Origin of the sequence: Streptomyces bambusae, assembly GCF_020532645.1 — a bacterium.
GTDB lineage: Bacteria > Actinomycetota > Actinomycetes > Streptomycetales > Streptomycetaceae > Streptomyces > Streptomyces bambusae.
On the sequence record NZ_JAJAUZ010000011.1, the window covers coordinates 56,577 to 160,319 of the forward strand.

The 103,743-nt window shown below is 72.6% G+C and carries 94 protein-coding genes, 1 tRNA gene and 1 riboswitch (1 of these 96 cut by a window edge); of the genes, 18 read left to right on the forward strand and 77 right to left on the reverse strand.

Going from position 1 to position 103,743, the window contains the following annotated elements; genetic code table 11:
- The 9 genes from LG634_RS10530 to ribD form a co-directional block, all read right to left on the reverse strand.
- Positions 1–287 carry the 5' portion of a hemolysin family protein gene (locus LG634_RS10530; RefSeq protein ID WP_226733433.1) on the reverse strand. Its footprint begins 1,063 nt before the window's first position, so the window shows 287 of its 1,350 coding nt (coding positions 1–287); its start codon is at positions 285–287; its stop codon lies beyond the left edge, outside the window.
- Positions 288–466: 179 nt separating this feature from the next.
- On the reverse strand, positions 467–925 hold the full coding sequence (locus tag LG634_RS10535; protein ID WP_226733434.1) for a PH domain-containing protein: 459 nt from the start codon (positions 923–925) through the stop codon (positions 467–469).
- Positions 925–1,773: an ATP phosphoribosyltransferase gene (gene hisG, locus LG634_RS10540; protein ID WP_226733435.1), complete on the reverse strand. Its 849-nt coding sequence runs from the start codon at positions 1,771–1,773 to the stop codon at positions 925–927. Before hisG ends, LG634_RS10535 begins: the two co-directional genes overlap by 1 nt.
- A gap of 69 nt (positions 1,774–1,842) precedes the next feature.
- Positions 1,843–2,124, reverse strand: coding sequence for a phosphoribosyl-ATP diphosphatase (locus LG634_RS10545; protein WP_226733436.1), 282 nt, complete (start codon positions 2,122–2,124; stop codon positions 1,843–1,845).
- An 83-nt stretch (positions 2,125–2,207) separates the two neighbouring features.
- Positions 2,208–2,693: a 6,7-dimethyl-8-ribityllumazine synthase gene (gene ribH / locus LG634_RS10550; RefSeq protein ID WP_226733437.1), complete on the reverse strand. Its 486-nt coding sequence runs from the start codon at positions 2,691–2,693 to the stop codon at positions 2,208–2,210.
- Between the two features lie 115 nt (positions 2,694–2,808).
- Complete coding sequence (locus tag LG634_RS10555) at positions 2,809–4,107, reverse strand: bifunctional 3,4-dihydroxy-2-butanone-4-phosphate synthase/GTP cyclohydrolase II (RefSeq protein WP_226733438.1); 1,299 nt, start codon at positions 4,105–4,107, stop codon at positions 2,809–2,811.
- On the reverse strand, positions 4,104–4,760 hold the full coding sequence (locus tag LG634_RS10560) for a nicotinamide mononucleotide transporter family protein (RefSeq protein WP_226733439.1): 657 nt from the start codon (positions 4,758–4,760) through the stop codon (positions 4,104–4,106). The genes LG634_RS10555 and LG634_RS10560 overlap by 4 nt, the downstream gene beginning before the upstream one ends.
- Complete coding sequence (locus LG634_RS10565) at positions 4,757–5,380, reverse strand: riboflavin synthase (protein WP_226733440.1); 624 nt, start codon at positions 5,378–5,380, stop codon at positions 4,757–4,759. Before LG634_RS10565 ends, LG634_RS10560 begins: the two co-directional genes overlap by 4 nt.
- On the reverse strand, positions 5,381–6,499 hold the full coding sequence (gene ribD, locus LG634_RS10570) for a bifunctional diaminohydroxyphosphoribosylaminopyrimidine deaminase/5-amino-6-(5-phosphoribosylamino)uracil reductase RibD (protein WP_226733441.1): 1,119 nt from the start codon (positions 6,497–6,499) through the stop codon (positions 5,381–5,383).
- Between the two features lie 136 nt (positions 6,500–6,635).
- Positions 6,636–6,766, reverse strand: a riboswitch (FMN riboswitch).
- 269 nt (positions 6,767–7,035) lie between these two features.
- On the opposite strand from ribD, the gene LG634_RS10575 reads away from it, so the two are divergent.
- The 3 genes from LG634_RS10575 to LG634_RS10585 all read left to right on the forward strand — a co-directional run bounded on the left by LG634_RS10575 (position 7,036) and on the right by LG634_RS10585 (position 11,247).
- A complete protein-coding gene (locus tag LG634_RS10575) occupies positions 7,036–9,459 on the forward strand; it encodes a chitinase C-terminal domain-containing protein (RefSeq protein WP_226733442.1) in 2,424 nt (807 codons plus the stop codon).
- 93 nt (positions 9,460–9,552) lie between these two features.
- On the forward strand, positions 9,553–10,467 hold the full coding sequence (locus tag LG634_RS10580) for an RNA polymerase sigma-70 factor (protein WP_226733443.1): 915 nt from the start codon (positions 9,553–9,555) through the stop codon (positions 10,465–10,467).
- A gap of 33 nt (positions 10,468–10,500) precedes the next feature.
- A complete protein-coding gene (locus tag LG634_RS10585) occupies positions 10,501–11,247 on the forward strand; it encodes an SDR family oxidoreductase (RefSeq protein ID WP_226733444.1) in 747 nt (248 codons plus the stop codon).
- A gap of 223 nt (positions 11,248–11,470) precedes the next feature.
- Here the strand turns inward: LG634_RS10585 and LG634_RS10590 are convergent, their stop codons facing one another.
- Positions 11,471–12,583 carry an ROK family transcriptional regulator gene (locus LG634_RS10590; protein ID WP_226733445.1) on the reverse strand — a complete coding sequence of 371 codons (1,113 nt, stop codon included), beginning with the start codon at positions 12,581–12,583 and terminating at the stop codon, positions 11,471–11,473.
- A 92-nt stretch (positions 12,584–12,675) separates the two neighbouring features.
- Between LG634_RS10590 and LG634_RS10595 the strand changes: the two genes are divergently transcribed.
- From LG634_RS10595 to LG634_RS10605, 3 genes are all read left to right on the forward strand, one after another.
- Positions 12,676–13,893 carry an MFS transporter gene (locus LG634_RS10595; RefSeq protein WP_226733446.1) on the forward strand — a complete coding sequence of 406 codons (1,218 nt, stop codon included), beginning with the start codon at positions 12,676–12,678 and terminating at the stop codon, positions 13,891–13,893.
- Between the two features lie 60 nt (positions 13,894–13,953).
- The gene (locus LG634_RS10600; RefSeq protein WP_226733447.1) at positions 13,954–15,393 is read left to right on the forward strand and encodes a uracil-xanthine permease family protein; all 1,440 of its coding nucleotides are present in this window, start codon (positions 13,954–13,956) and stop codon (positions 15,391–15,393) included.
- Positions 15,394–15,503: 110 nt separating this feature from the next.
- A complete protein-coding gene (locus LG634_RS10605) occupies positions 15,504–16,187 on the forward strand; it encodes a DUF5995 family protein (protein WP_226733448.1) in 684 nt (227 codons plus the stop codon).
- 82 nt (positions 16,188–16,269) lie between these two features.
- Here the strand turns inward: LG634_RS10605 and LG634_RS10610 are convergent, their stop codons facing one another.
- The 4 genes from LG634_RS10610 to LG634_RS10625 form a co-directional block, all read right to left on the reverse strand.
- Positions 16,270–17,964, reverse strand: a complete 1,695-nt coding sequence (locus LG634_RS10610; RefSeq protein ID WP_226733449.1) for a flavin monoamine oxidase family protein — start codon at positions 17,962–17,964, stop codon at positions 16,270–16,272.
- A gap of 59 nt (positions 17,965–18,023) precedes the next feature.
- On the reverse strand, positions 18,024–18,821 hold the full coding sequence (locus LG634_RS10615) for a carbon-nitrogen hydrolase family protein (protein ID WP_226733450.1): 798 nt from the start codon (positions 18,819–18,821) through the stop codon (positions 18,024–18,026).
- A 190-nt stretch (positions 18,822–19,011) separates the two neighbouring features.
- On the reverse strand, positions 19,012–19,467 hold the full coding sequence (locus tag LG634_RS10620; RefSeq protein WP_226733451.1) for an Lrp/AsnC family transcriptional regulator: 456 nt from the start codon (positions 19,465–19,467) through the stop codon (positions 19,012–19,014).
- A gap of 10 nt (positions 19,468–19,477) precedes the next feature.
- On the reverse strand, positions 19,478–20,971 hold the full coding sequence (locus tag LG634_RS10625) for an amino acid permease (protein WP_226733452.1): 1,494 nt from the start codon (positions 20,969–20,971) through the stop codon (positions 19,478–19,480).
- A gap of 399 nt (positions 20,972–21,370) precedes the next feature.
- On the opposite strand from LG634_RS10625, the gene LG634_RS10630 reads away from it, so the two are divergent.
- The gene (locus LG634_RS10630) at positions 21,371–22,411 is read left to right on the forward strand and encodes a GDSL-type esterase/lipase family protein (RefSeq protein WP_226733453.1); all 1,041 of its coding nucleotides are present in this window, start codon (positions 21,371–21,373) and stop codon (positions 22,409–22,411) included.
- A 116-nt stretch (positions 22,412–22,527) separates the two neighbouring features.
- Here LG634_RS10630 and LG634_RS10635 read toward each other — a convergent pair whose 3' ends face one another.
- From LG634_RS10635 to fmt, 8 genes are all read right to left on the reverse strand, one after another.
- Positions 22,528–23,976 (reverse strand): GuaB1 family IMP dehydrogenase-related protein, encoded by a 1,449-nt coding sequence (locus LG634_RS10635; RefSeq protein WP_264202976.1) that lies wholly within the window; start codon positions 23,974–23,976, stop codon positions 22,528–22,530.
- 60 nt (positions 23,977–24,036) lie between these two features.
- Positions 24,037–25,359: an IS701 family transposase gene (locus tag LG634_RS10640; RefSeq protein ID WP_226733455.1), complete on the reverse strand. Its 1,323-nt coding sequence runs from the start codon at positions 25,357–25,359 to the stop codon at positions 24,037–24,039.
- A gap of 74 nt (positions 25,360–25,433) precedes the next feature.
- Entirely contained in the window at positions 25,434–25,838 is a 405-nt protein-coding gene (locus LG634_RS10645; protein ID WP_226733456.1) for a barstar family protein, read from the reverse strand.
- The gene (locus LG634_RS10650; RefSeq protein ID WP_226733457.1) at positions 25,835–26,287 is read right to left on the reverse strand and encodes a guanyl-specific ribonuclease; all 453 of its coding nucleotides are present in this window, start codon (positions 26,285–26,287) and stop codon (positions 25,835–25,837) included. The genes LG634_RS10645 and LG634_RS10650 overlap by 4 nt, the downstream gene beginning before the upstream one ends.
- Positions 26,288–26,348: 61 nt before the next feature.
- Positions 26,349–27,344, reverse strand: coding sequence for a sugar-binding transcriptional regulator (locus LG634_RS10655; protein WP_264202978.1), 996 nt, complete (start codon positions 27,342–27,344; stop codon positions 26,349–26,351).
- Positions 27,345–27,505: 161 nt separating this feature from the next.
- Positions 27,506–28,192 (reverse strand): ribulose-phosphate 3-epimerase, encoded by a 687-nt coding sequence (rpe, locus tag LG634_RS10660; RefSeq protein ID WP_226733459.1) that lies wholly within the window; start codon positions 28,190–28,192, stop codon positions 27,506–27,508.
- Positions 28,193–28,271: 79 nt separating this feature from the next.
- On the reverse strand, positions 28,272–29,735 hold the full coding sequence (locus tag LG634_RS10665) for an RsmB/NOP family class I SAM-dependent RNA methyltransferase (RefSeq protein WP_226733460.1): 1,464 nt from the start codon (positions 29,733–29,735) through the stop codon (positions 28,272–28,274).
- A 77-nt stretch (positions 29,736–29,812) separates the two neighbouring features.
- Complete coding sequence (fmt, locus tag LG634_RS10670; protein WP_226733461.1) at positions 29,813–30,742, reverse strand: methionyl-tRNA formyltransferase; 930 nt, start codon at positions 30,740–30,742, stop codon at positions 29,813–29,815.
- A gap of 402 nt (positions 30,743–31,144) precedes the next feature.
- Here fmt and LG634_RS10675 point away from each other — a divergent pair, with 402 nt between their 5' ends.
- Positions 31,145–31,681, forward strand: coding sequence for a hypothetical protein (locus LG634_RS10675; protein WP_226733462.1), 537 nt, complete (start codon positions 31,145–31,147; stop codon positions 31,679–31,681).
- 119 nt (positions 31,682–31,800) lie between these two features.
- On the opposite strand, the gene LG634_RS10680 is transcribed toward LG634_RS10675, so the two are convergent.
- From LG634_RS10680 to pyrR, 14 genes are all read right to left on the reverse strand, one after another.
- Positions 31,801–33,933: a primosomal protein N' gene (locus LG634_RS10680; protein ID WP_226733463.1), complete on the reverse strand. Its 2,133-nt coding sequence runs from the start codon at positions 33,931–33,933 to the stop codon at positions 31,801–31,803.
- Between the two features lie 94 nt (positions 33,934–34,027).
- Entirely contained in the window at positions 34,028–35,236 is a 1,209-nt protein-coding gene (gene metK / locus LG634_RS10685) for a methionine adenosyltransferase (RefSeq protein ID WP_226733464.1), read from the reverse strand.
- 253 nt (positions 35,237–35,489) lie between these two features.
- The gene (gene coaBC, locus LG634_RS10690) at positions 35,490–36,695 is read right to left on the reverse strand and encodes a bifunctional phosphopantothenoylcysteine decarboxylase/phosphopantothenate--cysteine ligase CoaBC (protein WP_226733465.1); all 1,206 of its coding nucleotides are present in this window, start codon (positions 36,693–36,695) and stop codon (positions 35,490–35,492) included.
- A 101-nt stretch (positions 36,696–36,796) separates the two neighbouring features.
- A complete protein-coding gene (gene rpoZ / locus LG634_RS10695) occupies positions 36,797–37,069 on the reverse strand; it encodes a DNA-directed RNA polymerase subunit omega (protein ID WP_004948662.1) in 273 nt (90 codons plus the stop codon).
- A gap of 28 nt (positions 37,070–37,097) precedes the next feature.
- Complete coding sequence (gene gmk / locus LG634_RS10700; RefSeq protein WP_226733466.1) at positions 37,098–37,661, reverse strand: guanylate kinase; 564 nt, start codon at positions 37,659–37,661, stop codon at positions 37,098–37,100.
- 61 nt (positions 37,662–37,722) lie between these two features.
- A complete protein-coding gene (locus tag LG634_RS10705) occupies positions 37,723–38,046 on the reverse strand; it encodes an integration host factor, actinobacterial type (protein WP_226733467.1) in 324 nt (107 codons plus the stop codon).
- 385 nt (positions 38,047–38,431) lie between these two features.
- Positions 38,432–39,274 carry an orotidine-5'-phosphate decarboxylase gene (pyrF, locus tag LG634_RS10710; RefSeq protein WP_226733468.1) on the reverse strand — a complete coding sequence of 281 codons (843 nt, stop codon included), beginning with the start codon at positions 39,272–39,274 and terminating at the stop codon, positions 38,432–38,434.
- Positions 39,271–40,380 (reverse strand): quinone-dependent dihydroorotate dehydrogenase, encoded by a 1,110-nt coding sequence (locus LG634_RS10715; RefSeq protein ID WP_226733469.1) that lies wholly within the window; start codon positions 40,378–40,380, stop codon positions 39,271–39,273. The genes pyrF and LG634_RS10715 overlap by 4 nt, the downstream gene beginning before the upstream one ends.
- Before the next feature lie 78 nt (positions 40,381–40,458).
- Complete coding sequence (gene carB / locus LG634_RS10720; RefSeq protein ID WP_226733470.1) at positions 40,459–43,767, reverse strand: carbamoyl-phosphate synthase large subunit; 3,309 nt, start codon at positions 43,765–43,767, stop codon at positions 40,459–40,461.
- Entirely contained in the window at positions 43,760–44,905 is a 1,146-nt protein-coding gene (gene carA / locus LG634_RS10725) for a glutamine-hydrolyzing carbamoyl-phosphate synthase small subunit (RefSeq protein WP_226733471.1), read from the reverse strand. Before carA ends, carB begins: the two co-directional genes overlap by 8 nt.
- Positions 44,902–45,483 carry a PH-like domain-containing protein gene (locus LG634_RS10730; RefSeq protein ID WP_226733472.1) on the reverse strand — a complete coding sequence of 194 codons (582 nt, stop codon included), beginning with the start codon at positions 45,481–45,483 and terminating at the stop codon, positions 44,902–44,904. The genes carA and LG634_RS10730 overlap by 4 nt, the downstream gene beginning before the upstream one ends.
- Positions 45,480–46,766 carry a dihydroorotase gene (locus LG634_RS10735; RefSeq protein WP_226733473.1) on the reverse strand — a complete coding sequence of 429 codons (1,287 nt, stop codon included), beginning with the start codon at positions 46,764–46,766 and terminating at the stop codon, positions 45,480–45,482. The genes LG634_RS10730 and LG634_RS10735 overlap by 4 nt, the downstream gene beginning before the upstream one ends.
- A 2-nt stretch (positions 46,767–46,768) precedes the next feature.
- Positions 46,769–47,755 carry an aspartate carbamoyltransferase catalytic subunit gene (locus LG634_RS10740; RefSeq protein ID WP_226733474.1) on the reverse strand — a complete coding sequence of 329 codons (987 nt, stop codon included), beginning with the start codon at positions 47,753–47,755 and terminating at the stop codon, positions 46,769–46,771.
- 102 nt (positions 47,756–47,857) lie between these two features.
- Positions 47,858–48,430 carry a bifunctional pyr operon transcriptional regulator/uracil phosphoribosyltransferase PyrR gene (gene pyrR / locus LG634_RS10745; RefSeq protein ID WP_226733475.1) on the reverse strand — a complete coding sequence of 191 codons (573 nt, stop codon included), beginning with the start codon at positions 48,428–48,430 and terminating at the stop codon, positions 47,858–47,860.
- Positions 48,431–48,680: 250 nt separating this feature from the next.
- Between pyrR and bldD the strand changes: the two genes are divergently transcribed.
- Positions 48,681–49,181 (forward strand): transcriptional regulator BldD, encoded by a 501-nt coding sequence (bldD, locus tag LG634_RS10750; RefSeq protein ID WP_226733476.1) that lies wholly within the window; start codon positions 48,681–48,683, stop codon positions 49,179–49,181.
- Positions 49,182–49,418: 237 nt separating this feature from the next.
- Here the strand turns inward: bldD and nusB are convergent, their stop codons facing one another.
- The 14 genes from nusB to LG634_RS10820 form a co-directional block, all read right to left on the reverse strand.
- On the reverse strand, positions 49,419–49,850 hold the full coding sequence (nusB, locus tag LG634_RS10755; RefSeq protein ID WP_226733477.1) for a transcription antitermination factor NusB: 432 nt from the start codon (positions 49,848–49,850) through the stop codon (positions 49,419–49,421).
- A 2-nt stretch (positions 49,851–49,852) separates the two neighbouring features.
- A complete protein-coding gene (gene efp / locus LG634_RS10760) occupies positions 49,853–50,419 on the reverse strand; it encodes an elongation factor P (RefSeq protein ID WP_226733478.1) in 567 nt (188 codons plus the stop codon).
- A 52-nt stretch (positions 50,420–50,471) separates the two neighbouring features.
- Positions 50,472–51,578, reverse strand: coding sequence for an aminopeptidase P family protein (locus LG634_RS10765; RefSeq protein WP_226733479.1), 1,107 nt, complete (start codon positions 51,576–51,578; stop codon positions 50,472–50,474).
- Between the two features lie 174 nt (positions 51,579–51,752).
- Complete coding sequence (locus tag LG634_RS10770) at positions 51,753–52,514, reverse strand: AAA family ATPase (protein WP_226733480.1); 762 nt, start codon at positions 52,512–52,514, stop codon at positions 51,753–51,755.
- A gap of 163 nt (positions 52,515–52,677) precedes the next feature.
- The gene (gene aroQ, locus LG634_RS10775; protein ID WP_226733481.1) at positions 52,678–53,118 is read right to left on the reverse strand and encodes a type II 3-dehydroquinate dehydratase; all 441 of its coding nucleotides are present in this window, start codon (positions 53,116–53,118) and stop codon (positions 52,678–52,680) included.
- Complete coding sequence (gene aroB, locus LG634_RS10780) at positions 53,115–54,206, reverse strand: 3-dehydroquinate synthase (RefSeq protein ID WP_226733482.1); 1,092 nt, start codon at positions 54,204–54,206, stop codon at positions 53,115–53,117. The genes aroQ and aroB overlap by 4 nt, the downstream gene beginning before the upstream one ends.
- Positions 54,203–54,721 (reverse strand): shikimate kinase, encoded by a 519-nt coding sequence (locus LG634_RS10785; protein ID WP_226733483.1) that lies wholly within the window; start codon positions 54,719–54,721, stop codon positions 54,203–54,205. Before LG634_RS10785 ends, aroB begins: the two co-directional genes overlap by 4 nt.
- Positions 54,718–55,902: a chorismate synthase gene (aroC, locus tag LG634_RS10790; RefSeq protein ID WP_226733484.1), complete on the reverse strand. Its 1,185-nt coding sequence runs from the start codon at positions 55,900–55,902 to the stop codon at positions 54,718–54,720. Before aroC ends, LG634_RS10785 begins: the two co-directional genes overlap by 4 nt.
- A gap of 149 nt (positions 55,903–56,051) precedes the next feature.
- Positions 56,052–56,876 carry a shikimate dehydrogenase gene (locus LG634_RS10795; protein WP_226733485.1) on the reverse strand — a complete coding sequence of 275 codons (825 nt, stop codon included), beginning with the start codon at positions 56,874–56,876 and terminating at the stop codon, positions 56,052–56,054.
- A gap of 7 nt (positions 56,877–56,883) precedes the next feature.
- Positions 56,884–58,635 (reverse strand): endolytic transglycosylase MltG, encoded by a 1,752-nt coding sequence (gene mltG, locus LG634_RS10800; RefSeq protein WP_308072412.1) that lies wholly within the window; start codon positions 58,633–58,635, stop codon positions 56,884–56,886.
- Positions 58,636–58,874: 239 nt separating this feature from the next.
- Positions 58,875–59,345, reverse strand: coding sequence for a Holliday junction resolvase RuvX (ruvX, locus tag LG634_RS10805; RefSeq protein WP_226733487.1), 471 nt, complete (start codon positions 59,343–59,345; stop codon positions 58,875–58,877).
- Positions 59,345–62,014, reverse strand: coding sequence for an alanine--tRNA ligase (gene alaS, locus LG634_RS10810; RefSeq protein ID WP_226733488.1), 2,670 nt, complete (start codon positions 62,012–62,014; stop codon positions 59,345–59,347). Before alaS ends, ruvX begins: the two co-directional genes overlap by 1 nt.
- The gene (locus LG634_RS10815; RefSeq protein WP_226733489.1) at positions 62,014–62,364 is read right to left on the reverse strand and encodes a DUF6167 family protein; all 351 of its coding nucleotides are present in this window, start codon (positions 62,362–62,364) and stop codon (positions 62,014–62,016) included. The genes alaS and LG634_RS10815 overlap by 1 nt, the downstream gene beginning before the upstream one ends.
- Before the next feature lie 7 nt (positions 62,365–62,371).
- Entirely contained in the window at positions 62,372–62,818 is a 447-nt protein-coding gene (locus LG634_RS10820; protein WP_226733490.1) for a DUF948 domain-containing protein, read from the reverse strand.
- Positions 62,819–62,953: 135 nt separating this feature from the next.
- On the opposite strand from LG634_RS10820, the gene LG634_RS10825 reads away from it, so the two are divergent.
- A complete protein-coding gene (locus LG634_RS10825; RefSeq protein ID WP_226733491.1) occupies positions 62,954–65,122 on the forward strand; it encodes an ATP-binding protein in 2,169 nt (722 codons plus the stop codon).
- Positions 65,123–65,148: 26 nt separating this feature from the next.
- On the opposite strand, the gene rpsD is transcribed toward LG634_RS10825, so the two are convergent.
- Positions 65,149–65,760: a 30S ribosomal protein S4 gene (gene rpsD, locus LG634_RS10830; protein ID WP_226733492.1), complete on the reverse strand. Its 612-nt coding sequence runs from the start codon at positions 65,758–65,760 to the stop codon at positions 65,149–65,151.
- Positions 65,761–65,815: 55 nt separating this feature from the next.
- On the opposite strand from rpsD, the gene LG634_RS10835 reads away from it, so the two are divergent.
- Positions 65,816–66,736 carry a DUF2470 domain-containing protein gene (locus LG634_RS10835; protein WP_226733493.1) on the forward strand — a complete coding sequence of 307 codons (921 nt, stop codon included), beginning with the start codon at positions 65,816–65,818 and terminating at the stop codon, positions 66,734–66,736.
- On the opposite strand, the gene LG634_RS10840 is transcribed toward LG634_RS10835, so the two are convergent.
- The 5 genes from LG634_RS10840 to LG634_RS10860 form a co-directional block, all read right to left on the reverse strand.
- Positions 66,730–67,434: an HNH endonuclease family protein gene (locus LG634_RS10840; RefSeq protein ID WP_226733494.1), complete on the reverse strand. Its 705-nt coding sequence runs from the start codon at positions 67,432–67,434 to the stop codon at positions 66,730–66,732. The two genes, LG634_RS10835 and LG634_RS10840, sit on opposite strands and share 7 nt — an antisense overlap.
- A 236-nt stretch (positions 67,435–67,670) precedes the next feature.
- The gene (locus LG634_RS10845; protein WP_226733495.1) at positions 67,671–69,026 is read right to left on the reverse strand and encodes a replication-associated recombination protein A; all 1,356 of its coding nucleotides are present in this window, start codon (positions 69,024–69,026) and stop codon (positions 67,671–67,673) included.
- Positions 69,027–69,079: 53 nt separating this feature from the next.
- Positions 69,080–69,685, reverse strand: coding sequence for a vitamin K epoxide reductase family protein (locus LG634_RS10850; RefSeq protein ID WP_226733496.1), 606 nt, complete (start codon positions 69,683–69,685; stop codon positions 69,080–69,082).
- Positions 69,686–69,791: 106 nt separating this feature from the next.
- Entirely contained in the window at positions 69,792–71,054 is a 1,263-nt protein-coding gene (gene hisS / locus LG634_RS10855; RefSeq protein ID WP_226733497.1) for a histidine--tRNA ligase, read from the reverse strand.
- A 10-nt stretch (positions 71,055–71,064) separates the two neighbouring features.
- Complete coding sequence (locus LG634_RS10860) at positions 71,065–71,775, reverse strand: MBL fold metallo-hydrolase (protein ID WP_226733498.1); 711 nt, start codon at positions 71,773–71,775, stop codon at positions 71,065–71,067.
- A 177-nt stretch (positions 71,776–71,952) separates the two neighbouring features.
- Between LG634_RS10860 and LG634_RS10865 the strand changes: the two genes are divergently transcribed.
- Positions 71,953–72,738: a peptidylprolyl isomerase gene (locus LG634_RS10865; protein ID WP_226733499.1), complete on the forward strand. Its 786-nt coding sequence runs from the start codon at positions 71,953–71,955 to the stop codon at positions 72,736–72,738.
- 172 nt (positions 72,739–72,910) lie between these two features.
- Positions 72,911–74,140, forward strand: a complete 1,230-nt coding sequence (locus LG634_RS10870) for a DUF349 domain-containing protein (RefSeq protein ID WP_226733500.1) — start codon at positions 72,911–72,913, stop codon at positions 74,138–74,140.
- A gap of 87 nt (positions 74,141–74,227) precedes the next feature.
- Here the strand turns inward: LG634_RS10870 and LG634_RS10875 are convergent, their stop codons facing one another.
- From LG634_RS10875 to pgsA, 15 genes are all read right to left on the reverse strand, one after another.
- The gene (locus tag LG634_RS10875; RefSeq protein ID WP_226733501.1) at positions 74,228–76,672 is read right to left on the reverse strand and encodes a RelA/SpoT family protein; all 2,445 of its coding nucleotides are present in this window, start codon (positions 76,670–76,672) and stop codon (positions 74,228–74,230) included.
- Positions 76,673–76,890: 218 nt separating this feature from the next.
- Positions 76,891–77,439, reverse strand: a complete 549-nt coding sequence (locus LG634_RS10880) for an adenine phosphoribosyltransferase (RefSeq protein WP_226733502.1) — start codon at positions 77,437–77,439, stop codon at positions 76,891–76,893.
- A complete protein-coding gene (gene secF, locus LG634_RS10885; protein WP_226733503.1) occupies positions 77,436–78,491 on the reverse strand; it encodes a protein translocase subunit SecF in 1,056 nt (351 codons plus the stop codon). Before secF ends, LG634_RS10880 begins: the two co-directional genes overlap by 4 nt.
- Before the next feature lies 1 nt (position 78,492).
- Positions 78,493–80,289, reverse strand: coding sequence for a protein translocase subunit SecD (gene secD, locus LG634_RS10890; RefSeq protein ID WP_226733504.1), 1,797 nt, complete (start codon positions 80,287–80,289; stop codon positions 78,493–78,495).
- A 156-nt stretch (positions 80,290–80,445) separates the two neighbouring features.
- On the reverse strand, positions 80,446–80,898 hold the full coding sequence (gene yajC / locus LG634_RS10895) for a preprotein translocase subunit YajC (protein WP_226733505.1): 453 nt from the start codon (positions 80,896–80,898) through the stop codon (positions 80,446–80,448).
- Positions 80,899–81,064: 166 nt separating this feature from the next.
- Positions 81,065–82,135: a Holliday junction branch migration DNA helicase RuvB gene (gene ruvB / locus LG634_RS10900; RefSeq protein ID WP_226733506.1), complete on the reverse strand. Its 1,071-nt coding sequence runs from the start codon at positions 82,133–82,135 to the stop codon at positions 81,065–81,067.
- A gap of 145 nt (positions 82,136–82,280) precedes the next feature.
- Positions 82,281–82,904: a Holliday junction branch migration protein RuvA gene (ruvA, locus tag LG634_RS10905; RefSeq protein ID WP_226733507.1), complete on the reverse strand. Its 624-nt coding sequence runs from the start codon at positions 82,902–82,904 to the stop codon at positions 82,281–82,283.
- Entirely contained in the window at positions 82,901–83,431 is a 531-nt protein-coding gene (ruvC, locus tag LG634_RS10910) for a crossover junction endodeoxyribonuclease RuvC (protein ID WP_226733508.1), read from the reverse strand. The genes ruvA and ruvC overlap by 4 nt, the downstream gene beginning before the upstream one ends.
- A gap of 120 nt (positions 83,432–83,551) precedes the next feature.
- On the reverse strand, positions 83,552–84,304 hold the full coding sequence (locus LG634_RS10915) for a YebC/PmpR family DNA-binding transcriptional regulator (RefSeq protein WP_226733509.1): 753 nt from the start codon (positions 84,302–84,304) through the stop codon (positions 83,552–83,554).
- A gap of 57 nt (positions 84,305–84,361) precedes the next feature.
- Positions 84,362–84,955, reverse strand: coding sequence for a pyridoxal 5'-phosphate synthase glutaminase subunit PdxT (gene pdxT, locus LG634_RS10920; RefSeq protein ID WP_226733510.1), 594 nt, complete (start codon positions 84,953–84,955; stop codon positions 84,362–84,364).
- 11 nt (positions 84,956–84,966) lie between these two features.
- Entirely contained in the window at positions 84,967–85,878 is a 912-nt protein-coding gene (gene pdxS / locus LG634_RS10925; RefSeq protein ID WP_226733511.1) for a pyridoxal 5'-phosphate synthase lyase subunit PdxS, read from the reverse strand.
- Positions 85,879–86,068: 190 nt separating this feature from the next.
- Positions 86,069–86,614, reverse strand: coding sequence for a hypothetical protein (locus tag LG634_RS10930; RefSeq protein WP_226733512.1), 546 nt, complete (start codon positions 86,612–86,614; stop codon positions 86,069–86,071).
- Between the two features lie 306 nt (positions 86,615–86,920).
- Positions 86,921–88,111 carry a glycosyltransferase family 4 protein gene (locus tag LG634_RS10935; protein WP_226733513.1) on the reverse strand — a complete coding sequence of 397 codons (1,191 nt, stop codon included), beginning with the start codon at positions 88,109–88,111 and terminating at the stop codon, positions 86,921–86,923.
- The gene (locus LG634_RS10940; RefSeq protein WP_226733514.1) at positions 88,108–89,043 is read right to left on the reverse strand and encodes a phosphatidylinositol mannoside acyltransferase; all 936 of its coding nucleotides are present in this window, start codon (positions 89,041–89,043) and stop codon (positions 88,108–88,110) included. The genes LG634_RS10935 and LG634_RS10940 overlap by 4 nt, the downstream gene beginning before the upstream one ends.
- The gene (gene pgsA, locus LG634_RS10945; protein WP_226733515.1) at positions 89,040–89,732 is read right to left on the reverse strand and encodes a phosphatidylinositol phosphate synthase; all 693 of its coding nucleotides are present in this window, start codon (positions 89,730–89,732) and stop codon (positions 89,040–89,042) included. Before pgsA ends, LG634_RS10940 begins: the two co-directional genes overlap by 4 nt.
- Before the next feature lie 236 nt (positions 89,733–89,968).
- Between pgsA and LG634_RS10950 the strand changes: the two genes are divergently transcribed.
- The gene (locus LG634_RS10950) at positions 89,969–92,176 is read left to right on the forward strand and encodes an elongation factor G-like protein EF-G2 (protein ID WP_226733516.1); all 2,208 of its coding nucleotides are present in this window, start codon (positions 89,969–89,971) and stop codon (positions 92,174–92,176) included.
- Between the two features lie 219 nt (positions 92,177–92,395).
- Positions 92,396–94,048, forward strand: a complete 1,653-nt coding sequence (locus LG634_RS10955) for an AbeC-like domain-containing protein (RefSeq protein WP_504967645.1) — start codon at positions 92,396–92,398, stop codon at positions 94,046–94,048.
- Between the two features lie 85 nt (positions 94,049–94,133).
- On the opposite strand, the gene LG634_RS10960 is transcribed toward LG634_RS10955, so the two are convergent.
- Positions 94,134–94,694, reverse strand: coding sequence for an HIT family protein (locus LG634_RS10960; RefSeq protein WP_226733518.1), 561 nt, complete (start codon positions 94,692–94,694; stop codon positions 94,134–94,136).
- Between the two features lie 67 nt (positions 94,695–94,761).
- Between LG634_RS10960 and LG634_RS10965 the strand changes: the two genes are divergently transcribed.
- Positions 94,762–95,424: a potassium channel family protein gene (locus tag LG634_RS10965; protein ID WP_226733519.1), complete on the forward strand. Its 663-nt coding sequence runs from the start codon at positions 94,762–94,764 to the stop codon at positions 95,422–95,424.
- Positions 95,425–95,472: 48 nt separating this feature from the next.
- Here LG634_RS10965 and thrS read toward each other — a convergent pair whose 3' ends face one another.
- The 3 genes from thrS to LG634_RS10980 form a co-directional block, all read right to left on the reverse strand.
- Positions 95,473–97,449 (reverse strand): threonine--tRNA ligase, encoded by a 1,977-nt coding sequence (gene thrS, locus LG634_RS10970; RefSeq protein WP_226733520.1) that lies wholly within the window; start codon positions 97,447–97,449, stop codon positions 95,473–95,475.
- A 136-nt stretch (positions 97,450–97,585) separates the two neighbouring features.
- Positions 97,586–98,773, reverse strand: coding sequence for a hypothetical protein (locus LG634_RS10975; protein ID WP_226733521.1), 1,188 nt, complete (start codon positions 98,771–98,773; stop codon positions 97,586–97,588).
- Between the two features lie 23 nt (positions 98,774–98,796).
- The gene (locus LG634_RS10980) at positions 98,797–99,357 is read right to left on the reverse strand and encodes a DUF4365 domain-containing protein (protein WP_226733522.1); all 561 of its coding nucleotides are present in this window, start codon (positions 99,355–99,357) and stop codon (positions 98,797–98,799) included.
- 217 nt (positions 99,358–99,574) lie between these two features.
- On the opposite strand from LG634_RS10980, the gene LG634_RS10985 reads away from it, so the two are divergent.
- Positions 99,575–100,300 carry a 3'-5' exonuclease gene (locus LG634_RS10985; RefSeq protein ID WP_226733523.1) on the forward strand — a complete coding sequence of 242 codons (726 nt, stop codon included), beginning with the start codon at positions 99,575–99,577 and terminating at the stop codon, positions 100,298–100,300.
- Between the two features lie 65 nt (positions 100,301–100,365).
- On the opposite strand, the gene LG634_RS10990 is transcribed toward LG634_RS10985, so the two are convergent.
- Positions 100,366–100,437: transfer RNA gene (locus LG634_RS10990), tRNA-Val, on the reverse strand.
- Between the two features lie 38 nt (positions 100,438–100,475).
- Positions 100,476–100,961, reverse strand: coding sequence for an SRPBCC family protein (locus LG634_RS10995; RefSeq protein ID WP_226733524.1), 486 nt, complete (start codon positions 100,959–100,961; stop codon positions 100,476–100,478).
- A gap of 114 nt (positions 100,962–101,075) precedes the next feature.
- On the opposite strand from LG634_RS10995, the gene LG634_RS11000 reads away from it, so the two are divergent.
- Positions 101,076–103,409 (forward strand): SCO7613 C-terminal domain-containing membrane protein, encoded by a 2,334-nt coding sequence (locus LG634_RS11000; protein ID WP_226733525.1) that lies wholly within the window; start codon positions 101,076–101,078, stop codon positions 103,407–103,409.
- Positions 103,410–103,743: the final 334 nt, after the last annotated feature.

A 103,743-nucleotide genomic window follows, 5' to 3' on the forward strand; every position in this document is an offset into this window, starting at 1 on the left:
AGGCCGGCCGCGGTGAGCGGGCCGGCGAACAGCCCGGCCAGGGCGGGCTCGGCGAGCATGCCGACCACCAGGGAGGTGATGGTGATGCCGAGCTGGGTGCCGGAGAGCTGGAAGGACAGCTCGCGCAGGGCCTTCACGACTGTGCGGGCCCGGCGGTCGCCTTCGGCGGCGGCGCGCTCCGCATCCGGCTTCTCGACGGTGACGAGGCCGAACTCGGCGGCCACGAAGAACCCGTTGGCCAGGATCAGGGCGAAGGCCGCCACGAGCAAAAGTAGCGGGATGGTCATGCCGCCGCCTCCGGGGAGGGGGCGGCGCAGGTACTACCGGACGATCCGTCCATTGCTGGAGGGAGTCACTCCTCGAGTTGCAGGGACCCACGGGCCGCGTGCGGACGCGGCCGGTGGCGGGGCGCACGGCTGCGCCCCGCCACCAGGGTAGTCATTGAGATCGTCCCCGCAATGGGGACTCAGGCGCCGGGTGTGCCGGTGCCCCGGGTTTCGGCGAGGGCGCGCAGGGCGCGCGCGTCGCCGATGGCCTGCTGCCTGGCGACGCCGGGCTGGATGCCGAGGGCGGGCAGGCTGGTGCCGTCGTTCAGGTCGAGGAACACCCAGGGGTCGCCCGGGCGGAGGTTGACCCGCAGGATCTGCGCCCACTCCAGGCGGCGCTTGGTGGTGAGGTTGACGACGGTGACGCCGGTCTCGTCCGCGACCACCTTGGGCCGGCTGAGCAGCACCAGGACGGAGCTGAGCAGGGCAGCGGTGAAGACGAAGCTGACCCGCTCGCCGGTGCTGAGGCGTTCCAGCATGAGGGCGACGACGGTGATCGTCGCGAACATGGCGGCGCCGACGGTGAGCAGGACCACCCGGGTGCGGGTGGGCCGGAAGGTGACGGGCAGGGCGGGCGCGGCCGCCTGGTCGGCGGCCATCAGAGGCGGCAGGCGTGGATCGAGGTGGTCAGGATCGCGCGCGCGCCGAGTTCGTACAGGTCGTCCATGATGCGCTGGGCCTCCTTGGCGGGGACCATGGCGCGGACGGCGACCCAGCCCTCGTTGTGCAGGGGGGAGACCGTCGGGGACTCCAGGCCGGGGGTGAGGGCGACGGCGCGCTCCAGGTGCTCGGCGCGGATGTCGTAGTCCATCATCACGTAGCTGCGGGCCACCAGGACGCCCTGGAGGCGGCGCAGGAACTGCTGGACCTGGGGGTGGTCGGCGTCGGCGCCGTTGCGGCGGATGACCACGGCCTCGGACTTGAGGATCGGCTCTCCGATGACCTCCAGTCCGGCGTTGCGCAGGCTGGTGCCGGTCTCGACGACGTCCGCGATGATCTCGGCGACGCCGAGCTGGATCGCGGTCTCGACCGCGCCGTCGAGGTGCACGACGGAGGCGTCGATGCCCTGGTCGGCGAGGTGCTTGGCGACGATTCCCTCGTACGAGGTGGCGATCGTCATGCCGTTGAAGTCCTCGGGGCCCTTGGCGGTGCCCGGACGGGTGGCGTAGCGGAAGGTGGAGCGGCCGAAGTTCAGCGGCAGGATCTCCTCCGCGTTCGCCCCCGAGTCCAGGAGCAGGTCGCGGCCGGTGATGCCGATGTCGAGCTTGCCCGAGGCCACGTAGATCGCGATGTCCTTGGGGCGGAGGTAGAAGAACTCGACCTCGTTCTCCGGGTCGACCGTGACGAGCTCCTTGGACTCCTTGCGCTGCCGGTAGCCGGCCTCATGGAGCATCGCCGACGCAGGTCCGGAGAGTGAACCCTTGTTGGGGACGGCGATGCGCAGCATGAGGTCGGTTTCCTTTGTTCGTGTGAAGGGAGTGCTGTGCGGAGCGTGAGCGGCGGCGGGGCCTGCGGCTCAGAGGTGGGCGTAGACGTCGTCCAGGGAGATCCCACGCGCGACCATCATCACCTGGACGTGGTACAGCAGCTGCGAGATCTCCTCGGCGGCGGCGTCCTTGCTCTCGTACTCGGCGGCCATCCAGACTTCGGCGGCCTCCTCGACGACCTTCTTGCCGATGGCATGGACGCCCTTGCCGACCAGCTCGGCGGTGCGGGAGGAGGTGGGGTCGCCGTTGGCGGCCTTGAGCTGGAGCTCGGTGAACAGCTCCTCGAAACTCTTGGGGGTTTTGTTCGCCATGATGCCCATAGCCTAAGGCTTCCCCCCGGCGCCGCGGCGCCGGGGTTCACTCCTTGGACTCCTCCGCGGACTCCCTCCCGCGGCTACCGCCAGGGCTCGCTGACGGTGCGGAGCGTCATGGCGGTGGCGACGGCGGCGGTGACCGCTTCGTGGCCCTTGTCCTCGTTCGAGCCCTCAAGGCCGGCGCGGTCCAGCGCCTGCTCGTCGTTGTCGCAGGTCAGCACGCCGAAGCCGACGGGGACGCCGGTGTCGATGGAGACCTGGACGAGGCCCTGGGTGACGCCCTGGCAGACGTAGTCGAAGTGCGGGGTGCCGCCGCGGATGACCACGCCGAGGGCGACGATGGCGTCGTAGCCGCGCTCGGCGAGGACCTTGGCGACGACCGGCAGCTCGAAGCTGCCGGGAACGCGCAGCAGGGTGGGCTCGTCGATGCCGAGCTCGTGGAGGGCGCGCAGGGCTCCGTCCACGAGCCCGTCCATGACCTTCTCGTGCCACTGCGCCGCAATGACGGCGACCCGGAGGTCTCCGCAGTTCCGTACGCTCAGTTCGGGTGCGCCCTTGCCGCTCACAGCTCTCCTCGTTCCTACTGCCTGTTCGGTGCGTGTCCGGCCGTTCGTGCCGGGGTGGTGCCGGGGCCCGTCGGACGGGCCCCGGGGGGTGGTGCTGGTCGCCGGGGGTCCGGCGTCACTGGCTGCCGCAGGCCGAGACGGCCGCTGCGGCGTCCAGCCAGGGCAGGTCGTGGCCCATCCGGTCGCGCTTGGTGCGCAGGTACCGGAGATTGTGCTCGCCCGCCTCGACGGGCATGGGCTCGCGGTCGGCGACCTCGACGCCGTGCCGGACGAGGGCGTCCGACTTGGCCGGGTTGTTGGTCATCAGGCGGACGCTGTGGACGCCGAGGTCGACCAGGATCTGGGCGCCGGCGCCGTAGTCGCGGGCGTCGGCGGGCAGGCCGAGTTCGAGGTTGGCGTCGAGGGTGTCGCGGCCGCGCTCCTGGAGCTCGTACGCGCGCAGTTTGGACAGCAGTCCGATGCCGCGGCCCTCGTGGCCGCGCAGGTAGACGACGACGCCGCGGCCCTCGATCTTGATGCGCTCCATGGCGGCGTGCAGCTGGGGGCCGCAGTCGCAGCGCAGCGAGTGGAAGATGTCGCCGGTGAGGCACTCGGAGTGCATGCGCACCAGGACGTCCTCGCCGGTGCCGATCTCGCCGTGGACGAGGGCGACGTGCTCGACGCCGTCGGTGGTGGAGCGGTAGCCGTACGCGGTGAACTCGCCGAAGGAGGTCGGCAGGCTGACCTCGGCCTCGCGGCGGACGGTGGGCTCGGCGCCGCGGCGGTAGGCGATCAGGTCCTCGATGGAGATGATCGTCAGGCCGTGCTTGCGAGCGAAGGGGATCAGCTCGGGCAGCCGCAGCATGACACCGTCTTCGCCGGCGATCTCGACGATCGCGCCGGCCGGGCGCAGGCCCGCCAGGCGGGCGAGGTCGACGGCGGCCTCGGTGTGGCCGGGGCGGACCAGGACGCCGCCGGGCTTGGCGCGCAGCGGGAAGACGTGGCCGGGGCGGACGAAGTCCGAGGCGTCGGTGGTGCCGCTCGCGAGCAGCCGCAGAGTGGTGGCGCGGTCCCAGGCGGAGATGCCGGTGGTGACGCCGTGCGCGGCGGTGGCGTCCACGGAGACGGTGAAGGCCGTCTGCATGGACTCGGTGTTGTGCGCGACCATCTGCGGGAGTTCGAGGCGCTCCAGTTCGTCGCCCTCCATGGGGGCGCAGATCAGGCCGCGGCACTCGCTCATCATGAAGGCGACGATCTCGGGGGTCGCCATTTCGGCCGCGATGACGAGGTCGCCCTCGTTCTCGCGGTCGGCGTCGTCGACGACGACGACGGGGCGGCCGGCCGCGATGTCGCGGATGGCCTGCTCGACGGGGTCGAGGCGGAAGCTCTCGAAGTCGTCCGGGACGGGCGTCAGGGTGGGCTTGGGGGAGGTCATGCCGCCGCTCCTTCCAGGGCCGTGGCGGGGTGGGTGGTGCGTGAGCGCTGGTACCAGTCGTAGGCGCCCCAGAGGACGAGGGCTCCGTAGATCACGTAGACGAGGCCGGAGAAGGCGTAGCCGTTGGCGAAGGCCAGCGGGACGCCGACGGCGTCCACCAGCAGCCAGGCGAACCAGAACTCGACCATGCCCTTGGCCTGGGCGTACATGGCGACGACGGTGCCGACGAACACGTAGGCGTCGGGCCAGGGGTCCCAGGAGAGCTGCGGGTAGGCGGTGAAGAGCCCGCCGACGGCGAGGGTGCCGAGGGCGGCGGCGCCGAGGAGGGCGCCGCGCTCGCGCCAGGTGGCGAAGCGGACGGCGAGGGTGCCGTCCTGGGCCTGCTGCCGGCCGCGGGTCCACTGGAGCCAGCCCCAGGCGGCGACGAGGACGACGACGACCTGCTTGCCGGCGCTGCCGGAGAGGTGGCCGGCGGCGAAGGCGGTGAAGAGGATCGCGCCGGAGAGGAGCTGGATGGGCCAGGTCCAGATGGACCGGCGCCAGCCGAGGGCGAGGGCGATGAGACCGGCCGTGTTGCCGATCATGTCGGCCCATTTGATCTGCTGCCCGACGACGGTGAAGGCCTCGGAGTTCAGCCAGGTCACGGCGCTCATTCCGTGGCCTCCGGGGCGTGCAGCGGGTCGACGCCGGCGCCGAGCAGCCGCTCGACGTACTTGGCGAGGACGTCCACCTCCAGGTTGACCGGGTCGCCGGGCTGCTTGATGCCGAGCGTGGTCAGGGCGAGGGTGGTGGGGATGAGGCTGATGGTGAAGTGGTCGGCGGCGGCCTCGACGACGGTGAGGCTGACGCCGTCGACCGTGATCGAGCCCTTCTCGACGACGTAGCGGGACAGCTCGGCGGGCAGCGAGACCTTCACGAGCTCCCAGTGCTCGGAGGGGGTGCGGGAGACGATGCTGCCGGTGCCGTCCACGTGTCCCTGGACCAGGTGGCCGCCGAGGCGTCCGCCGAGGGCCATCGGGCGCTCCAGGTTGACCCGGGAGCCGACGGTGAGGGCGCCGAGGCTGGAGCGCTTGAGGGTCTCGGCCATGACGTCGGCGGTGAACTCGCCGTCGGCCGTCTCCACCACGGTGAGGCAGACGCCGTTGACGGCGATCGAGTCGCCGTGCTTGGCGTCGTCGGTGACGACGGGGCCGCGGAGGCGGAAGCGGGAGGCGTCGTCGAGCTGCTCGACGGCGGTGACCTCGCCCAGTTCTTCGACGATTCCGGTGAACACTCAGTGCTCCTTGGGGGCGGTGGTGGGGACGGCTGTGATGCGGAGATCGGGGCCGATGCGCACGGTCTCGGTGATGTCGAGGCGCAGGGCGTCGGCGATGGTGGTGATCCCGGCGTCGGCGAGGGCGGCGCGGCCCGCGCCGAGCAGGACCGGGGCGAGGTAGCCGACGACCTTGTCGACTGCTCCCGCGGCGACGAAGGCGCCGGCCAGGGTGGGGCCGCCTTCGAGGAGGACGGAGCGGACGCCCCGCGCGTGCAGCACGTGCAGCAGGGCGGTCACGGAGAGGCCGGGACCGTCGTACGGCAGCCGGGCGACGTCGAGGCCTTCGGTGCCGGCGAGGTGCCGGACGTCGGCGTCCTCGGCGACGGCGAGCAGGGTGGGTGCGGCGGAGTCGAGGACGCGGGCGTCGCGGCGGATCCCGGCGTGCGTGTCGACGACGACCCGCAGCGGCTGGACGGCGCCCTCGACGCCGCGGACCGCGAGGTGCGGGTCGTCGGCGCGCAGGGTGCCGGAGCCGACGACGACGGCGTCGGCCTCGGCGCGCAGCCGGTGGACGTCGGCGCGGGACTCGGCCGAGCTGATCCAGCGGCTGGTGGTGTCGGCGGCGGCGATCCGGCCGTCGAGGGTGGCGGCGTACTTCCACAGGACGTACGGGCGGCCCAGGCGGACGGCGGTCAGCCAGGCGGCGTTGCCCTCGGCGGCTTCGGCTTCCAGGAGTCCGCCGGAGGTCTCGACGCCGGCCGCACGCAGGGTGGCGGAACCGCCGCTGGCCTGCGGGTTCGGGTCGGAGACCGCGTAGTGGACGCGGCTGATGCCGGCGTCGATGAGGGCCTGCGCGCAGGGGCCGGTGCGGCCGGTGTGGTTGCAGGGTTCGAGGGTGACGTAGGCGGTGCCGCCGCGGGCGGCGTCGCCGGCCGCGCGCAGGGCGTGGACCTCGGCGTGCGGGCCGCCGGCCTGCCGGTGGAAGCCTTCACCCACGACGGTGCCGGCGGCGTCGGTGATGACGCAGCCCACGACGGGGTTGGGGCTCGTGGAGCCGAGGCCGCGGGCGGCGAGCGCGATGGCTCGTCGCATGGCGTCTGCGTCGGCGTGGTTGCCCACCGGGTCCTCCTGCCTCATCGGGCACGGACTCCGGGGCCTGTCGGGATACGACAGATGAAGCGGGAAAGCACACCGGGACGCCAAGGCCGAGGACCCGCCCCACCTGCGAAAACATGGTGGAACGACCTACAGCGGCGTACCTGTGACTGGCCCGCCGCGCACTGCCTCCCATCCGGACTTTAACCGTCGGTCCAGGAATTTCACCTGGTCAACCGGCCGCTGGCTGCGGACGGGTCGCGGACTATAACCGCCGGTTCGGAATTACACCGACCCCGGAGTGCGCTGCTACTGGTACTGAAGTCAGTGTGCCACGCCTGATCCGCCCCCATGCGGGTGACGGGCTGTGGCCTGGCTCACAACCGAGCGCACTTTGCCAGGTCGGGATCGGCCAATTCGGCTTTGGTCCAGACCTATTGACGGGCTGGTCTAGTCCTCTTAATGTCTGCTTCACATTCCCGGGAGACAGCCCGTCAGATGTGCGCACATCTGGGGCGATAGCGCCACCTTTCAGTCCGTTGTGTCCTGCCAACCTCCCCTCCCCAGGAGGCACGATCGTGCTGTCCCCCACGCGCACGAGAGCCACGTTGACGGCAGCCGGAGCCGCAGTTGCCGGCCTGCTGTTCAGCTCGCTCTCGACCGGCGTCTCGCACGCCGCCGACAACGAGACCTGTCGTCCCGACGGGCTCTACAAGACCGCGGGCGTCGACGTCCCGTACTGCTCCGTCTACGACTCCGACGGCCGCGAGAAGATGGGCGCCGACCACAAGCGCCGCGTCATCGGCTACTTCACGGGCTGGCGCACCGGCAAGAACGGCGAGCCCGCCTACCTGGCCAACAACATCCCGTGGGACAAGATCACCCACATCAACTACGCCTTCGCCCACGTCGCGAGCGACAACAAGATCTCCGTGGGCGGGGACAGCGCGAACAATGCGGCCACCGGGATGACCTGGCCGGGCGTGGCCGGGGCCGAGATGGACCCGGCACTCCCCTACAAGGGCCACTTCAACCTGCTGACCAAGTACAAGAAGCTGCACCCTGACGTGAAGACGCTGATCTCGGTCGGCGGCTGGGCCGAGACGGGCGGCTACTTCGACGACGGCGGCAACCGCGTCAACTCCGGCGGCTTCTACTCGATGGCCACCAACGCGGACGGCTCGGTCAACACGGCCGGCATCAACACCTTCGCGGACTCCGCCGTCGCGTTCATCAAGAAGTACGGGTTCAACGGCGTCGACATCGACTACGAGTACCCGACCACCATGAAGGACGCGGGCAACCCGCTGGACTGGCAGCTCGCCAACGCCCGTCGCGCCGGCCTGGTCAAGGGCTACGCGGTCCTGATGAAGACCCTGCGGGAGAAGCTGGACGCGGCCGGCGCCGCCGACGGCAGGCACTACCTGCTGACCGTGGCCGCCCCGTCCTCCGGGTACCTGCTGCGCGGCATGGAGACGTTCCAGATGCAGCAGTACCTGGACTACGTCAACATCATGTCGTACGACCTGCACGGCGCCTGGAACGAGTACGTCGGCCCGAACGCCTCCCTCTTCGACGACGGCAAGGACGGCGAGCTCGCCGCCGCCGGCGTCTACGGCAGCCAGCAGTACGGCGGCATCGGCTACCTGAACACCGACTGGGCCTACCACTACTTCCGCGGCTCCATGCCGGCCGGCCGCATCAACATCGGCCTGCCGTACTACACCCGCGGCTTCAAGAACGTGCAGGGCGGCACCGACGGCCTGTGGGGCAAGGCCGCGGCCACCAGCTGCCCGGCCGGCGCGGGTCTGACCAAGTGCGGCGACGGCGCGGTCGGCATCGACAACCTGTGGCACGACAAGGACACCAACGGCGTCGAGTCCCCGGCGGGCTCCAACCCGATGTGGCACGCCAAGAACCTGGAGAAGGGCGTCGTCGGCGACTACGTCACCAAGTACGGCTTCCCTGCCAACACCTCGCTGACCGGCACCTACGCCCGCAAGTACGACTCCACCCTGGTGGCGCCGTGGCTGTGGAACGCGCAGAAGAAGGTCTTCCTCTCCACCGAGGACGAGCAGTCCGTCGCCGCCAAGTCCGACTACGTGGTGGACCGCGGCATCGGCGGCACGATGGTCTGGGAACTGGCCGGCGACTACGGCTACAACACCGCCAAGGGCCAGTACGAAATGGGTGACACGCTCACCACCCTGATGTACGAGAAGTTCAAGAACGCGACCCCGTACGGCGCGAAGAAGGCGGGCGGCACCCTGCCGACCCAGGCCGTGGACGTGAAGGTCGAGTTCACCGACTTCAAGCTCGGCGACTCGAACTACCCGATCACCCCGAAGATCAAGATCACCAACAACACCAAGGCCAGCCTGCCCGGCGGTACGGAGTTCCAGTTCGACTACTCGACGGCGGCTCCGAACAACGCCTCCGACCAGTCCGGCTTCGGCACCAAGGTGATCAGCAGCGGCCACACCGGCAACAACGTCGGCGGCCTGAAGGGCGACTTCCACCGGGTCTCGCTGAAGCTCCCGGCCTGGCAGTCGCTGGCCCCCGGCGCCTCCGTCGACCTGGCCTTCAACTACTACCTCCCGGTGTCCACGCCCTCCAACTGGACGGTGAACGTCTCGGGTACGACGTACGCCCTCGCCGGCGACCTGGCGCGCGGTACCACGCTGGTGGACCTCGGCTCGGGTGGCACGACGGGCGGGACCACGGGCGGGACGACCGGCGGAACCACGGGCGGGACCACGGGCGGGACGACCGGCGGAACCACGGGCGGCACGACGGGCGGAACCACCGGCGGCACGACCGGCGGCAGCACCGGCGGCGGGGGCACCTGCACCAACCCGCCGTACGTCGCGGGCAGCGTCAGCACCGGCGGCACGGTTGTGTCCCACAAGGGCCGCAACTGGAAGGCCAAGTGGTGGACGCAGAACGAGGAGCCCGGCACCACCGGCCAGTGGGGTGTCTGGGAGGATCTCGGCCCCTGCTGACCCGGTAGCGGGCGGCAGCAGCCGATGACGTGAGGACCCGGTGGCCCGGCGGCCACCGGGTTTTCGCATGCCGCCGTCTGGCACCCTCGACCCGTGACCACACCCGACGCCACCACGCTCGCGTTCCAGTCGCACCGGCCCCGGCTGTTCGGCATCGCCTACCGGATGCTCGGCTCCGCCGAGGAGGCCGAGGACACCGTGCAGGACGCGTACCTGAGGTGGCGGGCGGCCGACCGCTCCGACGTCGGGCACCCGGGAGCCTTCCTCGCCAGGACCGTCACCCGGCTGTGCCTGAACCGGCTGGACTCGGCCCGGGCCCGGCGCGAGGTGTACACCGGCCCCTGGCTTCCGGAGCCGGTGCTCACCGGCTCCGGTGTGCTCGGCCCGCTGGAGTCGGCCGAGCAGCGCGACCAGGTGTCGATGGCGCTGCTGGTGCTGCTGGAGCAGCTGACGCCGGCCGAGCGCGCGGTGTACGTGCTGCGCGAGGCGTTCGGCTACGGGCACCGCGAGATCGCCGGGCTGCTGGAGCTCTCCGAGGCGAACTGCCGGCAGCTGTACCGGCGGGCCGGCACCCGGCTGGCGGGCCGCCGCCCGCGGTTCACCGCGGACGACGGGCGGTGGCACGAGCTGGTCGACCGCTTCCTCACCGCGGCCCGCGAGGGCGACCTGGCCGGGCTGGAGCGGCTGCTCGCCACCGACGTGGTGTGCGTGTCCGACGGCGGGGACCAGGTGTCCGCGGCCCGGCGGCCGGTGGTCGGCCGGGACAAGGCGGCCCGCTACCTGCTGGGCACACTGGAGCGGTTCGCGGCCGGCCTGGCGCTCACCCCGGTGGAGGTCAACGGCGGTCCGGGGGTGCTCGTCGGCCCCCCGGAGGCACCGCTGTGCGCGCTGGCCCTGGACTTCCGCGACGGGCTGCTGGAGGCGGTGCGGACGGTGGTCAATCCGGAGAAGCTGGTGTTCCTGCGCGGTCAGCTGTCACATTCCGGCGGGCCGTCCGGTCTGAGCTGAGTACGCACTCCTCCGGCAAAGGCAGGCACAGCGATGAGCACCATCCTCGTCACGGGCGGCACCGGCACCCTCGGCTCCCTCCTCGTCCCCCGGCTGCGGGCCGCGGGCCACGAGGTCCGGGTGCTCAGCCGCTCCTCCCCCGAGTACCCGGTCGACCTGCGGGACGGCACGGGCCTGGACGCGGCCCTGACGGGCGCGGACACCGTCGTGCACTGCGCCTCCTCGCCGTCCGGCGGGGACGAGGAGGCCGCCCGGCACCTGATCGCGGCGGCGCGGCGGGCCGGCCTCGGCCACCTCGTGTACATCTCGATCGTCGGGGTGGACGCCGTCCCGCTGGGCTACTACCGGGCGAAGCACGCGGTGGAGCGGCTGATCGAGCGGTCGGGGGTGCCGTACACGATCCTGCGGGCCACTCAGTTCCACGAGCTGCTGGTGCAGCTGTTCCGCACCGTGTCCCGGCTGCCGGTGCTCCTGGTCCCCGCGGTGCCGGACCAGCCGATCGCCGCCGAGGAGGTCGCCGACCGGCTGGCCGTGCTCGCCGCGGGTGCCCCGTCCGGCCGGGTCCCCGACCTGGGCGGCCCGGAGGTGGCCTCCCTCCCGGACCTGGCCCGCAGCTACCTCCGCACCCGCGGCACCCGTCGCCCGGTCCTCCCCGTCCGCCTCCCCGGCAAGACCTTCACCGCCTTCCGCCAAGGCGCCCACCTCACCCCCACCCGCCCCACAGGCACCACCACCTTCACCACCCACCTCACCGAACCCACAACCAAGAGCGCCCTGTAACGGGTGGTCCGGCGGGGCGAAACCGCTCCGGCCCCGCCCCGCCCGGGAAGGCCAAGATCCGGCAGGACCAACTCCAGCCCCGCCGGCGGTTGAGGCGCGGGTCCGGGCAGCGCCCGGCAGGACGCCCCCGCCCGCCCTGCACGACCCGGCGGGGCAAGATCCAGCCCCGCCGGCGGTTGAGGCGCGGGTCCGGGCAGCGCCCGGCAGGAGGCGGAGCCGCCTGCTACACCACGCCGAACACCGCGTCCTGCGCCGCATCCCGCGCAACCAGCCGCGCCCCCGCCAGCACCGCCGCCCCGCCCAGCGACGACCCCCGCACCACGGTCGGCACCGGCGTCAGCCCCCCCAGCCGAGCCGCAACCCGCCCGGCCAGATCCGCACCACCCGCGAGCCCCAGCTCCCCGCCCAGCACCACGCACCCCGGATCCAGCACGGCAGCCACCGCCGCCGCCCCCACTGCCAGCCGCCCGGCGAACGCATCGAGGAAGCCCTCCCCGGCCGCCCCCGCCACCGCCTCCTCCGCGGTCCCGGCGAAGCCGTGCTCCCGGGCCAGCGCCCCCACCGCCGCCCGCCCCACCAGCGCGTGGAACCCCCCGTCGCACCCGGTCGCCGACGGCAGCCCGCCGGTACCCGGCACCGGCAGGAAGCCGATCTCCCCGGCCCCGCCGGAGGCCCCCCGCCGCAGCCGCCCGTCGAGCACGACGGCGGCGCCCACCCCCGCCCCCAGCCACAGCAGCACGAAGGAGTCGATGTCGCGCGCGGCCCCCAGCCGCTGCTCGGCGACGGCCGCCAGATTGGTCTCGTTCTCCACCCGCACCACGGCCGGCAGCCGGCTCTGCAGCAGCGCGTACAGCTCCCGGTGCCAGGCCGGCAGCCCCGCGGTGTCGCGCAGCTCGCCGGTGGCCGGCGAGACCAGCCCGGGCGCGCCCATCACCACGGTGTGCAGCGCCCGCTCCCCCGCCAGCCGCTCCAGCGCGGCCACCGCCTCCGTCGCGGTGCCGGTGGGCAGCTCGCCTTCGGCCAGCGGGTTGCCCAGCAGGTCGGTGACGACCGCACTGGCCCGGTCCGTACGCACGTCCAGCGCGGCCAGGTGGGCCCGCCCGGCGACGATCCCGTACAGCCGGGCGTTGGGGCCGCGCCGCTGCGCGCCGGACTCCCCCACGACCTCGATCAGCCCGGCCTCGGACAGCCGGTCCACGAGGTCGGCGACGGACGGCCGGGACAGCCCGGTCAGCGTCTTGAGCTGGGTCGCGGTCAGCGGCCCCTCCTCCTGGAGGAGTCGCAGCGCCAGCCGGTCGTTGATCGCCCGGGCCGTACTCGGGGAGGCAGGTGACATCGCGCGCACGCTCCAGAACCTATCGGTGCCCCCGGCGGCCCGTCCGGTCGGGGCCTTAATTATCAGGCAGGCTCCCTGATAGTTTATGGCGCATGACAGGGGAACCCGACCTCACCCCGCGGCGGCTGCGCCGCGCCCGCCTCGCGATCGCCGCCGTCTTCTGCGTGCACGGCACCGTCACCGGCAGCTTCGCCACCCGGATCCCGTGGATCCAGGAGCACGCCTCCCTCGACGCCGGTGCCCTCGGACTGGCCCTCGCCTGCCCCGCCGTCGGCGCGGCGCTCGCGATGCCGCTGGCCGGCAGGATCAACCACCGCTTCGGCGCCCGCACCGCCCTGACCGGCCTGCTCGCCCTGTGGACCCTCTCCCTCGCGCTCCCGAGCCTGGCCACCGGCCTGCCGGCGCTCTGCCTCGCCCTGTTCGGCTACGGCATCGCGGCCGGCATGTCCGACGTGGCCATGAACGCGCTCGGCGTCGAGACCGAGAACCGCCTGGGCCGCTCGATCATGTCCTCGCTGCACGGCATGTGGAGCGTCGGCGCCCTCCTCGGCTCGGCCGGCGGCACCCTCGCCGCGCACGCCGGCACCGACGCCCGGCTGCACCACCTGCTGGCCGCCCTGCTGCTCACGGCCATCGGCCTGGTCGCCTGCCGGGGGGTGCTGGACCTGCGCAGCGCGCCGGACGAGGAGCCGCCGCCGCACTTCGCGCTGCCGCCGCGGTCCGCCGTACTGATCGGGGCGGTCGGGTTCTGCGCGGTGTTCGCGGAGGGCGCCAGCCTCGACTGGTCCGGGGTGTACCTGAAGGACGTGCTGCACACCGACGCCGGTCTGGCCGCCGCCTCCACCACGGCCTTCGCCCTGACCATGGCGGTGGCCCGGCTCGCCGGCGACCGGGTGGTGGACCGGTTCGGCGCGGTCCGCACGGTCCGCACCGGCGGGCTGCTCGCCACCGCCGGCGGCCTGCTGGTCGTGACGGCCGGCCACCCGGCCGCGGCCCTCGCCGGCTTCGGCCTGATCGGGCTCGGCATCGCCGTCGTGGTCCCGCTCGCCTTCGCCGCCGCCGGGCGCAGCGGCCCGGCACCGGCGCAGGCTATCGCGGGCGTGGCCACGGTGACGTACACCTCCGGCCTGATCGCGCCCTCGGCGATCGGCGCGGTCGCCGACGCCAGCTCGCTGTTGGTGTCGTTCGGCCTGGTCACGGCGCTGGCCTTCGCCCTGGTCCCCGGCGCCGCCGTACTCGGTCCCAAGCGGCGCTCCGGCCCCCGGGCCACCGGGTCCGACCAGCAGGAACACACCGGAATCCGGCCGTAGGATACGGTCGGCCGCCCCGCGGCCCGTGATCTTCAGACGACCGGCGAAACGGAGTGGAACATGCGCCTCGGCGTGGGCTGGACCCTGCACGGAGACGGGCGGACCCCGGCCCCGGGGGCGGTGGTCCGCCCGGACGAGCGGCTGTCCTGGCCGCGGACCGCCGGTCTCGGCGCCCAGCACGTCGTGGCCATGTTCGGCGCCAGCTTCGTGGCCCCGGTCCTGATGGGCCTGGACCCCAATCTGGCGATCATGATGTCCGGCGTCGCGACGGTCATCTTCCTGCTGGCCACCCGCGGCCGGATCCCCTCGTACCTCGGCTGCTCGCTGTCGTTCGTCGGCGTGGCCGCGGCGATCCGGGCCTCCGGCGGGGACAGTGCGACCGTGACCGGCGCGGTGTTCGTGGTCGGGGGCGCGCTGCTGCTGGCCGGTCTGGCCGTCCAGCGGTTCGGCGCGCGGATCATCCACGCCGCGATGCCGCCGGTGGTCACCGGCGCCGTCGTGATGCTGATCGGCTTCAACCTGGCCCCGGTGACCGCGTCCGTGTACTGGCCGCAGGACCAGTGGACGGCGCTGCTGGTGATGCTGTTCACCGGCCTCGCGGTGGTCTGCCTGCGCGGCTTCTGGTCCCGGATCGCGATCTTCCTCGGCCTGCTCTTCGGGTACGGCATCTCCTGGCTGTTCGACCGGCTCTTCGGGAAGATCCACTCCACGGCGGGCGGGCCCGAGGCCGTGGACCACTGGCGGCTGGACCTGTCGGGCGTCGGCAAGGCGGACTGGATCGGGCTGCCGTCCTTCCACGCGCCGGCCTTCGAGTGGTCGGCGATCCTGGTCGCCCTGCCCGTGGTGATCGCGCTGATCGCGGAGAACGCCGGGCACGTGAAGGCCGTCGGCGAGATGACCGGCGACCCGCTCGACGACAAGCTGGGCACCGCGATCGCCGCCGACGGCGCGGCCTCGATGCTGTCCACGGCGCTGGGCGGCCCGCCGAACACCACGTACTCCGAGAACATCGGCGTGATGGCCGCGACCCGGGTGTACTCGACGGCCGCCTACTGGGCCGCCGCCGGCTTCGCCCTGCTCTTCGGCCTCTGCCCCAAGTTCGGGGCGGTCGTGGCCGCCATCCCCGGCGGCGTGCTCGGCGGCATCACCGTCATCCTGTACGGCATGATCGGCCTGCTCGGCGCCCAGATCTGGATCAACGGCCGGGTGGACCTGCGCAACCCGCTGAACCTGGTGCCGGCCGCGGCGGGCGTCATCATCGGCGTCGGCGGGGTCAAGCTCCAGATCACCGACAACTTCGAACTCGGCGGCATCGCCCTGGGCACCCTGGTGGTCATCACCGGCTACCACGCCCTGCGCGCCTTCGCCCCCGCCCACATGAAGCAGGCGGAGCCCCTGCTCGACTCGGGGACGTCGGCGTACGACGAGCAGCAGGACGCTCCGTACGAGGACCGGCCCGGCGGGAAGCCGGACGCGAAGCCCGGGCCCGCCGGCCGGTAGGACCGGCACCCGGCCCGGCCCGGTGCGGTGACCGCCGCCGTTTCGCCCAAACCGGCGAAACACCCGGCGACGGCTCCCCTGCGCGGGCCGGGCCTGGGACGCTCTCCCGCATGGCTCAGATGACGGTCGGGGTGTCGCTGGATCCGGTGGTGGCGCGGATGCGCGCGCTGGAGGAACGCCTGCACCCGCGCGACGGCGTGGCGGTGTTCAACCGCGTGTACCTGGCGGTCACGGAGGAGCTACGGCGGCGCATCGACGACGGCGGCTTCCCCGTGCCGCACACGGCCGAGTCGCTGGCGGCGCGGTTCGCCGGCCTGTACCTGGCGGCCGTGGACGCGGCGGCCGCCGACCGGCCGGTACCGGCCTGCTGGCGGCCGCTGTTCCAGTACCGCCGGCACCCCGGCGTACGCCCCCTCCAGCACGCCCTCGCCGGGATCAACGCGCACATCGGCCACGACCTGCCGCTGGCGGTGGTGGCCGCCTGCCGCACCCTCGGGGTGCCGCCGGCCGCCCTGGAGGCCGACTTCGACCGGGTGGGCGACACCCTCGTGGCCCTGGAGGAGCGGATCCGCGAGGACCTGATGCCGGGCCCGGACCTGCTGGAGGTCGCCGATCCGCTCACCCACCTGCTGGGCTCTTGGAGCCTGGACCGGGCCCGGGACGCGGCCTGGTCCTCGGCCCGGCTGCTGTGGACGCTGCGCGGCCACCCGGCACTGGCCGACGAGGTCACCGGCTCGCTCTCGGCCGGGGTCGGTCTGGTCGGCCGCTGCCTGCTCACCCCGTCGGGACGCTGACGGCGCCCCGGACATGGGGACGGGCCGCCCCCGGCGCTGCGTGCGCGGGGGCGGCCCGTTGTCACGGGGGCGCGACCGGAGGTCAGTCCTCCGGCAGCTCGACCGGGGCGATCTCGTCGTAGCGGTCGCCCGGGCCCGGGTTGGTGCCGTCGGTGGCACCGCCGAAGTGGTGCATGACGCCCCAGACCGCGTTCAGCGCGGTCTGCACGGCACCCTCGGCCCAGCCGGCCGTCCAGGAGATGTCGTCACCGGCGAGGAAGATGCCGCGCTTGTCCTCGGGGAGGCGGTCCTGCATGAAGTGCGTGTACAGGCGGCGCTGGTAGCGGTAGTGGCCCGGCAGGTTGGCCTTGAACGCGCCCATGAAGTAGGGCTCGTCCTCCCAGGAGACGGTGACCGGGTTGCCGATGATGTGGCGGCGGATGTCGACCTTGGGGTAGATCTCGCCCAGGGACTTCAGCATGACCTCCATCCGCTCGTTCGCGGACAGCGGCAGCCACTTCAGGCTGTCGTCGCACCAGGTGTACGACAGGCAGATCACGGCAGGCTGGTCCGGGCCGTTGTCCAGCAGGTACGTACCGCGGGTCATCCGGTCGGTCAGCGTCATCGACATGACGTCGCGGCCCGTCTCCTCGTCCTTGTCCAGCCAGAACGGCCGGTCCACGGGGACGAAGAGCTTGGAGGACTCCATGTAGTGGGTGCGCTCGATCGCCGTCCAGTGGTCGATCGGGAAGAGCGAGTCGTCGCACTCGATCTTCGAGAGCAGCATCCACGACTGCGCGGTGAAGATCGCCGCGCGGTAGGTGCGGATGTCGCCGGCGGCGTCGGTGACGGTGATGCGGTTGCCGGCGGTGCGGTGCAGGCGGGTGACCGCCGGGCGCGGGGTGCCGCCGTGCAGGGAGGACAGCGAGGTGCCCTGCGCCCAGTGCACGATCTTCTCCGGCTCGCGCTCCCAGAGGCGCAGCGGCAGCTGCTGGGAGCCGCCGACGATGCCGCGGTGGTGGTCGTCGGCCTCGGTGTAGACGACGCGGAGGATCTCCAGGATGGAGTTCGGGAAGTCGGTGTCCCAGCCGCCGGTGCCGAAGCCGACCTGGCCGAAGATCTCGCGCTTGCGGAAGGACTTGAAGGCCTCGGACTTGCAGAGGAAGCCGTAGAAGGTCTCGTCGTCGAGCTTCTCGACGAGCTTGGCCCAGATCTCGCGGATGCGCGGGACGTCCCGCTCGCGCATCGCGGTGTTCATGTCCGAGAAGTCGGCGCCCTCTTCGAGGCAGGCGTTCCAGGCCTCGGCGACGTCGCGGTAGATCTGCGGGAGGTCGGCGATGGTCTCGGCGTAGTGCGTCTCGCCCTTGAGGTCGACGACCGTGGAGGGCGTGGCCTCGGCCAGCGGGTTCGGGAAGGGCTCGGTGGTCAGGCCCACCAGGTCGATGTAGTGCTGGAGCGCGGTCGACGAGGGCGGGAAGCGCATGGCGCCCATCTCCGCCGTCAGGCCCTCGGTGCCCTGGCCCTCGAAGCCGACGGTCCGCAGCCGGCCGCCGATCTGGTCCGCCTCGTAGACGACGGGCTTGAGGCCCATCTTCATCAGCTCGTACGCCGAGATGATGCCGGACAGGCCGCCGCCGATGACCGCGACCTCCGCGCCGTGCTCGGTCGCCGGTATCTGGCCCAGGCCCGCGGGGTGCGCCAGGAAGTCGTCGTAGGCGTACGGGAAGTCCGGACCGAACATGGTGATCGGCGGCTGGCCGTCGGTGTGCGGGACGGCGGTGGGGACCGTGGACGTCATGGGGTACGGCTCCTTGCGGGCAGGGGGGTGCAGGGGGAGGGCGGGGAGGGCGGCGCGGGTCAGACGAGGGAGGCGTAGAGCCCGGGGCGGCGGTCGCGCAGGTACGGGTTGTTCTCCCGCGAGGCGGCCAGCAGCTCGGGGTCGACCTCGCCGAAGACGATCTCCTCGCCGCGGCCGGCGCGGGTGCGGGTGACGCCGTCGGGGCTCGCCAGGCAGCTCAGGCCGACGAACTCGAACTCGCCCTCGGGGCCCGTCCGGTTGACGTACGCGACGTACATCTGGCTCTCGAAGGCCCGGACCGGCACCAGTTGTTCGGCGACGAACTGGAACGGGTGCATCTGCGCCGTGGGCACGACCAGGAAGTCGGTGCCCGCGAGGGCGTGGGCGCGGACGTTCTCCGGGAACTCGACGTCGTAGCAGATCAGGATCCCGACCGTGAGCCCGCCGAGCTCGGCCTGGACCACCGGGACGTCGCCCGGCACGAAGCTGTCCTGCTCGAAGCAGCCGAACAGATGGGTCTTGCGGTAGTTCGCGAGCGAGGCGCCGTCGGGGCCGATGAGCTGCGCCGAGTTGTAGACGGCCTCGCCGTCGCGCTCGGGGTAGCCGTAGAGGACGGCGATCCCGTGGCGGCGGGCGATCTCCCCGATGGCCCGCGCGGACATGCCGTCGCTCGCCTCGGCCAGCCGCGGCACGTCCTCGCCGATCGCGTACCCGGTGAGGAACATCTCCGGGCTGATCAGGAGGCCGGCTCCGGCGCCCGCCGCACGCTCGGCCGCCTGTTCGAGGACCTTCAGGTTCTCGGCGACGTCACCGAGCCGTCCGGAGCTCTGAAGCAGTGCGGTGCGCAGCTGGGGCATGAGCGACCTCTGAGACGTGAGGGGGTTTGTGGGGACCTTTAGACCGTACGGTGCGTCCTTCGGCCCGGACAAGGCGCGACCATTGCACGCTGCTGAACGATTCGTTGCGCGTTATGCGCGCGAAACGGCGATTCGTTGTGCGTGGGTCCCGTCCACGGGACAGTCCCGGCCCCCGCTCGTACGCAGCGGATCAGCCCGGGGCGCCCGAGGTGAAGCGCCTGAGCAGCGGAGACAGCACGAGGACGGACTTGGTGCGCTCCACGAACGGCTCGCCGGCGATTCGTTCCAGGACCCGTTCGAAGTGGCGCATGTCCGAGGCGAAGACCTGGACGAGGGCGTCCGCGTCGCCGGTGACGGTCGACGCGGACACCACCTCGGGGTACCGCTCCAGCCCCCGCCGGATGTCGTCCGGCGAGGTGTTGTGGCGGCAGTAGATCTCGATGAAGCCCTCGGTCTCCCAGCCCATGGCGGCCGGGTCGACGCGGACGGTGAAGCCGGTGATGGCCCCTTCCGCCCGGAGCCTGTCCACGCGCCGCTTCACCGCGGGCGCGGACAGGCCGACCTCGGAGCCGATGTCCGCGTAGGAGCGGCGGGCGTCCTCGGCGAGGGCGTGGACGATGCGTTCGTCGAGATCGTTCAGGCGCACGGGGCTTGGATCACTTATCTGTCAGTTCCTCGGCCGCGGCCAGCGCGGTCAGACCCAGGCTGGAGCGGCGCATTCCGTAGAGGAAGTAGATCACGAGTCCGACGGCCATCCAGCCACCGAAGTACGCCCAGGTGAGCCAGGGCAGCTCGTACATCAGGTAGGCGCAGAAGACGAAGCCGAGGATCGGGGTGACCGGGAACAGGGCGACCTTGAACGTCCGGTTCATGTCCGGGCGGGTGAAGCGCAGGATCACGACGGCCGCATTGACCAGGGCGAACGCGAAGAGCGTGCCGATGCTGGTGGCGTTGGCCAGCTCGCCCAGCGGGATGAAGGCGGCGAGCACGGCGCAGAACAGGCAGACGATGATCGTGTTGATCCGGGGGGTGCCGGTCTTCTCGTCGACCTTGGCGAACGCCTTGGGAACCAGGCCGTCGCGGGACATCGCGAACAGGATGCGGGTCTGGCCGTAGAGGACGGCGAAGACGACGCTGGCGATGGCCACGACCGCGCCGGCGGCCAGCACGACGCTCCAGAAGGAGTGACCGGTGACGTCCTCCATGATCTGGGCCAGGGCGGCCTCGCTGCCCTCGAAGTCCTGCCACGGCATGGCGCCGACGGCGACGAGCGCGACCAGGCAGTAGAGCACGGTGACGATCAGCAGCGAGAGCATGATCGCGCGGGGCAGGTCCTTCTTCGGGTTCTTGGCTTCCTCACCCGCGGTGGAGGCGGCGTCGAAGCCGATGTACGAGAAGAAGAGCATCGAGGCGGCGGTGCTGATGGCGGTGACGCCGAGCGGGGCGAGCGGGGTGTAGTTGCCGGCCTTGATGCCCATGAAGCCGATGACGCAGAAGAGCACCAGCGTGACGATCTTGACGCCGACCATGATCGAGTTGATCCGGGCGCTCTCCTTGGCACCGCGGAGCAGGAAGACCATGCAGAGCAGGACCACGACGAGGGCCGGCATGTTGATGTAGCCGCCCTCGCCCAGCGGGGCGGAGAACGTCTCGGGGATGGTGATCCCGACGGTGCCGTCGAGCAGCTCGTTGAGGTACTGGCCCCAGCCGACCGCCACGGCGGCGACGGAGACGCCGTACTCCAGGACCAGGCACCAGCCGCAGATCCAGGCGACCAGCTCGCCCATGGTGGCGTAGGCGTACGAGTACGAGGAGCCGGAGACCGGTATGGAGCCCGCGAGCTCGGCGTAGGACAGCGCGGAGAACAGCGCGGTCAGGCCGGCCACGATGAACGCGATCCAGACGGCGGGGCCCGCGATCGGGGTCGCCTCGCCCAGCACCACGAAGATGCCGGTGCCCAGGGTGGCGCCAATGCTGATCATGGTCAGCTGCCACATGGTCAGCGAGCGCCTGAGCGATCCGCCCTCGCCGTGGCCGCCCTCGGCGACCAGCTGCTCCACCGGCTTGCGGCGCAGCAGCGGGTTGCGGGGGCCGGCTGCCGCGGGGGACGAAGCGGGCGAAACGGGTGGCGCCTGGCCGTGGTCCAGCACAGGGGTACTCCTTGTCACTGCGGGGAGAGGGGTTGGCATCGACCGCAGCGATCCGGAGCGGGGCCACCCTGAACGAGAGCAGGGTCGGGCCGGGGGACCGCGGGCAGGGCGGTCGCACCACTCCACGTACAGCGAGTGAGCCTACGAGCTGGGGGTTCCCGCCCGTAATGCACCATCCTTGCACGTTCGTGCACGATCATTGCGCGCATTGGACCGGAATGGCCCTTTGTTGCGCATGACCGTTCGATCGCTGCGTGGTCTGGACCACCAGCCGCTCTTGACAACCTGTCAGAAATTGGGCTCCGTTGCCTCTGCTCAGCCATGTCTCCCGGCGTCCCGGGCAGGCTCGCTGGGCAGGGATGGGTGTGTGTTTCCGCATCGGACGATCGGAGGGGCCCGGTGAGCAGACCGGTGGGCGGTCAGGAGACCCGGGGGGCCGGGGAATGGCACGGGGAGTGGCTGGACCCGCTCGCCTTCCTGCGCGGGGTGGCCTGGCTGGAGGGCGGCCGGGTGGTACGGGCGGACCCCGCGGACTCGATGCGGCTGCCCTGGGACACCGGGGAGCGGGCCACCCTGCCGATCGGGGTGCGGCTGGAGTTCCGGGCCGGGCCGGGCACCACGGCCGTGGAGATCCGCTACCGGGCCACCGTCCCGGGCCCCACGGACTCCCTGCGTGACCTTGCGCACGTCTTCTCGCTCTGGAACCGGCACGGGCTGCTGCGCGAACTGTTCACGGACCCCGCGGAGGAGTCCGTGGTCCGGATCACCCTGCCGGCGGGCCTCGGCCCGTACACCGTGTACCCGCCCGAGGCCCAGTCCCCGCTGGTCCTCGGCGTCCGGGGGATCGGCGGCCCGGTGCTGCCGGCCGAGCCGGCGCCGCGCTGGGTGGTGCACGGTGACTCGATCACCGAGGGCTGGTGGTCCACCCGCCCCGCGCACGGCTGGCCCGCCGTCGCCGGCCGCGCCCTCGGGGTCGACACGGTGAACCTCGGGTACGCGGGCGCCGCCCGCGGCGAACTGCCGACCGCGGAGCAGCTCGCCACCCTGCCCGCCGACCTGATCACCCTGGCGTTCGGCACGAACTGCTGGTCCCGGATCCCGTACTCGGTGCCCCTGCTGTACGAGACCACCCGGGCCTTCCTCGACCTGATCCGCCAGGGTCACCCCGAGACCCCGCTGCTGCTGGTCTCCCCCGTGCTGCGGCCCGAGGCCGAGCACACCCCCAACCGGCTCGGCGCCACCCTCGGCGAGCTGCGCGCTGCGATGGAGCGTGCGGTCCGGGACCGGATACTCGGCGGCGACCGCCGCCTCGCCCTGCTGCCGGGCCTGCCCCTGCTGCGCCCGGAGCACCTCGCCGACGGGCTGCACCCCAACGACGAGGGGCACGCCGTGCTGGGCGCCGCGGTGGCCGCCTCCCTGCACGAGGAGGGCTTCGCGTAGGCGGCGGCCGTACGAGTACACCGGCCGGACGGGCGCATCGGCCGTACGGGCGCGGAAAGGTCCGTGGCCCCCGTCCGGAACGGATCGGGGGCCACGGACCTCTGTGCAGGCGGTGACTAGCTCCAGCTGGCGTGCAGCGGCTTGCCCTCGGCGTAGCCGGCCGCGGACTGGATGCCGACGACGGCCTTCTCCTCGAACTCCGCCAGGGAGCCGGCACCGGCGTAGGTGCAGGAGGAGCGGACGCCGGCGATGATCGAGTCGATCAGGTCCTCGACGCCGGGGCGCTGCGGGTCCAGGAACATCCGCGAGGTGGAGATGCCCTCCTCGAAGAGCGCCTTGCGGGCCCGGTCGTACGCGGACTCGTCCGAGGTGCGGTTGCGCACGGCGCGGGCGGAGGCCATGCCGAAGGACTCCTTGTACAGGCGGCCGTCGGCGGCCTGCTGGAGGTCGCCCGGGGACTCGTACGTGCCGGCGAACCAGGAGCCGATCATCACGTTCGAGGCGCCGGCGGCCAGGGCCATCGCCACGTCGCGCGGGTGACGGACGCCGCCGTCGGCCCAGACGTGCTTGCCGTACTTCTTCGCCTCGGCGGCGCACTCCAGCACCGCGGAGAACTGCGGGCGGCCCACGCCGGTCATCATGCGGGTGGTGCACATGGCGCCGGGGCCCACACCGACCTTGATGATGTCGGCGCCGGCCTCGACGAGGTCCTTGACGCCCTCGGCGGCGACGATGTTGCCGGCCACGATCGGGACCTGCGGGTCCAGCGCGCGGACCAGCTTGATCGCCTCGATCATCTTCTCCTGGTGGCCGTGCGCGGTGTCGATCACGAGCACGTCGGCGCCCGCGTCGAGCAGCTGCTTGGCCTTGCCCGCCACGTCGCCGTTGATGCCGACGGCGGCCGCGATGCGCAGCTTGCCCTCGGCGTCGACCGCCGGGCTGTACAGGGTCGCGCGCAGCGCGCCCTTGCGGGTCAGGATGCCGACCAGCCGGCCGTCGGCGTCGACGGCGGGAGCCAGCTTGCGGTGACCGGCGTCGAGCTGGTTGAAGGCCTCGCGCGGGTCCATGTCGGCGTCGATGAGCAGCAGCTCCCGCGACATGACCTCGGAGAGCTGGGTGAAGCGGTCCACTCCGGACAGGTCGTGCTCGGTGACCACGCCGACCGGGCGGTGGTCCGCGTCCACGACGACACCGGCGCCGTGCGCCCGCTTGGGCAGCAGCGAGAGCGCGTCGGCGACGGTCTGGGTGGGCGCCAGGGTGATCGGGGTGTCGAGCACCAGGTGGCGGGTCTTCACCCAGGAGATGACGTCGGTGACGACCTCGATGGGGATGTCCTGCGGGATGACCACGAGGCCGCCGCGGCGGGCGACCGTCTCGGCCATGCGGCGGCCGGCGATCGCGGTCATGTTGGCGACCACCAGCGGGATGGTCGTGCCGGTGCCGTCGGGCGCGGAGAGGTCGACGCCCTGGCGGGAACCGACCGCGGAACGGCTCGGCACCATGAAAACGTCGTCGTACGTCAGGTCGTACGGCGGCTTGAGGTCATTGAGGAAACGCACGTGCAGACATCCCAGTCGATCGGAGGTACCTCGGACAGGGCGGCAGCCGAGGAAAACGCACGTACTTCATTCTCCCATGTCCGGACCATTGCGACTCCCGGGACAATCGTCCAGGACATACCGGGCCGGTTGGTCTCTTCCTACGGGTCTTTCTGCCCGGACGGCCGCCACGGCGGCCGGAATCCGGTGGTGCGGCGGAGCCGGAGGCAGGTCCGGGGCGGCCCGGCGGCCGCCGCCGAGCACCGCGGCCGCGTGGGCGACGCTGGCGAGGGTGGCGTGGTGGTGCCAGCCGCGGAAGGAGCGGCCCTCGAAGTCGCGGATGCCGACCCGCTCGCACACCTCGGCGCAGTCGAGGTCCACCCGGTCGGCGAGCTTGGCGAGCAGGAACAGCTGGGCGGGCGTCCGGTCGGCCACGTTGGTGATCCAGAACTCACCGGGCTGCGGCTCGTCCCCGGCCCAGGCCCCGAGCAGCAGCAGCGGAGCGGGCACCGGGACCGCCGGGCCGGACCCGCGGTCCGCGGCGGGGGCGGCGGTCACGGCGGTTGCGGCCAGCCGGGTGACCGCTCCCCCGGCCCCGCCGGGCCGGGTCCACTCGACGGTCCGCCGGCGGCCCCGCAGCGCGGCGGCGACCTCGCGGGCCGGTGCGGCGGGCGGGCCGCCCCGGGCGCGGCCCGAGCCGCAGCCGGCGACCGGCAGGTCGCCGTCCACCTTGAGGACGAAGGGAATGCCCCGGAGGGCGAACGCCGCGGCGCACGGCAGGAATTCGGTGCGGCCGACCTCCATCACCACGGGTCTGCGCCGCAGTTCCCAGCCGGACGCCATCCGCAGCACGGCCAGTACGGCGTCCTGCGCGGGGCTGAGGGCGCGTGCGGTGTCGGGGATGCCGGCCCGGCGGCGCAGCCGTTCGCTGGTCCACGGCACGGGGAGGGTCAGGCTCCACTCGACCGGGAAGCCGGCCTCGCCGCTGGCCAGCCAGATCCCGTTCGCCTGCTGGCAGTTGGCGGTGCGGCCGAGCTGCGGGACGAACTGCCGGCCGACCCCGACGGAGCGGTCCCCCGCCTTCTCGATGACCAGCGGCCGGACCACCCAGGCCAGCGGCGCCGGCACGGTCCCTTCGAGGTACCGGGCGAGCGAGCGGCGGACCGGTGTCCAGTCCCAGGGCGACTTGCTGATGAACTGCTGGAGGCTCTGCTCGACGGAGCCCGCGTCGGCCCCGGCGATGTTGCGGATGGTCTTCTTCCCCGTGGTGGAGAGGAGGCCGTTCAGGTAGACGCGGGCCCAGTTGCGCTGGTCCCGCCGGGGTAAGGACTCGTAGAACAGCGGTACGAGGGCGTCGAGCGATCCGGCGGCCGCCTCCGACGGCTCCTCCGGCAGGACTCTGCAAGCCACGTGTGCCTCCCCTTCCCCGCTGTTCCCGTCGGTGCAACGGCAGAGAGCGGGCGCGCCGCGCCCTCCCCGTGACGCTACCCGGATGCGAGGAGGACCACGAGCCCCGGGCCGCCGTCTTCGTCCGCCGCCGCAGACCCGGCGCCGGCGCCGGCCCCTTCCGCCCAGTAGTCGGAGGCCCCCTCCAGCACCTCGCGGAACACCTCCCAGTCGTGCGGCCGGGTCTTCGCGTACTCCTGCCAGGCGGTGACGGCGAGCAGCACCCGAACCCCCTCCTCCGGATGCCAGACGGGGTCGGTGAGCACGTCGGCGAGCGCGTCCCAGTTCCGCCCGAACCACTCCGGCAGCTCCAGGGTCCGCGCGCACCGCTCCATGAGCGCCGCCTTGGTCCGTACGCCGTCCAGGTCGAGCACGACCACGGCCCGCCCGGACTGCCGGGCGGCCGCCACGGCGGGGGCGAGCGGCTGGGGGTCCAGAGTCATCGGAGCACCGCCTTGAACGTCTTGTAGTGGTCGTCCGTGTAGTAGAACTCCACCTGGCCACCGGTCACGATGCGGCGCGCCCCGCGGGTCGGCGAGCCGGGGGTCTTCACCGTGTACTCGTGGTAGTAGCCGCGCTTCTGACGGGGCAGCACCCGCTCGAAGTTCCCGAAGACGGTGCCGTCCTGGCGGTACGGGTAGGGGCCGCCGCGGTCGATGAGGCGCAGGGTGTCACGGGCCTGCGACGGCAGGTCCGCCTCCCGGACCGTCTTCATCCCCCGCGCCCAGCCCGGGACGGCCGTGGCCGTCCCGGAGCGGCCGGGGGTGGCCTTGGCGCCGGGTGATGCCGGTTTCCCGGCCGTGCACCCGGCCGCGGCGGCCACCAGCGCGGCACAGAGGAACACGGCCCCGAGGGCGCGCAGCACCGGCGGCAGGACGTTCCGGAAGATCATGCTCCGATGCTGGCAGACGCACCGGCCGACCGCGAACCGCCGACGCGCCGACGGCGCGCGGTCACGCGGTCAGCGTGTCCGGGTCCGCCCGGTCCAGGGCCGGGCGCAGGCCGGGCGCCGACTCGGTCAGCAGGTAGTCCGCGGCGGCGGTGTCCGTCACCAGGCTGGTGACCAGCCCGGAGCGCAGCACGGCGCCGATCGCCGCGGCCTTGCGCAGCCCGCCGGCGATGGCGACGACCTCGGGGATCCGGCGCAGCCGGTCCGCCTCGACGGTGATGCAGCGCTCGCCGAGGTCCCGGCCGACCCGGCGGCCGTCCTTGTCGAAGAGGTGCGCGGACATCTCGGCGGCCACGCCCAGCGAGGCGTAGTGGGCGCGCTCCTCGTCGGTCAGCATGTCGTGCACGGTCGAGATGCCCGGCTCCCAGGAGCCGATGGAGACGGCGGCGACCGTCACCTTGTCGAAGTACTCGAAGGCGCGCGCGATACCGGTCTGGTTGCGCAGCGCGGCCGCGGTCGCCGGGTCGGGCAGCAGCATCGGTGCGTAGATGGGGTGCGCATCGCCGCCGGACACCTGGGCGGCCCGGCGTACGGCCTCCACGGAGCCGCGCTCGGCGGTGCCCGCGTCGTACACGCCGGTCAGCTGGACCACGGTGCACGGGGGCAGCCGGTGCAGGGCCGCCGCCATGTGGATGGTGGAACGGCCCCAGGCCAGGCCCAGCACGTCGCCCTCGTTGACCAGCTCGCCGAGCAGGTCGGCGGCGACGGCGCCCAGGTTCTCCGGGTCCGGGGCGTCCTCGGCGGCGTCCGCCGGGGACTCCACGACGACCGCGTGCCGCAGCCCGTACCGGGCGCGCAGCGCGTCGGAGCGCTCCGCGTCCAGCTCGGCGGGCACCCGGATCTCGATCCGGACGAGATCGCGCTCCAGGGCGGTCTCCAGGACCCGGGCCACCTTGAAGCGGCTCACGCCGAACTCCTCGGCGATCTGGATCTTGGACTTGCCCTCCAGGTAGAAGCGGCGGGCCATGGCCGCCGCCTGCACCAGCTCCGCGGGTCCCATCCGCAGGGCTGACCGACCCGCCGACACACCAGACACCGCGATCTCCTTAGCTTTGTTCACACTCTCGACTCGCCGTTCATCCTGTCAGATCCGGCGGCCGTTGATCAGCCCGGACAGCTCCCGTTCACCGAGCCGTCCGCCGGGGCTTCTCCCGCGGCCGCTCAGTGGTCGCAGGCCCAGGGGGCCGCGGCGATCGCAGCGCCCGCCTGCTCGCGCAGGGTGCGCACCGCCGCGGCCGGGTCCACGGCCCCGTAGACCGCGCTGCCGGCCACGAAGACGTCGGCGCCGGCCTCCGCGCACCGCTCGATGGTGGTGGCCGAGACCCCGCCGTCGACCTGGAGCCACAGCTCCAGCCCGTGCTTGCTGATCAGCTCGCGGGTGCGGCGGATCTTGGGGAGCATCACGTCCAGGAACGGCTGGCCGCCGAAGCCCGGCTCCACCGTCATGATCAGCAGCATGTCCAGCTCGGGGAGGATGTCCTCGAACTGCTCGATCGGCGTCGCCGGCTTGAGGGCCATCGAGGCGCGGGCGCCCTTGGCCCGGATCTCCCGGGCCAGCCGCACCGGCGCGGCGGCCGCCTCCGCGTGGAAGGTGACCGATCCGGCGCCGGCCTCCACGTACTGCGGGGCCCAGCGGTCCGGGTCCTCGATCATCAGATGCAGGTCCAGCGGGGTGTCCGTGGCCCGGCTCAGCGACTCGACGACGGGCACGCCGAGGGTCAGGTTCGGGACGAAGTGGTTGTCCATGACGTCGACGTGCAGCCAGTCGGCGCCCTCCACGGCCTTCGCCTCCTCGGCGAGTCGGGAGAAGTCCGCGGACAGGATGCTGGGATTGATCTGAACGGCCATGCCCCCAAGCGTGCCATGCCCGTTGCGGCTTCCGGCCCCGGCCCCTCGCTTCCGGGGGGCCGGACCGGTACCGGATTCGCTACGCCGTCCGCCGCAGCAGCGCCAGGTACATCGCGTCGGTGCCGTGCAGGTGCGGCCACAGCTGGACGTCCGGCCCGTCGCCGAGGCCCGGTACGCCCTCCATCAGCGGGCGGGCGTCGATCCACTCGGCCGCGACCGGGCGGGCGCCGCCGCGTCCCTTGAGGACGTCCTCGACGACCACCCGGGTCTCGGCCAGGTGCGGGGAGCAGGTGGCGTAGCCGACCACGCCGCCGACGCGGACCGCGGACAGCGCCTCGCGCAGCAGGCCGCGCTGGAGCGGCGCGAAGCCGTCCATGTCCTCGGGGCGGCGCCGCCAGCGGGCCTCAGGACGGCGGCGCAGCGCGCCCAGCCCCGAACAGGGCACGTCCATGAGGACGCGGTCGAAGGAGCCGGGCCGCCACGGCGGGCGGGTGCCGTCGGCGGCGATCACCTGGTACGGGCCGGGGTTCCCGGCGAGGGCGCGCTCGACCAGGCGGGCCCGGTGCGGCTGCTTCTCGGAGGCGAGCAGGGCGGCCCCGCGCCCGGCGGCGAGCGCGGCGAGCAGGGCTGCCTTGCCGCCGGGGCCGGCGCAGCCGTCGAGCCAGCGCTCGTCGCGGCCTTCCAGCGGGGCGTTGGCCAGGGCCATGGCGACCAGCTGGCTGCCTTCGTCCTGGACGCCGGCGCGGCCCTCGCGGACGGCATCGATGGCGCCGGGCTCGCCGCCCTCGGCGAGCCGCACCGCGTACGGGGACCAGCGGCCGGGCAGCGCCGAGTCCTCGCCGACGGCGGTCAGCAGCTCCTCGCGGGTGGCCCGGCCGGGACGGGCGACCAGGGTGACCTCGGGCCGCTCGTTGTCGGCTTCGAGGAGGTCCTCGATGCCGGCGCGGCCGCCGCCGAGGGCGTCCCAGAGGGCGGAGACCACCCAGCGCGGGTGCGAGTGGACGACGGCGAGGTGGTCCTCGGCGTCCTTCTCGTACGGCGGGGCGACCTGCTCCAGCCAGCCGTCGAGGTCGTGGGCGGCGATCCGGCGCAGCACGGCGTTGACGAACTTGGCCCGGCCGTCGCCGAGCACCACGCGGGCCAGCTCCACGCTCGCGGAGACCGCGGCGTGGGTGGGGATGCGGGTGCCGAGCAGCTGGTGGGCGCCGAGCGAGAGGACGTCGAGGACCGGCGGGTCGACCTCGCGCAGCGGCCGGTCGATGCAGGCGGCGATGACCGCGTCGTACGTGCCCTGGCGGCGCAGGGTGCCGTAGACCAGCTCGGTGGCGAGGGCCGCGTCCCGGGCCTCGAACCGGCCGCCCTTGGCCGCCGCGTCCTCCCGCGCCTTGCGCAGCAGCGGGGGCAGCACGAGGTTCGCGTACGCGTCCCGCTCGTCCACCGCCCGCAGGGCCTCGAAGGCGAGGATCCGCACGGGGTCCTTCTGGGGGCGGCGGTACGGCTTGCCCTGCTTGGCGGCGGGACGGCGACGAGGCTGTTCGGTCACGTGGAAGGTGCTCCGCAGAAAAGTGGTGAGAAGAGAAGAAGAGAGGGCCGGTCCGGCCCTTCTCAGCGTACGTCGGCTCAGCCGAGGCGCTCGCCCGGGGCGATGCGGACGCCGCGGGCCCAGTCGGCGCCCTTCATGGGCTTCTTGCCCTGCGGCTGCACCCACAGCAGCTCGACGGCGTGCGAGCCGGTGCCGACGTGGACGCTGTTCTTGGCGGGGGCCAGGTCGCCGGGCGCCAGGTCGGTGCGCTCGGGGGCCAGGCCGAGCTGGATCAGCTTGAGGCGCTCGCCGCGGAACACGGTCCAGGCGCCGGGGGCCGGGGTGCAGCCGCGGACCACGCGGTCGGCGCGCAGTGCCGGGGCGGTCCAGTCCACGCAGGCGTCGTCGACGGTGATCTTGGGGGCCATGGTGACGCCGTCGGCGGGCTGCGGCTCGGCGCGCAGGGTGCCGTCCTCGATGCCGTCCATGGTGGCGGCGAGCAGCCCGGCGCCCGCGAACGCGAGCCGGGTGAGGAGGTCGCCGCTGGTGTCGGTGGGCCGGACCTGCTCGGTGAGCACGCCGAACACCGGTCCGGTGTCGAGGCCTTCCTCGATCCGGAAGGTGGAGGCGCCGGTCATCTCGTCGCCCGCCATCACGGCGTGCTGGACGGGCGCGGCCCCGCGCCAGGCGGGCAGCAGGGAGAAGTGCAGGTTGACCCAGCCGTGCGCGGGGATGTCGAGCGCGGCCTTGGGCAGCAGCGCGCCGTACGCGACGACCGGGCAGCAGTCTGGGGCGATCTCGGCGAGCCGGGCGAGGAACTCCGGGTCGCGCGGCCGGGCGGGCTTGAGGACCTCGATGCCGGCTTCGGCGGCGCGCTCGGCGACGGGGCTGGCGACCAGCCGGCGGCCGCGGCCCGCGGGGGCGTCGGGGCGGGTGACCACGGCGGCGACCTCGTGCCTGCCGGAGGCGATCAGGGCGTCCAGGGCGGGGACAGCCACCTCGGGGGTGCCTGCGAAGACGAGCTTCACGGGTGGGTTACCTCACTATCTCGGGCGGCCGCGGTAAGCAGCCTCCCAGTCTAGGGGGTGTTGCGAAGGTCCTGTGCGGTGCCCGCGGTGTCCGGTGCGTGCTCTCGGCGTGCCGGGCGAAGGCCCTCGTACTGGGCGTACTCGGGGCTTCGGCCGGTGCGGCGAGAGTGCGTGCCGGGCGCCGTGGGCGCCGTGCAGGACTTTCGCAACACCCCCTGGGGGCCATGCGGTCTCCGCTCACCCGGGGGGCGTACGGGGTTGCGTGCGCTCCTCGCATATGCCGGTACGCCCCCGGGGCGTGACCACTCGCCGGATCGAGCGTTGGTCAAGAGAGATTGACCGAATCGGGCCGCATTTGCGCCGCGGCCCGTCCGTTTCGACGCCGGTTCGAGAGGCTTGTAAATGGCCGACCACGCCACCCACGACGCCCAAGCGCGGGCCAGCCTGCATCTACTGGTGCGGGACATCGAGCGGGTCCGCCGGCAGGTGGATGCGCTGAGGACGCTCACCGCCCAGCTCGGCAACGTGTACCGCCCACGCCGCTCCGGCCCGTCCACGGGCTTCGTCGTCTACGGCCGGGCGCCCGCGCCCACCGTCCGTCTCGCCCAGGAACTGCGCGACAGCGTCGAGACGCTGGTGACCGCCGCCGTGGACTTCGACCGGTCGCTCGGCTTCTCCTGGGACGCGGTGGGTTCCGCCCTCGGCGTGACCAAGCAGGCCGTGCACCGGCGGTACGGGGCCCGGCGGGCCGGGGCCGCGGGCGCCGCGACGGCAGAGGTGGAGCCGCCGGCGGAGGGCACGACGACCCGGACCATCGGGATGCCGTCGGTGCCGGCGGCGCGTGCGATGCCGCCGCAGCCGACCTCGGGCAGCCAGACGCTGCGCGAGGAGGCCGCGGCCGCCCGCACCGGCGCGTTCCCGGGCCCCCGCACGGGCTGACCCCGTCCCCGCCGGGACGGGCCCCCGACACTGCCCTGCAGGGCCTTCCCCTCCCTGCAGGGCAGTTCCGCGTCCGGCCACCGGTGCGCGCCGCGCCGGGCGGCTGCCGAGGCCGGGTGTCAGCCGATGTCGAGCGGGTCGATCCGCACCCGCAGCGGTTCGGCCGGACCGCGGGCCAGCCGGGCCGCCTGGGCCGTCTTGAGGGCCGCGGCCAGGGCCGCGCCGCTGCCGGGCGGGACCCGGATCAGCGCGCGCTCTCCCGCGTCCGGTGCGCCCCGCCGGGCGGGCAGCGGCACCGGGCCCAGCACCTCGGCGTCCTCGGGCAGCCGGACGGAGGCCAGGAAGGCGGCGAGCGGTTCGGCCGCGCCGGCCACCGAGGCCATCCGGGACACCGGCGGGAAGCCCAGTTCGGCCCGCTCGGCCAGCTCGCGCAGGGCGTGCCCGACCGGGTCCCAGCGCACCAGCGCCTGCACCGGCCGCAGGGTGGCTTCGGCCACGATCACCACGGTGCCGCCCGCGTCCTGCCCCCGGACCAGCGAGGCCGCGCCGATCCAGCGGCGCAGCGCCTCCTCGGCGGCCCGCAGGTCGGGCCGGCCCAGCATGGCCCAGCCGTCGAGCAGCAGCGCGGCCGCGTACCCGGCGCCCTCGGCGACCGGTTCGGCGCCCGGGGTGCTGACCACCAGGGCCGGCCGGTCCGGCACGGTGTCGAGGACGTGGTCGCGGCCCGAGGTCCGCACCGGCACCGCGGGGAACGCCCGGCCCAGTTCCTCGGCGGTTCGCCGGGCGCCCACCACCTGGGCGCGCAGCCTCACCGACCCGCAGGTCTCGCAGTGCCAGGAGGCTTCCGGCCGCCCGCACCAGCCGCAGTGCAGCTCCCGTTCGTCGGGGGCCTCCAGCGGGCCGGCGCAGTGCCGGCAGCGGGCGGGGGTGCGGCAGCGCTCGCAGGCCAGCCGGGGCACGTACCCCCGCCGCGGCACCTGGACCAGCACCGGCCCGGTCTTCAGGCCCTCGCGCACGGCTTCCCAGGCGAGGCTGGGCAGCCGGGCGGCACGGGCGGCCTCGTCCCGGCCGAGGTCGTCGTCGCCGACGGTCCGGATCCGCGGGGCGGCGGCCCGTACCTGCGTGCGGTCGGCGGCGAGCGGCCGTGCCCAGCCGGACTCGACCAGCTGGGCCGCCTCCACGGTGCAGGAGGTGGAGCCGAGGAGGAAGGCGCACCCGTCGTGGGCGGCCCGCAGTTCGAGCACCTCGCGCACGTGCGGGAACGGTGCGTTGTCGTCGCCGTGGCTGGAGTCCCCGTCGTCCCAGATCGCCACCAGTCCCAGGTCGCGTACGGGGGCGAACATGGCGGCGCGGGTGCCGATGACGGCCCGGACCGAGCCGCGGTGCACGGACAGCCACTGCCGGTACCGGGCCTCGGGCCCGGAGCCGGCGGTGAGGACGGCGTGCCGGCCGGCGCCGAGCACCTCGGTGAGTGCGGCGTCCAGGCGGGCGGTGGTCCGCCCGTCGGGCAGCACGGCCAGCGCGCCCCGCCCGGAGGCCAGGGTGGCGGCCACGGCCCGGGCCAGTTCCCCGGCCCAGTCCGGCCCGGGCAGTGCGGTCCACACCGCCCGCGGGTTGGCGCCGGCCGCCAGGGCGTGCAGGAACGCGGGCCCGGAGCCGTACCGCTGCCAGCTGCCGGGGGCGGGTGCGGGCGGCGGCGGCAGCGGCGCCGGGGACGGCTTGGCCTCGGCGCGGGCGTTGCGGGGCGGCACGGCGAGCTGGAGCACGTCGGCGAGGCTGCCCGCGTACCGGTCGGCGACGGCGCGGGTGAGGGCCAGCATCCGGGGGGTGAGCACCGGCTCGGGGGACACGACGTGCGCGAGCGCGGCGAGCGGCCCGGTGTAGTCGGTCTCGGCGCGGCGCTCGACGATGAAGCCGTCGATCAGGCCGCCGCCCTCGCGGCGGCCCTCGCGGACGTGGTGGGCGCCGGCCCCGAACCGGACCCGGACCCGGACGCCGGGCTGCGCGGCCTCGTCGAGGTCGGCGGGCACGGCGTAGTCCCACAGCTGGTCGAGGTGGAGCACGCCCTTGTTGACGAGGATGCGGGCGACCGGCAGCTCCTTGGCGAGCGCGGCGCCGCGCCAGGTCCGCGGCTTGGCCTTGGGGACGGCCTTCGCCTTGCGGACGGTCTCCCGGATGAGCGCGAGCTGTTCGGGCGGGCCCCCCGGGCCGTGCTCCCCGGGGCGCTGTGCGGACTCGTTCGCGCTGCTCACCCCGCATTCTTACCAAACGGCACCGACAACGCCGTACGGCCCCGGACCAGTGGTCCGGGGCCGTACGGGGTGGTTGCCGGGAAGCCGGTGCGGCTTACAGGCCGGCGGCGGCGCGCAGGGCGTCGACGCGGTCGGTGCGCTCCCAGGTGAAGTCCGGCAGCTCGCGGCCGAAGTGGCCGTAGGCGGCGGTCTGGGCGTAGATCGGACGCAGCAGGTCCAGGTCGCGGATGATCGCGGCCGGGCGGAGGTCGAAGACCTCGGCGATGGCCTGCTCGATCTTCGCGGTGTCGATCTTGGCGGTGCCGAAGGTCTCGACGAAGAGGCCGACCGGCTCGGCCTTGCCGATGGCGTACGCGACCTGCACCTCGCAGCGGCCGGCGAGACCGGCGGCGACGACGTTCTTGGCCACCCAGCGCATGGCGTACGCGGCGGAGCGGTCGACCTTCGACGGGTCCTTGCCGGAGAAGGCGCCGCCGCCGTGGCGAGCCATGCCGCCGTAGGTGTCGATGATGATCTTGCGGCCGGTGAGGCCGGCGTCGCCCATCGGGCCGCCGATCTCGAAGCGGCCGGTCGGGTTCACCAGCAGGCGGTAGCCCTCGGTCTCCAGCTTGATGCCGTCCTCGACGAGCTGCTTGAGCACGTGCTCGACGACGAACTCGCGGATGTCGGGGGCGAGCAGCGAGTCCAGGTCGATGTCGGACGCGTGCTGCGAGGAGACGACGACCGTGTCGAGGCGGACCGGCTTGTCGCCGTCGTACTCGATGGTGACCTGGGTCTTGCCGTCGGGGCGCAGGTACGGGATGGTCCCGTTCTTGCGGACCTCGGCGAGCCGGCGCGAGAGGCGGTGGGCCACCTCGATCGGCAGCGGCATGAAGTTCGGGGTCTCGTCGGTCGCGTAGCCGAACATGAGGCCCTGGTCGCCGGCGCCCTGCTTGTCGAGTTCGTCGTCGTCGCCCTCGACCCGCTTCTCGTACGCGGTGTCGACACCCTGGGCGATGTCCGGGGACTGCGCGCCGATGGACTCGGAAACGCCGCAGGAGGCGCCGTCGAAGCCCTTCTTCGAGGAGTCGTAGCCGATCTCCAGGATCTTCTCGCGGACCAGGGAGGCGATCGGCGCGTAGGCCTTCGTCGTCACCTCGCCCGCGATGTGCACGAGACCCGTGGTGATGAGGGTCTCCACGGCGACGCGGGAGGTCGGGTCCTCGCGCAGGAGCGCGTCGAGGATCGTGTCGCTGATCTGGTCAGCGATCTTGTCGGGGTGGCCCTCGGTCACGGACTCCGAGGTGAACAGGCGGCGGGACACATCGCTCCCTGGGGTTGCAGCGGCTGCTGGCTGATCATTTGACGGCACCGTACCGGAGGCTGCTCCCGGCTTGGTCCCACGTTCAGTTTATCGGTCACTGCCGTGCTGCAGACCACGTGTCTCGCCCAGTGGGAGGCCTGTGACCTGCGGCACTTCATTCTTGCCTACGCCCGATGCGGCGAACAAGGTCCGCCGGGCAGGGCGCGCCGCGCGGCCGGAGCCACGCGGCGACTTGGCCAACTGCCTGTTCGAATCAGGCAAGTCGGGGTGCTACGAGGTCCCAGAGGAGGTCGGCGAGGTCTTCCTTGGGGCCGTGCGGCACAGACACCTCGGCACCATCGGAACCAAGGATCACCGCTTCGTTCTCCTCGGATCCGAAGGTCTTGGTTTCGCCCACCTCGTTGACGACCAGGAGGTCGCAGCCCTTGCGGCGGAGCTTGGCCCGGCCGTTGGCGAGGACGTCGTCGGTCTCGGCGGCGAAGCCGACGACGAGCAGGCCGGGCCGGGCCCGGTCGGCCGACACCTCGGCCAGGATGTCCGGATTCCGCACCAGCGCGACCGGTGCGGGCTCCTGCCCGTCCTTCTTCTTGATCTTCCCGGAGGCGTACTCGGCGGGCCGGAAGTCCGCGACGGCGGCGGCCATCACCACGGCGTCGGCGTCCGCGGCGGCTTTGAGCACGGCCTCCCGCATCTGCACGGCGGTGCCCACGCGGACCACGTCGGCGCCGGCCGGGTCGGGCAGCGCGGTGTTGGCCGAGACCAGGGTCACCCGGGCGCCGCGGGCCACGGCCGTACGGGCCAGCGCGTAGCCCTGCTTGCCGGAGGAGCGGTTGCCGAGGAAGCGGACCGGGTCCAGGGGTTCGCGGGTGCCGCCGGCGCTGATCACCACGTGCCGGCCGGCCAGGTCGCGGCCGGACTGCGGGCCGCGGGCCAGCACCCGGCGGCAGACCTCGAAGATCTCCTCCGGGTCGGGCAGCCGGCCCTTGCCGGTGTCCACGCCGGTGAGCCTGCCGACGGCGGGCTCGATGACGACCGCGCCGCGGCGGCGCAGGGTGGCCACGTTCTCCTGGGTGGCCGGGTGCTCCCACATCTCCGTGTGCATGGCCGGGGCGAAGACCACCGGACAGCGGGCGGTGAGGAGGGTGTTGGTCAGCAGGTCGTCGGCGAGCCCGTGGGCGGCCTTCGCCAGCATGTCGGCGGTGGCGGGGGCGACCACGACCAGGTCGGCCGCCTGCCCGATCCGCACGTGCGGCACCTCGTGCACGGTCTCCCACACCTCGGTGGCGGCCGGGTGGCCGGACAGCGCCGACCAGGTCGCCTCGCCGACGAAGTGGAGGGCGGAGGCGGTGGGCACCACCCGGACGTCGTGTCCCGACTCAGTCAGCCGCCGCAGCAGCTCACAGGCCTTGTACGCGGCGATCCCGCCGCTGACGCCCAGCACGACCTTCGGCTTGTCCACTGCTTCTCCCGGACTCGACTCATGCCTGTGACACACCACAGGCCCGGCAGTGTCGCTGCCGGGCCTGTGGTGAAAAAGGAATCTCTGCTCGCCTGCCGGCCTTACTGGGCCGGGGCCTCGATGGCCTCGGAGGTCAGCAGACCCGCGTTGATCTCGCGCAGCGCGATCGACAGCGGCTTCTCGTGGACGTGGGTGTCCACGAGCGGGCCGACGTACTCCAGCAGCCCCTCACCGAGCTGCGAGTAGTACGCGTTGATCTGACGCGCCCGCTTGGCCGCGTAGATCACGAGGCTGTACTTCGAGTCCGTGGCCTCAAGCAGCTCGTCGATCGGCGGGTTGATGATGCCCTCGGGCGCGGTGATGGAAGAGGACACGCTCTACCTTCCGAAGATGGGTAAAAGATCAGACAACTTCCATCAAGGCTAGCAGCTCACGCGCCACGTCCTCGACGGAGGTGTTGACCAGGGTGGTGTCGAACTCGGATTCGGCGGCGAGTTCGATCTTGGCGGCCGCCAGCCGGCGCTCGATGACCTCGGGCGCCTCGGTGCCGCGGCCGGTGAGGCGGCGGACCAGCTCGTCCCAGCTCGGCGGGGCGAGGAAGACCAGCTGCGCCTCCGGCATGGACTCCCGGACCAGGCGGGCGCCCTGGAGATCGATCTCCAGGAGCACCGGCTCGCCGTTGTCCAGGCGTTCCAGGACGGCGCTCCGGGGGGTGCCGTAGCGGTTGCCAGCGAACTCGGCCCACTCCAGCAGCTCGCCGTTGGCGATCAGCTTGTCGAACTCGTCGTCGTTGACGAAGAAGTAGTGGACTCCGTGTCGCTCACCGGGCCGCGGCTTGCGGGTGGTGGCCGACACCGAGAGCCACACCTCGGGGTGAACCTTGCGCATATGCGCGACGACCGTGCTCTTGCCCACCCCGGAGGGGCCGGAGAGCACGGTCAGCCGCGGACGAACCTCTGCTGCCATGAAGCGATTATCCCGGTTCTCGGGACTGCCCGAGAACACCGGACCGGCTTCGGGCGGCGCGTCAGGCGCCGCCACCGCCGAACTCGCGCTCCAGAGAGGCGATCTGGTTGGAACCGAGACCCCGGACACGGCGGGACTCGGAGATGCCGAGACGTTCCATGATCTGCTTGGCGCGGACCTTGCCCACGCCCGGCAGGGACTCCAGGAGCGCGGAGACCTTCATCTTGCCGATGACGTCGTTCTCCTGCCCCTGCTTGATGACCTCGTGCAGGGAGGCGCCGGAGTGCTTGAGTCGATTCTTCACCTCGGCCCGCTCCCGGCGAGCCGCGGCGGCCTTTTCGAGCGCGGCTGCGCGCTGTTCAGGGGTAAGGGGCGGAAGAGCCACGCCTACGTCACCTCGGATGTCGAACTGTCGGATGTGGACCGGTGGGGTCCTTCGCCGCACCTGTCGGCACGTTCGGGCACCACACCGGGCGAGCGAAGAACAGCGGATGCGTCGTTCGCTCTGGGTCGGAGACTAGCGGCCAAGGCCGCTCCAGTCAGCGAGAACGGACGAAAAGTCCTGGTCAGCCTCCACTGAACCGTACATCACAGACAAAACACCACGGTTTTTTGACGGGAATTCGTCATGCGGGACGCAGGGCGGCACCCGTGGTGTCCACCACGTGGGCAATCCGACGCGCCGAACGGGCATTGCGCAGGTCGCCGGGGTGCCGGCCGGGGCCGCTGAGGTGATCGACCTCACACCTGCGGCCCCGGCGCCGGCTCCGTCAGGCGCCGGCCTCCTGCGCCGCGCGGATCTCGTCGGCGAACCGGGCCGCGGCGGAGCGCAGCGCCTCCGGGTCGGGTCCGTGGCGCAGGACGCCCCGGGAGACGTTGGGGACCACGTTGCGGACCGCGGCGCCGAACACCGCGGGCAGGTCCGCGGCGGTGGCGCCCTGGGCGCCGATGCCGGGGGCGAGCAGCGGGCCGTTGATGTCCAGGTCGAAGGAGGACAGGTCGCCGAGGGTGGCGCCGACCACCGCGCCGAAGGAGCCCATGGGCTCGGCGCCGGCGTTCTCCGCGGCCAGGTGCGCCAGCATGGTCGCGCCGATCGTCCGGCCGTCCTCGCGGACCGCGCGCTGGACCTCGGCCCCCTCCGGGTTGGAGGTCAGGGCCAGCACGAACAGGCCGGCGCCGGATTCCCGGGCCAGGTCGACGGCCGGCTTCAGCGAGCCGTAGCCCAGGTACGGGGAGACCGTCAGCGCGTCGGAGAAGAGGGGCGAGTCCGGGCGCAGGAAGGCTTCCGCGTAGGCGGCCATGGTGGAGCCGATGTCGCCGCGCTTGGCGTCCATGAGGACCAGCGTGCCGGCGGCCCGGGCGTCGGCCACGGTCCGCTCCAGCACGGCGACGCCCTTCGAGCCGAACCGCTCGAAGAAGGCGGCCTGCGGCTTGAAGACGGCGACCTGGCCGGCGAGTGCCTCGACGACGGTGCGGGAGAACCGCTCCAGCCCGGCGATGTCGTCGTTCAGGCCCCAGGAGGACAGCAGGGCCGCGTGCGGGTCGATGCCGACGCACAGCGGGCCGCGCTCGTCCATGGCGGTGCGGAGGCGGGCTCCGAAGGAGGGGGTCACAGGCCGGCCTTTCGGGTTTCGGCGCCGACGGCCTCGGCGAGGGTGGCGTACGGGCTGGCGGCCAGGCGGGCGGCCAGGCCCTTGTGGATGGCGCGGGCGTAGCACGGGCCCTCGTAGATGAAGGCGCTGTAGCCCTGGACGAGGGTGGCGCCGGCCAGGATGCGCTGCCAGGCGTCCTCCGCGGTCTCGATGCCGCCGACACCGACCAGGGTGATCCGGTCGCCCACGCGCGCGTACAGGCGGCGCAGGACCTCCAGCGAGCGCTCCTTGACCGGGGCGCCGGACAGCCCGCCGGTCTCCTTGACGAGGGCGGGGTCGGACATCAGGCCGAGGCCGTCGCGGGCGATGGTGGTGTTGGTGGCGATGATGCCGTCCAGGCCCAGTTCGAGGGCGAGGTCGGCGACGGCGTCCACGTCCTCGTCGGCGAGGTCGGGGGCGATCTTCACCAGGAGCGGGACCCGGCGGTCGGTGACCGTGCGGTCGGCGGCCTCCCGGACGGCGGTCAGCAGCGGTCGCAGGGACTCGGTGGCCTGGAGGTTGCGCAGCCCGGGGGTGTTCGGGGAGGAGACGTTGACGACCAGGTAGTCGGCGTGGCGGGCGAGGCGCTCGGTGGAGGTGACGTAGTCGCCGACGGCCTCCTCCTCGGGGACCACCTTGGTCTTGCCGATGTTGACGCCGACGACGGTCTTGAAGACGGGCACCCGACGGGCGAGCCGCTCGGCGACCGCCGCCGAGCCCTCGTTGTTGAAGCCCATGCGGTTGATCAGCGCGCGGTCGGGCACCAGCCGGAACAGTCGCTTCTTGGGGTTGCCGGGCTGCGCCTGGGCGGTGACGGTGCCGATCTCGACGTGGTCGAAGCCGAGCATCGCCATGCCGTCGATCCCTGCGGCGTTCTTGTCGAAGCCGGCGGCGAGGCCGAACGGGCCGTGCATCCGCAGGCCCAGGGCCTCGGTGCGCAGTTCCTTGTGGCGGGGCGCGAGGGCGGCGGCCGCGAACGTGCGCACGACCGGGGTGCGGGCGGCAAGCCGGATCCACCGGAAGGCCATGTGGTGGGCCTCTTCGGGGTCCATCCGCTTGAAGACCAGGTTGAAGAAGAACTTGTACATCGTCCGAAATATCCCTTGTGCGGTCATGAAGAGGGGGACACCCGTTGTCACCGGTGTCCCCCTGCTTCGGACGGGCTCTTAGTCGCGGGCCGCGATCAGCTGCTTCGCGTGCTCCTGGAGCGAGCGGACGCCCACGTCGCCGTGGTTGAGCGCGTCGATGCCCTGGACGGCGGCGGCGAGCGCCTGGACCGTGGTGAGGCACGGGACGCTGCGCGCCACTGCTGCCGTACGGATCTCGTAGCCGTCGAGGCGGCCGCCGGTGCCGTACGGGGTGTTGACGATCAGGTCGACCTGGCCGTCGTGGATGAGCTGGACGATGGTCTTCTCGCCGTCCGGGCCCTCGCCCTCGGACTGCTTGCGCACGACCGTGGCGTTGATGCCGTTGCGCTTGAGGACCTCGGCGGTGCCGGAGGTGGCCATCAGCTCGAAGCCGTGGGCGACCAGCTCGCGGGCCGGGAAGATCATCGAGCGCTTGTCGCGGTTGGCGACGGAGATGAACGCGCGGCCCTTGGTGGGCAGCGGGCCGTAGGCGCCGGCCTGCGACTTGGCGTACGCCGTGCCGAAGACCGAGTCGATGCCCATGACCTCGCCGGTGGAGCGCATCTCCGGGCCGAGGACGGTGTCCACGCCGCGGCCCTGGATGTCGCGGAAGCGGCTCCACGGCATCACGGCCTCCTTGACGGAGATCGGCGCGTCGAGCGGCAGGGTGCCGCCGTCGCCGTTCTTCGGCAGCAGGCCCTCGGCGCGCAGCTCGGCGATGGTGGCGCCGAGCCCGATGCGGGCGGCGGCCTTCGCGAGCGGGACCGCGGTGGCCTTCGAGGTGAAGGGCACGGTCCGGGAGGCGCGCGGGTTGGCCTCCAGCACGTAGAGGATGTCGCCGGCCATGGCGAACTGGATGTTGATCAGGCCGCGCACGCCGACGCCCTTGGCGATGGCCTCGGTGGAGGCGCGCAGCCGCTTGATGTCGTGGCCGCCGAGGGTGATCGGGGGCAGGGCGCAGGCCGAGTCGCCGGAGTGGATGCCGGCTTCCTCGATGTGCTCCATGACGCCGCCGAGGTAGAGCTCGTGGCCGTCGTAGAGGGCGTCGACGTCGATCTCGATCGCGTCGTCGAGGAAGCGGTCGACCAGCACCGGGCGGGTCGGGGAGATCTCGGTGGACTCGGCGATGTACGACTCCAGCCGGGTCTCGTCGTAGACGATCTCCATGCCGCGGCCGCCGAGCACGTACGAGGGGCGCACGAGGACCGGGTAGCCGATCTCGTCGGCAATGGCCTTCGCACCCGCGAACGTGGTGGCGGTGCCGTGCTTGGGGGCCGGCAGGCCGGCCTCGGCGAGCACCCGGCCGAAGGCGCCGCGGTCCTCGGCGGCGTGGATGGCCTCGGGCGAGGTGCCGACGACCGGGACGCCGTTGTCCTTGAGGGCCTGGGCGAGGCCCAGCGGGGTCTGGCCGCCGAGCTGGACGACCACGCCGGCGATCGGGCCCGCGAGGGACTCGGCGTGCACGATCTCCAGCACGTCCTCGAGCGTGAGCGGCTCGAAGTACAGGCGGTCGGAGGTGTCGTAGTCCGTCGAGACGGTCTCCGGGTTGCAGTTGACCATCACGGTCTCGTAGCCGGCCTCGCTGAGCGCGAAGGAGGCGTGGACGCAGGAGTAGTCGAACTCGATGCCCTGGCCGATGCGGTTCGGGCCGGAGCCCAGGATGATCACGGCCGGCTTCTCGCGCGCGGCGACCTCGGTCTCCTCGTCGTACGAGGAGTAGAAGTACGGGGTCTTGGCGGCGAACTCGGCGGCGCAGGTGTCCACGGTCTTGTAGACCGGGCGGACGCCGAGGGCGTGCCGGACCTCGCGGACGACGTCCTCGCGCAGGCCGCGGATCTCCGCGATCTGGGCGTCGGAGAAGCCGTGCCGCTTGGCCTCGGCGAGCAGGCCGGGCTCCAGCTTCTCGGCGCCGGCCAGCTCGTCGGCGATCTCCTTGATCAGGAAGAGCTGGTCGACGAACCAGGGGTCGATCTTCGTGGCGTCGAACACCTCCTCCTGGGTGGCACCGGCGCGGATGGCCTGCATGACGGTGTTGATGCGGCCGTCAGTCGGGCGGACCGCGAGGCGCAGCAGTTCGTCCTTGTCGCCCGGCTCGCCGGTGAAGGCGAACTGCGAGCCCTTCTTCTCCAGCGAGCGCAGGGCCTTCTGGAGGGCCTCGGTGAAGTTGCGGCCGATGGCCATGGCCTCGCCCACCGACTTCATGGTGGTGGTGAGGGTGGAGTCGGCGAGCGGGAACTTCTCGAAGGCGAAGCGGGGGGCCTTGACGACGACGTAGTCGAGGGTCGGCTCGAAGGAGGCCGGCGTCTTCTCGGTGATGTCGTTGGGGACCTCGTCCAGCGTGTAGCCGATGGCCAGCTTGGCGGCGATCTTGGCGATCGGGAAGCCGGTGGCCTTGGAGGCGAGCGCGGAGGACCGCGAGACGCGCGGGTTCATCTCGATGACGATGACGCGGCCGTCGTCCGGGTTGATCGCGAACTGGATGTTGCAGCCGCCGGTGTCGACGCCGACCTCGCGGATGATCGCGATGCCGATGTCGCGCAGCCGCTGGTACTCGCGGTCGGTGAGGGTCATCGCCGGGGCGACGGTGATGGAGTCGCCGGTGTGGACGCCCATCGGGTCGAAGTTCTCGATGGAGCAGACGACCACGACGTTGTCGGCCTTGTCGCGCATCAGCTCCAGCTCGTACTCCTTCCAGCCGAGGATGGACTCCTCCAGGAGCACCTCGGTGGTCGGGGAGAGCGTCAGGCCCTGGCCGGCGATGCGGCGCAGCTCGTCCTCGTTGTGGGCGAAGCCGGAGCCGGCGCCGCCCATGGTGAAGGAGGGGCGGACGACGACGGGGTAGCCGCCGAGGGTGTCGACGCCCTTGAGAACGTCGTCCATGGAGTGGCAGATGACCGAGCGGGCGGACTCGCCGTGGCCGATCTTGCGGCGGACCTCCTCCACGACCTCCTTGAAGAGGTCGCGGTCCTCGCCCTTGTTGATCGCCTCGACGTTCGCGCCGATCAGCTCGACGCCGTACTTCTCCAGGACGCCCTGGTCGTGCATGGAGATGGCGGTGTTGAGCGCGGTCTGGCCGCCGAGGGTGGGCAGCAGCGCGTCGGGGCGCTCCTTGGCGATGATCTTCTCGACGAACTCGGGGGTGATCGGCTCGACGTACGTGGCGTCGGCGATCTCCGGGTCGGTCATGATCGTCGCGGGGTTGGAGTTCACCAGGATGACCCGCAGGCCCTCGGCCTTGAGGATGCGGCAGGCCTGGGTGCCGGAGTAGTCGAACTCGGCGGCCTGGCCGATGACGATCGGGCCGGAGCCGATGACCAGGACGGACTGGATATCGGTGCGCTTAGGCACGATCGGCCTCCATCAGGGAAACGAAGCGGTCGAAGAGGTACGCGGCGTCGTGCGGGCCCGCGGCGGCCTCCGGGTGGTACTGGACGCTGAAGGCGGGCTGGTCGAGCAGCTGGAGGCCTTCCACCACGTTGTCGTTGAGGCAGACGTGGGAGACCTCGGCGCGGCCGTAGGGGGTCTCGGAGACCTTGTCCAGCGGAGCGTCGACGGCGAAGCCGTGGTTGTGCGCGGTGACCTCGACCTTGCCGGTCGTGCGGTCCTGCACGGGCTGGTTGATGCCGCGGTGGCCGTACTTCAGCTTGTACGTGCCGAAGCCGAGCGCGCGGCCGAGGATCTGGTTGCCGAAGCAGATGCCGAAGAGCGGGGTCTTGCGCTCCAGGACGCCCTGCATGACGGCGACCGGGTGGTCGGCGGTGGACGGGTCGCCGGGGCCGTTCGAGAAGAACACGCCGTCCGGGGAGACCGCGTAGACGTCCTCGACGGTGGCGGTGGCCGGCAGGACGTGCACCTCGATGCCGCGCTCGGCCATCCGGTGCGGGGTCATGCCCTTGATGCCGAGGTCGACCGCGGCGACGGTGAACTTCTTCTCGCCGATCGCGGGGACGACGTACGGCTCCTTGGTGGCGACCTCTGCGGACAGGTCGGCGCCCTTCATCTGCGGGCTGGCCTGCACCTTGGCGAGCAGGGTCTCCTCGCGGACGCCGGTCCACACGTCGCCGGAGAAGATGCCGACGCGCATGGCGCCGCGCTCACGCAGGTGGCGGGTGAGCGCGCGGGTGTCGATGCCGGAGATGCCGACGACGCCCTGGGCGGCGAGCTCCTCGTCGAGCGAGCGCCGAGAGCGCCAGTTCGACGGGATGCGGGCGGGGTCGCGGACGACGTAGCCGCTCACCCAGATGCGGGAGGACTCGGGGTCCTCGTCGTTGACGCCGGTGTTGCCCACGTGCGGGGCGGTCATCACGACGACCTGGCGGTGGTACGACGGGTCGGTGAGGGTCTCCTGGTAGCCGGTCATGCCGGTGGAGAACACGGCCTCGCCGAAGGTCTCCCCCACGGCCCCGTAGGCGCGTCCGCGGAAGATGCGCCCGTCCTCCAGGACGAGTACGGCGGGAGCTTGCGCTCCCCTGGTGGAGGTCGTCATCGTTCGGCGCCTTCCGTCGTGGTGGTTTGGTTCATGAGAGTGAGGGCTTCGACCCAGGCGGCGTGCTCGGCCGCGCGGTCGGAGCGGAATCCGGAGTCGATCAGCTTGTCGCCGTGCGCCCAGGTGACGACGAGAAGACCGCCCTCGGTGAGCACCTTGCCCGCGATTCCCTTGTCGAGGCGGGCGCCACGCAGCTGCGCGGCCGGTACGAAGAAGTCGGTGGCCCCCGGTCGGACCACGTCGAGGCCCGCGTCGGTGAGCGTGAGCTCGACCCGGCTGCGGACGCCGAGGCCGTGCGCCACGATCCGGTCGAGCCACTGCCCGGCCGTCGTGGACCCGTGGTACCGGCCGGTGAGGGCCAGCCGGTGCTCGGGGAGTCCGTCGGGCGCGACGGGCAGCTCGGGCAGGTCGACCTGGAGGGCGCCCCGCCACTTCCAGCCCTGCCGCATCAGCCAGTAGACGAAGGCGATGAAGAGGACCAGGCCGATCACCCACGCGATCCGCGGGCCCCAGTCGGTCACCTCCGCCGAGCGCCGTTCGGCGGCCTGTGCGGCCAGATGGATTGCTGCTGGTGTCACGCGAGTTTCCCGTCCACGACCGTTGCCCGGCCCCGCAGGAAGGTGTGAGTGACGCGACCCGGCAGCTCACGGCCCTCGTAGGGCGTGTTGCGGCTGCGGGAGGCGAAATGTGCGGGGTCCACGACACCACGGTACGAGGTGTCGACCAGCGTGAGGTTCGCGGGTTCACCTGCCGAGACGGGGCGTCCGTGGTGGTCGAGGCTGCCGATGCGGGCCGGCGCGGAGGACATCCGGTCCGCGACGCCGGCCCAGTCGAGCAGGCCGGTCTCGACCATCGTCTGCTGGACCACGGACAGCGCGGTCTCCAGGCCGACCATGCCCATGGCGGCCGCGGCCCACTCGCAGTCCTTGTCCTCGTGCGGGTGCGGGGCGTGGTCGGTGGCGACGATGTCGATCGTGCCGTCGGCCAGGGCCTCGCGCAGCGCCATGACGTCGCGCTCGGTGCGCAGCGGCGGGTTGACCTTGTAGACGGGGTTGTAGCTGCGGACCATCTCGTCGGTGAGGAGGAGGTGGTGCGGGGTGACCTCGGCGGTCACGTCGATGCCGCGGGACTTGGCCCAGCGGACGATCTCGACGGAGCCGGCGGTCGAGAGGTGGCAGATGTGCACGCGGGAGCCGACGTGCTCGGCGAGGAGCACGTCGCGGGCGATGATCGACTCCTCGGCGACGGCGGGCCAGCCGCCGAGGCCCAGCTCGGCGGAGACGATGCCCTCGTTCATCTGGGCGCCCTCGGTGAGGCGGGGCTCCTGGGCGTGCTGGGCGACGACGCCGCCGAAGGCCTTCACGTACTCCAGGGCGCGGCGCATGATCACGGCGTCGTCGACGCACTTGCCGTCGTCGGAGAAGACCTTCACCTGGGCGGCGGACTCGTGCATGGCGCCGAGCTCGGCCAGCTGCTTGCCCTCCAGGCCGACGGTGACGGCGCCGATCGGCTGCACGTCGCAGTAGCCGTGCTCCCGGCCGAGGCGGTAGACCTGCTCGACCACGCCGGCGGTGTCGGCGACCGGGAAGGTGTTGGCCATGGCGAAGACGGCGGTGTAGCCGCCGGTGGCCGCGGCGCGGGTGCCGGTGAGGACGGTCTCGGAGTCCTCGCGGCCCGGCTCGCGCAGGTGGGTGTGGAGGTCCACCAGGCCGGGCAGCAGGACCTGGCCGGCCGCCTCGATCACCTGGGCGCCGTCGGCCGGCAGGCCGGTGCCGACGGCCGCGATGGTCTCGCCGTCGATCAGGACGTCCTGGGGCTCGCCGCCGAGGATCTTCGCACCGCGGATCAGGATCTTGCTCATGGTTACTTCGTCTCCTCGGTGCGGGGGGTCGTGCTGGTGGTGACGGCGGGCTCGGAGCCGCCCAGGAGCAGGTAGAGGACGGCCATCCGGATGGACACGCCGTTGGCGACCTGCTCGACGACCGTGCAGCGGTCGGAGTCGGCGACCTCGGCGGTGATCTCCATGCCGCGGACCATCGGGCCGGGGTGCATCACGATGGCGTGCTCGGGCATCTTGGCCATGCGCTCGCCGTCGAGGCCGTACCGGCGCGAGTACTCGCGCTCGGTCGGGAAGAAGGCGGCGTTCATGCGTTCCCGCTGCACACGCAGCATCATCACCGCGTCGGACTTCGGCAGCACCTCGTCGAGGCCGTACGAGATCTCGCAGGGCCAGGTCTCGACGCCGACCGGGACCAGGGTGGGCGGGGCCACCAGGGTGACCTCGGCGCCGAGGGTGTGCAGCAGGTCCACGTTGGAGCGGGCGACCCGGCTGTGCAGCACGTCGCCGACGATGGTGATGCGCTTGCCTTCGAGGTCCTGGCCGAGTGCGTCCTTGCCGACGAGCCGGCGGCGCATCGTGAAGGCGTCCAGCAGGGCCTGGGTGGGGTGCTGGTGGGTGCCGTCGCCCGCGTTGATGACCGGGGCGTCGATCCAGCCGGAGGTCGCCAGCCGGTACGGGGCCCCCGAGGCGCCGTGCCGGATGACCACGGCGTCGACGCCCATGGCCTCCAGGGTCTGCGCGGTGTCCTTCAGGGACTCGCCCTTGGAGACGCTGGAGCCCTTGGCGGCGAAGTTGATGACGTCGGCGGACAGCCTCTTCTCGGCGGCCTCGAACGAGATCCGGGTTCGGGTGGAGTCCTCGAAGAAGAGGTTGCAGATCGTGCGGCCGCGCAGGGTGGGCAGCTTCTTGATCGGCCGGTCGGCGATCCGGGCCATCTCCTCGGCGGTGTCGAGGATGAGGACGGCGTCGTCGCGCGTGAGGTCGGCGGCCGAGATGAGGTGGCGCTTCATCTGGGTGCTCCGGGGGTGAGGGAGGGCAGCTGGGTTGCGGGCAGGGCAGGCTGCGGCGCGGGCCCGGCCTCCGGTCGGAGGACGGTCCCGTGCGGGTACGGGCTACTGCGCTTCGGCGGGTGCGGTCCGCTGCCCGAGCAGCACGGCGTCGCGGCCGTCCTCCTCCTGGAGCTGGACCTTGACCGTCTCCCGCAGCGACGTGGGGAGGTTCTTGCCGACGTAGTCGGCGCGGATCGGGAGTTCGCGGTGGCCGCGGTCCACGAGGACGGCGAGCTGCACCGCGCGCGGGCGGCCGATGTCGCCGAGGGCGTCGAGGGCGGCGCGGATGGTCCGGCCGGAGAACAGGACGTCGTCGACGAGGACGACGAGACGGCCGTCGAGGTCGTCACCCGGGATCTCGGTGCGGCCGATGGCCCGCGCCGGCTTCATCCGCAGGTCGTCCCGGTACATGGTGATGTCCAGGGAGCCGACGGGGATGGTGGAGCCGGTGATCTCTTCGAGCTTGGCGGCGATCCGGCGGGCGAGGTGGACGCCGCGCGTCGGGATGCCGAGGAGCACCACGTCGTCGGCGCCCTTGGCGCGTTCGACGATCTCGTGGGCGATGCGGGTCAGCACCCGCGCGATGTCGGAGGCCTCGAGCACGGGCCGGGCCGCATCGGAAGTCTGCGTGTCCATGAAAAACGGACCCCCTTCTCCGCCTCACGGGACGGACCTTAAAGGACGTCTGATGTACGCCGAACACAGTAGCAGGAACGATCGGCTCCGCGCGCCACGGGGCCGCCGGCGCACCCCGGGGCGGGGGTCCGCTCGTACGGGGGCGATGAAGACCATTCGGCTTGACGCATCCACGTAACGCTGCGTAACCTCACAGTGAGTTACCAGCCGCGCGGCGGAGCCGCACGTCGACACAGCGTCCGGGAGCCTTATGTCCAGCGAATACGCCAAACAGCTCGGGGCCAAGCTCCGCGCCATCCGCACCCAGCAGGGCCTTTCCCTCCACGGTGTCGAGGAGAAGTCCCAGGGCCGCTGGAAGGCGGTCGTGGTCGGGTCGTACGAGCGCGGCGACCGCGCCGTCACGGTCCAGCGCCTGGCCGAGCTGGCGGACTTCTACGGGGTGCCGGTGCAGGAGCTGCTGCCGGGCACGACTCCCGGCGGGGCGGCCGAGCCGCCGCCGAAGCTGCGCCTGGACCTGGAGCGCCTGGCCCACGTCCCCGCGGAGAAGGCCGGCCCGCTGCAGCGCTACGCGGCGACCATCCAGAGCCAGCGCGGTGACTACAACGGCAAGGTGCTCTCGATCCGCCAGGACGACCTGCGCACCCTCGCGGTCATCTACGACCAGTCCCCCTCGGTCCTCACCGAGCAGCTGATCAGCTGGGGCGTGCTGGACGCGGACGCCCGCCGTGCGGTCGCCCACGAGGAGATCTGAGGCAGGGACCGCGCGACCCGGCACCACCGGGGAGAACCCTGCAGAAACGTGCCGCCGGGGGCGGTGGGACCGTACCGGTCCTGCCGTCCCCGGCGGTGTTTTCGTGCGTCTCGTGTGTCTGCGCCCCCGAGGGGGCGCGGCCGTCGGCAGCTGCCCGGCGTCGTGCGGAGACGCCGAAGGGGCCGCGGCGCGTCGTGCGCCGCGGCCCCTTCCGCATGCCGCCTTCACTCGTTCGGGCTATTCGCCCCGTCGGAGGCTCGGCTTGAGGTCCTTGAAGCGGGCCAGCAGCCCGTTCACGAACGCCGGGGAGTCGTCGGTGGAGAACTCCTTGGCCAGCTGGACCGCCTCGTCGATCGCCACGGCGTCCGGGGTCTCGTCGACCCAGATCAGCTCGTAGGCGCTCAGGCGCAGGATGTTCCGGTCCGCGACCGGCATCCGGTCGAGGTCCCAGTCCACCGCGTACGTGGCGATCAGCTCGTCGATGCGGGTCACCTTGTCGGCGTAGCCCTCGACGAGGTCCATGGTGAACGCGTTCACCGGCGGCTGCCGGTCGTCCGACCGGTGGTGGCGGACCCAGTCCGCGAGGACCTCCCGCACGGGGACCCCGCGCTGGTCGGCCTCGAAGAGGATCTGGAAGGCGCGCTTGCGCGCGTTGCTCCGGGCAGCCACGGTTAGCTGTTCACCCGGCCGAGGTAGTCGCTGGTGCGGGTGTCGACCTTGATCTTCTCACCGGTGGTGATGAAGAGGGGGACCTGGATCTCGTGGCCGGTCTCCAGGGTGGCGGGCTTGGTGCCACCGGTGGAGCGGTCGCCCTGGACGCCCGGGTCGGTGTGCTGGATGGTCAGCTCGACGGCGGCCGGGAGCTCGACGTAGAGCACCTCGCCCTCGTGCTGGGCGACGGAGGCGGTGAAGCCCTCGATCAGGAAGTTGGCGGCGTTGCCGACCGCGGCCTTCGAGACCATCAGCTGGTCGTAGGTCTCCATGTCCATGAAGACGAAGTACTCGCCGTCCATGTAGGAGAACTGCATGTCGCGGCGGTCGATGTTGGCCGTTTCGACCTTCACGCCCGCGTTGAAGGTCTTGTCGACGACCTTGCCGGACAGCACGTTCTTGAGCTTGGTGCGCACGAAGGCCGGGCCCTTGCCGGGCTTGACGTGCTGGAACTCGACGACGGACCAGAGCTGGCCCCCGTCGAGCTTGAGCACCATGCCGTTCTTGAGGTCGTTCGTGGAAGCCACGGTTGCCAAATCTCCTGGACTGAAAGACCGCGGGTGCGCGCTCAGCCGAAAGCTAGAGCGCGAGCAGCTCCTTGGTCGTAATGGTGAGTAGCTCGGGTCCGCCGTCCGCCTCGGGGCGTACGACGAGCGTGTCAACAATCCGGACGCCGCCCCGGCCCGGGAGGTGGACTCCCGGTTCGACGGTGACCGGCACGCAAGCGTCCAGTTTACCCATTGCGGCAGGTGCCAGCTGCGGGTCCTCGTGGATTTCGAGTCCGACCCCGTGTCCCACCGAGCCCGGGAGGGCTTCGCCGTGCCCTCCGGTGTCCACGACCTGGCGCGCAGCGCGGTCCACGTCGCGGTACGCGGCGCCCGGCAGGAGCGCCTCCCGGCCGGCCCGCTGGGCGGCGAACACCAGGTCGTACAGCTCGATCTGCCAGTCGGCGGGGCTGGTGCCGATGACGAAGGTGCGGCCGATCTCGCAGCGGTAGCCGCGGTAGTTGGCCCCCAGGCAGACGGAGAGGAAGTCGCCCTCCTCGACCCGCCGGTCGGTGGGGCGGTGGCCGCCGCGGCCGGAGTGCGGGCCGGTGCCGACGGAGGTGGGGAAGGCCGGGCCGTCTGCGCCGTGGTCGACCAGGCGGCGTTCCAGTTCCAGTGCCAGATGGCGTTCGGTACGGCCGACCAGGATGGACTCCAGCAGTTCACCGAGGGCCTGGTCGGCGATCTCCGCGGCGATCCGCAGGCACGCGATCTCCTCCTCGTCCTTCACCAGCCGCTGCTGCTCGACGGCGGGGCCGAGATCGGCCAGGCGGAGCCGGGGTGCCACCGAGCCCATGGCGCGGTGCCGGGCGACGGTGAGGTGGTGCTCCTCCACCGCCAGCGCGTCGGCGCGGGCGCCGGCCGCGGCATCGGCGGCCGCGACGGCCGGGTCGCCCTCGGTGGCGTGCAGGACGGTGCAGCGGAGCAGTTCGTCGAGCCGGCCCTCGTCGGGCTCGCCGGTCGGGGCGCCGGCGCAGAAGAGGACGTCCTCGGCGGGGCCGACGAGCAGGACCGCGCCGCGGGGGGCGGCGCCGGTCAGGTAACGGACGTTCGCGGGGCGCGAGATGAGGGCGGCCGCGTTGCCGGCGGCGTTGCAGCGGTCTCTGAGCCGGCCACGGCGGGCCGCGTACACCTCTGACATGTCACGAGCGTACGAGTGTGCCCGGTGCGGGGCCTGTTGAGCGCGTCCGGATGGGGCGGGCCCCCGGGACGGCCTCCGTTTGGCTTCCGGTCACGGTGCGGGGACCTTGCGGGGCTGCGCCCGGTACCCCGGTCCTCAAACGCCGGACGGGCTGGATTTCGGGCCCTCGGGGGGTCACCAGCGGGGTGGGGTCGATATCGCTCGGGCCAGGGTTTCGTCGAGGGCTCGGGCGGTGGCTTCCACGTCGTGGTGGGAGTTGTCGATGATCGGGAGGCCCGAGCCGTACCAGCCGGCCATGCGGCCGTGGATGCGGGCGACCTCCTCGTCGGACAGGCGGCGGTTGCCGCTGCGCTCGGCGTTGCGCTCCAGGACGATCTCCAGGCCGGGCAGCAGGACCACCGGGAGCAGCCCGGGGCCCACGTGCCGCTTCCAGCCGCCGAGGCCGACCACCGGCCGGTCGGGGAAGACCGCGTCGTCGAGGATGCAGGAGATCCCGTTGGCGAGGAAGTTGCGGGCGGCGAAGCCGCAGGTCCGGCGGGCCAGCCGGTACTGGGCCTCGGAGTGGTCGTTCCAGCCGGACTGCGGGTCGGCGAAGCCGGAGACGACCCATTCGCGGACGTCGTCGAGGCTGATGTGGGCGGTGGGCACCGGGCGGGTGCTCGCCCAGTGCCGGGCGACGGTGGTCTTCCCCGCGCCCGCCGGGCCGATCAGCAGGACCGCGAGGGTGGCGCCGCGGGTGCCGGGCACGGCCGGGGGGAGCGTCACGTGGCCGGTCGGGTCCGGCACCGGCTGCGGCATCGGCGGCAGCATGGCCGGCGGCGGCACCGGCGGGGCCGTCCAGCCGCCCGCGGACGGACCGGCCGGCGGTACCGGAACGCCGGGGTGCGGTCCAGGATGATGTCCCGGCTGACCCCACCCGCCCACTGCATGCTGCATTCGGTGCCACTCCGTCTCGCGCGCCCGCTGGTTCTTCACAACCGATGCAGGAACGTTATCGCCCCCGGCCGTCTCGCAGTGAACGGGCGGGGGCGGTCCGAAGTGCCCGGGGTCCGGCGATGGCCGGAAGGACCCGGCCCGGGCGGGTGCCCGGGCCGGTCCGTCAGGCGTCGAGTTCCTCGGCGAGCGCCCGCAGGGCGAGCCGGTAGGAGCCGATGCCGAAGCCCGCCACGGTGCCGCTGGCCACGGCCGCGATCACCGAGTTGTGGCGGAATTCCTCCCGCGCGTACGGGTTGGAGATGTGCACCTCGATGAGCGGGGCGGTGCGCTGGGCGGCCGCGTCCCGCACGGCGTACGAGTAGTGCGTGAACGCCCCGGGGTTGATGACCACGGGGGTCCGCCCGTCGGCCGCCTCGTGGAGCCAGCGGACCAGTTCGCCCTCGTCGTTGGTCTCGCGGACCTCGACCTCGAAGCCGAGGTCCTTGCCGAGGGCGGTGCAGGCCTCGACGAGACCGGCGTACGAGGTGGCCCCGTACACGTCGGGCTCGCGGGAGCCGAGCCGGCCCAGGTTGGGGCCGTTCAGCACGAGCACCCGGCGGGTCACGCGGACACCTCGCCGTAGGCGGCGAACAGCACCGCCGGGTCCGGGCCCTCCAGCACGGTCGGCTTGCCGAGCCCGTCCAGCACGATGAAGCGCAGCAGGTCGCCGCGGGACTTCTTGTCGACCTTCATGGTCTCCAGCAGCTTGGGCCACTGGTCGCCGCGGTAGGTCAGCGGCAGGCCCACGGAGGCCAGGACCGCCTTGTGCCGGTCGGCGGTCGCGTCGTCGAGCCGGCCGGCCAGCCGGCCCAGCTCGGCGGCGAAGACCATGCCGACGGACACGGCCGCGCCGTGCCGCCACTTGTAGCGCTCGTTCTTCTCGATGGCGTGCGCGAGGGTGTGGCCGTAGTTGAGGATCTCGCGGAGGCCGGACTCCTTGAGGTCGCTGGAGACCACGTCGGCCTTCACCCGGATGGAGCGCACGATCAGCTCGGCGGTGTGCGGGCCGGCCGGGGTGCGGGCCGCCTCCGGGTCCTCCTCGATCAGGTCGAGGATCACCGGGTCGGCGATGAAGCCGGCCTTGATGATCTCCGCGAGGCCGCTGACGTAGTCGTGGACCGGCAGCGACTCCAGCGCGGCGAGGTCGCAGAGCACACCGGCCGGCGGGTGGAAGGCGCCGACGAGGTTCTTGCCCTCGGCGGTGTTGATGCCGGTCTTGCCGCCCACGGCCGCGTCCACCATGGCGAGCACGGTGGTCGGCACGGCGATCCAGCGCACGCCGCGCAGCCAGGTGGCTGCGACGAAACCCGCGAGGTCCGTGGTGGCGCCGCCGCCCACGCCGACGATGACGTCGGTGCGGGTGAAGCCGGACTGGCCGAGGGCCTTCCAGCAGTAGGCGGCGACCTCGGCGGTCTTGGCTTCTTCGGCGTTGGGCACCTGGATGGCGACCGCCTCGTAGCCCTGGTCGGCCAGGTCGGCGCGGAGCGCCTCGCCGGTCTCGGCCAGCGCCTCGGGGTGGATCACGGCCACCCGCTGGGGCCGGGTGCCGATGAGGCCACCGAGTTCGCCGAGCAGCTGCCGGCCGACCAGCACCTCGTACGGATCGTGGCCGGCGCTGCCGCCGATGTGGATCCGGGTCACCTGGTCCGTCATACGTCCTTCAACTCCAGTGCGTCGAGGACCGCCTGGGCGACCTCTTCGGGGGTGCGGTCGTCGGTGGCCACGACGACCCGCGCGACTTCGGTGTACAGGTGGCGGCGGGCCTCCATCAGCTCGCGCCACTGCCGGCGCGGGTTGACGGCGAGCAGCGGCCGGGCGGCGCCCAGGCCGACCCGCCGTACGGCCTCTTCGACGTCCATCGACAGGTAGGCGACGGGCAGGCCGGACAGCAGGGTCCGGGTGCCCTCGTCGAGGATCGCGCCGCCGCCGAGGGCCAGCACGCCGGTGTGTTCGGCGACGGCCCGGCGGACCGCCTCCCGCTCCAGCTCGCGGAAGTGCGGTTCGCCGTCGTCGACGAAGATGTCGGAGATCTCGCGGCCCGTGGCCGCGACGATGTCCGCGTCGGTGTCACGGTAGGGGGCGCCCAGCCGCTGCGCGAGCAGGGCGCCCACCGTGGACTTGCCGGACCCCATGGGTCCGACGAGCACCACACGTGGCCCGCCGGTCACCGGATCTGCAGGTTGTCGAGGTAGGACCGGACGTTGCGGCGGGTCTCGGCGACCGAGTCGCCGCCGAACTTCTCGACGACGGCGTCGGCGAGGACCAGCGCCACCATCGCCTCGGCGACGATGCCGGCCGCGGGCACGGCGCACACGTCGGAGCGCTGGTGGTGGGCGGCGGCCGCCTCGCCGGTGGCGACGTCGACGGTGGCCAGGGCGCGCGGGACGGTCGCGATCGGCTTCATGGCGGCGCGGACGCGCAGCAGCTCGCCGGTGGTCAGGCCGCCCTCGGTGCCGCCGGAGCGGCCGGTGGTGCGCTTGATGCCCTCGGGGGTGGACACGATCTCGTCGTGCGCCTTCGAGCCGGGCACGCGGGCCAGTTCGAAGCCGTCGCCGACCTCGACGCCCTTGATCGCCTGGATGCCCATGAGGGCGGCGGCGAGGCGGGCGTCCAGCCGGCGGTCCCAGTGCACGTGCGAGCCGAGGCCGACGGGCACGCCGTAGGCGAGGACCTCGACGACGCCGCCGAGGGTGTCGCCGTCCTTGTGGGCCTGGTCGATCTCCGCGACCATCGCCTTCGACGCGTCGGCGTCGAGGCAGCGCACCGGGTCGGCGTCGAGCTTCTCGACGTCGGCGGGGGTCGGGTAGACGCCGTACGGGGCCTTGGCCGCGGCCAGTTCGACGACGTGCGAGACGATCTCGATGCCCGCGGCCTCCTTGAGGAAGGACCGGGCGACGGCGCCGAGGGCGACCCGGGCGGCGGTCTCGCGGGCGCTGGCGCGCTCCAGGATCGGCCGGGCCTCGTCGAAGCCGTACTTCTGCATGCCCGCGAGGTCGGCGTGGCCGGGGCGGGGGCGGGTCAGGGGGGCGTTGCGGCCCGTCTCCTTGAGTTCGGCCGGGTCGACCGGGTCGGCCGACATGACCTTCTCCCACTTGGGCCACTCGGTGTTGCCGACCATGACGGCCACCGGGGAGCCGAGGGAGAGCCCGTGGCGGACGCCGCCGAGGAAGGTCACCTCGTCCTGCTCGAACTTCATGCGGGCACCGCGGCCATAGCCCAGCCGCCGCCGGGCCAGGTGGTCGGCCACCAGCTCAGTGGTGACCGGGACGCCGGCGGGAAGACCCTCCAGCGTCGCGACCAGTGCGGGCCCGTGGGACTCCCCTGCGGTCAGCCAACGCAACCTGCTCAACGATGCTCCTCATGCTCGCGCCGGAACTACTGTGGCGCGACCGGGTGCGCGGCCTGGCCCGCCTGGTCCGATCCTCCCACGTCCGGGCGGGTGAACCGATCTCCGGTCCAGCTATCGGACGCCGCCGTCCTGCGGGCCGGTCGTACGGGCTAGCGGGAGGCGAGGGCGGCCTCGCCCGCGGCGCGCATCGCGGCCAGCGGGGCGGGGGTCCGGCCGGTCATCTGCTCGACCTGGAGCACGGCCTGGTGGACCAGGAGGTCGAGGCCGCCGACGAGGGCTCCGCCGCGGGCGGACCAGGCCGCGGCGAGGGCGGTCGGCCAGGGCTCGTAGAGCACGTCGAACAGGGTGCCGGGGCGCTCGGGCACGGCGGCGGCCAGCGCGTCGGTGGCGCCGGCGGGGGTGGTGGCGATCACCAGGGGGGCGTTCAGGGCCTCGGCGGCGTCGGCCCAGCCGGCGGTGCGGACGGATATGCCGAGCCGCTCGCCCCACTGCTTCATCTCGGCGGCGCGCGCGGCACTGCGGACGTACGTGGTGATCTCGCCGGTGCATATCCGGGCGAGGGCGGCCAGCGCGGAGGAGGCGGTGGCCCCGGCGCCGAGGACGGCGGCGGAGTCCACCTCGGTCACGCCCCGCTCGGCGAGGGCGGCGACGATGCCGGGGATGTCGGTGTTGTCGCCGAGGCGGCGGCCGTCGGCCGTGAGCACGACGGTGTTCACGGCTTCGACGGAGGCCGCGGTGTCGGTGACGCCGTCCAGCAGCGGCATGACCACCCGCTTGAGCGGCATGGTCAGCGAGAGCCCGGCCCACTCGGGGCCGAGTCCCGCCACGAACTCCGGCAGCGCGGCCTCGTCGATCTCGAACCGGTCGTACGACCAGTCGTCGAGGCCCAGCTCCCGGTAGGCCGCCCGGTGCAGCACCGGCGAGAGGGAGTGCTCGATGGGTGATCCGAGCACTGCGGCCCGTCGTACCGACATGGTGTTGCTACCCGCCGCTCTGTCGCTTCTTGTTGAACTCCGCCACGAGCTTGTTGTGCTCGGCGAACGTCTTCGTGAACTTGGTGGTCTCGTTGTCGAGGGTGATGAAGAACATCCAACCACCCTTGTCCGGCGAGAAGGCAGCCCGGACGGCGTCGTCGCCGGGGTTGCCGATCGGGCCGGGCGGCAGGCCCTCGACCACGTACGTGTTGTACGGGTCCTTGAGGGCCTGGGCCTCTGCGCTGGTGATGTCGACCGTGCTCTCGTCCTTGATGTAGTTGATCGTGGAGTCGAACTGGAGCTTGCGGTTCGTCTGGTCGTTGGTGCGCTTGAGGCGGTTGTAGACGACCTCGGACATCTTCTTGTAGTCCTCGGCGGTCTTGCCCTCGGCGGCCACCAGGCTCGCGACGGTGAGCAGTTCCAGCGGCGACTTCAGACCCATCGCGCGGGCCTTCGGCTCCAGGTCGAGGCTGTTGTAGTGCGAGGAGGCGCGGGAGACCATCTGCTTGAGCAGCTTCTCGGGCGTGACGTCCTTGCCCAGGTCGTAGCGTCCCGGGTAGAGGAAGCCTTCCAGCGGGTCCTTCGCGTCGGCGGCGGGGGTCGCCCAGGCCGGCAGCCCGAGGGTCTTCCACTGCTTCTTCGCGATCTCGCGGGTGGTGCCTTCGGGCTTCTTGAGCTTCTTGTCGATGTTCTCGTAGACGCGGACATTGCGTTGCGCCGGATTGACGTCCAGCGCATTGATGTTCGACGGGTTGACCATCAGCTCCACCGCTGCGGCCGCCGACATCTCCTTCTTCAGGACGTACAGGCCGGGCTGGATGCCGAGGCCCTTCGTGGAGTGCTGCTGGGCGGCGGCGGTGAAGGCATCGGTGCTCTTGACCACGCCGGCTTCCTTGAGGATGCCGCCCATCTGGGCCAGGCTCGCGCCCTTGGGGATCTCGACCTCGACCGTGCCGGTGCCGGCGCCGGTGTAGTCCTCGGGGGCGCCGAACCGCTCCTGCACGAAGCTGTAGCCGTAGTAGCCGATGCCGCCGATGCCGCCCACGAGGACCAGGGAGACGAAGAGGCAGGCCACACCGTTGCGGCCCTTCTTCTTCGGTTTTCCTTTCGTGCGGCCGCTGCCGCCGCGGCGGCCGGAGTCGCCGCGTCCGCGGTCGTCCGGCGCGTCGCCGTCGTCGTCACCGCCGTCGGAGCCGTCGCCGCCGCCCGCGAAGAAGGCGTGCTCGGGCTCGTCGGCCGCGGGGTCGTCGTCCTGCCACTCGGGGGCCGGCTCGGGCGCCGGGACGCGCCGGTTCGGCGGCTGCGGCGGCGGGTAGGCCTCGGAGGTCCCGTACAGGTCGGGTGCCTCGCCGGGGTAGCCGGACGCGGGCTGCTGCCCGTAGGCGTCGGGCACCCCGCCGTCCCAGCCGCCGGTGCCGCCCCCGTAGTGGGGGGCGGCGGGCACGGCGGCTTCCCGGGGCCGGTTCCCGTAGCCGTGCGGGTCGGCGTACTGCTGCGGGGGCAGTTGCTGGTGCTGCTGCCCGTACTGGTCGGGGTACTGGTCGGGATACTGGTCGGCGTACTGCCCGGGGTACTGCTGGTCCGGGTAGCCGCCGGGCTGCTGCGGGTGGTGACCTGGGTACTGCGCCGGGTACTGCCCGGTGTCGAACTGCTGGCCGGCGTACTGCTGCTGCCCGCCGTACGTCCCGTCCGCCTGCGCGTAGGGGGCGGTCAGCGGGTCGTGGTGGAACTGCTCCTGCGGGTACCCATGCTGCTGCATGCCGTAAGGCTGCTGGCCGGGACGCTCCTGATGGCCGTGCCACGCCTGGTCCCCGTAGAGCGGGTCGTCCGGGTGCCACGGTTCGGGGCCTGAACCCCGGCCATACTCAGTCATCGGTCCCCTAGAGCTGCGAGACGACGGCCGCGGCTCCGAACGCCGCGGCTACTCGGTCCGCCTCTTTCGTGGGCGACGGCTGTTCGAAATGCCGCCACATTGCGCGGAACGTTACCGTATCGCGATCAGATGACCACTTCGACGCACTCGCCAGGCGGATTACCCGATACCCGTTCGGTCTCAAGAGCGTTCTGAAGGATGATCACAGCGGCGGCCTGGTCGATCACCGAGCGCCCCTTCTTGGCGTTCTTGCCGGAGGCCCGCAGCCCCTGGGCCGCGGTCACCGTGGTCATCCGCTCGTCCACCAGGCGGACCGGAACCGGCTTGACGCCCTTGGCGAGTTCACCGGCGAAGGCACGCACCTTGGCCGCGGCCGGACCCTCCCGCCCGCTGAGCGAGCGGGGCAGTCCGACCACGACCTCCAGGGGCTCGTATTCCTCGACGAGCTGCCGCAGCCGCCGGTGGGCGGCCGGGACGTCACGTCCCGGCACGGTCTCCACCGGTGTGGCGAGCACCCCGTCGGGGTCGCACGAGGCGACCCCGATCCGGGCGTCTCCGACGTCGATCGCGAGCCGGCGGCCGCGGCGCAGGCTCATCAGACCGTCTCGACGACGAGGCGCTCGACGGCGGCGATGGCCTCGGGGACGGCGGCCGCGTTCTGGCCGCCGCCCTGGGCGACGTCGGGCTTGCCGCCACCGCCGCCGCCGAGGGTCTTGGCGGCGGTGCGGACCAGGTCGCCGGCCTTGAGGCCGAGCTCGCGGGCCGCCTCGTTGGTGGCGATGACGGTCAGCGGACGGTCGTTCGCCACGGTGAAGAGGGCGACGACGGCCGGCCGGCCGCTCTGGATCCGGCCTCGGACGTCGAGGACCAGCTTGCGCAGGTCGTCGGCGCCGACGCCGTCGGCCACCCGGCCCACCACGAGGGCGGTGCCGCGGATGTCCTGGGCGTTGTCGGCGAGTCCGGCGGCGGCCTGGAGGACCTTCTCCGCACGGAACTTCTCGATCTCCTTCTCGGCGTCCTTCAGCTTGCCGAGCATCGAGGCGATCTTCTCCGGCAGCTCCTCCGGGCGGCCCTTGACCAGCTCCTGGAGCTGGGCGACGACCGTGTGCTCCTTGGCGAGGAAGTTGTACGCGTCCACGCCGACGAGGGCCTCGACACGGCGCACGCCGGAGCCGATGGAGGACTCGCCGAGCAGCTTCACCAGGCCGAGCTGGCTGGTGTTGCCGACGTGCGTGCCGCCGCACAGCTCCTTGGAGAAGTCGCCGATGGTGACGACGCGGACCTGCTCGCCGTACTTCTCGCCGAACTCGGCGATGGCGCCCTGCTTCTTCGCCTCGTCGATGCTCATGATCTCGGCGGTGACGTCCAGCTCGCGGGAGAGCACGTCGTTGATCTTCTGCTCGACGTCGGTGAGCACCGAACCGGGGACGGCGTTCGGGGAGCCGAAGTCGAAGCGGAAGCGGCCCGGCGAGTTCTCGGAGCCGGCCTGGGCGGCCGTCGGGCCGAGGGCGTCGCGCAGCGCCTGGTGGGTGAGGTGGGTGGCCGAGTGGGCGCGGGCGATGGCCCGGCGGCGCGTGACGTCGATGGCGGCGTACGCGGAGGCGCCGACGGTCACCTCGCCGACCTGGACGGAGCCCTTGTGCACGGAGACGCCCGGGACCGGCTGCTGGACGTCGCGGACCTCGATGACGGCGCCGGAGTCGAGCTTGATGCGGCCCTGGTCGGCGAGCTGGCCGCCGCCTTCGGCGTAGAACGGGGTGCGGTCGAGGACGACCTCGACCTCGTCGCCCTCGGAGGCGGCGGGCGAGGAGACGCCGTTGACCAGCAGGCCGACGACGGTGGACTCGCCCTGGGTGGTGGCGTAGCCGGTGAACTCGGTGGCGCCGGCGCCGTCCGCGATCTCGCGGTAGGCGGACATGTCGGCGTGCCCGGTCTTCTTGGCCTTGGCGTCGGCCTTGGCGCGGTCGCGCTGCTCCTGCATCAGGCGGCGGAAGCCGGTCTCGTCCACGGTCAGGCCCTGCTCGGCGGCCATCTCGAGGGTGAGGTCGATCGGGAAGCCCCAGGTGTCGTGGAGCAGGAACGCCTTGTCGCCGGCGAGGACCGTGCCGCCGGCGGCCTTGGTCTCGGTGACGGCGGTGTCGAGGATGTTGGTGCCGCCCTTGATGGCCTTGAGGAACGCGGCCTCCTCGGCGAGGGCGACGGTCTCGATGCGCTTGCGGTCGGTGACGAGCTCCGGGTACTGGAGGCCCATGGTGTCGATGACGACGCCGATGAGGTCCTGGACGACCGACCCGGTGGCACCCATGAGGCGCATGTTGCGGATGGCGCGGCGCATGATGCGGCGCAGCACGTAGCCGCGGCCCTCGTTGCCGGGCGTGACGCCGTCACCGATGAGCATCGTGGAGGTGCGGATGTGGTCGGCGACCACGCGCAGGGAGACGTCCGTGCCCGGGGCGGCGCCGTAGCGGACGCCGGTCAGCTCGGTGGCCTTGTCCATGACGACGCGCAGGGTGTCGGTCTCGTACATGTTCTGCACGCCCTGCAGGATCATCGCGAGGCGCTCGAGGCCGAGACCGGTGTCGATGTTCTTGGACGGCAGGTCGCCGAGGATCGGGAAGTCCTCCTTGCCGTCGCCGGCGCCCCGCTCGTACTGCATGAAGACGAGGTTCCAGATCTCGACGTACCGCTCGTCGTTGACGGCCGGGCCGCCCTCGACGCCGAACTCGGGGCCGCGGTCGTAGTTGATCTCGGAGCAGGGGCCGCAGGGGCCGGGGACGCCCATGGACCAGAAGTTGTCCTTCTTGCCCAGTCGCTGGATGCGCTCGGCGGGGACGCCGATGACGTCGCGCCAGATCGTCTCGGCCTCGTCGTCGTCGAGGTAGACGGTGATCCAGAGCTTCTCCGGCTCCAGGCCGTAGCCGCCGTCCGCCACGGAGCTGGTGAGCAGCTCCCAGGCGAGCTTGATGGCGCCTTCCTTGAAGTAGTCGCCGAAGGAGAAGTTGCCGCACATCTGGAAGAAGGTGCCGTGGCGCGTGGTCTTGCCGACCTCTTCGATGTCCGGGGTGCGGACGCACTTCTGCACGCTGGTCAGGCGCGGCGCCGGCGGCTTGGTCTCACCCAGGAAGTAGGGCTTGAACGGGACCATGCCCGCGGGCACCAGCAGCAGAGTCGGGTCGTCCGCGATGAGCGACGCCGAAGGGACAACGGCGTGACCGCGCTCCTCGAAGAAGCTCAGCCAGCGGCGGCGAATTTCGGCCGACTCCATCAGTGGTCCTCATTCCGGTTGTACGAGTGCTTCGGTCGGTGGTGGTTCTGGTTCTCGATGGCCCGCAGCCGGCGCGGCCCGGGCAGGGCGCGCACGTTGCCGGCGGGGTCGAGGGCGTCCGGGTCCTGGTGCAGGCCCAGTGCGTCGTTCAGCTCGTCCTCGCGCTGGACCATGCCGGCCTTGACGTCGAGAGCGAAGTCCTTGAGCCGGTGCCCGGCCTCGACGGCCTTCCCGGCCGCCTGCGCCGCGAGGCTCTCCGGGGTCAGCTGCTTGAGCTTGCGGTTGACCTTGGTGGTGGCCCACACACCGGCGGCGGCGCCCGCGGTGAACCAGAAGGTACGGCGGAACATCCGGGTCTCAGTCCTTCTGCTTGCGGCGCCGCGCGGGGGGCACGGTGCGACCGATGATCACGGTACGACGGGATGCCCGGGGCGGCACACCGCCGGCGGGGGCCCCGCCCTCGGTGCGGCCGAGCGCCCGCCGGACGCCGTACCCGAAGGCGGCGACCTTCACCAGCGGCCCGCCGAAGGCGGTGGCCACGGTGGAGGAGAGCGCCGATGCGTTGGAGGTGACCTCCTGGACGTCGCTCGCGATGGCGTCGACGCGGTCCAGCTGGGTGCGTGCGGAGCGGACCGTGGTGGAGGCGTCGGCCAGGAGCGGCACGGCCTGCTCGGTCACTTCCGCCACCAGTCGCGTGGTCGCCTTGAGCGTCTGGGCGAGCCTCGCCAGCGCCACTGCGAGGAACGAGACCAGGATCGCCCAGAAGACGGCCACGAGGATCCCGGCCACCTCTCCACCGGACACGTTGCACCGCTCCCTGAACATCGAAAAGTCGTCCCCCGACCCTATCGCGCCGGGGGTGCCCGGCCGTACCGGATTCCCGGGCCGGTACGGCCCGCCTTGTACGCAGTGCATCCGGAGCAGTACCCTCCGTGTCCCATGCGACCAAGGACGTACGGCAATCTTCCCTCGGAGCTCAGCGGGCTGGTCGGGCGGGGTCGCGAACTCGCCGCGCTGGAGCGGCTGCTGGAGCGGTCCCGGCTGGTGACGGTCACCGGGGTGGGCGGGGTCGGGAAGTCCCGGCTGGCCCTGCGGGCCGCGGCCGAGGTGCAGGAACGCTACTGCGACGGCGCCTGGCTGGCCGAGCTGTCGGCGGTGCGTGACCCGGACCTGCTGGCACACGCCCTGAGCGAGGCCCTCGGGCTGACGGACCACACCACCCGGCCGCCGCGCGCGGTGCTGGCCGAGTACGTGGCCGGCCGCGAGCTGCTGCTGGTCCTGGACGGCTGCGAGCAGCTGGTGGAGCCGTGTGCGGAGCTGGTGCGCGAGCTGCTGCGGCGGGCGCCGGGGCTGCGGGTGCTGGCCGCGGCCCGGCGGCCGCTGTCGGTGGACGGCGAGCAGGTGTTCCCGCTGGCCCCGCTGGAGCCGGCCGCGGCGGCGGAGCTGCTGGAGGTGCGGGCGGCGGCGGCCGCACCCGGTTTCCGGGTGGCCGATGCCGACCGGGCGGCGGTGGCCGAGCTGTGCGTACGGCTGGAGGGGCTGCCGCTGGCGCTGGAGCTGGCGGCGGGCCGGCTGCGCTCGCTGTCCGCAACGCAGGTGCTGGCCCGGCTGGAGGACCGGTTCCGGCTGCTGACGGGCGGGGCCCGGGGTGCGCTCCCCCGCCATCGGGCGCTGCGGACGGCGATCGGCTGGAGCCACGAGCTGTGCACGGCGGCGGAGCGGCTGCTGTGGGCGCGGCTGTCGGTGTTCGCGGGCCGGTTCGACCTGGAGGCGGCGGAGTACGTGTGCAGCGGCCCGGACCTGCCGGCGGAGGAGGTCCTCGACGTGCTGGGCGAGCTGCTGGCGCAGTCGCTGCTGGTCCGCGAGGACGGCCCGGCCGGGGCGCGCTACCGGATGCTGGACACCGTACGGGAGTACGGCGCGCAGTGGCTGGCGGCGCAGGGCGAGGCGGGCCGGGTGCGGCGGCGGCACCGGGACTGGTACATGGGGCTGGCGACCTGGTGCGAGCTGGACTGGTTCAGTCCGCGGCAGCAGGAGGTGGCGGCGCTGGTGGATGCGGAGCTGCCGAACCTGCGGCTGGCGCTGGAGACCTGCCTGGACGATCCGGCGGAGGCGCACCTGGGCCAGTACCTGGCGGGCACGCTGTGGTTCTGCTGGGCGGGCTGCGGCCGGCTGGCGGAGGGCCGGCACTGGCTGGACCGGGCGCTGGAGGCGGCCGCCCGGGAGACCGCGCACGACGGCTCGCGCCTGAAGGCACTGTGGGTGCTGGGGTACGTGGCCTGCCTGCAGGGCGATGCGGTGGCGGCGCTGGGTGCGCTGCACGAGTGCCGGGAGGGCGCGGAGCAGGCGGACAGTCCGCTGGCGGCGGCGTACGCGGTGCACCGGCTGGGCTGCCTGGCCCTGGTGTCGGACGACATGGAGCGGGCCGGCGAGCTGCTGGGCGATGCGCTGGAGCGGTACCGGCAGGCCGGGGAGCTCAACAGCAACGTGCTGATGTGCCAGGTGGAGCTGGCGATGGCGCTGGCGTTCCAGGGGGACCTGCCGGGGGCGCTGGAGCTGTGCCACGAGGTGCGGGAGATCTGCGAGGACCGCGGGGAGCAGTGGAGCCGGGCGTACGCGCTGTACGTCCTGGCGTACGCGGCGCTGGGGGCCGGGGACTGCGGGCAGGCCCGGCGGCTGCTGGTGGAGTGCGTGACGATCAACCACACGTTCCACGACCTGCTGGGGCTGGTGCTGGCGCTGGAGCTGCTGGCGCTGGTGACGGTGAGCGAGGGGGACGCCGGGGAGGCGGCGGTGCTCCAGGGGGCGGCCGAGGAGATGTGGCGGTCGGTGGGGTTGCAGCTGTTCGGCTCGGGGTACTTCAACGGCCCGCGGCTGGCCTGCCGGCAGCAGGCGTCCGAGCTGCTGGGGGCGGCCGGTTACGCCGAGCGGGTGGCGGAGGGGCGGCTGCTGCCGCTGGATCCGCTGGTGGAGCGGGCGGTGCGGTTCCGGGTCCGGCGGCTGCCGCAGGCCGGCGGCACCGGCGGCGGGCGGGCGGCGGCCCGGCGCGGGCAGGTCCCGGACAGCAGGAAGCCCGCCGGCTCCCCTTCCGGGGAACCGACGGGCTGACCAGCCTGTGAGTGGCTACTCCCGCATCAGCGGGCGTAGTACTCGACGACCAGCTGCTCGTCGCAGATGACCGGGATTTCCTTGCGGTTCGGCTCGCGGTCCAGGCGGAAGGCCAGGGCCTTCAGGTTGACCTGCAGGTAGCGCGGGGTCTCGCCCTCACCGGCGTAGCCACCCTCGCGGGCAACCTGGAAGGGGTGCTTCTCGCGGCTGCGCTCGCGGACCGTGATGACGTCGTCGGGACGCACGCGGAACGACGGCTTGTCGACCTTGCCGCCGTTGACCTCGATGTGACCGTGGACGACCATCTGGCGGGCCTGGTAGATGGTGCGGGCGATGCCGGCACGCAGGACCAGGGCGTCCAGACGACGCTCGAGCTCGACCACCAGGGCCTCGCCGGTCTTGCCGGAGACCTTCTTGGCGCGGTCGTAGGCGCGGGCCATCTGCTTCTCGGAGATGTCGTACTGCGCGCGCAGACGCTGCTTCTCCAGCAGACGGACCTTGTAGTCCGAGTTCTGCTTGCGGCCACGGCCGTGCTCGCCCGGCGGGTAGGGGCGGGCCTCAAAGTACTTGACGGCCTTCGGGGTCAGCGCAATGCCGAGGGCACGCGACTTCTTGACCTTGGGTCGCTTCTGGTTCACGGGGAACCTACCTCCATGTAAGTTAGGTGAGGCTTACCTTAGCGAGGAGGACGTAATGTCTCGACCACATGGGATCCCCCTGCCCAGTGCGCATCGCAGTTCGGATTCCAGTGCAACGGAATCCGCTTTCGACGACGTTAAGCAAGGTCAGCCGCGTCCCAGGGAAGGCGTTCGGCAGCTCACCGGAGCCGAACGCGTACGAACCCTCGTAGAGTCCAACGCCTCAGTATCCCTCACGCTTCAGGGTGCTCACGACACGCGTGAGTCCGAGGAGTTCGGGACAGGGGTGCCGGTCGCACGGACCGTCACCCCGGACGGGGACGTGATTCTCCTTGTTTCCGGGGAATCCGCGGCTGCCAGGGCGGCCGCTCACGCCCAGGACGACGACCTCCCGGCCGTGATCGAGATCACGGACGTGGCGCCGGTGTCCGTGCCCCATCGTATCCGGGCCCGCGTGCAGCTGGCCGGGTGGCTGACGCCGGTCCGCAACGACGAGCGGGCGGCCTGCGCGATGCTGCTGGCCGAACGCCATCCGGTGGGCGAGATCCTCGGCATGGCCGAGGCGCTGTCCGAGGACCCGGAGTCCGGCCGGTTCGGGCGGCCCGCCTGGATGCTGCTCCGGCTGGAGGTCGGCGAGATCGCCCTCGACGACCTGTGGGGCGCCGAGCCGGTGGATCCCGCGGAGCTGGGCGAGGCCCGGCCGGACCCGCTGGTGGACCACGAGAGCGAGCTGCTCCAGCACCTGCACGCGGCGCACGGCGACCAGGTGCAGCAGCTGGCTGCGCTGGCGGGGGTCCGGGCGGCGGACGCGGCGGCCGGACGGGCGGTACCGGTGGCGCTGGACCGGTTCGGGCTGCGGATCCGGTTCACGGGCGAGCGGCCGTTCGACGCGCGGTTCGACTTCGTGGAGCCGGTGCGGGACGTGTGCGGGCTCCGGCGGGCGATGCACCACCTGTTCGAGGCGGCCGGTCACTGAGGGCAGCCGGCCAGCATCCCGGAGAGGGCCTGCCGCTCCTCCGGGGTGACGGTCAGCCCGTACTTGGCCTTGATGCCGGTCCAGCGGCGGGCGTACTCGCACCAGAAGGCCCGGCGCGGCGGCCGCCACTTGTCCGGGGTCCGGCTGCCCTTGTCCTGGTTGGCCTGCTTGTCCACGGCGAGCAGCACGTCGAGGTCGTTCGCGTACGTGAGGCGGCGCTGCGGGGTCCACGCGTACGCGCCCGCCCGCCAGGCCGCCGCCAGCGCCACGACGTGGTCGGTCTCGATCTGCGAGGCGCGGCGGTACGAGTAGGGGTGCGTGGCTCCGGTGTACGGGTCGTGCAGGGTTCCGGCGAGCACGACGCACGGGTTGCGGTCGCCGGTCCGGGCCGCCGTCAGGTCCCTGCGGAGGACGTCGTCCCGGGTGTCGCACCCGTTGCGCCCGCCGGGGGCGTCCGTCTCGTCGGACCAGGTCCGGCCGAACTCCTCGCGGCGGTAGCTCTCCCAGTTCCTGCCGCGGGCGGTCGTGAGCTGCGCGAGGCGGGCCGTTGCCTCGGCGGCGGTCGGGGGGAAACCGGGGCTTGTGAGCCGGGCCGCGATCGGGGGGCCGGCGGCTTCCGGGCCGGGGGCGCAGCCGGAGCCCAGTGCGGCCAGGGCGGCCGTGGCCGCGGCGACGAAGGAGTTCCGGGCGCTGCGCATGCGCTGAGCTGTTCCCCTCCCCGCCCCTCCCCGAAACCGGGGCTCCGCCCCGGACCCCGGTCCTCAAACGCCGGACGGGCTCGATGATGCCCCGCTCGTACTTCGCCTGCGGGCCGAACGTTGTCCGCAGGCTGAGGTCCGCCCGTCGGCCGGATGCCGCGGGGCAAAAACCAGCCTCGCCGGCGTTTGAGGCGCGGGGTGCGGGGCGGAGCCCCGGAGCGCCGGCAGGCGCAGGGTCAGGGCTGGTCGCCGCGGAGGCGGGCGCGGACCCGTTCGACCACGTCGGCATAGCGCGCCTCGGCCCCGTACCGCGTCGGCTCGTAGTAGCGACGCCCATGGATCTTGTCCGGCGCGTACTGCTGCGCGGCGATCCCGCCCGGCACGTCGTGCGGGTACACGTACCCCTGCGCATGCCCCAGCTTCGCCGCCCCCTTGTAGTGCCCGTCCCGCAGATGCGCCGGCACCGGCCCCGCCAGCCCCGCCCGTACGTCCGCCAGGGCCGCCCCGATCGCGGTGGTCGCGGTGTTGGACTTCGGCGCCAGGGCCAGCGCGATCGTCGCGTGCGAGAGGGTCAGCGCCGCCTCGGGGAACCCGATCATCGCCACGGCCTGCGCCGCCGCCACCGCGGTCGGCAGGGCGGTGGGATCGGCCAGCCCGATGTCCTCGCTCGCCGAGATCATCAGCCGCCGTGCGATGAACCGCGGGTCCTCCCCCGCCTCGATCATCCGAGCCAGGTAGTGCAGCGCCGCGTCGACGTCCGACCCGCGGATCGACTTGATCAGCGCGCTGGCCACGTCGTAGTGCTGGTCACCGTCGCGGTCGTACTTCACCGCCGCCCGGTCCACCGCCTCCTCGACCGTCTGCAGCGTGATCTCCGGCTCGCCCTTGGCGATCGCCGACCCGGCCCCGGCCTCCAGCGCGGTCAGCGCCCGCCGCGCGTCGCCGCCGGCGATCCGCAGCAGGTGCGCCTCCGCGTCGGCCGGCAGCGTCACCGCCCCGCCGAGCCCGCGCTCCTCGGTGAGCGCCCGGTGCAGCAGCCCGCTGAGGTCCTCGTCGGTGAGCGGTTCGAGGGTGAGCAGCAGCGACCGGGACAGCAGCGGGGAGATCACCGAGAAGTACGGGTTCTCCGTCGTCGCGGCGATCAGTGTGACCCAGCGGTTCTCGACCGCCGGCAGCAGCGAGTCCTGCTGCGCCTTGCTGAAGCGGTGGATCTCGTCGAGGAAGAGCACGGTCTCCTTGCCGTACCCGCCGGCCGCCCGGCGCGCGCCCTCGATGACGGCGCGCACCTCCTTGACCCCGGCCGTGATCGCGGACAGCTCCACGAACCGCTTCTGCGTCGCCTGGCTGACCACGTACGCGAGGGTGGTCTTGCCGATGCCCGGCGGCCCCCAGAGGATCACCGAGGAGGCGCCCGCCGGGCCGCCGCTCCCGTCGCCGACCAGCCGCCGCAGCGGCGAGCCGGGCTTCAGCAGGTGCTGCTGGCCGACCACCTCGTCGAGGGTGCGCGGCCGCATCCGGACGGCGAGCGGCGAGCTCGCGGGGTCCTTCTCCTGGCGGTCCTCGGCGGCGGCGGTGAACAGATCGGGTTCCACCCCTGAAGCCTATGACAGGGCTCGGACACTCCGGCCGCGGCCGCCGGTGCGGCTCAGGAGGTCCAGAAGTCCCACCAGCGGGTGAGGATCAGCATGCCGATGATCCCGATGTGCAGCACCGGGAGCACCCAGGTGAACTCCTCCAGGAACCCCTTGAGCCAGCCCGGCGCGGGCAGCAGTCCGGCGCGCACGTTGTGGGAGGTGAGGTACCAGAACAGCAGGATGGTGGCGACCCAGGCCAGGCAGCACCACAGGCACAGCGAGTTGATGCGGTACAGCGACTGGAACATCAGCCACATGCAGAAGCCGACGCCGAACAGCGCGCCCGCGTTGAAGGTGAGCCAGTACCAGCGGCCGAACCGGGCCCCGGCCAGCAGGCTCATGCCCACGCAGATCACGACGGCGTAGGAGACGAGGCCGAGCATCGGGTTCGGGAAGCCGAACGCGGAGGCCTGCTCGCTCTTCATGATGTTGCCGCAGGCCACGACGGGGTTGAGGCTGCAGCCGGGGACGAACGACGGGTCTTCGAGCAGCTTGAACTTGTCGATCGTGATCACCCACGCGGCGAGCAGCCCCGCCGCTCCCGTGATCACCAGCAGCCAGGCCAGCGCCCGGCTCGCCCCGACGGTCCGTCCGGTCTTCTCGCCCGTAGTCGTCATGCGGTGCATTCTGCCGCACCCGTCACCGCGGTCCGCACGGTGCGTCCCCGGTCCGGAGGCCGGCCGGTGCGCGGCCGGGCGGCGGCTGCCGCCCGGCCGCGCCGGGTCACGCGAGCTTCGCGCGGACGGTCTCGACCAGACCCTCCAGGGCCACCGCGGTCTGCTCGCCGGACTCCATGTCCTTGAGCTGGACCACGCCGTCGGCGAGGTCCCGGTCGCCGGCGATCAGGGCGAGGCGCGCGCCGGAGCGGTTGGCGCCCTTCATCGCGGCCTTCATGCCCTTGCCGCCGTACGAGAAGTCCGCGGCGATGTCCGCCGTGCGGAGCTGGGTGACGATGCCGAACAGGACGCGCTTGGCCTCGTCGCCCAGCGGGACCGCGTAGACCTCGGTGACCGGCGGGATGTCGAGTTCGACGCCCTCGGCCTCCAGGGCCAGCACGGTGCGGTCGACGCCGAGGGCCCAGCCCACGGAGGGCAGCGCGGGGCCGCCGATCATCTCGGACAGGCCGTCGTAACGGCCGCCGCCGCCTACCGCGGACTGCGAGCCCAGGCCGTCGTGGACGAACTCGAAGGTGGTGCGGGTGTAGTAGTCAAGGCCGCGGACGAGCTTCAGGTCGTCCTCGAAGGCGACGCCCGCGGCGGTGATCAGCGAGCGCACCTCCTCGTGGTACGCCTTGCAGGCCTCGCACAGGTGGTCGCGCAGCAGCGGCGCGTCCACGAGCTGCTTCTGCACGTCGGGGCGCTTGTCGTCGAGGACCCGCAGCGGGTTGATCTCGGCGCGGCGCAGGGTCTCCTCGTCGAGGTCGAGCCCGCGCAGGAAGCCCTGGAGCGCCTCGCGGTAGACCGGGCGGCACTCCTTGTCGCCGAGCGAGTTGAGCAGGATGCGGAAGTTCCGCAGACCCAGCGAGCGGTACGCCTGGTCGGCGAGGATGATCAGCTCGGCGTCCAGGGCCGGGTCCTCGGCGCCGATGGCCTCGGCGCCGACCTGCGAGAAGTGCCGGTAGCGGCCCTTCTGCGGGCGCTCGTAGCGGTAGTACGAGCCGGAGTACCAGAGCTTGACGGGCAGGCCGCCCGCCTTGTGGAGGTTCGCCTCCAGTGCCGCGCGCAGCACCGACGCCGTGCCCTCGGGGCGCAGTGCCAGGTTGGCGCCGCCCTTGGTGGTCAGCGTGAACATTTCCTTGGTGACGATGTCGGTGGACTCGCCGACACCGCGGGCGAACAGTTCGACGTCCTCGAAGCCGGGGGTCTCGACGTACCCGTAGCCGGCCTTGCGCAGCGGGGCGGAGATGGCCTCGCGGACGGCCAGGTACTGGGCCGAGAACGGCGGGATGAGGTCGTAGGTGCCCTTGGGGGCCTTGAAGGTGCTCACGAAACTCTCGTCACATTCCTCGTCGTGGGGCGGCGGAGCCGCCTCCCTGGCCGGCGGCGACTTCCCGGAGGTACGGGTTGGTCGCGCGCTCGCGGCCGATGGTGGTCTGGGGACCGTGTCCGGACAGCACCACGGTCGAGTCGTCGAGCGGCAGGCACACGCGGGCCAGCGATTCGAGCATCTCGGCGTGGGAGCCGCCGGGCAGGTCGGTGCGTCCGATGGAGCCGGCGAAGAGCAGGTCGCCCGAGAAGAAGACCGGGGGGATGTCGGCCGCCTCGGGCATCCGGAAGGTCACCGACCCCTTGGTATGGCCGGGCGCGTGCGCGACGGAGAAGTCGAGGCCGGCGAGCTTGAGGGCACTGCCGTCGGTCAGCTCGCGGACGTCGTCCGGCTCGCCCACGGTCAGCTCGCCCATCAGCGGCATCCCGATGGACCGGCCGAGCGCCTTCTCCGGGTCGCTCATCATGTACCGGTCCTCGGGGTGGATCCAGGCCGGCACGTCGTGCGCGCCGCACACCGGGACCACGGAGGCCACATGGTCGATGTGGCCGTGGGTGAGGACGACCGCGACGGGCTTGAGACGGTGCTTCTTCAGCGTCTCCTCGACTCCCTGGGCGGCCTGGTGGCCCGGGTCGATGATGACGCACTCCTCACCGGCGGCGGGGGCGACCACGTAGCAGTTGGTCCCCCAGGCCCCGGCGGGGAACCCGGCAATGAGCACGTTCGTCCCTTAAATGTCGTCCGGCGGTCGGGCCGCGGTCGTCCGGATGGAGGTTGCGGCAGATCAGAGCCTACCGGCGCTGCTCATCACACAGCGAACCCATATACGGTACGGCCTGGGCCCAGCCCGGACGGCTGTATCAGGCACGTACAAAGACACGTACAAGGAGACGACCCGGTGGTCACGAGCGATCAGCGGCGGCGGCAGCTCGCCAGGGAGAAGTTCGAGCGTCAGCAGCAGCGCAGGGAAGAGGCCCGGCGCAAGGCGCGGCAGCGGACGCTGATCATCGGTGCCGCGGTGGCCGTGGTGGCCGCCGCCGTGATCGGTGCCTTCGCGAGCGGCGCCTTCGACAAGGACGAGAAGGACACCCCGGCCGCGGCCCCTTCGGACTCCGCCAGCCCCAAGGCGGAGGAGCCGAAGAAGAAGGAGCCGGCGATGGCGGTGGACAAGACGGCGAAGTACACCTTCACGCTGGACACCGACCAGGGCAAGATCGCGATCGCCATGGACGCGGCCAAGACCCCGCACACGGTGAACTCGTTCAAGTCGCTCGCCGACGACCACTTCTTCGACAAGACGAAGTGCCACCGCCTCACCACCGGCGGGATCTTCGTGCTCCAGTGCGGTGACCCGCAGGGCACCGGCATGGGCGGCCCCGGCTACACCATCCCGGACGAGAACCTGGGCGGGCTGGGCAAGGCCGGGGCGGACGGCACGGTGACGTACCCGGCGGGCACGGTCGCGATGGCCAACACCGGGCAGCCCGGCTCCGGCGGCAGCCAGTTCTTCCTCGTCTACAAGGACAGCAAGCTGCCCCCGACGTACACCCCGTTCGGCACCATGGACGCGGCCGGCCTGAAGGCCGTGAACGAGGTGGCCGAGGCGGGTGTCGACGGCGGCGCTAGCGACGGCGCCCCGAAGAAGGCGGTCACGATCGCCAAGGCCACCGTCGTCAAGGACTGACCGGGAGCGGGGGCCGGTGCCCCCATCTCGTTTTCCGTCGTGCTGGATGCGGACAGCCGGCCCGGCGGTCGCCTATGTTGGCGTTGTGCAGGGCGGGCGCTGCCCGCCCCAGGAAACTGTGGACGATGCCCGGGGGGCCGACCCCCGGCGGGCATCATGTGGAGGAGGCGCTGTGAGCAGCGACCCGTGGGGCCGCGTCGACGAGACGGGCACCGTGTACGTGCGTACTGCCGATGGCGAGAAGGTCGTCGGCTCGTGGCAGGCGGGCACCCCCGAGGAGGCCCTGGCCTACTTCGAGCGCAAGTACGAGGGCCTGGTGGTCGAGATCGGCCTCCTCGAGCGACGGGTGCGGACCACCGACCTGTCCGCGAAGGACGCGGCGACGGCCATCGAGCACCTGAGGCAGCAGGTCGAGGAGCACCACGCGGTGGGCGACCTCGACGCGCTGCGGGTGCGGCTCGACAAGCTGGTGGCGACCGTGGAGTCGCGCCGCGAGGAGCGCAAGGTCCAGAAGGCGAAGCAGACCGACGAGGCGAAGCACGCCAAGGAGAAGCTGGTCGCCGAGGCCGAGGAGCTGGCGCAGAGCGACCAGTGGCGGTCCGCGGGCGAGCGGCTGCGCGCCCTGGTCGACACGTGGAAGGGCCTGCCGCGGCTGGACCGCAAGTCCGACGACGAGCTGTGGCACCGCTTCTCGCACGCCCGGTCGGCCTTCTCCAAGCGCCGCAAGGCGCACTTCGCCTCGCTGGACGCGCAGCGGGAGGACGCCCGCAAGGCGAAGGAGAAGCTGGTCGCCGAGGCCGAGGCGCTGTCCGGTTCGACGGACTGGGGTGCCACGGCCGCCCGGTACCGCGAGCTGATGGCGGACTGGAAGGCCGCGGGCCGCGCCCAGCGCGAGTCGGAGGACGAGCTGTGGAACCGCTTCCGCGGCGCCCAGGACGTCTTCTTCGCGGCGCGCGGTGAGGTCTTCGCCGAGCGGGACGCGGAGCAGACCGAGAACCTCAAGCTCAAGGAGGAGCTGGCCGACGAGGCCGAGAAGCTCGTCCCGGTGACGGACCTGAAGGCGGCCCGGGCCGCGTTCCGTTCCGTCAACGAGCGCTGGGAGGCCATCGGCCACGTGCCGCGCGACGCCCGGCCGAAGGTCGAGGGCCGGATGCATGCCGTGGAGCGGGCGATCCAGGAGGCCGAGGAGGCCGAGTGGCGGCGGACCAACCCGGAGGCGCGGGCCCGCGCCGCGGGTCTGACCGGCCAGCTGCAGGACGCCGTCGACAAGCTGCAGAAGCAGATCGACGCGGCGCGTGCGGCGGGCAACGACGCCAAGGCCGACAAGCTGGCGCGTGAGCTGGAGGGCCGGCAGGCCCTGCTGGACCAGGCGCTGAAGGGCCTGGAGGAGTTCGGCGGCTGATCCCGCCGGGCCGGCGCCCGAGGCACGACGGAGGGCCCCGGGGACGTGATCACGTCCCCGGGGCCCTCTCGCGTGTGCTGCGTACCCCTACGGCCGCCGCGCCGAGGTGACGCGGTAGACGTCGTACACGCCCTCGACGCCGCGGACGGCCTTCAGGACGTGTCCCAGGTGCTTGGGATCGCCCATCTCGAAGGTGAACCGCGAGGTGGCGACCCGGTCACGGGAGGTCTGCACGGCCGCCGACAGGATGTTGACGTGCTGGTCGGACAGGACGCGGGTGACGTCCGACAGCAGCCGGGACCGGTCCAGCGCCTCGACCTGGATGGCGACGAGGAAGACCGAGGACTGGGTGGGCGCCCACTCGACCTCCAGGATCCGCTCGGGCTGCTGCGAGAGCGAGTCCACGTTCACGCAGTCGGCGCGGTGAACCGATACGCCACTGCCGCGGGTGACGAAGCCGATGATCGGGTCGCCGGGCACCGGGGTGCAGCAGCGGGCCAGCTTGACCCACACGTCCTCGACGCCCTTGACGACGACGCCGGGGTCCGCGTTCGCGCGCCGCTTGGTGCGGCTGCGCGACGGCGGGACGCTCTCCTCGATGTCGTCGTTGGCGGCCTCCTCGCCGCCCATCGCCTGGACCAGCTTCTGCACGACGGCCTGCGCCGACACGTGGCCCTCGCCGATCGCCGCGTACAGCGAGGAGATGTCGGGGTAGCGCATCTCGTGGGCGAGGGTGACCAGGGAGTCGCCGGTGAGGATCCGCTGGATCGGCAGGTTCTGCTTGCGCATGGCCCGCACGATGGCGTCCTTGCCCTGCTCGATCGCCTCGTCCCGGCGCTCCTTGGAGAACCAGGCGCGGATCTTGTTGCGGGCGCGCGGCGACTTGACGAAGCCCAGCCAGTCGCGGGACGGTCCGGCGCCCTCGGCCTTGGAGGTGAAGACCTCGACGAGGTCGCCGTTGTCGAGGGTCGATTCGAGCGGGACGAGCCGCCCGTTGACCCGCGCCCCTATGGTCCGGTAGCCGACCTCGGTGTGGACGGCGAAGGCGAAGTCGACGGGGGTGGCGCCGGCGGGCAGCGCGATGACGTCGCCCTTGGGCGTGAAGACGAAGACCTCGTTGCGGGAGAGGTCGAAGCGCAGCGAGTCGAGGAACTCGCCCGGGTCCTCGGTCTCCTTCTGCCAGTCGAGCAGCTGGCGCAGCCAGGCCATGTCGTTGACGGTGTCCTGGCCGGCGCTGCCCTTGGCGGCCTGCGGGACGTCGGTGCGGACCTTGGAGGCGCCGGCGACGGTCTGCTGCTTGTACTTCCAGTGCGCGGCGATGCCGTACTCGGCGCGGCGGTGCATGTCGAAGGTGCGGATCTGCAGCTCGACCGGCTTGCCGTTGGGCCCGATGACCGTCGTGTGGAGCGACTGGTACATGTTGAACTTGGGCATCGCGATGTAGTCCTTGAACCGCCCCGGAACCGGGTTCCAGCGGGCGTGGACGGTGCCCAGCGCCGCGTAGCAGTCGCGGACGGTGTCGACGAGGACGCGGATGCCCACCAGGTCGTAGATCTCGGCGAAGTCGCGGCCCCGCACGATCATCTTCTGGTAGACGCTGTAGTAGTGCTTGGGCCGGCCGGTGACGGTGGCCTTGATGCGGGCCGCGCGCAGGTCGGTCTGCACCTCGTCGGTGACGACGGCGAGGTACTCGTCGCGCTTGGGGGCGCGCTCGGCGACCAGGCGGACGATCTCGTCGTACATCTTGGGGTAGAGGATCGCGAAGGCGAGGTCCTCCAGCTCCCACTTGATGGTGTTCATGCCCAGCCGGTGCGCCAGCGGGGCGTAGATCTCGAGCGTCTCGCGGGCCTTCTTCTCCTGCTTCTCCCGCTTGAGGTAGCGCATGGTGCGCATGTTGTGCAGGCGGTCGGCGAGCTTGATGACCAGGACGCGCGGGTCCTTGGCCATGGCGACGACCATCTTGCGGACCGTCTCGGCCTGCGCGGCCTCGCCGAACTTGACCTTGTCCAGCTTGGTGACGCCGTCGACGAGGAGGGCCACGGCGTCGCCGAAGTCCCGGCGCAGCTGCTCCAGGCCGTACTCGGTGTCCTCGACGGTGTCGTGGAGCAGGCCTGCCATCAGGGTGGCGGGGTCCATGCCCAGCTCGGCGAGGATGGTGGTGACCGCGAGCGGGTGGGTGATGTACGGGTCGCCGCTCTTGCGCTTCTGGCCGCGGTGCCAGCGCTCCGCCACCTGGTACGCCTTCTCGATCTGGCGCAGCGTGGCGGTCTCGATCTTCGGGTCGTTGCTGCGGACTATCCGCAGGAGGGGCTCCAGCACCGGGTTGTACGGGTTGGAACGCTGCACGCCGAGCCGCGCGAGGCGGGCCCTGACCCGGTTGGAGGACGCCGCGGGCTTCAGCGGGACGTGCTTGACCGGCGGCACCGGCGGCTTGGGCGCGACGGGCGGCGCCGGCATGGCCGGGGACGCCTTGGCCGGCTCGGCCTGGGGGTCGGGCTGCGCGGCGGAGAGTGGCTGGACCTCGTCTGGCAAGAGCGCTCCTCACGGGGTTCCCCCGGACGGAGTCCGGGAGAGGGTCCGGAGCCCCGGTCAGGTCCGGAAAACCCATGGTAGCGAGCCCCGGCCGGACGCGTTCTCCGGTCCCGGCCCGTGGACGCGGCGGGCACCCGCCGGCCGCGGACGCACGAGCGGCGGGCACCCGGTCGCTGCCGGGTGCCCGCCGCTGTGGTGCCGTGCCGGGCCGGACGTGATCAGAGCACGATCAGCGCGTCCAGCGGGGCGCCCGCGAGGGCGGGCTCCAGGCGGGTGCGGCCGGCCAGGAAGCCGAGCTCCATGAGGACCGCGACGCCGGCGACGTCCGCTCCGGCCCGCCGGATCAGCTCCAGCGAGGCCTCGGCGGTGCCACCGGTGGCCAGGACGTCGTCGATGACCAGGACCCGGTCGCCGGGCACCAGCGCCTCGGCGTGGATCTCGATCTCGGCGGTGCCGTACTCCAGCTCGTAGGCCTGCTTCAGGGTCGCCCCCGGCAGCTTGCCGGCCTTGCGGACCGGGACGAAGCCGATGCCGGCCAGGACGGCCACGGGGGCCGCCAGGATGAAGCCGCGGGCCTCCAGGCCGACGATCTTCGTGGCGCCGTGCCGGACGCACAGCTCCGCGAGGGCGTCGGTCAGGGCCCGGAACGCCTCCGGGTCCGCGAGCAGCGGGGTGATGTCCTTGAACACCACGCCGGGCTTCGGGTAGTCCGGTACGTCCGTGATCCGGCTGAGCAGCAGCTCGCGTACCCCGTGCGCGCCGGTCACCGGCGGCGTCCCGCCGCCCGGCCGGCCCGCGCCTGGGCCACGACCTCGGTGCCCTCCTCGGTGCCTTCCGGCTCCTCGTCCCGGGCGCCGGAGGCGCGCTTGGCGAGGACCCGCTTGCGCAGGGCCTTCATCGCCGGCTCGCGCTCCTTGAGGTCGGCGACCAGCGGAGTGGCGATGAAGATCGAGGAGTAGGCACCGGCCGCGAGGCCGACGAACAGCGACAGCGAGATGTCGTTCAGCATGCCCGCGCCGAGGAAGCCGCCGCCGATGAACAGCAGGCCGGCGACCGGGAGGAGCGCCACGACGGTGGTGTTGATCGAGCGGACCAGCGTGCCGTTGAGGCTGCGGTTGGCCATCTCGCTGTAGGTGTACCGGGTCTGCTTGGTGATGTCCTTGGAGGCTTCCTTCAGACCGTCGAAGACGACGACGGTGTCGTAGAGGGAGTAACCGAGGATCGTCAGCAGACCGATGACCGTACCCGGGGTGACCTCGAAGCCGACCAGCGCGTAGATGCCGACCGTGATGGTGAGGTCGTGGATCAGCGCGATGAGGGCCGCGACGGCCATCCGCCACTCGAAGGCGATGGCGAGGTAGACGACGACGAGGACCATGAAGACGGCGAGGCCGGTCCAGGCCTTGTTGGCGATCTGCTCACCCCAGCTGGGGCCGACCAGATCGGCGTTGACGTCCTGCTCCTTCATGCCCAGGTCGGCGGCGATCTTGGTCTTCACGCCGTTGGCCTGGTCGGTGTCCAGGCCGCTGACCTGGATGCGCATGGTGCCGTTGCCGAGCTTCTGGACGATCGCGACGTGGCCGGAGGCCTCTTCCGCGACCTCCGTGGCCTTGGCGACCGTGACGTCCGTCTTCGGGGTGGTGAAGACGGCACCGCCCTTGAACTCGATGCCCATGTTGAGGCCCTGGACGGCCAGCGCCACGATCGCCGTGATGGTGATCAGGATCGAGACGGCGTACCAGAGCATCCGCTTGCCGACGAAGTCGTAGCCGACCTCGCCTCGGTACAGCTTGGCGCCGAGATCTCCGAGCTTCGACATCTCACGCCTCCTTCGGGTCGACAGGGCCGGCGGGGACGGACGCGGTACGGCGGGACCGGCGCAGCGGCGGCTTGGCACCCAGGCGCTTGGGGTCGAGACCGGACCACGGGTGGCCGTCGGCGAAGAACTTCGTGCGCGCCACCAGCGTCATGATCGGCTTGGTGAAGAGGAACACCACGACGACGTCGAGCAGGGTGGTCAGACCCAGGGTGAAGGCGAAGCCCTGCACCTTGCCGACGGTGACGATGAACAGCACCGCGGCGGCCAGGAAGGACACGAAGTCGGAGACCAGGATGGTGCGCCGGGCGCGCGGCCAGGCCCGCTCCACGGCCGGGCGCAGCGTGCGGCCCTCGCGGATCTCGTCGCGGATGCGCTCGAAGTACACGATGAACGAGTCCGCGGTGATGCCGATGGCGACGATCGCACCACAGACGGCGGGCAGGTTCAGCGCGAACCCGATGCCCTTTCCGAGCAGCGCCATGATCGTGTACGTGAGGATCGCGGAGGCCAGGAGGCTGACGATCGCGATGAGGGCGAGACCGCGGTAGTACGCCACCAGGTAGATCACGACGAGGGCGAGACCGATGGCGCCGGCGATCAGACCGGCCTTCAGCTGCTCGCCGCCGAGCGCGGCGGTGACGGTGGTGACGCTGTCCTCCTGGAAGGAGAGCGGCAGGGCGCCGTAGGACAGCATGTTGCCGAGGTCCTGGGCGGACTGCTGGTTGAAGCTGCCGCTGATCTCGGCGTTGCCGCCGGTGATCGACTGGCTGACGTACGGGTCCGAGACGACCTCGCCGTCGAGGACGATCGCGAACTGGTTCTGCGGCTGCTGCTTGGTCGCCAGCTCACCGGTGACCTTGGCGAACTGGTCGGCGCCGCGGTCGTTGAACTGCATCTGCACGATCCAGATGCCGCGCTGCTGGTCGAGGGCGCCCTTGGCGTCCTTGATGTCCTTGCCCTCGACGCCGGCCGGGCCGAGCAGCCACTTGGCCCACTGGCCCTGGCTGTTCAGACCGCAGGCGACGGTCGGCTCGCTGGGCAGGACGCCCTGGCCGGCGGCGGCCCGCTGCTCCTTCTTGGTGCAGTCGAGCGTCGCGAACTTCTTCTGCAGGGCGGCGTCCGCGGCGGTGGGGGCGTTCGGGGTCGGCGTCGGGGACGCCTTCTTGTCGTCCGCCTTCTTGTCGTCTGCCTTCTTCGACTCGCCCGCGGAGGGCGTGGGGGTGGCGCCGGGGGCCTTGAGGGCCTCGCTGACGGCACGGCCCTGCGAAGTGGCGCTGGACGACGGGGTGGGCTCGCCGGACGGCTTCTTGCCGTCCTTCGCGCCGCCCTCGGCCTTGGAGCCGGAGGCGCTGGCGGACGGGGTCGGGGCCGGCTCGGTGGCCGGGCCGCCGGCACCGATGGCCAGCACGGGGCGGAAGTAGAGCTGAGCGGTCGTGCCGACCTGCTCGCGCGCCTGCTTCTCGTTCGTCCCCTTGGGGATGTTCACGATGATGTGATCGCGGCCCTGGGTCTGGACCTCGGCCTCGGACACGCCGAGACCGTTGACACGGCGCTCGATGATGCCGACCGCCGTGTTCATGTTGGTCTCGTTGATCGCGTCCGGCTTGCCGGGCTCGCTCTTCGCCTTCAGCGTGATGCTCGTGCCGCCGGCGAGGTCGATGCCCAGGCGCGGTGTCGTCTGCTTGGAGATGAACATCCCCGCGGTGAGCGCCACCATCGCGATCAGGATCACTGCCAGGGCGCGCCCCGGCCTGCCCTGAGCCCCCGCGGGCCGCCGGCCCTTCTTCGGTGCTGCCACCTTGTCGTATCTCCCTGTCCAACCGTCCGCGCCGGGTGTGCGCCGGACGGCCACGAAAAAAGTGTGTGGGGACCCCTGCCCCCCGCAGAAGTGATCGCTGGCGTCGGTGAGCCGCCGGCCGCCGGTCCGGCGCCGTACGGCTCCCCGACCGCGGTGTTACTTCGCGTCGGCCTCGCCGTCGGTCTTGCCTTCGGTCTTGCCGCCCTCGGAGCCCTCCGGAGCGTCCTTCTTGCCCAGGTCCAGCTTCGGCTGCTCGTCGGCGGCCTCGGTCAGCGAAGAGGCGTCGTCCGGCACGACCGGCGTGTCGATCGTCAGATCATCGCCGGCGCCGTGGACGATGCGGTTGTACTCCTCGTCCTCCAGCACGGCGCCGATCGCGTTCTTCGCGTAGACGGCGTGCACGCCGGGCGCCACCTCCAGGGTGACGGTGTCGTCACCGACCTCCTTGACGGTGGCGTACATGCCGCCGATCGTCCGGACGCCGGTGCCGGGCGTCATCTGGTCGCGCATGGACGCGGCCTGCTGCTGCTTCTTCTTCGCAGACCGGGTCATCAGGAACATGGCCCCGATGAGCACGATGAACGGGAGGAAGGTCACGAGATTGTTCACGGGACGGAGATCCTTCGCACGACCGCGCTGGTGAGCGGCCTTCTTCTACGGGGGCGGGCACACCGACCTGGACCGGTCGGCATCGGCGGAGTCTAGGCGAGTCCGCACCGATGGAACAACGCCCAGCATGGCACCGCAGTTCCGGACCCGGCCACGCTCCGCGCCGTCACGCCCCGAACAGGCCCTGTTGTCCGCTTGATCCACTGCTGTTCCGGGGCGGGACGAGGCCGAGGTGCGCCCATGCGGCGGGGGTCGCGACCCGGCCCCTGGGGGTCCTGGCCAGCAGTCCCTCCCGTACGAGGAAGGGTTCGGCGACCTCCTCGACGGTCTCGCGCTCCTCGCCGACCGCCACGGCCAGCGTGGACAGGCCGACCGGTCCGCCGCCGAACAGCTTGAGCAGGGCCTCCAGGACCGCGCGGTCCAGCCGGTCGAGGCCGCGGGCGTCGACCTCGTACACCCCGAGGGCGGCCGCCGCCACCTCGCGTGTGATGAATCCGTCAGCCCTGACCTGCGCGTAGTCGCGGACGCGGCGCAGCAGCCGGTTGGCGATGCGGGGGGTGCCGCGGGACCGGCCGGCGATCTCGGCGGCGCCGTCCGCCTCGATCTCCACGTCGAGGAGGCGGGCCGAGCGGTGCACGACGCGTTCGAGTTCGGCGGGGCTGTAGAACTCCATGTGCCCGGTGAAGCCGAAGCGGTCGCGCAGCGGCGGGGGCAGCAGGCCGGCCCGGGTGGTCGCGCCGACCAGGGTGAACGGGGGCAATTCCAGCGGGATGGCGGTGGCGCCGGGGCCCTTGCCGACGATGACGTCGACGCGGAAGTCCTCCATCGCCATGTAGAGCATCTCTTCGGCGGGCCGCGACATGCGGTGGATCTCGTCGAGGAACAGCACCTCGCCCTCCTGGAGGGAGGAGAGGATCGCGGCGAGGTCGCCGGCGTGCTGGATGGCGGGGCCGGAGGTGATCCGGATGGGCGCTCCCATCTCCGCCGCGATGATCATCGAGAGGGTGGTCTTGCCGAGGCCTGGGGCGCCGGAGAGCAGGACGTGGTCGGCCGTCGCACCGCGCTGGCGGGCGGCCTTCAGGACGAGGTCGAGCTGCTGCCTGACCTTTTCCTGGCCGACGAACTCGTCGAGGTCCTTCGGGCGGAGGGCGGCCTCGACGGCGCTGTCCTCACCGTCCGCCGCGGGCGCGACGAGGCGGGCCTGTTCCTCGGCGGTGTGGTCGTCGTCCCAGTTCACGGTGTCCTTCTCGTCGTCGTACGGTCGTTCGCGCCGGCCCTGTCCGCTGCGCGGGCCTCTTCCCCGCCCCGCCCCTTCCCGAGGCGGGAGCTCCGCCCCCGCACCCCCGGTCCTCAATCGCCGGACGGGCTGGATCGGGCCCCTGTCAGCGGGAGCGGTTGAGGGTCTGCAGGGCGGCCCGGAGCAGCTGCGGGACGGGGGCGGAGCCACCGGCGGCGATGGCGGCCTCCGCCTGGGGGGCGACGGCCTCGACGGCGGACTCCGCTTCGCGGGCCGCGTAGCCGAGACCCACCAGCGCGGCGGCGAGCTGCTCGGTCCACGGCGCCGGCCCGGCCGCGGCGGCCACCGACCGCTGCGCCCCCACCAACGGCGCCCCCAGCTTGTCCTTCAGCTCCAGCAGCAGCTTCTGCGCGCCCTTCTTCCCGATGCCGGGCACGGCGGTCAGCGCCTTCTCGTCCCCGGTCGACACCGCGAGCCGGAGCGCGTCGGGCCGGTGCACGCCCAGCATGGCCTGCGCCAGCCGCGGCCCGACCCCGCTCGCCGTCTGCAGCAGTTCGAAGACCTGCCGCTCGTCGTCGTCGGCGAAGCCGTACAGGGTCAGGGAGTCCTCACGGACGACCAGGGAGGTCGCGAGCCGGGCCTCCGCGCCGACCCGCAGCCCGGCGATCGTGTCCGGGGTGCACTGGACGGCCATGCCCACGCCGCCGACCTCGATGACGGCCGTGGTCGGGGCGAGCGCGGCCACCGGGCCGCTCACGAAGGCGATCATGCGCTTCGGCCTTTCGATGCGTGCAGGGCCGCGGCCTGCTGCAGGCGGTTCTGGGCGGGGGCCCGCCAGATGTGGCAGATGGCGAGGGCGAGGGCGTCGGCGGCGTCCGCCGGCTTCGGCGGCGCGGACAGCCGCAGCAGCCGGGTCACCATGGCCCCGACCTGTGCCTTGTCGGCCCGCCCGCTGCCGGTGACGGCCGCCTTGACCTCGCTGGGGGTGTGCAGGGCGACGGGTATCCCGCGCCGGGCGGCGCACAGCATGGCGACCGCGCTGGCCTGGGCGGTGCCCATCACCGTCCGCACGTTGTGCTGGCTGAACACGCGCTCCACGGCCACGAGATCCGGCCGGAATTCGTCGAGCCAGCGCTCCAGGCCCTGCTCGATCCCGACCAGCCGTACCGCCACGTCGTCCTCGGCGGCGGTGCGTACCACCCCGACGCCGAGCATCTTCAGGGGACGGCCGGCCACGCCCTCGACCACTCCCACGCCGCACCGGGTCAGTCCCGGGTCGACTCCGAGTACGCGCACGCCGCCCTCCCCTCGTATCCCTGTTCGTGCAGGCTATCCCCCGGCACCGACAACGCAGCGGGCCGACGGGGGTGTGTCCCCGTCGGCCCGTGCGGTGATGCCTGTGGACCAGGCGCCGGATCAGGCGTCGACCGCCGCCATGACCTCGTCGCTCACGTCGAAGTTGGCGAAGACGTTCTGCACGTCGTCGCTGTCCTCCAGCGCGTCGATCAGCTTGAACATCTTGCGGGCGCCCTCTTCGTCGAGCTCGACCTGCATGCTCGGGACGAAGCTGGACTCGGCCGAGTCGTAGTCGATGCCGGCCGCCTGGAGCGCACTGCGGACCGCGACCAGGTCGGTGGCCTCGCTGATGATCTCGAACTGCTCGCCGAGGTCGTTGACCTCCTCGGCGCCGGCCTCGAGGACCGTCTCCAGGACGTCGTCCTCGGACAGCTCGCCCTTGGGCAGCACGACGACGCCCTTGCGGTTGAACAGGTACGAGACGGAGCCCGGGTCGGCCATCGAGCCGCCGTTGCGGGTCATGGCCACGCGGACGTCGGACGCCGCGCGGTTGCGGTTGTCGGTGAGGCACTCGATGAGCACCGCGACACCGTTCGGGCCGTAGCCCTCGTACATGATCGTCGCGTAGTCGACGCCGCCGGCCTCGAGGCCGCCGCCGCGCTTGACCGCGGAGTCGATGTTCTTGTTCGGGACCGAGCTCTTCTTGGCCTTCTGGATGGCGTCGAAGAGGGTCGGGTTGCCGTCCGGGTCGGCACCGCCGGTCCGGGCCGCGACCTCGATGTTCTTGATCAGCTTCGCGAAGAGCTTGCCGCGCTTGGCATCGATCACGGCCTTCTTGTGCTTCGTCGTAGCCCATTTAGAGTGGCCGGACATCCGCCTGTCTCCTTCGCATCACCAACAGTGTTCTGGGCCGATCCTACCGGGGTCCGGTCAGCCGGTTGCGCGCACCATGTCCACGAAGTAGGCGTGGACCCGGTCGTCGCCGGTGAGTTCCGGGTGGAACGAGGTGGCGAGCACGTTGCCCTGGCGGACCGCAACGGTGTGGCCGTCGTAGGTGGCGAGCACCTCGGCGGCGGCGCCGACGGACTCCACCCACGGGGCGCGGATGAAGACGCCCTCGACCGGGCCGCCCTCGATGCCGGCGAACTCGATCGCGGCCTCGAACGACTCGTTCTGGCGGCCGAACGCGTTCCGGCGGACGATCATGTCGATGCCGCCGAGCGTCTCCTGGTCCTCACGGCCGTCCAGGATCTTGTCGGCGAGCATGATCATGCCGGCGCAGGTGCCGTACACCGGCATGCCGGCGCGCACGCGCTCGCGCAGCGGCTCCAGCATGCCGAACAGGACGGCGAGCTTGGACATGGTCGTCGACTCGCCGCCGGGGATCACCAGGGCGTCGACCTCGGCGAGCTCCTCGGGGCGCCGGACCGGCCTGGCCACGGCGTCCGCCGAGGCCAGAGCGATCAGGTGCTCCCGTACGTCGCCCTGGAGGGCCAGGACGCCAATGACGGGGGGGTTGTTCATGGTGTGGTGCCTTACCAGCCGCGGTTGGCGTAGCGCTCGGACTCGGGGAGGGTGTCGCAGTTGATGCCGACCATGGCCTCGCCCAGGTTGCGGGACGCGTCCGCGATGACCTTCGGGTCGTCGTAGAAGGTGGTGGCCTTCACGATGGCGGCGGCGCGCTTGGCCGGGTCGCCGGACTTGAAGATGCCGGAGCCGACGAAGACGCCCTCGGCACCGAGCTGGCGCATCAGGGCGGCGTCGGCCGGGGTGGCGACGCCACCGGCGGAGAACAGCACCACGGGGAGCTTGCCGAGCTCGGCGACCTCCTTGACCAGCTCGTACGGGGCGCGCAGCTCCTTGGCGGCGGCGAACAGCTCGTTGTTGTCGAAGCCGCGCAGCTTGGCGATCTCGTTCTTGATCTGGCGCAGGTGGCGGACGGCCTCGACGACGTTGCCGGTGCCGGCCTCGCCCTTCGAGCGGATCATGGCCGCGCCCTCGACGATGCGGCGCAGGGCCTCGCCGAGGTTGGTGGCGCCGCAGACGAAGGGGGTGGTGAACGCCCACTTGTCGGAGTGGTTGATCTCGTCGGCCGGGGTCAGGACCTCGGACTCGTCGATGTAGTCGACACCGAGGGACTGGAGGACCTGGGCCTCGACGAAGTGCCCGATGCGGGACTTGGCCATGACCGGGATGGAGACCGCGCCGATGATCTCTTCGATCATGTTGGGGTCGGACATGCGCGCCACGCCGCCGTCCTTGCGGATGTCCGCGGGGACCCGCTCCAGGGCCATGACGGCCACGGCGCCGGCGTCCTCGGCGATCTTCGCCTGCTCGGCGTTGACCACGTCCATGATCACGCCGCCCTTGAGCTGCTCGGCCATGCCGCGCTTGACGCGGGCGGTGCCGGTCTCGGGGGACTGAGTGGTGGTGGGAAGCGTGCTCACGGATTGACCTCGCGATGGGGAGAGACGGGTGGTGCTGTGCCAGGAAACCCCGGGGAGCAGTCCACTGCAAGGGCCAATGGTCACCCGGTGGCCCCTTCGGCCTGTGGATCAGCCGCTCGGCGGGGGTGGTGGCCCGTGGATCAAGGGGCCACTGGGGCTCGTGGCCCTCGGATCGATCTCGTGGTCGAGCTTACGCCGCCGTGCGGTCGGCGAGGGCCGCGGGGGGTTCGTCGTCCATCTCGAAGGCGAGGGGGAAGGCGGCGTGGCCGGCGAGGCGGAACCAGCGGACCTTGCGGTGGCGGCGCAGGGCGCGGGCGGCGCGGACGGCGTCGTTGAGGAACCGGCGGGCCATGGGGACCCGGCGGACGGCCGCGGCGAGTTCCTCGGCGGCGTCGGCCCCGCCGGGGGCCTCGCGGAGCGCCTCGACCTGGCCGGGGTCCTCGAAGACGGCGCGCAGGGCCTGGCTGAGTTCGCTTTCGGCCACCTCGCGGTGGTCCTCCTCGGCCTGCCGGGCGGCGTGGGCGGCCTCGTAGAGGACGATCGAGGAGGCCGGGTCCAGGACGCCGGAGGTGGCCACCTCCAGGACCACCGAGGCGCGGCGGACGAGCTGGGCGTCGAGGGCGGCGCGGGCGGCGTCCATGCGGGAGTGGAGGCGGTCCAGGCGGCCGGCGGTCCAGCTGAGGTACAGGCCGATCGCGGCGAGCGCGAGCACGGCCCAGACGAGCGTTTCGATCACGCGACGCGACTCTACCGGCCCGCTCGGCCCCCGCCGCGCCCCGAACCGGGGCCCTGCCCCCGGGCCCCGCGCCGCAACCTCCCCCGGCCCCATGGGGCCGGGAGGCGCCCCCGGCTAGGGCTCACGGATTCGGGGCTCCGCCCCGGACCCCGGTCCTCAAACGCCGGACGCGCTGGATTTTTCCCCCTGCCCGGACTTTGGCTGCGGGGCAACCCCGCGGGGTGCGGGGCGGAGTCCCGGAGTGCTGGGCTCGCCACCCGACGGGCCCCGCCGGCGATGGGGGCGAAGGGCCGCGGCCGGGTCCCGTCAGTCCGGGGGGAAGGCCGAGTGGGAGGCGGGGGTGGCGCCCAGGCCCAGGCGGGTGCGGAGCGGGACCCGTTCGTCCGTGGCGACGGACGCCGCGCCCTGGGTGACCGTCTCGTAGACGGCCAGGATGTCCGCCCCGACCGTGGACCAGTCGAAGCGCCGCACGTGCGCGGACCCGTGCCGGCTCAGCGCGGCGCGCCGCGCCGGATCGGACAGCAGCCGCACGGCCGCCTCCGCCAGCGCCGACGGGTCCTCGTTGGCGAACAGCTCCCCCGCCGCTCCCTGGTCCAGCACCTGCGCGAACGCGTCCAGATCGGAGGCCAGCACCGGCGCCCCCGCCGACAGCGCCTCTACCAGGATGATCCCGAAGCTCTCGCCCCCGGTGTTCGGCGCGACGTACACGTCCACGCTCCGCAGCAGCCGCGCCTTGTCCTCGTCGCTGACCATCCCGAGGAACTCGACCCGCGACCGCATCTCGGCCGGCAGCGAGGCGACCGCTTCGACCTCGTCGCCGCGCCCGGCGACGATCAGCCGGGTGTCCGGCAGCTCGGCGAGGATCTCCGGCAGGGCCGCCATCAGCACCGGCAGCCCCTTGCGCGGCTCGTCGATGCGCCCGATGAACCCGAGCGTGCCGCCCTGCCACTCCGCCTTCGGCTCCGCGCCGGCGAAGAAGTCCACGTCGACGCCGTTGGGGATGACCACCGCGTCCCCGCCGAGGTGCTCGACGAGGGTCCGCCGCGCGTACTCGCTCACCGCGATCCGGGCGCTGATCTTCTCCAGCGCCGGCTGCAGGATCGGGTACGCCGCGATCATCGCCCGGGACCGCGGGTTGGAGGTGTGGAAGGTGGCCACGATCGGCCCCTGCGCGGCCCAGCAGGTCAGCAGGCCCAGCGACGGCGAGGTGGGCTCGTGGATGTGGACGACGTCGAACATGCCCTCGTGCAGCCAGCGCCGCACCCGCGCGGCGGACAGGAAGCCGAAGTTCAGCCGGGCCACCGACCCGTTGTAGCGGACCGGCACGGCCCGGCCCGCCGAGACCGCGTACGGCGGCAGCGGGGTGTCGTCGTCGGAGGGCGCGAGCACGGAGACCTCGTGGCCGCGCGCGATCAGGTGCTCGGCGAGGTCGCGGATGTGGAACTGGACCCCGCCGGGGACGTCCCACGCGTACGGGCAGACGATGCCGATCCTCATGCGCCCGCCGCCTCGGTCCGGGGCTCCGGCCCGGGGGCCTTCGCCGGGTCCAGGTCGGCGGTCCACAGCCGCTGGAGCATGTGCCAGTCCTCCGGGTGGCGGCCGATGCCGGCCGCGAAGTCGTCGGCCATCGCCTGCGTCATCACGGCGGTCTTCTCCTTCCGCGTCCCGGTCTCCGGCACCGCCACCGGCGGGTGGATCAGACCCCGCATCAGGGGGCCCTCGTACCAGAGGTTCACGGGCAGCAGCAGCGCGCCGGTCTGCTGGGCGAGCAGCGCGGGACCGGCGGGCATCCGCGCCGTGGCGCCGAAGAAGTCGACCTCGACGCCGGACGAGGACAGGTCGCGGTCGGCGACCAGGCAGATCAGCCCGCCCGCCCGCAGCCGCCGGGCCAGGGTCCCGAACGCGGCGCCGCCGCTGTGCGGCAGCACCTCCATGCCCAGGCTCTCCCGGTAGGCGACGAACCGGTCGAAGAGGCTCTCCGGCTTCAGCCGCTCGGCCACCGTCGTGAACGGCACGCCGACGTACGAGGTGACCCACGCGCCCGCGAGGTCCCAGTTCGCCAGGTGCGGCAGCGCGACGATCACCCCGCGGCCGGACGCCAGACCGTCCCGCAGGTGGTGCTCGCCGTCGATGACGACGCCCTCGCGGATCCGCTCCGGGGTCCACGCGGGCAGCCGGAACGACTCCATCCAGTAGCGCATGTACGAGCGCATGCCGGCCTGCGACAGGGCGCGCAGCCGGTCCGGTCCGGCCTCCGGGACCACCCGGGCGAGGTTGGCCTCCAGCCGCTGCACGCTGGGCCCGCGGCGCTGCCACGCCAGGTCGGCGATCTTCCGGCCGAGGGCGGCGGCGGCCGGCTCGGGGAGCTTCTTCACCCCGGCCCAGCCCGCGCCGTACAGCCCGTCGGTCAGCTTGTCCCGCAGGGTCACCCGGCACCGCCGTCGGACCCGGCCGGCGCGTCGGAGGGGGCGGCGGCCCGGTCGGCCGCGTCGGCCTCGGCGGCCTCCCGGCGGACCGTGACCACCCGCTGCACCAGCGTGATCAGGGAGCCCACGGCCACCAGCCACAGAGCGGCCGGCAGCAGCACCCCGATCCACGAGGGCACGCCGAAGGTCTGCAGGCCGGAGAGGCCGGCCGCGACCAGCGAGACGACGAGCCGCTCGGCCCGCTCGACGAGTCCGTTGACGGCGACCGGCAGGCCGATCGATTCGCCGCGGGCCTTCGTGTACGAGACCACCTGGCCGCTCGCCAGGCAGAAGATGGCGACGGCGCACAGCATGTTGTCGTGGCCCGATCCCGCGTACCAGAGCGCCAGCCCGCCGAAGATCGCCGCGTCGGCGACCCGGTCGAGCGTGGAGTCGAGGAAGGCGCCCCACCGGCTGGAGACGCCCGCCTGGCGGGCCATGTTCCCGTCCACGAGGTCCGAGAACACGAAGAGGGTGATGACGATCGTCCCCCAGAAGAACTCGCCCCGGGGGAAGAAGACCAGCGCGCCCGCCACCACACCGGCGGTGCCGATCAGGGTGACCGCGTCGGGGCTCACCCCCCGGCGGAGCAGAAACGCGGCGAACGGTGTGAGGACACGCGTGAAGAATGCACGCGCGTACTTGTTCAGCATGGCCTTCCCAGAGGGTCGCTGGGCCGCGCGGCCACAGCGGCCACCGGCTGGCCCATCGTAGCCAGGGGCCGGGCCGCAGCCCCGCGCACCCACCGGTTCGCGTCAGGTACGACGTATGGACGCACGGTGACACCGGTGCAAAGCTCGAAGGATCGCGGAAGCGAGCGGACCCTTTGGTTCCGCTCCCCCGCCGACCGCACGCCACCTCACCGCTAGGACCGGGAGGCACCAATTCCATGGGCGACAAGGCGAACACACCATCCGCAGCCGCCGGGGCCGCCGGCAGGGCACCGTCGGCCGACCGGCCCGACTCCCTCCGGAACGTGGTGCTGGTCGGCCACAGCGGCTCCGGCAAGACCACCCTGGTCGAGGCCCTCGCCCTGACCGCGGGCGCGGTCAACCGGGCCGGCCGGGTCGAGGACGGCGGCACCGTCTCCGACCACGACGAGATCGAGCACCGGCAGCAGCGCTCGGTCCAGCTCTCGCTCGTCCCCGTCGGCTGGGACGGCATCAAGATCAACCTCCTGGACACCCCCGGGTACGCCGACTTCGTCGGAGAGCTCCGGGCCGGTCTGCGCGCCGCCGACGCGGCCCTGTTCGTGGTCTCGGCCGCCGACGGCATCGACGGCGCCACCCGGATGGTGTGGGACGAGTGCGAGGCCGTCGGGATGCCCCGGGCCATCGTCGTCACCCATCTGGAGGCAGCCCGGGCCGACTATTCCCAGATGGCCACCGCCTGCGGCGACATCTTCGGCGGGGACGACCCCGACGCCGTCGTCCCCCTCTACCTGCCCCTGCACGGCCCCGCCGGCGCCGACGGCCACGCCCCCGTCACCGGCCTCCTCGGCCTCCTGACCCGCCGCGTGTACGACTACTCCTCCGGCGAGCGCACCGAGCGCGACCCCGACCCGGCCGAGCTGGCCCTGATCTCCGAGGCCCGCAACCGGCTGATCGAGGGGATCATCGCCGAGAGCGAGGACGAGGGCCTGATGGACCGCTACCTCGGCGGCGAGGACATCGACCTGCAGACCCTGATCGACGACCTGGAGCGGGCCGTGGCCCGCGGCACCTTCCACCCGGTCCTCATGGCCGCGCCCGCCGCGGACGGCGCCCGCCAGGGCCTGGGCACCGTCGAACTGCTGGAACTGATCACCGGCGGCTTCCCCACCCCCCTCGAACGCGCCCCCGTCGAGGTGACCACCCCCGACGGCGCGGCCCGGCCCGCCGTCGGCTGCGACCCGGCCGGCCCGCTCCTGGCCGAGGTCGTCAAGACCTCCTCCGACCCGTACGTCGGCCGGGTCTCGCTGGTCCGGGTCTTCTCCGGCACCCTCCGGTCCGACCAGACCGTCCACGTCAGCGGCCACGGGCTGACCGACCGCGGCCACGAGGACCACGACGTCGACGAGAAGATCGGCGCCCTCACGAGCCCGTTCGGCAAGCACCAGCGCCCCCTCGGCAGCTGCATCGCCGGCGACCTCGCCTGCGTGGCCAAACTCACCCGTGCCGAGACCGGCGACACCCTCTCCGCCAAGGACGCGCCGCTGCTCATGGCGCCCTGGGAGATGCCCGACCCGCTGCTCCCCCTGGCCGTCCGTGCGCACAGCAAGGCCGACGAGGACAAGCTCAGCCAGGGCCTCTCCCGGCTCGTCGCCGAGGACCCGACCATGCGCCTGGAGCAGAACCAGCACACCCACCAGGTCGTCCTGTGGTGTCTCGGCGAGGCGCACCGCGACGTCGTCGTCGAACGCCTGCGCAGCCGGTACGGGGTCCAGGTGGACCCGGTGCCGCACAAGGTGAGCCTGCGCGAGACCTTCGCCGGCAAGGCGGCGGGCCGCGGCCGGCACGTCAAGCAGTCCGGCGGGCACGGCCAGTTCGCGATCTGCGAGATCGAGGTCGAGCCGCTGCCCCCGGGCAGCGGGATCGAGTTCGTCGACAAGGTCGTCGGCGGCGCGGTGCCCCGCTCCTTCATCCCGTCCGTCGAGAAGGGCGTACGCAGCCAGGCCGCCCGCGGGGTCGCCGCGGGCCACCCGCTGGTCGACGTACGGGTCATCCTGCGGGACGGCAAGGCGCACTCGGTGGACTCCTCCGACGCCGCTTTCCAGACCGCCGGCGCCCTCGCCCTGCGGGAGGCCGCCGCCGAGGCCCGCATCGACCTCCTCGAACCCGTCGCCGAGCTTTCCGTACTGGTCCCCGACGACTACGTGGGCACCGTCATGAGCGACCTGTCGGGCCGCCGCGGCCGGGTCGTCGGCACCGAACAGGCCGGCGACAGCCGCACGCTGGTCCGCGCCGAGGTACCGGAGATCGAGATCGACCGGTACGCGGTGGACCTGCGCTCCCTGTCCCACGGCACCGGCCGGTTCAGCCGCAGCTACGCCCGGCACGAGCCGATGCCGCCGCAGTTGGCCGAAAAGGTCCGTGAACAGGCCGAGAAGGGCTCCTAGTTCCCCCTGAACGCGCGCGCCGCCCACCCAACTCGGTTGCGGTGGGCGGCATTTCCCCGTCCCCTGACGCGGAGGCACCCGCCCCCGTTAGGCTTTTCGGCAGGTGTGCCGGGTGGGACGGCGGGGAACGAGCCGCATGGGGAGCGACAGCGGGCGGCACGGATGCCCCCGCGGCACAGCCGGCACGGCACACGGCACGGCACAGCGATGGGGGCAACGGTGGCGGACGGCAGCTTTGATTTCAGTCCCGGGGCACAGGTCCCCCTCTCGGGGGCCGGCGGCCAGACCGCCGCGACCAACGCCCTGGCCTCGGTCGCGTACCGGGACAGCCCGGTCGAGAAGATCCTCGACGCCAACAACGAGTGGCACGAGTCCGCGGTCAAGAAGGGCAAGCTCTCGCTCTTCGCGCCCAACCTCGGCGAGGCCTTCTGCGCCGCCGTCGAGGCCCGCATGCTCGGCGCCGGCCGCAAACCCCTGATCCAGTCCTTCGGCGCCGAACCGCAGACCGTCGTCGAGCACTGCCTGGCGGCCTCCCGGATCCGCAAGCAGCGCGACCGGAAGCTCCGGCTGATCACCGTGGTCTGCGGCATCCTCTTCCTGCCCGGCACCCTGCTGTGGATCGGCCTGTTCCAGCTCCGCAAGTCCCTCGCCAAGTCCGAGAACAGCCGGACCACGTGGATGGGCACCGCCCTCCTCGTCGCCATCGGCATCGCCGCCGCGGTGCTCATGTTCCGGCTGCCCTTCACCGGCTTCTGGGGCTACTACCTCCGCGGTGTGATCATCGCCCCGGTCGCCGGCTGGTACCTGGCCCGCCGGATCTGCGAGGGCGTCGCCGCCGACATGCGGGCCCGCTGGGACGGCCTCCTCGACGGCGGCGGCGTCGGCGCCAAGATCCCCGAGGCGGTCCCCGCCAACCCCGGCGAGACCGCCGCCGAGGAACTGCGCCAGCAGCTCGCCCGCCTCACCGCCGAGGACCGCAGCAACTCCGTCTTCTACGCCGGCCCCAAGGGCATCCTCGGCATGGGCACCCGCTGGGGCAGCTGGCAGCTCGCCGAGGAACTCTCCCCCGCCACCCCCGGCACCGACATCAACCCGTTCCGCAGCTGGGACGTCATCCGCGAGATCGAGAAGCAGCTCTCCCAGCTCCACCGCGGCCCCCTGCACACCGGCGGCTTCCCCACTCCCTCCGTCAAGCACTGGGTGGTCTCCCCCGTCGGCGAAGGCGCCAAGGAGGTGGCCCGGCCGGCGGGCGGAGGCGTCGACACCTTCCAGGTGAGCCCGCAGGAAGTCACCCGGATCTGCAACGAGCAGCAGTTCAGCAACGGCAACCGGCACTACCTCGGGGTCCAGTTCACCCTCTGGGACGGCCAGCTCGTCATCACGATGATGGTCACCGTCACCGTGCTCTACCAGACCCTGCGCATCGAGGTCACCGGCCACGCGCTGGGGCCCGTACACGGCCTGTTCACCAGCAAGTCCGCGCCCAAGACCGTCGAGGTCGCCAAGACCGTCCGCTTCTGGGAGACCGTGGAGAACACCCTCCCCCTGGTCGACGCCACCGAGGTGGTCCGCCTCGCCGTCCGCGCCCCGCTCACCTGGTACCCGCCGCTGCTCAACTTCCTCGGCGGCAAGCTCGCCCTCCCCGAGCCCTTCGGAGTGCGGCACGTCTGGGCCGGCCAGCCCTGGCGGCACCGCTTCATGGCCGACGACGCCCTGCGCGCCGCCACCCCGGTGCTCCGCGTGGTCCACAGCGCCGCCATGAAGGTCCTCGCCGACAACAACGTCGACACCGAGCGCTTCACCAACCGCTCCATGATCGTCAGCGGCATGGTCCAGGACGCCGCCCCGCGCAAGGCCGACGTCTACGAGTGACCCGGCCGCGCCCGCACGGACAGACGGCGAGGGCGGCGGGACCCCGGGGTCCCGCCGCCCTCGCCGTACGTACGCGCCGCGCAGCTCAGCCCGAGGGCCAGGCGTCGGCCAGCATCTGCCGGGTCTCCGCCAGCAGCTGCGGCAGCACCCGCGTGTGGCCGATCACCGGCATGAAGTTCGAGTCGCCGCCCCAGCGGGGCACGATGTGCTGGTGCAGGTGGGCCGCGATGCCGGCCCCGGCCGCCACCCCCTGGTTGAGCCCGATGTTGAAACCGTGGGCGCCCGACGCCTTGCGCAGCGCCACCATCGCCATCTTGGTCATCTCGGCCAGCTCCGCGGTCTCGTGACCGTCGAGCTCGGTGTAGTCGGCGACGTGCCGGTACGGGACGATCATGGTGTGGCCGCCGTTGTACGGGTACAGGTTCAGCACCGCGAACACGTGCTTGCCGCGCGCCACCACCAGGCCGTCGGCATCCGACATCTGCGGGATCCCGCAGAACGGGCAGCCGTCCCCGGCCTCGGGACCGGTCGGCTTGTTCTCACCCTGGATGTACGCCATCCGATGGGGGGTCCACAGCCGCTGGAACGCGTCCTGCGTGCCCACTCCGTTCTGCTGCACCGGCTCAGTCGTCATGCCATGCAGCATATGGCTTCACCCCCGCCCGGCGTGTCGCCGGGGCACGCACCGGCCGGCCTGCGGCAATCCTGTCCGGATGGATCCAGTGACCGACCCCCGCCAGGAGAACTGGGAGCGGCGCTCCGAGGTGCCGCTGTTCCTGGTCTCCCTCGCCTTCACGGCCGGCTACGCGGTCCGCGTGCTCACCCCGCACTCCGACGCGGTGCTCCGCGACGCCGCCCTCGTGATCGTCTTCGCCGCCTGGGGCTGCTTCGCCGCGGACTACGCGGTCCGGCTGGCGCTGAGCGGCCGCCGCCCGCTGCACTTCGCCCGCACCCACCTCCTCGACACCCTGGTGCTCGTCCTGCCGCTGCTGCGCCCGCTGCGGATGGTGCAGGTGTACACCGCCTTCCAGCGCCGCCGGGCCCAGCCGCGACTGGGCCTGTACGGGCGGGTGATCTCGTACGCGAGCCTGTCGGCGGTGCTGCTGGGCTTCTCCGGGGCGCTGACCGTGTACGACCACGAGCACCTGGCGCCGGACGCCTCGATCCGTACGTTCGGGGACGCGGTCTGGTGGGTGTGCGCGACGCTGACCACGGTCGGCTACGGGGACGTCGCGCCGGTCACCGCGGTGGGGCGGACGGTCGCGGCGGGCCTGATGTTCGGCGGGCTGGCGCTGCTGGGCGCGGTGACGGGCTCGTTCTCGTCGTGGCTGCTGCAGGTGTTCACGCGGGAGGACGAGAAGGCCCCCGGGAAGTGAGTCACTTCCCGGGGGCCCTGCCCGTCACGCCTGCTGCCGGTGGGCGGCTCAGACCTGGACGCGGTCCGCGACGACCTGGGCCAGCTTGGCCAGCGCCTCGTGCTTGGGGATGCCGTTCTCCTGCGAACCGTCGCGGTAGCGGAAGGAGACGGTGCCCGCGGCCATGTCCTCGTCACCGACGATGATCATGAAGGGGACCTTGAGCTTCTGGTGGTTGCGGATCTTCTTCTGCATCCGGTCCGAGGAGGCGTCGACCTCGACCCGCAGGCCCTTCTTCTTCGCCTCGGCGGCGAACTCCTGCAGGTACTCGACGTGCCCGTCGCCGATCGGGATGCCGACGGCCTGGACCGGGGCCAGCCACGGCGGCATGGCGCCCGCGTAGTGCTCCAGCAGCACCGCGAAGAACCGCTCGATGGAGCCGAACAGCGCGCGGTGGATCATGACCGGGCGCTGGCGCGAGCCGTCCGCCGCGGTGTACTCCAGGTCGAAGCGCTCCGGCAGGTTGAAGTCGAGCTGCACGGTCGACATCTGCCAGGTGCGGCCGATGGCGTCGCGGCACTGGACGGAGATCTTCGGGCCGTAGAACGCGGCGCCGCCCGGGTCGGGGGTCAGCGGGAGGCCCTGCTTCTCGGCGACCTGCTGGAGGACCGCGGTGGCCTCCTCCCAGATCTCGTCCGAGCCGACGAACTTCTCCGGGTCCTTGGTGGACAGCTCCAGGTAGAAGTCGGTCAGACCGTAGTCGCGCAGCAGGTTCAGCACGAAGGTGAGGGTGCGGTCGAGCTCGTCCGCCATCTGCTCACGGGTGCAGTAGATGTGCGCGTCGTCCTGGGTGAAGCCCCGGGCGCGGGTCAGGCCGTGCACGACGCCCGACTTCTCGTACCGGTACACGGTGCCGAACTCGAACAGGCGCAGCGGCAGCTCGCGGTAGGAGCGACCGCGCGCGTCGAAGATCAGGTTGTGCATCGGGCAGTTCATGGGCTTGAGGTAGTAGTCAGTACCACCGTCGAGCTGCATGGGGGGGTACATGCCCTCCGCGTACCAGTCCAGGTGGCCGCTCTTCTCGAAGAGGGTGCCCTTGGTGGCGTGCGGGGAGTAGACGAACTCGTAGCCCTCCTCCTCGTGCCGGCGGCGCGAGTAGTCCTCCATGGTGCGGCGGATGATGCCGCCGCGGGGGTGGAAGACGGCGAGGCCGGAGCCGATCTCGTCAGGGACGGAGAACAGGTCGAGCTCGTTGCCGAGCTTGCGGTGGTCGCGCTTCTCGGCCTCGGCGAGGAAGTCGAGGTGGGCCTTCAGCTCGTCCTTCGACGGCCACGCGGTGCCGTAGATGCGCTGGAGCTGCTTGTTCTTCTCGCTGCCCCTCCAGTACGCCGAGGCGTTGCGCATCAGCTTGAACGCCGGGATGTTCCGGGTGGTCGGCAGGTGGGGACCGCGGCAGAGGTCCTTCCAGCACAGCTCGCCGGTCTTGGCGTCCAGGTTGTCGTAGATGGTCAGCTCGCCGCCGCCCACCTCGACGTTGGCGCCGTCGTCGGTGGAGGCCGCGCCCTTGATGCCGATGAGCTCCAGCTTGTACGGCTCGTCCGCGAGCTCCTCGCGGGCGGCCTCGTCGGTGACGACGCGCCGGGAGAAGCGCTGGCCGCGCTTCTGGATCTCCTGCATCTTCTTCTCGATGGCCTTGAGGTCATCGGGGGTGAAGGGCTTCGCGACGTCGAAGTCGTAGTAGAAGCCGTCCCGGACCGGCGGGCCGATGCCCAGCTTGGCCTCGGGGAACAGCTCCTGCACGGCCTGCGCCATGACGTGCGCGGTGGAGTGCCGCAGGATGTTCAGGCCGTCCTCGGAGGAGATCTCCACCGGCTCGACGGACTCGCCGTCCTGCACCTCGTACGAGAGGTCCTTCAGCTCGCCGGCCACGCGGGCGGCGATGACGGTGCGCTCGGCGGCGAAGAGCTCCGCCGCCGTGGTGCCCGTGGTCACCACGCGCTCTTCCCGCTCGGAATCGCGTTGGATGATCACACGGACGTCCGACACCGGTCTCTCCTGACTCATGGGGGTGCGGCAGTGGTCACTGCGCGCGCCTGAATCGTACCGAGCCGATGCGCTCGCCCGCGAAACGGTTACGGCCGGGCCGTCCACCACGACCGGAGCACACCGTTCCGGGAGGGTTCTACTCCTCCGCGAAGAAGTCCAGCTGCTCGTGGAGCGACTTGGCCAGCCGGTCCTGCTCCACCGCGTCGAGCGGTACGGGTGCCACGTCCGCCACGTCGGTGAGCCGGCGGAACCCGCCGCGCCGCTGGAGCCGGCCGGTGAGCCGGATGGGCAGTCCGACCAGGTGGGCGTGGCCGGCGACCGCGTACGCCTGCTCGTCGAGCACGGCCCGGACGTACGGCACCTCCGCCCCGGCCAGGACCCGCAGCCGGACGGTGCCGCCGCCGCGGGGCGCCGAGCGGCGCATCCGGACGACGGTGCCGGCCAGGCAGACCGCCTCGGCGGGCTCGGCGCCGGTGTAGCGGGCGGCGGCCTCGCGGAGGGCGGGCAGGTCGCCGGGCGAGAACTCGACGGGCTCGGGGCGGGCCGCGCAGCCGGCCGGGGCCCCGGCGGCGGGCGCCCAGGCCAGCGCGATACGGGCGCCTCCGGTGCCGCTGACCAGGGCGATCAGCGCGTCGGCCAGCTCGCGGCTGACACCGGCCTCGACGGCGGTGTCGAAGGCCTCCATGCCGCCGGTGGCGCGCTGGTAGTCGACGGCCTCGCGGGCCGCGTGCAGGGCCCGGTGCAGCCAGGTGACGGCGCCGCGGCCGTCGGCGACGGGCGCGAAGGCGGTGAGGCGGCGGCCGCCGGGAGCGGGTCCGACGAGGACCCGGTCGACGGCCTGCTCGGCCCGGGTGCGGTGCCGGGCGCCGTGGTAGCCGGCGCGGGCGACGTCCGCGAGGGCGGCTGCGACGAGCAGCCGGCGGGCGGCGGTGCGCAGCTGCTCCTGGATGGGCCAGGCGGCTTCCTGGGGCAGGCCGTCGGGCAGGTCGCGCCACCACCGGATCTCGTCGCTGGGCACGGTGAGCCCGTAGAGCACCTCGCGGGCGGAGGGCAGGGCGCTGCGGGAGAGGGCGGTGAGGGCCTCTTCCAGCAGGTCGGCGCTGTCGGGGAAGGCGTCGCTCTCGGGGACGAGCAGGCTGGTGCCGGACTGCGGGCCGCCGCCGGGCGGGGTCCAGCGGGCGTAGCGGCCGGCGGCGCCGCCGCGGCGCTGCCAGCCGTGCCGGTCCAGCAGGGCGCCGAGCACACAGGGGTCGACGGCCGCGGGGGCCGGGCCGGGCGGCCCGGCGAGGTGCGGCGGCAGGGGCTCCAGGTGCGGCCGGTGCATGGCGGGCTCCCTTCCGGCGGGCATCAGGGCCTGCCTCCCGACCCGACGCGGGTCATGATCCGGCACAGCGCCCGGTCGTCGAAGATCCGGCTGGTCGGGATCCGTACGGTGGTCCGGCGGCGGCCGGTGACCGGGTGTCCGGCCAGGTTGGTCCAGTAGCAGCAGTGGCGCAGGTCGAGCCGGTCGTGGCCGGCGCGCAGCCAGTCGCGGCGGTCGCGGGGCACGAGCATCACGACGAGGATCTTGTGGACGGCGACGGGGGTGCGGGCCAGTTTGACGAGGTGGTCGTTGTCGAGGGTGAAGGCGAAGGTGGGTCCGGGCGGGCCGGGCGCCACCTGGGCGGTCGCCTTGAGCTGGATCTTTATGGTGACCTCGTCGTCCACGGTGTGCTCGGGCGAGCCGTGGCTGACGTGCCAGTCGATGCCGTTGTCCGGGAACGGCTGGGACAGGGAGCAGCCCGCGGCGGCTGCGACCGCGTGCAGGTAGCCCACCTGGAGGGTCTCCATGCAGGCGGTGGTGGCGAGTGTGCCGCGCAGCGGTTCGGTCCGCTCGGGCACGCCCTCTTCGGGCTGTGCGAGCGCCATGGCTCCCCGTCGTCCTCCGGTCGGTACGGACGGTTCCGTGGTGTTGACGACCGCTCAGTTGTACGGTCCCCCACCGGTGTTGTCTCCGCAGCGGCCGGTCCGCAAACGGCGTACGGCGCGAGCCGTCCGGGTATCACGGACTCGGGCGGGGCCGGCGCGATCCGGGTGGTTCCGGTGCCGATGCGCCTGCTGCCTTTCGGGGACGAGGAGTTCGGACATGACACGCTGGTACGAGGGCCCGCTGGCCGCTTTTGACACCGAGACCACCGGAGTGGATGTCGAGCAGGACCGCATCGTGTCGGCTGCGGTCGTGGTGCAGGAGTGCGCGGGCGGCCGGGTCCGTTCGACGCGGTGGCTGGTGAATCCGGGGATTCCGGTGCCGGCCGGGGCCACGGAGATCCACGGCCTGACCGACGACCACCTGCAGCGGCTCGGCCGGTGGCCTGCGCCGGTGATGGAGGAGATAGCCCGCACGCTCGGGGAACAGGCGGCGGCGGGCCGTCCGGTGGTGGTGATGAACGCGCCGTTCGATCTGACGCTGCTGGACCGGGAGTTGCGCCGGCACCGGGCGTCCTCGCTGGCGCGGTACCTGGACAACCGGCCGCTGACGGTGCTGGATCCGCGGGTGCTGGACAAGCACCTGGACCGGTACCGGAAGGGCCGGCGGACGCTGACCGACCTGTGCGCGCACTACGGGATCACACTGGACGGCGCGCACGACGCCGCTGCGGACGCGGTGGCCTCGATGGAGGTGGTGCGGGCAGTGGGCCGCCGGTTCGCGGGACGGCTGGAGCGGCTGTCCCCGGCGGAGCTGCACACGCTGCAGGCGGTGTGGCACGCGGCGCAGGCGCGCGGGCTGCAGGCGTGGTTCGCGCGCAACGGTTCGGAGGAGGCGGTGGATCCGCACTGGCCGGTCCGGCCGGAGCTGACGACCGCGGCCTGAGACGCCGGCGCCCGTCCGCGCGCACGAAAAAGCCGGTCCGTCGATGACGGACCGGCTTCTCCCGGTGGGCGATACTGGGATCGAACCAGTGACCCCTTCGGTGTGAACGAAGTGCTCTCCCGCTGAGCTAATCGCCCGGGAACGGACTGAACCATACAGGGGTACCGGGGTTCGTTCAAACCGCGTTCCGGGGGCGGCCGCCCGGCGGGGGCTCCCGGGCGGCGAGGAGGGCCTGGAGGCCGCGCCGTCCGGAGCGCATCATCAGGGCGTGGTTGAGCCGGAACAGCGGGCGTCCGGGGACGGCGAGCCGGCGCATCAGCGGTTTGCGGACGGTGACTTCCTGCTCGTAGCGGGCCCGGGTGCCGCCGTGGCCGTCGGGCCGGAGCGTCCAGCGCACCCAGCCTTCGAGGTCGCCGTGGAGAGCGGCCTCCAGCACGCCGGCGGCCGGGTCGCGGCGCTGCCCGGTGGCCGTGACGTGGAGTTCGTACGGCAGGAGGGAGCGGAAGACGGCGGTGCCGCCGTCCTCGCCGTGCGGCACCACGCGCCGGACCTGGGGCCACCAGTCGGGGTAGCGGTCGGCGGCGGCGAGCACCGCGAACACCCGGTCGGGCGGCGCGGCGAGGTCCCAGACGCTGCGGAAGCGGTATCGGCTCCAGTCCACGCCGCCAGTGTGGCCCGCTGCCGGGCCGGGCGGGGCGTACTCAGGCGCGGACGCAGCCGGATCTGAGTACGTACACCCATGTCCTCGGTGCGTGACCGGGGCCACACTCCGGGCATGGACAACGTTCTGCCGCCGGCCGAGGAGCTGGTGCTGGTCGATCGCGAGCTCGTGCAACTCGATGCCCGGCGGGCCTGGTTGCTGGCCCGACGGGCGTGGCTGCTGGGTGTGCTGCAGCCGCCTGCGGCGGTGGCGCCGCCGTTCGCCCCGTGGTCCCCGCTGCAGCCGGCCGGGGGCCGGGACGCCGGCGGGCCGGCGGCGCAGCACGTGCTGCTGGCGCTGGGGGCCGCGCTGCTGGCGATCGCGGCGCTGGCGTTCACGGTGGTGAGCTGGGGCTCGATGGGCATCGGCGGCCGGTCGGCGGTGCTGGCGGTGGTGACGGGGGCGGCTCTGGCGGCTCCGGCGGTGCTGCTGCGCCGGGGGCTGGCGGCGACGGCCGAGGCGCTGGCGGGCCTGGGGCTGGCGCTGACGGTGCTGGACGCGTACGCGCTGTACGCGGTGGGGCTGTCGGGGACGGATCCGACGGCGTACGCGGCGGGGGCTGCGGCGGCGCTGGCGGCCGGCTGGGCCGGGTACGCGCGGCTGCCGGGCGGGTTGCGGCTGCCGGGGCCGGCGGCGCTGCTCGCGGCGCAGCTGCCGTTGCCGCTGGCCGCGGTGGCGGCGGGGGCGCCGGCGGCCGGGATCGCGTGGGCGTTGCTGGGTACGGCGGTGCTGGATGCGGTGGTGGTGCTGCGGGCGGGTGCGGTGCTGCGCTGGTTCGCGGGGGTGTCGGGCGGGATGACGGGCTCGGGGGCGCTGCTGGTCGCACTGGCGGAGTCCTGGGCGGGGGTGCCGCGTTCGGGGCCGGCGCTGCTCGCGGAGTCGCTGCTGCTGGTGGCGGGGGCGGGTGCGCTGGTGGCGGCCCGCCGGCTGCCGGTCGCGGCGGCGGGCGGTCCGGCGGCCGGGACGGCGCTGGTGGCCGGGCTGGCGCTGGTGGCGGGGGCCGGGGGTGCGCTGCGGCCGTCGGATCCGGCGTGGGCGGTGGCGGTGTACCTGCTGTGCGCGGGACCGCTGGTGGCCGTGGTGCGGTCGGGGGCGGAGCGGGAGCCGGTGCGGCGGGGCCTGCTGGGCGCTGCCGGGACGGTGGCGGGCCTGGCGGTGCTGCTGGTGCTGCCGGCGGCCTGGCAGGTGCTGGCGGCGCCGGTGGGGCTGCTGGACGAGGCGTGGGCGGCCGGGTCTGCTCCGCGGCGCTCCCTGGGGTGGCCGGGCGGTGTGGTGCCGCTGGTGCTGCTCGCCGTGGCGGCGGGGGCGGGTGTGGTGGGCCGGGTGGTGCGGCTGCCGTGGCTGGTCACGGTGGCGGCGGTGTCGGGCTGGCTGGGGCTGATGGTGCTGCCGGTGGCGGTGGGTCTGCCGGGTGCCGGGGTGCTGCTGGTGCAGACGGTGGCGGTGGCCGCGGTTCTGCAGGCGGCCCGGGCGGTGCCGTTCCCGGTGGTGCCGGAGCTGTGCGGGGTGCTGGGTGCGGTCTCGGTGTCCCTGGCGGCGCTGGAGGGCCCGTCGGCGACGTTCGCGGTGCTCGGGGCGCTGGCGGTGGCTGCCGGGGTCGCGGGGGCGGCGGGGCGGCCGGCGCCGGCGGTGCTGGCGGTCGGCTGCGTGACGGGGCTCCTGGTGGCCTCCGGGCGGCTCGCCGAGCTGCCGTGGCACATGTGTGCGGTCCTGGTGCTGCTGGTGCCGGTGGGGGCGGCGGTGCGGCCGCCGCGGGTCTGCCGGGTGCCGGCGGAGGCCGCGGCCGGGGCGGCGGGGGTGCTCGCGGTGGCCCTGGCGGCCGGGGAGCCGGCCTGGCTGGCGCTGGTGCTGGGGCTGGCCGGGGTGGTGTGCGCGGGGGCGGCGGTGCGGCCCGAGCGGCGGGTACTGGCCTGGCCTGCGGCGGCCCTGCTGGTCGCGGCGGCCTGGGTGCGGCTGGCGGCCTGGGAGGTGACGGTGCCGGAGGCGTACTCGCTGCCGGTGACCGCGGGCGCGCTGGTGGTCGGCGTGCTGCGGCTGCGGCGCGACCCGCAGACCTCGTCGTGGGCGGCGTACGGTCCCGGCCTGGCGGCGACGCTCCTCCCGAGCCTGATCGCGGCCTGGGGTGACGCGCACTGGCTGCGTCCGCTGCTGCTGGGCGCGGCGGCCCTGGCCCTGACCCTGGCCGGAGCGCGCCTCCGGCTCCAGGCCCCGCTCCTGCTGGGCGGCACCACGCTGCTCCTGGTCGCCCTCCACGAGCTGGCCCCGTACGTGGTCCAGGCAGCCGGGCTGCTCCCCCGCTGGCTCCCCCCGGCCCTGGCCGGCCTCGCCCTCCTCCTGGTCGGCGCCACGTACGAAAAGCGCCTGCACGACGTCCGCCGGGCCCGCGAGGCCTTCACCCGCCTCCGCTGACCCCGCCTCCGGGTGTAAGACCCTGCGCATCACATCCAGCCCCTCCGGCGCTTGAGCAGCGGGTCGAGGCAGAGCCCGATGCCCAGCGCCGCACGTCCTCCGGCGCTTGAGCAGCGGGTCCCGGCAGAGCCCGATGCCCAACGCCGCCACCCTCCAGCCCCTCCGGCGCTTGAGCAGCGGGTCCAGGCAGAGCCCGGGAGCCGACGCCGCACATCCAGCCTCTCCGGCGCTTGAGGAGCAGGTCCCGGCAGAGCCCCGTGCCCAGCGCCGCCACCCTCCAGCCCCTCCGGCGTTTGAGGAGCGGGTCCGGGCAGAGCCCGGTGCCCGGCGCCGG

Bases quoted from the DNA above. Each gene is read 5' to 3' on its own strand.
- LG634_RS10535 (WP_226733434.1), bottom strand. From the start codon at position 925: ATGGCCGCCGACCAGGCGGCCGCGCCCGCCCTGCCCGTCACCTTCCGG.
- hisG (WP_226733435.1), bottom strand. From the start codon at position 1,773: ATGCTGCGCATCGCCGTCCCCAACAAGGGTTCACTCTCCGGACCTGCG.
- LG634_RS10545 (WP_226733436.1), bottom strand. From the start codon at position 2,124: ATGGCGAACAAAACCCCCAAGAGTTTCGAGGAGCTGTTCACCGAGCTC.
- LG634_RS10555 (WP_226733438.1), bottom strand. From the start codon at position 4,107: ATGACCTCCCCCAAGCCCACCCTGACGCCCGTCCCGGACGACTTCGAG.
- LG634_RS10560 (WP_226733439.1), bottom strand. From the start codon at position 4,760: ATGAGCGCCGTGACCTGGCTGAACTCCGAGGCCTTCACCGTCGTCGGG.
- ribD (WP_226733441.1), bottom strand. From the start codon at position 6,499: ATGAGGCAGGAGGACCCGGTGGGCAACCACGCCGACGCAGACGCCATG.
- LG634_RS10585 (WP_226733444.1), top strand. From the start codon at position 10,501: ATGAGCACCATCCTCGTCACGGGCGGCACCGGCACCCTCGGCTCCCTC.
- LG634_RS10590 (WP_226733445.1), bottom strand. From the start codon at position 12,583: ATGTCACCTGCCTCCCCGAGTACGGCCCGGGCGATCAACGACCGGCTG.
- LG634_RS10595 (WP_226733446.1), top strand. From the start codon at position 12,676: ATGACAGGGGAACCCGACCTCACCCCGCGGCGGCTGCGCCGCGCCCGC.
- LG634_RS10600 (WP_226733447.1), top strand. From the start codon at position 13,954: ATGCGCCTCGGCGTGGGCTGGACCCTGCACGGAGACGGGCGGACCCCG.
- LG634_RS10605 (WP_226733448.1), top strand. From the start codon at position 15,504: ATGGCTCAGATGACGGTCGGGGTGTCGCTGGATCCGGTGGTGGCGCGG.
- LG634_RS10610 (WP_226733449.1), bottom strand. From the start codon at position 17,964: ATGACGTCCACGGTCCCCACCGCCGTCCCGCACACCGACGGCCAGCCG.
- LG634_RS10615 (WP_226733450.1), bottom strand. From the start codon at position 18,821: ATGCCCCAGCTGCGCACCGCACTGCTTCAGAGCTCCGGACGGCTCGGT.
- LG634_RS10645 (WP_226733456.1), bottom strand. From the start codon at position 25,838: ATGACTCTGGACCCCCAGCCGCTCGCCCCCGCCGTGGCGGCCGCCCGG.
- LG634_RS10650 (WP_226733457.1), bottom strand. From the start codon at position 26,287: ATGATCTTCCGGAACGTCCTGCCGCCGGTGCTGCGCGCCCTCGGGGCC.
- LG634_RS10655 (WP_264202978.1), bottom strand. From the start codon at position 27,344: ATGGGACCCGCGGAGCTGGTGCAGGCGGCGGCCATGGCCCGCCGCTTC.
- rpe (WP_226733459.1), bottom strand. From the start codon at position 28,192: ATGGCCGTTCAGATCAATCCCAGCATCCTGTCCGCGGACTTCTCCCGA.
- LG634_RS10675 (WP_226733462.1), top strand. From the start codon at position 31,145: ATGGCCGACCACGCCACCCACGACGCCCAAGCGCGGGCCAGCCTGCAT.
- gmk (WP_226733466.1), bottom strand. From the start codon at position 37,661: ATGGCAGCAGAGGTTCGTCCGCGGCTGACCGTGCTCTCCGGCCCCTCC.
- LG634_RS10715 (WP_226733469.1), bottom strand. From the start codon at position 40,380: ATGTACAAGTTCTTCTTCAACCTGGTCTTCAAGCGGATGGACCCCGAA.
- carA (WP_226733471.1), bottom strand. From the start codon at position 44,905: ATGACGACCTCCACCAGGGGAGCGCAAGCTCCCGCCGTACTCGTCCTG.
- LG634_RS10735 (WP_226733473.1), bottom strand. From the start codon at position 46,766: ATGAGCAAGATCCTGATCCGCGGTGCGAAGATCCTCGGCGGCGAGCCC.
- LG634_RS10740 (WP_226733474.1), bottom strand. From the start codon at position 47,755: ATGAAGCGCCACCTCATCTCGGCCGCCGACCTCACGCGCGACGACGCC.
- pyrR (WP_226733475.1), bottom strand. From the start codon at position 48,430: ATGGACACGCAGACTTCCGATGCGGCCCGGCCCGTGCTCGAGGCCTCC.
- bldD (WP_226733476.1), top strand. From the start codon at position 48,681: ATGTCCAGCGAATACGCCAAACAGCTCGGGGCCAAGCTCCGCGCCATC.
- LG634_RS10765 (WP_226733479.1), bottom strand. From the start codon at position 51,578: ATGTCAGAGGTGTACGCGGCCCGCCGTGGCCGGCTCAGAGACCGCTGC.
- LG634_RS10770 (WP_226733480.1), bottom strand. From the start codon at position 52,514: ATGCAGCATGCAGTGGGCGGGTGGGGTCAGCCGGGACATCATCCTGGA.
- aroB (WP_226733482.1), bottom strand. From the start codon at position 54,206: ATGACGGACCAGGTGACCCGGATCCACATCGGCGGCAGCGCCGGCCAC.
- LG634_RS10795 (WP_226733485.1), bottom strand. From the start codon at position 56,876: ATGTCGGTACGACGGGCCGCAGTGCTCGGATCACCCATCGAGCACTCC.
- mltG (WP_308072412.1), bottom strand. From the start codon at position 58,635: ATGCAGCAGCATGGGTACCCGCAGGAGCAGTTCCACCACGACCCGCTG.
- ruvX (WP_226733487.1), bottom strand. From the start codon at position 59,345: ATGAGCCTGCGCCGCGGCCGCCGGCTCGCGATCGACGTCGGAGACGCC.
- alaS (WP_226733488.1), bottom strand. From the start codon at position 62,014: ATGGAGTCGGCCGAAATTCGCCGCCGCTGGCTGAGCTTCTTCGAGGAG.
- LG634_RS10815 (WP_226733489.1), bottom strand. From the start codon at position 62,364: ATGTTCCGCCGTACCTTCTGGTTCACCGCGGGCGCCGCCGCCGGTGTG.
- LG634_RS10825 (WP_226733491.1), top strand. From the start codon at position 62,954: ATGCGACCAAGGACGTACGGCAATCTTCCCTCGGAGCTCAGCGGGCTG.
- LG634_RS10835 (WP_226733493.1), top strand. From the start codon at position 65,816: ATGTCTCGACCACATGGGATCCCCCTGCCCAGTGCGCATCGCAGTTCG.
- LG634_RS10840 (WP_226733494.1), bottom strand. From the start codon at position 67,434: ATGCGCAGCGCCCGGAACTCCTTCGTCGCCGCGGCCACGGCCGCCCTG.
- LG634_RS10850 (WP_226733496.1), bottom strand. From the start codon at position 69,685: ATGACGACTACGGGCGAGAAGACCGGACGGACCGTCGGGGCGAGCCGG.
- secF (WP_226733503.1), bottom strand. From the start codon at position 78,491: ATGTCGAAGCTCGGAGATCTCGGCGCCAAGCTGTACCGAGGCGAGGTC.
- ruvA (WP_226733507.1), bottom strand. From the start codon at position 82,904: ATGATCGCCTTCGTGAGCGGCCCGGTGGCCGCGCTCGCCCCGACCACG.
- LG634_RS10915 (WP_226733509.1), bottom strand. From the start codon at position 84,304: ATGTCCGGCCACTCTAAATGGGCTACGACGAAGCACAAGAAGGCCGTG.
- pdxT (WP_226733510.1), bottom strand. From the start codon at position 84,955: ATGAACAACCCCCCCGTCATTGGCGTCCTGGCCCTCCAGGGCGACGTA.
- LG634_RS10935 (WP_226733513.1), bottom strand. From the start codon at position 88,111: ATGAGGATCGGCATCGTCTGCCCGTACGCGTGGGACGTCCCCGGCGGG.
- pgsA (WP_226733515.1), bottom strand. From the start codon at position 89,732: ATGCTGAACAAGTACGCGCGTGCATTCTTCACGCGTGTCCTCACACCG.
- LG634_RS10950 (WP_226733516.1), top strand. From the start codon at position 89,969: ATGGGCGACAAGGCGAACACACCATCCGCAGCCGCCGGGGCCGCCGGC.
- LG634_RS10960 (WP_226733518.1), bottom strand. From the start codon at position 94,694: ATGCTGCATGGCATGACGACTGAGCCGGTGCAGCAGAACGGAGTGGGC.
- LG634_RS10965 (WP_226733519.1), top strand. From the start codon at position 94,762: ATGGATCCAGTGACCGACCCCCGCCAGGAGAACTGGGAGCGGCGCTCC.
- LG634_RS10975 (WP_226733521.1), bottom strand. From the start codon at position 98,773: ATGCACCGGCCGCACCTGGAGCCCCTGCCGCCGCACCTCGCCGGGCCG.
- LG634_RS10980 (WP_226733522.1), bottom strand. From the start codon at position 99,357: ATGGCGCTCGCACAGCCCGAAGAGGGCGTGCCCGAGCGGACCGAACCG.
- LG634_RS10985 (WP_226733523.1), top strand. From the start codon at position 99,575: ATGACACGCTGGTACGAGGGCCCGCTGGCCGCTTTTGACACCGAGACC.
- LG634_RS11000 (WP_226733525.1), top strand. From the start codon at position 101,076: ATGGACAACGTTCTGCCGCCGGCCGAGGAGCTGGTGCTGGTCGATCGC.